General features: G+C 35.7%; 80 protein-coding genes, 2 pseudogenes and 1 riboswitch. Of the genes and pseudogenes, 48 read left to right on the top strand and 34 right to left on the bottom strand.

The genetic code is table 11. From position 1 onward, the window contains the following. Positions 1 to 256 precede the first annotated feature (256 nt). The gene (locus ES765_RS12000; RefSeq protein WP_138114564.1) at positions 257 to 2,869 is read left to right on the top strand and encodes a T9SS type A sorting domain-containing protein; all 2,613 of its coding nucleotides are present in this window, start codon (positions 257 to 259) and stop codon (positions 2,867 to 2,869) included. A gap of 459 nt (positions 2,870 to 3,328) precedes the next feature. On the opposite strand, the gene ES765_RS11995 is transcribed toward ES765_RS12000, so the two are convergent. Next, positions 3,329 to 4,090, bottom strand: a complete 762-nt coding sequence (locus tag ES765_RS11995; RefSeq protein ID WP_138114563.1) for a hypothetical protein — start codon at positions 4,088 to 4,090, stop codon at positions 3,329 to 3,331. A 199-nt stretch (positions 4,091 to 4,289) separates the two neighbouring features. Beyond that, entirely contained in the window at positions 4,290 to 4,946 is a 657-nt protein-coding gene (locus ES765_RS11990) for a TrmH family RNA methyltransferase (protein ID WP_138114562.1), read from the bottom strand. A gap of 48 nt (positions 4,947 to 4,994) precedes the next feature. On the opposite strand from ES765_RS11990, the gene ES765_RS11985 reads away from it, so the two are divergent. Continuing rightward, entirely contained in the window at positions 4,995 to 5,681 is a 687-nt protein-coding gene (locus ES765_RS11985; protein WP_138114561.1) for an SIR2 family NAD-dependent protein deacylase, read from the top strand. On the opposite strand, the gene ES765_RS11980 is transcribed toward ES765_RS11985, so the two are convergent. Continuing rightward, positions 5,650 to 6,123, bottom strand: coding sequence for a heme-binding domain-containing protein (locus ES765_RS11980; protein WP_138114560.1), 474 nt, complete (start codon positions 6,121 to 6,123; stop codon positions 5,650 to 5,652). The two genes, ES765_RS11985 and ES765_RS11980, sit on opposite strands and share 32 nt — an antisense overlap. Positions 6,124 to 6,157: 34 nt before the next feature. Here ES765_RS11980 and ES765_RS11975 point away from each other — a divergent pair, with 34 nt between their 5' ends. The 3 genes from ES765_RS11975 (at position 6,158) to ES765_RS11965 (ending at position 9,218) form a co-directional block, all read left to right on the top strand. Further along, positions 6,158 to 6,661: an adenylosuccinate lyase gene (locus ES765_RS11975; RefSeq protein ID WP_138114559.1), complete on the top strand. Its 504-nt coding sequence runs from the start codon at positions 6,158 to 6,160 to the stop codon at positions 6,659 to 6,661. A 193-nt stretch (positions 6,662 to 6,854) separates the two neighbouring features. Further along, complete coding sequence (gene purB, locus ES765_RS11970; RefSeq protein WP_138114558.1) at positions 6,855 to 8,198, top strand: adenylosuccinate lyase; 1,344 nt, start codon at positions 6,855 to 6,857, stop codon at positions 8,196 to 8,198. 126 nt (positions 8,199 to 8,324) lie between these two features. After that, positions 8,325 to 9,218 (top strand): mechanosensitive ion channel family protein, encoded by an 894-nt coding sequence (locus ES765_RS11965; RefSeq protein WP_138114557.1) that lies wholly within the window; start codon positions 8,325 to 8,327, stop codon positions 9,216 to 9,218. A 347-nt stretch (positions 9,219 to 9,565) separates the two neighbouring features. Here the strand turns inward: ES765_RS11965 and ES765_RS11960 are convergent, their stop codons facing one another. The 5 genes from ES765_RS11960 to ES765_RS11940 all read right to left on the bottom strand — a co-directional run bounded on the left by ES765_RS11960 (position 9,566) and on the right by ES765_RS11940 (position 12,304). Next, the gene (locus ES765_RS11960; protein ID WP_138114556.1) at positions 9,566 to 10,105 is read right to left on the bottom strand and encodes a DUF4252 domain-containing protein; all 540 of its coding nucleotides are present in this window, start codon (positions 10,103 to 10,105) and stop codon (positions 9,566 to 9,568) included. A gap of 64 nt (positions 10,106 to 10,169) precedes the next feature. After that, a complete protein-coding gene (locus ES765_RS11955; RefSeq protein WP_138114555.1) occupies positions 10,170 to 10,712 on the bottom strand; it encodes a DUF4252 domain-containing protein in 543 nt (180 codons plus the stop codon). 107 nt (positions 10,713 to 10,819) lie between these two features. Next, positions 10,820 to 11,368, bottom strand: coding sequence for a DUF4252 domain-containing protein (locus ES765_RS11950; RefSeq protein WP_138114554.1), 549 nt, complete (start codon positions 11,366 to 11,368; stop codon positions 10,820 to 10,822). Between the two features lie 5 nt (positions 11,369 to 11,373). Then, the gene (locus tag ES765_RS11945) at positions 11,374 to 11,808 is read right to left on the bottom strand and encodes a hypothetical protein (RefSeq protein ID WP_138114553.1); all 435 of its coding nucleotides are present in this window, start codon (positions 11,806 to 11,808) and stop codon (positions 11,374 to 11,376) included. After that, entirely contained in the window at positions 11,795 to 12,304 is a 510-nt protein-coding gene (locus ES765_RS11940; protein WP_138114552.1) for an RNA polymerase sigma factor, read from the bottom strand. Before ES765_RS11940 ends, ES765_RS11945 begins: the two co-directional genes overlap by 14 nt. Positions 12,305 to 12,530: 226 nt before the next feature. Between ES765_RS11940 and ES765_RS11935 the strand changes: the two genes are divergently transcribed. Then, complete coding sequence (locus ES765_RS11935; protein ID WP_138114551.1) at positions 12,531 to 14,054, top strand: S41 family peptidase; 1,524 nt, start codon at positions 12,531 to 12,533, stop codon at positions 14,052 to 14,054. A 27-nt stretch (positions 14,055 to 14,081) separates the two neighbouring features. Beyond that, positions 14,082 to 15,551, top strand: a complete 1,470-nt coding sequence (locus ES765_RS11930; RefSeq protein WP_138114550.1) for a S41 family peptidase — start codon at positions 14,082 to 14,084, stop codon at positions 15,549 to 15,551. 54 nt (positions 15,552 to 15,605) lie between these two features. Here ES765_RS11930 and ES765_RS11925 read toward each other — a convergent pair whose 3' ends face one another. Further along, positions 15,606 to 17,477, bottom strand: a complete 1,872-nt coding sequence (locus tag ES765_RS11925) for a TonB-dependent receptor plug domain-containing protein (RefSeq protein ID WP_138114549.1) — start codon at positions 17,475 to 17,477, stop codon at positions 15,606 to 15,608. A gap of 70 nt (positions 17,478 to 17,547) precedes the next feature. Beyond that, a riboswitch (cobalamin riboswitch) is annotated at positions 17,548 to 17,804 on the bottom strand. Between the two features lie 70 nt (positions 17,805 to 17,874). On the opposite strand from ES765_RS11925, the gene ES765_RS11920 reads away from it, so the two are divergent. The 6 genes from ES765_RS11920 to ES765_RS11895 all read left to right on the top strand — a co-directional run bounded on the left by ES765_RS11920 (position 17,875) and on the right by ES765_RS11895 (position 23,420). Continuing rightward, on the top strand, positions 17,875 to 19,023 hold the full coding sequence (locus ES765_RS11920; protein ID WP_138114548.1) for an ABC transporter substrate-binding protein: 1,149 nt from the start codon (positions 17,875 to 17,877) through the stop codon (positions 19,021 to 19,023). Further along, positions 19,024 to 20,055 (top strand): FecCD family ABC transporter permease, encoded by a 1,032-nt coding sequence (locus ES765_RS11915; RefSeq protein WP_138114547.1) that lies wholly within the window; start codon positions 19,024 to 19,026, stop codon positions 20,053 to 20,055. Positions 20,056 to 20,061: 6 nt separating this feature from the next. After that, positions 20,062 to 20,856, top strand: a complete 795-nt coding sequence (locus ES765_RS11910; protein ID WP_138114546.1) for an ABC transporter ATP-binding protein — start codon at positions 20,062 to 20,064, stop codon at positions 20,854 to 20,856. A gap of 111 nt (positions 20,857 to 20,967) precedes the next feature. Beyond that, positions 20,968 to 22,338: a DNA recombination protein RmuC gene (rmuC, locus tag ES765_RS11905; RefSeq protein WP_138114566.1), complete on the top strand. Its 1,371-nt coding sequence runs from the start codon at positions 20,968 to 20,970 to the stop codon at positions 22,336 to 22,338. Positions 22,339 to 22,468: 130 nt separating this feature from the next. Beyond that, positions 22,469 to 22,834, top strand: coding sequence for a 6-phosphogluconate dehydrogenase (locus ES765_RS11900; protein ID WP_138114545.1), 366 nt, complete (start codon positions 22,469 to 22,471; stop codon positions 22,832 to 22,834). Between the two features lie 40 nt (positions 22,835 to 22,874). Then, entirely contained in the window at positions 22,875 to 23,420 is a 546-nt protein-coding gene (locus tag ES765_RS11895) for an acyl-CoA thioesterase (RefSeq protein WP_138114544.1), read from the top strand. Here ES765_RS11895 and pgl read toward each other — a convergent pair. Next, positions 23,401 to 24,126, bottom strand: a complete 726-nt coding sequence (gene pgl, locus ES765_RS11890; RefSeq protein ID WP_138114543.1) for a 6-phosphogluconolactonase — start codon at positions 24,124 to 24,126, stop codon at positions 23,401 to 23,403. The genes ES765_RS11895 and pgl overlap by 20 nt on opposite strands. Before the next feature lie 38 nt (positions 24,127 to 24,164). Beyond that, the gene (gene zwf / locus ES765_RS11885; RefSeq protein ID WP_138114542.1) at positions 24,165 to 25,697 is read right to left on the bottom strand and encodes a glucose-6-phosphate dehydrogenase; all 1,533 of its coding nucleotides are present in this window, start codon (positions 25,695 to 25,697) and stop codon (positions 24,165 to 24,167) included. Between the two features lie 184 nt (positions 25,698 to 25,881). Between zwf and gndA the strand changes: the two genes are divergently transcribed. The 4 genes from gndA to ES765_RS11865 all read left to right on the top strand — a co-directional run bounded on the left by gndA (position 25,882) and on the right by ES765_RS11865 (position 29,180). Next, positions 25,882 to 27,282 carry an NADP-dependent phosphogluconate dehydrogenase gene (gndA, locus tag ES765_RS11880; protein WP_138114541.1) on the top strand — a complete coding sequence of 467 codons (1,401 nt, stop codon included), beginning with the start codon at positions 25,882 to 25,884 and terminating at the stop codon, positions 27,280 to 27,282. Positions 27,283 to 27,292: 10 nt separating this feature from the next. Further along, positions 27,293 to 27,832: a DUF3124 domain-containing protein gene (locus ES765_RS11875; protein ID WP_138114540.1), complete on the top strand. Its 540-nt coding sequence runs from the start codon at positions 27,293 to 27,295 to the stop codon at positions 27,830 to 27,832. Between the two features lie 81 nt (positions 27,833 to 27,913). Further along, on the top strand, positions 27,914 to 28,720 hold the full coding sequence (locus ES765_RS11870) for an SDR family oxidoreductase (protein ID WP_138114539.1): 807 nt from the start codon (positions 27,914 to 27,916) through the stop codon (positions 28,718 to 28,720). A 109-nt stretch (positions 28,721 to 28,829) separates the two neighbouring features. Then, positions 28,830 to 29,180 (top strand): GIY-YIG nuclease family protein, encoded by a 351-nt coding sequence (locus tag ES765_RS11865; protein WP_138114538.1) that lies wholly within the window; start codon positions 28,830 to 28,832, stop codon positions 29,178 to 29,180. A gap of 177 nt (positions 29,181 to 29,357) precedes the next feature. Here the strand turns inward: ES765_RS11865 and ES765_RS22905 are convergent, their stop codons facing one another. The 3 genes from ES765_RS22905 to rpmH all read right to left on the bottom strand — a co-directional run bounded on the left by ES765_RS22905 (position 29,358) and on the right by rpmH (position 32,983). After that, positions 29,358 to 29,459 (bottom strand): Pycsar system effector family protein, encoded by a 102-nt coding sequence (locus ES765_RS22905; protein ID WP_410504552.1) that lies wholly within the window; start codon positions 29,457 to 29,459, stop codon positions 29,358 to 29,360. Positions 29,460 to 29,873: 414 nt separating this feature from the next. Further along, entirely contained in the window at positions 29,874 to 32,726 is a 2,853-nt protein-coding gene (gene carB / locus ES765_RS11860; RefSeq protein WP_138114537.1) for a carbamoyl-phosphate synthase large subunit, read from the bottom strand. A gap of 89 nt (positions 32,727 to 32,815) precedes the next feature. Then, positions 32,816 to 32,983 carry a 50S ribosomal protein L34 gene (gene rpmH / locus ES765_RS11855; RefSeq protein ID WP_027067351.1) on the bottom strand — a complete coding sequence of 56 codons (168 nt, stop codon included), beginning with the start codon at positions 32,981 to 32,983 and terminating at the stop codon, positions 32,816 to 32,818. A 253-nt stretch (positions 32,984 to 33,236) separates the two neighbouring features. On the opposite strand from rpmH, the gene ES765_RS11850 reads away from it, so the two are divergent. Next, the gene (locus ES765_RS11850) at positions 33,237 to 33,752 is read left to right on the top strand and encodes a DUF2892 domain-containing protein (RefSeq protein ID WP_138114536.1); all 516 of its coding nucleotides are present in this window, start codon (positions 33,237 to 33,239) and stop codon (positions 33,750 to 33,752) included. A gap of 1 nt (position 33,753) precedes the next feature. Here the strand turns inward: ES765_RS11850 and ES765_RS11845 are convergent, their stop codons facing one another. After that, a complete protein-coding gene (locus ES765_RS11845; RefSeq protein ID WP_138114535.1) occupies positions 33,754 to 34,710 on the bottom strand; it encodes a lytic transglycosylase domain-containing protein in 957 nt (318 codons plus the stop codon). Positions 34,711 to 34,774: 64 nt separating this feature from the next. Further along, the gene (locus tag ES765_RS11840; protein ID WP_138114534.1) at positions 34,775 to 35,437 is read right to left on the bottom strand and encodes an alpha/beta hydrolase; all 663 of its coding nucleotides are present in this window, start codon (positions 35,435 to 35,437) and stop codon (positions 34,775 to 34,777) included. A gap of 176 nt (positions 35,438 to 35,613) precedes the next feature. Here ES765_RS11840 and ES765_RS11835 point away from each other — a divergent pair, with 176 nt between their 5' ends. Then, positions 35,614 to 35,910: a GNAT family N-acetyltransferase gene (locus ES765_RS11835; RefSeq protein ID WP_138114533.1), complete on the top strand. Its 297-nt coding sequence runs from the start codon at positions 35,614 to 35,616 to the stop codon at positions 35,908 to 35,910. A 33-nt stretch (positions 35,911 to 35,943) separates the two neighbouring features. Here ES765_RS11835 and mtaB read toward each other — a convergent pair whose 3' ends face one another. From mtaB to ES765_RS11820, 3 genes are all read right to left on the bottom strand, one after another. Beyond that, positions 35,944 to 37,272, bottom strand: coding sequence for a tRNA (N(6)-L-threonylcarbamoyladenosine(37)-C(2))-methylthiotransferase MtaB (mtaB, locus tag ES765_RS11830; RefSeq protein ID WP_138114532.1), 1,329 nt, complete (start codon positions 37,270 to 37,272; stop codon positions 35,944 to 35,946). Positions 37,273 to 37,365: 93 nt separating this feature from the next. Beyond that, positions 37,366 to 38,541: a GlmU family protein gene (locus ES765_RS11825; RefSeq protein WP_138114531.1), complete on the bottom strand. Its 1,176-nt coding sequence runs from the start codon at positions 38,539 to 38,541 to the stop codon at positions 37,366 to 37,368. A gap of 151 nt (positions 38,542 to 38,692) precedes the next feature. Next, positions 38,693 to 38,971, bottom strand: a complete 279-nt coding sequence (locus ES765_RS11820; RefSeq protein ID WP_138114530.1) for a type B 50S ribosomal protein L31 — start codon at positions 38,969 to 38,971, stop codon at positions 38,693 to 38,695. Between the two features lie 181 nt (positions 38,972 to 39,152). On the opposite strand from ES765_RS11820, the gene ES765_RS11815 reads away from it, so the two are divergent. The 7 genes from ES765_RS11815 to ES765_RS11785 all read left to right on the top strand — a co-directional run bounded on the left by ES765_RS11815 (position 39,153) and on the right by ES765_RS11785 (position 45,905). Beyond that, a complete protein-coding gene (locus tag ES765_RS11815; RefSeq protein WP_138114529.1) occupies positions 39,153 to 39,674 on the top strand; it encodes a DUF4199 domain-containing protein in 522 nt (173 codons plus the stop codon). A 47-nt stretch (positions 39,675 to 39,721) separates the two neighbouring features. Continuing rightward, positions 39,722 to 40,684 (top strand): glycosyltransferase family 2 protein, encoded by a 963-nt coding sequence (locus ES765_RS11810; protein ID WP_138114528.1) that lies wholly within the window; start codon positions 39,722 to 39,724, stop codon positions 40,682 to 40,684. Positions 40,685 to 40,723: 39 nt separating this feature from the next. Then, a complete protein-coding gene (locus ES765_RS11805; protein WP_138114527.1) occupies positions 40,724 to 42,433 on the top strand; it encodes a phospho-sugar mutase in 1,710 nt (569 codons plus the stop codon). Continuing rightward, entirely contained in the window at positions 42,433 to 44,259 is a 1,827-nt protein-coding gene (locus ES765_RS11800) for an ABC transporter ATP-binding protein (protein ID WP_138114526.1), read from the top strand. The genes ES765_RS11805 and ES765_RS11800 overlap by 1 nt, the downstream gene beginning before the upstream one ends. Before the next feature lie 133 nt (positions 44,260 to 44,392). After that, positions 44,393 to 44,935, top strand: a complete 543-nt coding sequence (locus tag ES765_RS11795) for an RNA polymerase sigma factor (RefSeq protein ID WP_138114525.1) — start codon at positions 44,393 to 44,395, stop codon at positions 44,933 to 44,935. Between the two features lie 33 nt (positions 44,936 to 44,968). Beyond that, positions 44,969 to 45,475: a hypothetical protein gene (locus ES765_RS11790; protein WP_138114524.1), complete on the top strand. Its 507-nt coding sequence runs from the start codon at positions 44,969 to 44,971 to the stop codon at positions 45,473 to 45,475. Further along, positions 45,468 to 45,905, top strand: coding sequence for a hypothetical protein (locus ES765_RS11785; RefSeq protein WP_249356357.1), 438 nt, complete (start codon positions 45,468 to 45,470; stop codon positions 45,903 to 45,905). The genes ES765_RS11790 and ES765_RS11785 overlap by 8 nt, the downstream gene beginning before the upstream one ends. Position 45,906: 1 nt before the next feature. On the opposite strand, the gene ES765_RS11780 is transcribed toward ES765_RS11785, so the two are convergent. After that, positions 45,907 to 46,929 carry a WD40/YVTN/BNR-like repeat-containing protein gene (locus ES765_RS11780; RefSeq protein ID WP_138114522.1) on the bottom strand — a complete coding sequence of 341 codons (1,023 nt, stop codon included), beginning with the start codon at positions 46,927 to 46,929 and terminating at the stop codon, positions 45,907 to 45,909. A 157-nt stretch (positions 46,930 to 47,086) separates the two neighbouring features. On the opposite strand from ES765_RS11780, the gene ES765_RS11775 reads away from it, so the two are divergent. Beyond that, a complete protein-coding gene (locus tag ES765_RS11775; RefSeq protein ID WP_138114521.1) occupies positions 47,087 to 48,301 on the top strand; it encodes an RsmB/NOP family class I SAM-dependent RNA methyltransferase in 1,215 nt (404 codons plus the stop codon). Positions 48,302 to 48,438: 137 nt separating this feature from the next. On the opposite strand, the gene ES765_RS11770 is transcribed toward ES765_RS11775, so the two are convergent. Beyond that, positions 48,439 to 50,031: an amidohydrolase gene (locus tag ES765_RS11770; RefSeq protein ID WP_138114520.1), complete on the bottom strand. Its 1,593-nt coding sequence runs from the start codon at positions 50,029 to 50,031 to the stop codon at positions 48,439 to 48,441. Positions 50,032 to 50,208: 177 nt separating this feature from the next. Then, a complete protein-coding gene (locus tag ES765_RS11765) occupies positions 50,209 to 50,595 on the bottom strand; it encodes a winged helix-turn-helix transcriptional regulator (protein ID WP_138114519.1) in 387 nt (128 codons plus the stop codon). A gap of 266 nt (positions 50,596 to 50,861) precedes the next feature. Here ES765_RS11765 and purL point away from each other — a divergent pair, with 266 nt between their 5' ends. From purL to ES765_RS11725, 8 genes and pseudogenes are all read left to right on the top strand, one after another. Continuing rightward, entirely contained in the window at positions 50,862 to 54,596 is a 3,735-nt protein-coding gene (gene purL / locus ES765_RS11760; protein WP_138114518.1) for a phosphoribosylformylglycinamidine synthase, read from the top strand. A gap of 208 nt (positions 54,597 to 54,804) precedes the next feature. Beyond that, positions 54,805 to 56,577: an AMP-dependent synthetase/ligase gene (locus ES765_RS11755; protein WP_138114517.1), complete on the top strand. Its 1,773-nt coding sequence runs from the start codon at positions 54,805 to 54,807 to the stop codon at positions 56,575 to 56,577. 596 nt (positions 56,578 to 57,173) lie between these two features. Beyond that, positions 57,174 to 57,626, top strand: coding sequence for a MarR family winged helix-turn-helix transcriptional regulator (locus ES765_RS11750; protein ID WP_138114516.1), 453 nt, complete (start codon positions 57,174 to 57,176; stop codon positions 57,624 to 57,626). 15 nt (positions 57,627 to 57,641) lie between these two features. Further along, positions 57,642 to 60,047 (top strand): 3-hydroxyacyl-CoA dehydrogenase/enoyl-CoA hydratase family protein, encoded by a 2,406-nt coding sequence (locus ES765_RS11745; protein ID WP_138114515.1) that lies wholly within the window; start codon positions 57,642 to 57,644, stop codon positions 60,045 to 60,047. Between the two features lie 44 nt (positions 60,048 to 60,091). Beyond that, positions 60,092 to 60,437, top strand: a pseudogene (locus tag ES765_RS11740) (four helix bundle protein). Positions 60,438 to 60,476: 39 nt separating this feature from the next. Continuing rightward, positions 60,477 to 61,667: an acetyl-CoA C-acyltransferase gene (locus ES765_RS11735; RefSeq protein WP_138114514.1), complete on the top strand. Its 1,191-nt coding sequence runs from the start codon at positions 60,477 to 60,479 to the stop codon at positions 61,665 to 61,667. Between the two features lie 71 nt (positions 61,668 to 61,738). Beyond that, positions 61,739 to 63,550, top strand: a complete 1,812-nt coding sequence (locus ES765_RS11730) for an acyl-CoA dehydrogenase family protein (RefSeq protein WP_138114513.1) — start codon at positions 61,739 to 61,741, stop codon at positions 63,548 to 63,550. 101 nt (positions 63,551 to 63,651) lie between these two features. Beyond that, on the top strand, positions 63,652 to 65,094 hold the full coding sequence (locus ES765_RS11725) for a pyridoxal phosphate-dependent decarboxylase family protein (RefSeq protein ID WP_138114512.1): 1,443 nt from the start codon (positions 63,652 to 63,654) through the stop codon (positions 65,092 to 65,094). Positions 65,095 to 65,321: 227 nt separating this feature from the next. Here ES765_RS11725 and ES765_RS11720 read toward each other — a convergent pair whose 3' ends face one another. The 3 genes from ES765_RS11720 to ES765_RS11710 form a co-directional block, all read right to left on the bottom strand. Then, positions 65,322 to 66,209: a type IX secretion system membrane protein PorP/SprF gene (locus ES765_RS11720; protein WP_138114511.1), complete on the bottom strand. Its 888-nt coding sequence runs from the start codon at positions 66,207 to 66,209 to the stop codon at positions 65,322 to 65,324. Positions 66,210 to 66,236: 27 nt separating this feature from the next. Next, positions 66,237 to 69,623, bottom strand: coding sequence for a thrombospondin type 3 repeat-containing protein (locus ES765_RS22720; RefSeq protein WP_138114510.1), 3,387 nt, complete (start codon positions 69,621 to 69,623; stop codon positions 66,237 to 66,239). A gap of 930 nt (positions 69,624 to 70,553) precedes the next feature. Continuing rightward, positions 70,554 to 72,356 carry a glycoside hydrolase family 15 protein gene (locus tag ES765_RS11710; protein ID WP_138114509.1) on the bottom strand — a complete coding sequence of 601 codons (1,803 nt, stop codon included), beginning with the start codon at positions 72,354 to 72,356 and terminating at the stop codon, positions 70,554 to 70,556. A gap of 103 nt (positions 72,357 to 72,459) precedes the next feature. On the opposite strand from ES765_RS11710, the gene ES765_RS11705 reads away from it, so the two are divergent. From ES765_RS11705 to ES765_RS11670, 9 genes are all read left to right on the top strand, one after another. Next, the gene (locus ES765_RS11705; RefSeq protein WP_138114508.1) at positions 72,460 to 74,673 is read left to right on the top strand and encodes a bifunctional alpha,alpha-trehalose-phosphate synthase (UDP-forming)/trehalose-phosphatase; all 2,214 of its coding nucleotides are present in this window, start codon (positions 72,460 to 72,462) and stop codon (positions 74,671 to 74,673) included. Between the two features lie 51 nt (positions 74,674 to 74,724). Further along, on the top strand, positions 74,725 to 75,201 hold the full coding sequence (locus ES765_RS22715) for an MFS transporter (protein WP_317131413.1): 477 nt from the start codon (positions 74,725 to 74,727) through the stop codon (positions 75,199 to 75,201). A gap of 54 nt (positions 75,202 to 75,255) precedes the next feature. Beyond that, on the top strand, positions 75,256 to 75,891 hold the full coding sequence (locus ES765_RS22710; protein WP_317131412.1) for a hypothetical protein: 636 nt from the start codon (positions 75,256 to 75,258) through the stop codon (positions 75,889 to 75,891). A gap of 261 nt (positions 75,892 to 76,152) precedes the next feature. Next, positions 76,153 to 77,484: a M28 family peptidase gene (locus ES765_RS11695; RefSeq protein ID WP_138114507.1), complete on the top strand. Its 1,332-nt coding sequence runs from the start codon at positions 76,153 to 76,155 to the stop codon at positions 77,482 to 77,484. A 72-nt stretch (positions 77,485 to 77,556) separates the two neighbouring features. Beyond that, positions 77,557 to 78,501: a hypothetical protein gene (locus ES765_RS11690; RefSeq protein ID WP_138114506.1), complete on the top strand. Its 945-nt coding sequence runs from the start codon at positions 77,557 to 77,559 to the stop codon at positions 78,499 to 78,501. A 164-nt stretch (positions 78,502 to 78,665) separates the two neighbouring features. Beyond that, positions 78,666 to 80,282: a M1 family metallopeptidase gene (locus tag ES765_RS11685; protein WP_138114505.1), complete on the top strand. Its 1,617-nt coding sequence runs from the start codon at positions 78,666 to 78,668 to the stop codon at positions 80,280 to 80,282. Between the two features lie 110 nt (positions 80,283 to 80,392). Then, positions 80,393 to 81,508: a DUF2914 domain-containing protein gene (locus ES765_RS11680; protein ID WP_138114504.1), complete on the top strand. Its 1,116-nt coding sequence runs from the start codon at positions 80,393 to 80,395 to the stop codon at positions 81,506 to 81,508. 144 nt (positions 81,509 to 81,652) lie between these two features. Next, on the top strand, positions 81,653 to 82,258 hold the full coding sequence (locus ES765_RS11675) for a YkgJ family cysteine cluster protein (RefSeq protein WP_138114503.1): 606 nt from the start codon (positions 81,653 to 81,655) through the stop codon (positions 82,256 to 82,258). Between the two features lie 96 nt (positions 82,259 to 82,354). Beyond that, positions 82,355 to 82,825 (top strand): GAF domain-containing protein, encoded by a 471-nt coding sequence (locus ES765_RS11670; RefSeq protein WP_138114502.1) that lies wholly within the window; start codon positions 82,355 to 82,357, stop codon positions 82,823 to 82,825. Positions 82,826 to 82,928: 103 nt separating this feature from the next. On the opposite strand, the gene ES765_RS11665 is transcribed toward ES765_RS11670, so the two are convergent. Continuing rightward, positions 82,929 to 86,324 carry a ThuA domain-containing protein gene (locus ES765_RS11665; RefSeq protein ID WP_138114501.1) on the bottom strand — a complete coding sequence of 1,132 codons (3,396 nt, stop codon included), beginning with the start codon at positions 86,322 to 86,324 and terminating at the stop codon, positions 82,929 to 82,931. A 333-nt stretch (positions 86,325 to 86,657) separates the two neighbouring features. On the opposite strand from ES765_RS11665, the gene ES765_RS11660 reads away from it, so the two are divergent. Genes ES765_RS11660 through ES765_RS11650 form a run of 3 tightly spaced genes read left to right on the top strand, consistent with a single transcriptional unit; the run spans position 86,658 to position 90,147 of the window. After that, on the top strand, positions 86,658 to 87,425 hold the full coding sequence (locus ES765_RS11660) for a CDP-alcohol phosphatidyltransferase family protein (RefSeq protein ID WP_138114500.1): 768 nt from the start codon (positions 86,658 to 86,660) through the stop codon (positions 87,423 to 87,425). 33 nt (positions 87,426 to 87,458) lie between these two features. Further along, complete coding sequence (locus tag ES765_RS11655; protein ID WP_249356354.1) at positions 87,459 to 88,889, top strand: amidohydrolase family protein; 1,431 nt, start codon at positions 87,459 to 87,461, stop codon at positions 88,887 to 88,889. A 13-nt stretch (positions 88,890 to 88,902) separates the two neighbouring features. After that, positions 88,903 to 90,147, top strand: a complete 1,245-nt coding sequence (locus ES765_RS11650; RefSeq protein WP_138114499.1) for a metal-dependent hydrolase family protein — start codon at positions 88,903 to 88,905, stop codon at positions 90,145 to 90,147. 52 nt (positions 90,148 to 90,199) lie between these two features. On the opposite strand, the gene ES765_RS11645 is transcribed toward ES765_RS11650, so the two are convergent. The 8 genes from ES765_RS11645 to ES765_RS11615 all read right to left on the bottom strand — a co-directional run bounded on the left by ES765_RS11645 (position 90,200) and on the right by ES765_RS11615 (position 98,157). Further along, positions 90,200 to 90,853 (bottom strand): DUF998 domain-containing protein, encoded by a 654-nt coding sequence (locus ES765_RS11645; protein ID WP_138114498.1) that lies wholly within the window; start codon positions 90,851 to 90,853, stop codon positions 90,200 to 90,202. A 133-nt stretch (positions 90,854 to 90,986) separates the two neighbouring features. Further along, positions 90,987 to 91,391, bottom strand: a complete 405-nt coding sequence (locus tag ES765_RS11640) for an OsmC family protein (RefSeq protein WP_138114497.1) — start codon at positions 91,389 to 91,391, stop codon at positions 90,987 to 90,989. A gap of 112 nt (positions 91,392 to 91,503) precedes the next feature. After that, entirely contained in the window at positions 91,504 to 92,643 is a 1,140-nt protein-coding gene (locus ES765_RS11635; RefSeq protein WP_138114496.1) for a two-component regulator propeller domain-containing protein, read from the bottom strand. A 328-nt stretch (positions 92,644 to 92,971) separates the two neighbouring features. Further along, positions 92,972 to 93,871 carry a sterol desaturase family protein gene (locus ES765_RS11630; protein WP_138114495.1) on the bottom strand — a complete coding sequence of 300 codons (900 nt, stop codon included), beginning with the start codon at positions 93,869 to 93,871 and terminating at the stop codon, positions 92,972 to 92,974. Between the two features lie 450 nt (positions 93,872 to 94,321). Next, complete coding sequence (locus tag ES765_RS11625) at positions 94,322 to 96,364, bottom strand: amidohydrolase family protein (RefSeq protein WP_138114494.1); 2,043 nt, start codon at positions 96,362 to 96,364, stop codon at positions 94,322 to 94,324. A 472-nt stretch (positions 96,365 to 96,836) separates the two neighbouring features. Then, the gene (locus tag ES765_RS22705) at positions 96,837 to 97,013 is read right to left on the bottom strand and encodes a hypothetical protein (RefSeq protein WP_317131411.1); all 177 of its coding nucleotides are present in this window, start codon (positions 97,011 to 97,013) and stop codon (positions 96,837 to 96,839) included. 109 nt (positions 97,014 to 97,122) lie between these two features. Next, the gene (locus ES765_RS22700; protein ID WP_317131410.1) at positions 97,123 to 97,287 is read right to left on the bottom strand and encodes a serine hydrolase domain-containing protein; all 165 of its coding nucleotides are present in this window, start codon (positions 97,285 to 97,287) and stop codon (positions 97,123 to 97,125) included. A gap of 159 nt (positions 97,288 to 97,446) precedes the next feature. Then, the gene (locus ES765_RS11615; protein WP_138114493.1) at positions 97,447 to 98,157 is read right to left on the bottom strand and encodes a membrane or secreted protein; all 711 of its coding nucleotides are present in this window, start codon (positions 98,155 to 98,157) and stop codon (positions 97,447 to 97,449) included. Positions 98,158 to 98,221: 64 nt separating this feature from the next. On the opposite strand from ES765_RS11615, the pseudogene ES765_RS11610 reads away from it, so the two are divergent. After that, positions 98,222 to 98,340: pseudogene (locus ES765_RS11610) on the top strand (IS1595 family transposase); the annotation flags it as partial.

The raw sequence follows: 98,340 nt of genomic DNA, 5'->3' as shown, positions 1-98,340 counted from the left end.
GTAACTTTAGAGTAGATTACCATAGATAGATTTTTAGATTAATGAATTGAATTTCAACACTTTAATTTACTGAAAATCTATCTTTTTTGTTGCATAATAATCAAATATTATTAATCGAACTCAGGTTATTAATTTAACGTACCACAGTTTTTAACCTTACTACCACAACTGTTTTCAACATTACAACATAATGTAGGTAAATTCTTATTTTTTTTGTTATTTACTGCCAGATAACAAAGGTCCCGAACCAGTGCCCATGAAAACCAACACTTACCACTTCTTAAAAAGAAGTAACACCTATTTACTAACGGTCTTATTTGTATTCGTTATATCAATTTCGCTAAAAGCACAATCACAACTAACCTACGGAAATGCATACAATGTCTCGTCCGCTATCTACGCTGGAGCTGGAGAAGAGTTCTCCTTAACATCATTAGATGAAGAACCTCAAGATTTTGTTTTTAATCCGGATGGAACTAAAATGTTTGCAATTGGATTAAACCGTAGATGGTTGTTAGAATATCTATTGAGTACCCCATATGATGTATCTACCGCAGTTGTATCAGGGAATACATTTCGAGATTCTAGGAATTCATATTGGAGGATTCAAGGATTAAGCTTTAATAAAAGTGGTACAAAACTTTTTATACTCTCCTCTAGTAAGCTTGTTTTTGAATATACATTGGCTATCCCTTTCGATATTACCACTATAAATACCACAGGGTCTACTAAAGATCTTAGTACTTATAATAGCTCTCCTGTAGATATTTTATTTAATCTAGATGGTACCAAAATGTTTATTTTGTATACTAATGGGACCATTGTAGTGTATAATCTGTGGATTGCCTTTGATATCTCCACAGCTGTATTCTCTGTGCAAAGTGATTCGTTTAGAGAACACCGTGGTACATTCGCACAGGGGTTTACTTTTAATCCAAATGGAACAAAGATTTTTGTACTAGATAGTTTTAGGCCAGGCCTCATTTTAGTTTGTAACCTGAGCACTGCTTTTGATATTACTTCGGCAACATATGCGGGGTCAGCTGAAGACCTCTATGTTGGAGATGAAGAGACTTTTGCACAAAGCATAGAATTTGACGCTATGGGCTCTAAATTATTTGTTCTTGGTTCTAACGGCGATGCTGTAGTAGAATACCATATTCCAAATGTAGTGGTTTCTTACATCGAGATAACAAGCAATACTGGTACCGTTGAAGCAACAGACCCGCTGCAGATAACACTTAATGATGACACCTTTGCTGACCTAGGAAGTGGGTTTTTAACTCCTGACCAAGTAAGTCTCACAAACCTGCCCAGCGGCCTTATACCTACTTTTACCATTGTCGATATAAATACGATACAACTCGCTTTTGATGGTAATGCGGCAAGTAACGAGCGCGCTGACAGTGTATCAGAAATTAGTTTTAGTTTCACTGATGCCGCATTTACAGGAGGGGATGCTTCGAACATACTAAATTCTGGAGACGCAACACCCTTTACTTTTTCCTTAAACATATTATTTGACCCCGATGCCGATGATGATGGGACTCCCGATTTTGAAGATGATTTTCCTTCAGATTCAGATGAGGATACCGATACGGATGGTGATGGAACCGGAGACAATGCCGATACCGATGATGATGATGATGATACTCCAGATACAGAAGATGATTTTCCTTTAGATTTAGATGAGGATACTGATACCGATGGTGATGGAATAGGAGACAATGCAGATACCGATGATGATGGTGATGAACAAAGTGATCTTGATGAAACGGATTGTGGCAGTGACCCATTAGATTCGGCAAGCCTATCTGCGGATTTAGATGACGATAATAGACCAGATTGTGCCGATACCGATGATGACAATGACGGCACACTTGATACCGAAGATGATTTTCCATTAGACCCAGATGAGGATACCGATACGGATGGTGATGGAACCGGAGACAATACAGATACCAATGACGACAATGATGGTACTCCAGATACTGAAGATGATTTTCCATTAGATGAAAATGAGGATACCGATACCGATGGCGATGGAATAGGAGATAATGCAGATATCGATGATGATAATGATGGAACAGCAGATACAGAAGATGATTTTCCATTAGATGAAAATGAGGATACCGATACCGATGGTGATGGAACCGGAGATAATGCAGATATCGATGATGACAATGACGGTACCCCAGATACTGAAGATGATTTTCCATTAGACCCAGATGAGAATACCGATACGGATGGTGATGGAACCGGAGACAATGCAGATACCGATGATGATAATGATGGAACACCAGATACAGAAGATGATTTTCCATTAGACCCAGGTGAGGATACCGATACGGATGGTGATGGAACCGGAGATAATGCAGATACCGATGATGATAATGACGGTACCCCAGATACTGAAGATGATTTTCCATTAGACCCAGATGAGGATACCGATACGGATGGTGATGGAACCGGAGATAATGCAGATACCGATGATGATAATGACGGTACCCCAGATACTGAAGATGATTTTCCATTAGACCCAGATGAGGATACCGATGACGATGGAACCGGAAACAATGCAGATACCGATGATGATTTTAATGAAAATGATTCGCCAACAGCTACAGGCATAGCTATTGCTTATCCAAATCCTACAGACCGAATGTTAACGTTATATGTTCCTGGAAATGCACATAAAGTAGGTATTACTGTTAGCACAGTTATGGGTTCAATAGTATTACGTAATAGCTATAATGTTTCTATAGAAAGAACAGTTCTTATAGACCTTGGAAATATATCAAAAGGAATTTATATTGTTTTTATAGACGGGTTAACAACACAAAACAAAATCAAAATAATCAAAAAATAGTAGAGGTAATTCCTATTCAATTAATTGATTTAATGCTAATTACCAACAAAACAAAACCCTGTTTCAATTTCATTACCTGTTAAGCATAGCGCTGTTAATTAAAACGAAACGGTTCTAAAAAAGAGTATTGAAAACATCTCTTAAGGCGATAATTTGAAGAACCTATATATTATGTTTGCTTGGGTTAAATTTCATCTACTTATAAAATCGTTTACTATATTTCCATGTCACTATAACGCATACTCTGAAACCGTAGAAAAGAGTCTCGTATCGTTTGAATTGCCCCAATTTGGGTTTAGCGCCAGCATCTTTATATAAAAGGTCGTCTATATTTTTAAAGGTGTTTTCAAACATCTACGCTATTGATTTAAGCCTAAAAATAAAAAAAGGCAGTCGTTAAACTGCCTTTAATAGGCTTTAATAAATTTCTAAAAGCACCCTTGTCAACAGTACCTTTTCTTAATTGCCTACATAAGAAAACGTCGTGTTATACGAATACGTGTTTCCCCCTACAGCAGAGATAGACGTAACAGTAGCAGAGGTAGGATAGTCACCATCATAGGTATACGCCAAGTTAATGGAGTGTTCTACTTCTCCATCTTCATTCTTATATGTAATTTGAGATAGATTGTTATTAGGGAATAACACTTTGGCCTTAACAATTTCTTCAGGTTGTAGAGCCGCAGCAAAGTTCAATCGTATCTTATCCATTACTGAAATTAAACCGGCTGCTTCAGCAGTTTTGTAAAAAGGGTTCGGTTTATTATCATAGGAGATTTCTGCTGTGTAATACACCACTTCATAATCTCTAGTCGTACGGTTGTAATCGTATTCTAGAAACTTTAATACAGACGGGTTTCCGTTGTTATCATATTCTTCAACTTGACCATCCTCAAAAGCATTATAGGGAGATTGATATAATTCTTCTATATTTCCATTACCACTTTGCCCGGTTACATTGCTTAAACTTCCTTCTTCATACGAGAAAATTGTGGTGTTTGAACCATCAAATATGGTCGTCAATTTATTGTCCGTGTTATAGGAAAATATAATTTTTGCGTTTTCATCAGAACTTTGGGCAGATAAAACGGATATTGAACTCATGAGTTTGGTGTCAACATTTCCGTTTACTTCATCAAATTCTTCTGATGTAAACTTGTCGCAGCTAAAATTGATAATTGTAAGTGATAAAATTACTAGTAGGTAGTTTATTCGTTTCATAATAACAGTGGGTTTTTAATTTGTAAAATTTATATTAAAACCTAAAATTATGCTACTATTACTTTATAACATTACGGGTTGCCGTAATCGACCAAAAGAAATCGAATAAAGAAACAGACCTTACTATTTAGAGGTGTAGGTTTAAAAAATATAGCTGTATAGCTATGAGGTAAGTAGCGGTAAATAAAACAAGGAAACATTAATTGTTCGTATGATACCTTATTAGAATAGCATCAATGCTTTTTATGGATTTTTTTGTCCAATCTAACCGTTTTTCTAACTTTTCTTCTGGTGTTAATCTCCAATCAAAATCAGATTTTTTTAATTTTGTTGTTAAATCTTGGAGCAAAATAGCAGCGGAAACCGAAATATTTAAGCTTTCTGTAAAGCCCACCATGGGTATTTTTAGAAAGGCATCTGAATGCTCAAGCACGTAATCGCTTAGTCCCTTATTTTCAGTACCAAAAAACAATGCCATTTTACCGTCTAATTCAAAATCTTGCAATAAAGAACTATCGGCATGCGGACTTGTGGCTACAATTTTATATCCCTTATTTCTTAACACCTCTATTACTTCTTTTGAATTTTTATATCTTTTGACATCTACCCATTTTTGAGCTCCCATAGCAATTTCCTCATCTAAACGTTGGCCATACGTACCTTCTATCAAATGCGCCTGCTGTATACCAAATGATTCACAACTACGTATAACTGCACTTGTATTATGCATTTGAAAAACATCTTCGACAGCAACAGTAATAAAATTGGTTCGATGACTTAAAATTTCAGTAAACCGTTTTATTCTTTCTTTCGAAATAAATTGCTCCAAATACGCTAAAAGCTGCTCATCTATCATGCCGCCAAGATAAGAAAAGTATATTTTTAGGGTGAATTGAATTTAGTTATGAAGAACATTGTCGTATTGACCGGAGCTGGAATGTCAGCGGAAAGCGGATTAAAAACATTTCGAGATGCCAATGGTCTCTGGGAAGGACACGATGTTATGGAGGTTGCTACCCCTGAAGGTTTTCAAAAGAATCCAGAATTGGTGTTGGAATTTTACAATCAACGCAGAAAACAATTAGTAAGTGTTCGTCCCAACCTAGCGCATATAGCGCTGATAGAACTCGAGAATCACTTTAATGTAACTGTCATAACTCAGAATGTAGACGACTTACATGAGCGGGCAGGTAGCTCTAAAGTGCTTCATTTACATGGCGAATTATTAAAGGCTCGAAGTACAGGTGCGATTGACGCTATTATTGAATGTAGAAATGATATTTTTGTTGGAGACGTATGTCAAAACGGATTTCAACTTAGACCGCATATCGTTTGGTTCGGTGAAGCAGTACCACTTTTAGAAGACGCTATAGCGATTACAGAGAAGGCAGACCTTTTGATTATTATAGGCACTTCGATGCAAGTTTATCCTGCTGCAAGTTTGATTGATTTTGCCAAAGTTGATATTCCTATTTACTTCATCGACCCAAAACCAGCGATAACCAGTGCAGCAAATCGTAATTTAACCATTATTTCAGAAAACGCGGTAGCAGGTGTTCCTACTTTGGTAGCTTCCCTAATTGGTAAATAATTCTGGTTTGCGTTACCCATTCAACAAGGGCACTAACTTCTTCGTTAGATAGTTTGGCATTACCATGTAGATATGTATATTCCGTCAAGGGCATTTTGGCCGCAACAACCTCTTCTTCCAATTCTTCTAGGAGGTGGTCTTTTTTATCTATGGAATACGTTTCCCATTCAGAAAAATTCAAATGTTCCTTTCCTTCTTTTACGTGGCTGGCAATCCAATATGAAATTGGTGCTACATTATTGTACCAGGGATAGGTTGTACTATTACTATGGCAATCATAACAAGAAGTTTCGAACACTGCTTTAAGCTCTGGCGAAGGATTAGTTTCTATGATAAAGGTTTTCGTATGGTTACCAGGAGAAATGTTCTTTGTAGGACTGTAAAATTGCATGGCTACGAATACTAAAACCACACCTAGGCTAATTTTTTTTAGTAATTTCATATTTGGGGGAAATATGAAATAAAGATACAGTTTTATGACCAAGGATGAGCTCTGTGAAGCATTGAATCACGTAAATGCTTCGAGAGAAAAACAGAATACACTGGCAACTAAAATTGAAGAGCAGCCACACCTAATTCCGATATTGATAGCCATTATCAAAGAAGATGCATACCCAATTTCCTGTAAAGCGTGTAGGGTATTAGAATTCATTACCAAAAAAGAAGTACAACCTATTCTACAAAATATTGATGCATTCATTCTCTCTTTACCTAGCTTAACTTTGGAATCATCGATTAGACCGGCATCCAAAATTTGTCAACTTTTGGTTCAATACCAATACTCGAAAAAATCACTTAACTCAAAAAAAATACATTCTGATACTCATTTAAACGCTATTACCGAGGCTGCTTTTGATTGGTTAATTGGAGAACATAAAGTTGCCCCGAAAGCATATGCAATGACCATACTCTTAGTACTTGGTAGAAAAAAATGCATGGATACATCTAGAATTACAACAAATTTTAAAACAGAATTATAAAAGCGGAAGCGCTGCTTATAAGGCACATGCTAGAATTACTTTAAAGTCTCTTGAGAAAATTAAAACCAAATACGATAAAACGTAGGCTACCTTTCTTCGATTAACATTGAATGGCTGCAACTTCTAGCTTTTAGTGTTTTAAACTATGGTGCGAATAGGTATATTTGCCGATTATTAATTCAACCAATTCATTATGTCTCTTAACGCATTAAATGCCATTTCTCCAATTGACGGTCGCTATAGATCAAAGACCAATTCTTTGGCACCATTTTTTTCTGAAGAAGCCTTAATAAAATATAGGGTACGAGTAGAAATAGAGTATTTTATTGCACTATGCGAGATTCCTTTGCCACAACTAACTTCATTTGACACTTCTAAATTTGAAACGCTACGTAAAATCTATATTGATTTTTCTACAGCCGATGCGCAAGAAATTAAGGAGATTGAAAGAACAACCAATCATGATGTAAAGGCGGTTGAATATTTTATTAAAAAGGCGTTTGACACATTAGGCTTATCAAAATTTAAGGAGTTTATCCACTTCGGGTTAACCTCACAAGACATAAATAATACTGCGATTCCACTTTCTATTAAGGAAGCTATGAATGAGGTATATGTACCGCACTATTTCGAATTACTTGAAAAATTAAGTGTTCTTGCAGAAGATTGGGCAGCTATACCAATGTTAGCAAGAACGCATGGTCAGCCTGCATCCCCTACCCGATTGGGCAAAGAAATAATGGTTTACGTCGTTCGGTTAAAAGAACAGTTCAATCTATTGAACGATATCCCTAGCGCTGCGAAATTTGGTGGTGCAACAGGAAATTTTAACGCTCACGTGGTTGCCTACCCTTCTATCGACTGGAGAGCATTCGGCCAGAATTTTGTACAAGAAAAATTAGGACTTCAACATTCTTTTCCGACCACGCAAATAGAACATTACGACCATATGGCAGCTCTTTTTGATGGTCTCAAACGCATCAATACGATTGTATTAGATCTAGACCGTGATTTCTGGACGTATGTCTCTATGGAATATTTCAAGCAAAAAATAAAAGAGGGTGAAGTTGGTTCATCGGCTATGCCACATAAAGTGAATCCTATAGATTTTGAAAACTCTGAGGGTAACCTAGGTATTGCCAATGCCATTTTTGAGCATTTATCTGCAAAATTACCCGTTTCGAGACTACAACGCGATCTTACCGATAGTACGGTTCTTCGAAATGTAGGTGTACCTTTTGCGCATACTATTATTGCCTTCCAATCTACGTTAAAAGGTTTGAACAAGTTATTGCTGAATAAGGCTAAGTTCGAACAAGATTTAGAGAACAATTGGGCTGTTGTAGCCGAGGCTATACAAACGATACTGAGACGAGAAGGATATCCAAATCCATACGAAGCGTTAAAGGGTCTTACACGAACTAACGAGAAAATCAACAAGAATTCAATTGCTGATTTTATTGACACTCTAGAAGTATCTGATGTTATTAAAAAAGAACTTAAACAAATATCACCTAGCAATTATACGGGGATTTAAGCCTCTTTGGTTTCATTTAAACTTTTATTTAGTTCATTTACTTGGTCTACGCATTTTAGAGTTCTTTAAATTTTAATTTTTGGTTGGTAATAGCTATATTATTCACTAATACAAAACTAAAATTTCATGCAAGCAAATTTCTCAGTTGAAGAATCCGTTGGAAATCTTTGGGATAAGTTAGAGGGGTGGTTAGATGCCATTATTTTAAAATTGCCAAATTTCATCATGGCGATTTTGGTCATGTTCCTATTTTACTTTTTAGCAAAGGGTATACGCAAAGTATTAAAACGAACCGTTCTTAGAAAAATAGCTCAAGTCTCTATTCAAGAAATTATAGCAAAAGTTGTCTTTGTTATCATTATTTTAATAGGGTTTTTTATTGCACTTGGGGTCTTAGACCTAGACAAAGTACTCACAAGCATTTTAGCAGGTGCTGGGGTTGTTGGTTTGGCCATTGGACTGGCACTTCAAGGGACGTTGAGCAATACTTTCGGCGGACTTATTCTATCCTTTATGCCGCAACTTAAGATAAATGACTTTATTTCTGCTGATGGAGTTTCTGGTTTTGTAACAGAAATTAGTTTACGAAATATAATTCTAAAAAAACCCGACAACAATATTGTGGTAATTCCTAACTCGAAATTTATTGATGGTTCTTTCACCAATTACTCCATGAATAAAAGGAATAGAATATTTGTTAACTGTGGTGTAGGGTATGAAAGTGACTTACAAATGGTCGAAGATTTAACTGTAAAAGTAATCGCTGATAATTTTGAACAGAATGATGGTGAAACGGTAGAGTTTTTTTTTACAGAATTTGGCGATAGTTCTATAAACTTTATGGTACGGTTTTGGGCCGACTGTGTGAATGTAAAACAAGAACACGCTTCTAGACATAAGGCCATCAAACTTATTAAGAAACACTTTGATGAACGTGATATTAATATTCCGTTCCCAATTCGAACTTTAGATTTTGGAAAGAATAATCTACAAATAGTAAAAGAGTCACCCTCTAAATAATTAATAAAAACCCGCTGGAAAATTACAGCGGGTTTTTATTTTAGTGTCTGTCTTGTCCTGAAATAAGGATATACAAAACAGTATACTTCTACAGTTGCAAAATAAACATCATTATTACTGTTCTGGTCTACAGAAAGTGCGTACAACAAGGTTTTTAGAACTATCTACCAATTCATAAGCATTAACGGAAGTGGCTGTATTTTATAATACTTTTAGGTTTTACATCAATATTTCGAATACTACTTCTTTGCTTCTTTTAAGGTCAAAACCTTAATCAACAACACTATAAACAAAATAAAAAGCCCGTTACATAGTTGTAACAGGCTGTATCAAATACGTTTAAAAAACTAGCCTTTTATTAAATTACCAAGTTGCTCTAGACCTTCCACGTCAAAATCTGATTTTTCCATAGCCTGCATCAGTTGTACAAAACTTGCCGGGTTCATATCATCGCCTAGAACACGTATCAGTATTAAACCCTTTTCATCATTATCTCCGTAGATGACAATTTCATCAATAGTATCGTCATCCCCTTTTAGCTGAATGGTTGCTTTTCCAAACTGCGTATTCATCTTCATTAGTTCACTAAAATCAGAACTTTTCAGAATAGACCTAATAGCAACCTTTTGTACTTCATAATCAGCAGTATTATCATTACTTTTTTGAAACGCTAAAATATTTAATTTCTTAAGTGAGGATGCTGCCTTTTTTTGAGTTTCACTCAAGTCTACCTTTTCTATATTCAAAAGACTGGAGGGTAAATCAAAAGACATAAAATTCGGATTCTCTGCACTAGAAATATAATATTGCTGAAGACTTGGCTCAGAGGAACAAGAAGAAATAGTAAAAACCATTATTAAAACGATAATCCAATATATATTTTTCATTGTCCTATTTTTAAATAAAAAAGGGTCTTCCCTAACTTAAGGAAGACGCTCTTTTAAAAATTAATTACTTCCCTCCTGCTCTGTTCAACTCTTTTGGTAAATCCATTTTATTGGTAATCGAACCAATTTTATTTAAATCGATATCACCGGTTAGGCTAACCAAAACGGTTTCAAGTTTTCTACCATGATCACCCATTTCAACATTATCCAATCCAGAAACAAACATTAACAATTCCGTCACATGGTCCTTTTTTGAGCCGTCCCTTATGTAAAACTTTACGTTTACATCTTTGTCCTTTACGCGCATTAATTCTTCTAATTTAGAGGATTTAAGGTACTTCTTAACGGTGGCCGACATATCTGCGGAAACCGATGCATCTTCGGTCATAAACACTTTTACATTTTTAAGTCCGCTTGCAACCTCCATAAATTCCCTGGCTTCTGCATCGTCGCTCATACCTCCTAATTTGGAGACTAAATCGATCATTCCCTTGTTTACAATTACAGACCCTACATTATCCATATTTTCATACTTATCAAATACAGACTGTGAAAAACCCAATATGGGTAAAATTGCCATTAAAATTACTACTGCTACTTTTTTCATGATTGTTGTTTTTAATACCGCTACTGTTTTATACAGCTTAGGTGATTGATGAATTGATGTTTTCAATAGCGATAAAAAATTAGGGGTTATCGCAAATTGAACCTTATTTAATTCCCCTTTTTTGATGCTTTCCCTAATTGATTACCTCCTGGTAGATCCATTTTATCCGTCAATTTAGAAACAGAACGTAAATTTATGTCGCCTGTCAAGGACAATAAAACTGTTTCAAGTTTCTTACCATTAATGTCTATATCCTTTATGCCGGTTACGAACATTAAAAGCTCTTTGACATGATCGCTGTCTTTCCCTTCTTTTACATAAAATTTTACATTTGAACTACCGTCACGCACCCGCATTAACTCTTCAAAAGAGGAGTTTTTTAAACGGTTTGTCACCCAGCTATCTACATCTTTAGAAATACTTGCATCGTCTGTCGTTATAACCTTGAAACTGGTAATAGAGTTCACTAGTTCAAAAAACTCTTTGGCTTCTGGGTCATCTGAACTTACGCTCATTTTACCCAACATTTGAAACATCTTAGGCTGCATAGCAACAAAAGTAACTTTATCATTATCCTCGTATTTATCGAAAATATCTTGAGCTTTTGTAAGCATGGGAGCTAACACTAACAGAACTACTATCAATATCTTTTTCATTGTAACTATTTTTTAATTAAAAATTTATTTGTCGTTTTTTCAAATTCTTCTAAATGGTACAGTTGTTCTGTCCCTTTGTTAAAATTCATTGCTAATAAGGCAAAGGCCTCTTGTGCAGACTCAATCTCTTCCTGTGTATACTCGTCTGCTAAAGTAACAGGAGTTGGAACTGGAGGGTAAAAATAAAAACCGACTATGAAAACTGCGACTGCTGCAACGGAAACCCACTTTAAATAATTTTTTCTTGGTTTTAAGGGGACCTGCTTCGTAAAGCGCTCTTCTTTTGCTTCGGTGAAATAATTAAACAAAGGTGCATGTTGCTCTAAATGTGGTGCAACATCTTCTTTTAAGAAATATGCCCTAAGTGTTTCTTCTTCGGCAACCGTAGTGGTGGCCTCAAAATATTTATCCAATAATTTTTCTATATTATACAATTCCATAATTATGCTTTTCCATTAATTTTTCCCGTACAGTTTTTCGTGCCCTTGACAATGTGACTCGTATGGCTGTAGGTTTCATATCCAATAATTCTTCTATCTCTTCATATTCATATTGCTCTACATCACGCAATTGCAAGACCATTTTTTGTTGTTCTGGTAATTCTGCCATTATACGTTCGACCCAACTTATACTATCCTTAGCTTCTAATGCATTCTGCAACGAGGTGTTCGAATCTGTATAATTACTGTGCACCAATTTTAAGTTTCCTGCTTGTTTAGATTTCAACCTGTCCAAACAGAAATTCTTTGTCATGGTCATTGCAAATGCCTCTACATTAGTATAGGTCTCCATTTTATGCTTCTTCAACCATAATTTGATGAGAATTTCTTGTGTAGCATCTTCGGCTTCCTCTGTTGAAACCAATAACCTCTTGGCCATTCGGAACAACTTATCCTTAAAAGGCAACACAATATGTAAAAATTCTGTTTGTTTCATTTTGGTAAAGCTGTTCGTAACCATGCTAAGATGTTTACAAAAGGAAGACGACGTTCAACGAATTTTGTTACAATTAATTTTTATTTAAATGTCTTGTAAGTAAATTTAACATCCTTACACTAATTATATTCGTATTTAAAGTATAGTTCATTTTTTTTAGTAAAATTATTTCATAAAAGTGGAATACTTATTGCTGTAAATGAATTTAGTGATTCAAAAAAAAGCTATGAAAAAAAATTTACTATCCCTCCTATGCCTAGGTACCATTGTAATCTCTTGTAACAAAAATGATGATGAACCAATAATTGAAGAAGAGGTTATTGAAACTCCTGTTGAAGAGGTTCCTGTTGAAGTAGATATTGAAGTTCAAAACTTTTTTTGGCAAACATTGAACAGCTATTACTTTTGGCAAGGTGAGGTGACAGATTTAGCGGATGATCGTTTTGATACGCAAATATTTTATGAAGAATACCTGGTTAATAATCCAAATCCGGTTGACCTATTAGAAAATAAATTACTTTTCTCAGAAGATCGATTTACATTTTATGATGAAGACTATAAAGAACTAGTTAATAATTCTGCAGGTGTTTCTAAAAGTAATGGTCTACAATTTGGACTTTCATTAATCGGAGATACAGATGATGTTTTTGGGTATGTTGAATATATCATCAAAGATTCTGATGCCTCTAATCAAGATATTAAAAGAGGTGAAGTATTTATTGGTGTGAATGGCACCAATTTAAATCGAGACAATTTTATAGATCTCTTATTCGGTGATAATGACACGTACACCTTAAACATGGCCGAAATAGTAGATAATACGATAAGCCCAACCGATAAAGAAGTTACATTAACAAAAGCTGAAGGTTTGCAAGAAGATCCTATTTTGGTAACCAATGTAATTACATCTGGAGATAGAAAAATTGGATATTTTATGTACAATCAATTTGTTGCCGGAACAGAAGATGCTATGAATGTCGTTTTTGCAGATTTCATGTCTCAAGGCGTAACCGACCTTGTATTAGATTTACGATATAATCTTGGTGGTAGAGGTACGACAGCAGCAGTATTAGCAAGTCTAATTCACGGTACAAGTACTAATGATTTACTTTTTAGAACTATATATAATTCTAAATTACAAGCCGTTTTTGATAGCAGCGATACAGATAACTTTTTTGTAAATACCACAGGCACTGTTAATGGTAACTCTGATGCAGCCTTAAATTCTTTAAATCTAAGTCAAGTTTATATTCTAGCTACTTCAGGTTCAGCATCTGCAAGTGAATTGGTCATGGTGGGTTTAGAACCCTATATGGATGTTGTACATATAGGTACTACAACGGTAGGTAAAAATCAAGGATCTGTATTATTTGTTGATGATTTAGAAGGAGGCAATGTATATGATGCTGAAAGGGTAGAAAATATAAATCCAAATGTACAATGGGGATTACAACCAATAATTAGTAGAGTTGAAAACAGTGCTGGCTTTTCTGATTATGCAGGTGGTTTAGTACCAGATATCGAACTTGAGGAAGATATTGCAAACTTAGGTATTCTTGGTAATGCAGACGAGCCTTTATTGGCTCGTGCGATTCAAGAAATAACTGGGGTTAGTGCGAAAACAAGTTTTGAAGTTGGAATTCCATCTCGATTAATTTCTAGTTCTAAACTTCATAATCCTATAAATACAACACTTCTATTAAACAAAAGTGTGATAAAGTCAAATAATCCTCTGGTACAAAAGAAATAAATTGTAAACATTTAAGTTTCCTTATTTATGAAGAATATTTTAGTATTAGTAGTTACCGTAATTATTTTTTCGTGCGCTAAGGATGATGATTTATCCTTGCCAAACACGATTGACCCAGATGGGTCGGCAGAAGTAGAAGTTCAAGATTTTATGTGGAAGTCGATGAATTTTTGGTACTTCTGGCAGTCTAATGTAGATGATTTAGCAGATGATAGGTTTATGAATAGTACGGAAGGAAGGGCTGAATACACTGCTTTTTTAGATTCAGAAGACAATCCTGCTGCATTTTTTGAAAATAAACTACAGTTTATAGAAGACCGTTTTAGCTTTTATAATGCTGATTATCGTGAATTGACGAACTCATTGGCCGGTATTTCAAAAAGTAACGGATTGGAATTTGGACTCGTTCGCTTTCAAGACAGTGATGATGTATTTGGTGTTGTGCGTTACATTATTCCAAATTCAAATGCCGCTACTGCCGATATTCAACGAGGTGAATTATTTACAGGGGTAAATGGTATTACCCTAACTTTAAATAATTACTTAAACTTACTTTTTGGAGCGAATGACACCTATACTTTGAACATGGCTGATTTCGTTAATGGGTCGGTGGCTCCAAGTGACAAAGAGGTAATTCTTACTAAAGAAGAAGCATTAGCCGAAAATCCGATTTTGATTTCTAAATCATTTGAAATTAGCGGTGAAAATATTGGGTATATCATGTACAATCAATTCACTAATGAATATGATGACGAATTGTATACCGAAATCGAAGCATTAAAATCTGCTGGAATTACCAATTTAGTGATGGACTTACGTTACAACCCTGGTGGATCCGTTAATACTACTCGCTTATTGGCAAGTATGATTTATGGCACCAATACCTCCGATGTGTTTTTGAGAAAAAGATATAACGATAAGCTTCAAGAGCAATTTAGTGACAGCCAATTAGAAGTTTATTTTGCAGATAAAGTTGGTACTAAAAACATTAATTCATTAAGTTTTACCAAATTATATGTTTTAACTACTTCTAGTTCTGCATCGGCAAGTGAATTGTTGATCAACAGTTTAGAACCCTACATCGATGTCATCCAAATCGGTGATGTAACACGAGGGAAAAACGAATTTTCAACTACATTGGTTGATGACCGTGACAACTCTTACCTCTATACACCTACTAGGGTCGACAAAATCAATCCAACTAATCAATGGGCGATTCAACCATTAATTGGTAGAAATGAAAATTCAGAAGGTTTTTCAGACTTTACAAACGGTTTACAGCCAGATATTCTATTAAAGGAGGATTATGACAACCTTGGTATTTTAGGAGATCAGAACGAGCCTTTGTTAGCTAGAGCTATACAAGCTATTACAGGACAAACTGGTAAACGTGATTTCACTGTTAAATATCCTATCAACATAATTAGCAGTTCTAAAATGCTAAGTCCTATAAACGGTAAAATGATTGATGATACGGTCTACGATTTGGAATTTTAGACCTAAAAAAGAAGATAAAAAAAGGACAGCTAAACAGCTGTCCTTTTTTGTTTATTACAAACTCAATTTAAATCCTAATCGTACATTCCTTCCTCTAGTAGTATAATCCACTAGCTCTGTATACTCTTCGTTTAGCAAATTATCAATCCCAACAAAAGCTCCAAATCTATTGGAGAATTCATGTTTCAATTGAAGGTTTACCAAACTAAAACTAGCCAATTCTACATTTGAAAATGTGGCAAAATCGGTATCGGTTCGGTCGGAAACAAATTGATAGGAAAGGCCTACATATGTTTTTGTACCCATAGTATACCCAATACTTGCATTTACTTTATTCTTTGGCACTCTTAACGCCAAACCTTCTTTAGAATTCGTTAGCGTATAGTTCGCATCAAAAGTTAAACCTTTAACAGGTTTAGAACTAAAACCTACCTCTACTCCGTTAAAATGAGCGGTGCTTTCCGCATTACGGTATTGACTTTCAAAAGTTACTGGATCAATAGTCACATATTCAATTCGTGCATCTTCCACTCTATTGAAATAGACCGCATTAATCGTGAACTTATCAGACATTTTATATTCAACACCACCTTCTAGTGTTCTATCCTCTTCGGGATTCAAATCTGAATTAGCTCCAAATGGTCCGTATAGTTGTGATAAATTGGGTGCAATATAAGAGGTAGCATATGAACCTAAAAATTTTAAGTATCCAGAATTAATAGCTACTCGATACGATGGATTAATATTATAAATAACGTTCGAACCATAGGTACTATGATTGTTTAAACGTAGACCAGTATTTAAATTGATACCGCTATCACCAACATACACAACATTTAAATAGGGATCTACAGTATTTGAATGTTGTTCTTCTGAAAATAACGTTTGGTTATCAATATAATTCAGACCAATAATGGTATGAAGTTTTTTAGCAAAAGTATACTTGTTAAAAATATCCAACACATAAGTTTGCGAATTATAGCCTGCCGGAAAACTCGAAACAAAAGACCTATCTATCTGATTGAACGCTGTATTGATATGAATACTCCCATTTTCATAGCCGTATTTAGAAGCCAAACCAAAACGTGATTGTTCACTGGTAAAATGAAAATCAGCATCTTCTATTGGAAATCCGTTATCGTAATCACTATTCAATTTATTATAAAATGCAGAAGCAGTTACTTCAAATCGTTCAGTAAATTGGTATCCAACCTTTACATTTCCATCAATTCGTGAATATGCATCCGCCTCAGTGCCGATTGCAGCAGATAGTCCGTCTGTAAATTGCTGTCCTCCAGAAGCCAACAAAGAAAGTTTTTCATGTTTTGCCATTAGGTTTACCGTATTTGAAAAATCAGAGATATTATAATTCTGATTATTTTGAGATTGGTTGGTGCCCATACTAGATAGTACATCCATTAAAAGCCCCTCCTTCTTAGCCTGTTTTGTAGTAATATTAATCACTGCTGTTGCTGCCGAATTACCATAAAGAGTGCTTGCTGCTCCTTTTAAAATCTCGATGCTTTCTATTTGAGAAATGTTTAGCAATCGAAGGTCGTATTCTGCACTAGGACTAGATGGGTCTGAAACCTGAATTCCATCAATGACAACCAAAACTTGACGGTTATTACCTCCTCGTACATAGGTAGATAAGTTCTGGCCGGCATAACTTCTACTCCCATTTATTTCAATACCACTTTTTGTATTGATAATTTCTGCAATGGAGCGACCTTGATTCTGCTCCAATTCTTTCTGACCAATCTTAATGACAGTCTTTCCTGAATTTTCGCGTTTCAGTTCAAAACGTGAATCACTGACGACTACTTCGTCTAATTGCAGGGTATTGAGGGAATCTTGTTGTTGTTGCGCACCTACTTTAGCGCATAATAATACAGTGACCGTAGACCACAAAAAATAATTTTTCATTCGTTTAAATTCATAAACGGGAGCGTAGTATGTCTGTACCCATACGCAAACCTTTATCCCGAAAGTTTAACAATTGTTGTTTGAATAAGGCAGGTCTCCTGACTTGTTTTATGTTATTTTGCCTTCCCATGTTTCTGAACCGGTTCAGGTAACAAAGTGGCTTTGAAGAAAATAACATCTTCGTTAAAGAAGTATCAAAAACAATTTATCTGCCGATAAACAGTATTGACATAAACATACAGTTGCGGGAACAGTTCCGGATTTACACCAGATTCCCTTTTAATTCCACCGTAAAAAGCAGTGAAAACCAAAATTCACGGCGAAAATAAACATTTTGTTTAATCTTTCTAGGTAAAGTTTAATAATACTACTTTTGAAAAATAGATATATTATTTAGATGCTAAAACAACTTCTCTTTATCAGTTACTTACTTTTTTTATGCGGTTGCAAACAGCAAAAAAAAGAAAGTAAACCGGTAGACTTTATTTCCAAAAACACAACGATAACCTATGCCAAAGGCTTTTCTATTGAAAAACAAGACTCTGGTTTGACTATTCTTAAAATAATAGCTCCATGGCCAAATGCAGAAGATTCTTTTACATATGCTCTAATTCCAAAAGATAAGCAAGCATCTATAACCTTGGATAAAAATAAGTATGACGCTATAATTTCAGTGCCGATAGAAAATGTAGTTGTAACCTCAACCACCCATATTCCCGCATTGGAAGCACTGGGTGAACTGAATAAACTTATTGGTTTTCCAGATACCAAATATATCTCATCAAAAGAAGCAAGAATACGTATTGATGCAGATCAAATAAAGGACCTGGGCGTCAATGAAAGCTTGAATATAGAAGCTGTTTTGGCGCTACAACCAGACCTTGTTATAGGTTTTGCTGTAAATGGGAGCAACAGCGCTTATGAGACCTTGAAACGTTCACTAATACCTGTTATTTATAATGGAGACTGGGTCGAAGAAACTCCTTTGGGAAAGGCTGAATGGGTTAAGTTTTTTGCTCCATTCTTTGAAAAAGAAAGTGAAGCCCATACTATTTTTAGAAAAATTGAGCATTCTTATCTAGAAGCTAAAAAATTGGCTGCCACTATAGAAACAAAACCTACCGTATTGAGTGGTGCACTTTATAAAGATGTTTGGTATTTACCGGGTGGTAAAAGCTGGGCAGCTAATTTTCTGAAAGATGCCAATGCTGATTACCTATGGAATGGTACTGTTGAAAATGGAAGTCTATCCTTAGGCTGGGAAAGTGTTTTAGACGTTGCTAAACATGCGGAGTATTGGATTGGCCCTGCTCAATTTGCATCTTATGAGGAAATGGAATCTTCAAGTAACCACTACCTACAGTTCGAAGCTTTCAAAAATAAACAGGTATACACGTTTGCCAATACGCTTGGGGAAACTGGTGGTAACTTGTACTATGAATTAGCACCCCAAAGACCTGATCTTGTACTGAGAGATTTAATTCATATTTTGCACCCAGGTCTATTACCCAATCATGAACCATTCTTCTTTAAACCATTGCGCTAATTGTCGAAACAGCCCACATACGCTATACACTTTTTGGTTTTGCTCTTTGGCCTAACCGCATGCTTTATCGTAAACATAAGTCTGGGTTCTGTGAGTATCTCCTTTGTTGATACGTTGAACATCATATTCGGTTCGGTGACGGAACAATCTTCAAACACCTACATCATTTGGAATTATAGAATACCCAAAGCCCTTACCGCTATTTTTGTCGGAAGCGGACTTTCCCTAAGCGGACTTTTAATGCAAACATTGTTTAGAAACCCACTGGCAGGCCCTTATGTACTAGGTATAAGTTCTGGAGCAAGTTTGGGAGCTGCTTTGTTGATTATGGGATCTTCTCTATTCTCTGGATTTATGACCTTTTCAGCTTTTAATGATATTGCTTTGGCAATTGCATCTAGTGTAGGGAGTTTTCTGGTACTGCTAATCGTTCTAACAGTAGCTGTAAAAGTAAAAGATACAATGGCACTTTTAATTATTGGTTTAATGTTCGGCAGCATTACCGCGGCTATCGTAAGTGTGCTTTCTTATTTTACAAAAGCAGAAAAACTAAAACAATATGTTTATTGGTCTTTTGGTAGTTTAGGTAATCTTACTTGGATGCAATTATTGATTTTATGCCTTTGTACTGTTATTGGTATACTACTAAGTATAATCTCTATTAAGTCACTTAATGCTTTTTTACTTGGTGAAAATTATGCCAAGAGTTTAGGGGTTCATTTAAAAAAATCTCGCTATATAATCATCATAGCAACAGGTCTTTTAGCAGGATGCATTACCGCATTTGCCGGACCAATAGCTTTTGTCGGTTTAGCCGTACCCCATGTGACCCGACAACTTTTTCACACTACCGATCATAAGGTTCTAATACCGGCGGTACTGTGCTGTGGTGCCATTTTAATGTTGATTTGCGATACGTTAGCCCAATTGCCCGGTTCAGTGAGTGTATTACCTATAAACGCCATAACGAGTATTTTTGGAGCACCCGTTGTCATATGGTTATTGGTGCGTAAAAAGAAAATGATTTTCTAATCTAAAATATTTAAATCCATCAAAAAAACAAACTCAAATAGCGTACTTAATATCAATAAATTATCTGTTGGATATGACAAAAAAATCATTGCTAAGGATATTTCATTTGACCTAAAAAAAGGTGAACTGACGGCTATTGTAGGAGTTAATGGTATTGGTAAATCAACCTTACTTCGTACCATAGCTGGTTTTCAGTCAAAAATATCTGGATCTATACAAGTTGAAGGGAAGGAATTAGCTACTATCGATACATTAGATTTGGCTACAAAGGTAAGTGTGGTATTAACGGAGCCAATTGCTACAAAGAATATGTCAGTCAAAGAATTAATGGCTTTAGGCAGACAGCCGTATACCAACTGGTTAGGGAAATTATCATCTGAAGATGTTTCGATTATCAATAAAAGTGTTTCCATCTTAGAACTTGAATCATTTTTAGAGAAAAAATGCTATGAATTAAGCGACGGACAATTACAGCGGGTAATGATTGCCAGAGCCTTAGTTCAAGATACCAGTATAATCCTTTTAGATGAGCCCACTACACACTTAGATTTGTATCACAAAGTCCATATTTTAAAACTTCTAAAATCTATTGCCCACAAAACTAAAAAAACAATTCTATTTACCAGTCATGAAATAGAATTGGCAATACAGTTATGTGATAAAATGCTGATTTTAGATGGTCAAAGTAATCCGTTTGAAGAACCGTGTAAACTCATTGAAAATAATAATTTTGACACCTTATTTCCTGCAGACATGATTTCATTCGATGCTACTACCGGGTCTTTTAAGATAAAGAAATAAACGTAGCTACTTCGAATTAAATGATTCGCTACAGCTATTAATTAAAACCGGGTACCCTTTTAAAATTTAAAGTTCAATCCAGTATCTTTACAACACCACTTTTCATAAATGATGAACGAAATTTTTATTTATCTCCTTGTTGGTATCCTTTGCCTTGCTATTGGCTATTTTCTCGGAAATTATATTCAACAATTAAAAACAAAATCTCAGCTGAGTGCATTAAAAGAGCGAGAGCAACAAATGCACAATAATCTATCTGTTTTACAGGAACGTTTGAAAGATACGGAGCAACATAGTATAATCCTTCAATCAGAAAAAGAGCAACTTGGCAATAAAATAGTGAGAGCTCAAGCCGATATGGAGAACCTCCACGATAAGAATCGAGAACAGAAAGAAGAAGTTGAAAAATTACAGGAAAAATTCACCAAGGAGTTTGAAAATCTAGCCAATAAAATACTAGAAGAAAAAAGCATAAAGTTTACCGAGCGAAATGAAAAGAATATTAAGGATATTCTTACGCCATTAAATGAAAAAATTCAGCTTTTTGAGAAGAAGGTAGATGAAAGTCAGAAAGAAAATATAAGCATTCATTCCGCCTTAAAAGAACAATTGTTAAACCTGCAGACCCAAAATCTTAAAATCACGCAAGAGGCCGAGAATTTGACAAAAGCCTTAAAAGGTGATAGTAAAATGCAGGGTAATTGGGGCGAATTGGTTTTGGAGCGCGTCTTGGAAAAATCTGGATTAGAGAAAGACCGCGAGTATACCGTACAACAAAGTTTCACGCGAGCCGATGGTAGTCGCGTTCTACCCGATGTTATTATCAATTTACCTGACGGTAAGAAAATGATAGTGGATTCAAAAGTTTCTTTAACCGATTATGAGCGCTATGTAAATGCAGATGAAGAACTTAGGGACAAACACTTAAAAAACCACATTAATTCATTAAGAAGGCATGTAGACCAATTATCGGCCAAAAAATATGAAGACCTTTATGAAATGGAAAGTCCAGATTTCGTGTTAATGTTCGTTCCCATAGAACCTGCGTTTGCCATCGCCATCAACCAAGATAGTTCGTTATATACTAAAGCATTTGAACAGAATATTATCATCGTTACACCTTCTACGCTTCTCGCTACGCTACGTACTATCGACAGTATGTGGAATAATGAGAAACAACAGCGAAATGCTATTGAAATAGCACGACAGGCAGGTGCACTTTATGACAAGTTCGAAGGGTTTGTAAGCGACTTAATGAAAGTGGGTAAAAAAATGGACGAGGCCAAAGTAGAATATCGAGGAGCCATGAATAAATTGGTAGAAGGTCGCGGTAATATTGTTCATAGTATTGAGAAATTGAAAAAAATGGGTGCCAAAGCAAAAAAAACTATTCCGGAGTCTATATTGAAACGAGCTTTGGAAGATGATGATTTTGAATTGGAAGATGATGATTTTGAAGAAGAGTCTACATTAAAATTATAAACTATACCTTGATAAAACGGTTTAGCATACTAGATAATTAGTAGCCTAAAAAAAAGATTCATCAATACCTTGAACATTCATTACTATTGACTTAACATTTTCATCTAACCTTAACTTAGAAATTAAATAAATGAAAAAGATTCTATCACTGATTTTTATAGGCCTTATTACTATTGGAGCATTATATTATGCCTTTATCTACTTCGTCTCTTTTAGTGAAGGCGTACGTTCTGGAGAGTTAATTAAATTAACCCACAAAGGCGTAATAGCGAAAACTTGGGAAGGAGAAATTAGTCAAGGTATCTCTGGTGCTCAAATATTCTCATTTTCAGTATTGGATACGGATAAGGATGTCATCGAAAAACTTAAGGAATATCAAGGACAGTACGTAAAGGTAACATATACTGAACGCTACTCAACCTTCTTTTGGTTAGGTGATACTAAATATTTTATCACTGAAGTAGAAGCAGAACAATCACCACATTTTAGAAATTAAGTACACCACAAGTATTCCTTAATCTGAAAAAAACAAGTACATGGAAAAATTTAAAGGCGTAAAAGATTCACGGGTTTCCATAACAGAATTAATGCTTCCCTCCCATTCCAATTTTGGCGGTAAGGTTCATGGTGGACATATTTTAAATTTGATGGATCAAATTGCTTTCGCATGTGCTTCGAAGCATTCACAGCAGTACTGCGTTACAGCTTCCGTGAACAGAGTGAATTTCTTAAATCCTATAGAGGTTGGAGAATTGGTTACCCTCAAAGCCAGTATCAATTATACCGGCCGTACGTCAATGGTTGTTGGAGTTCGTGTAGAATCTGAAAATATTACCTCTGGTAAAAAAAAACATTGTAATTCTTCTTACTTTACTATGGTTGCAAAAGGTCCTGATGGTAAAAATACTACTATACCAGGTTTAATTGTATCCGATGATCAAGGCGTAAGACGATTTGCACGTAGTAAATACAGGAAATTGGAAGCACAGGAACGTGATACTAAATTTGAATCTAAAACCTTTAATTCCCTCGACTATGTCAAGGAATTAGAAAGCGAGAATATTAAGATTGATTTAAAGTGAGTTGTTTTGCAGCAGCTGCGTCTAAAAACCAAACTAAGTCTTTTGTTTTAGGGGACACATGACTTGCAGGATATTCTAAACATCCTTCTTCCCTTTCCACAATACTCTTAATCTTTTCAGCCTTGCTTTCACCTGTAACCAAGAAGACCACCGTTTTGGCATTATTAATTACCCTGCCTGTAAGCGAAACTCTTCTTTGACCCGATTCTGGGTGAATAGCTACCTCACAATTATCAGGAGAATCCCATAGATTGAGTTCATGAGGGAAAATAGATGCGGTATGCCCATCATCGCCCATACCCAAAATAACCATATCAAACTGTGGCAACCCTAATTTTTGAGGTAATTGTTTATCTAATAAACTTCCATAACGTTTCGCTTCTGATTTCGGATTATCCTCCCCTTTTATGCGATGAATATTCCCCTCTGGTATAGTAACTTTAGAAATAAGATGCTCTACGGTCATCCTATAATTACTTTCCTCATCATCTGGTGCTACACAACGTTCGTCTCCCCAATATAAATGAATAGAACTCCAGTCAACATCATTTGAAAATTCATCCGCCAAGACATCAAATACAATTTTAGGAGTACTCCCACCCGATAATGCCACATGAAATGGTTGCTGAATAGTCGATTTTTCAATTAAATATTTTGAAAATTCTTCTGCAACTTTTACTTTATTTTGATAAACTTTTACTTCCATTTTTTATGTAATGTAATTCGAATACTTCTTTTAATAATTTAATCGATAACGCAATACCCAGGATCATCTGCTAAATTTTCACTTGGGTTACGCCATTCCCCAACGCCTTCAATAAGATCATTTGCATTTTCAGGACCCCATACTCCAGCAGCATAACCGTACATTTTAACATTCTTACCTTTTTCCCAATAATTGAGAATAGGATCCACAAAGGCCCATGCAGCTTCAACTTCATCTGCTCTGGCATATAAAGTTGCATCACCTTGCATTGCATCTAGCAATAATCGCTCATAGGCATCCATAACACGCGTTTCGCTTAAACTTGAATAATAAAAATCCATATTAGCACGTTCGACCTCAAAACCTTGCCCAGGAACCTTAACTCCGAATTTTATTAATATGCCTTCATCTGGTTGAATACGAATAATCAATTTATTGTCTTTATTACTCATCCCAGATTCTTTAAAAATCTGATGATGCGGTGTTTTGAAATGAATTACCACTTCGGTTACTTTCGTCGGCATACGTTTTGCCGTTCTTACATAGAAAGGTACATCTGCCCAGCGCCAGTTATCTACAAAAAATTTAATGGCCGCATACGTTTCAGTAGTTGAGTTTTTATCTACCCCGTCCTCTTCTCGATACCCTTTCACCTCTTCACCATCAACCTTAGACGCTACATATTGCGCTCTAATAGTATTATTAAAAAGCGTTTGGTCGTCATTCATGATTTTAAGGGACTTCAACGCCTTAAGTTTTTCGTTTCGTATTTCCTCAGCATTTGCACTCAATGGTGGCTCCATAACAATCAAAGCTACAATCTGTAACAAATGACTTTGAAACATATCTCTCAATGCCCCAGATGTATCGTAATAGCCTCCCCTTTTTTCGACACCAACACTTTCTGCGTTGGAGATTTCTACGTGATGTATGTAGTTTCTGTTCCAAAGTGGTTCGAAAATACTATTAGCAAACCGAGTAACCAATAAGTTCTGTACTGTTTCCTTACCTAAATAGTGGTCTATTCTAAATATTTGTCCTTCCTTAAAATAGGAATGCAGACCATCATTCAATTCCTTCGCCGAATCAAGACTATAACCAAATGGCTTTTCGACAATTAGCCTTCGCCAACCGTTGGTCTCATTGTTCAAACTTTGGTCAGATAAATTTTTTGCTATTGGCTCATACAAACTAGGTGGTGTAGAAAGATAAAAGATATGATTCCCATTCGTACCATATTTTTGATCCAGATCAGAAATACGTTTTTCTAAGCGCTCATAAGAGGTGTCGTAATCAGACCCTAAATCCTCATAAAATAATTTATCTGCAAATTTTTGAATATACTCCTCATCATTATCCTTGCGATCGTCCTCAAAATAGGGGCTTTCCAAGACAACCTTATTCCTAAAGTTCAAGTCGCCTAAATCACTTCTACTCACACCTAATACTACAAAATTGTCGGGAAGATGGTTCCCCTTATATAGATTAAATATTGCAGGTATTAATTTTCTTGCGGTTAAATCTCCAGATGCTCCAAAAATTATGAGCATTTGATTGTCTGTATTCTTCATAAACGCTTTCTATACTTATTATAAAATATATTGATAATAAAAGCAAATTTACGTTGCTTTGCAACTGCATTAACGATTAAAGTCAATATTTTAAATTAATTTTGATTTACACCGAATAGGTTTATGGAATTCCTATTGCAGGATAAATTCCTACAAGTATTGATAACTTTTTAAATATTTTTTTATGTACGATTTTGGTTTGGTAGGTCTTGGAGTAATGGGACGTAATTTTATACTTAATGTAGCCGACAATGGATTTTCCGCTTATGGATATGATTTGGATGTGGAGAAGGTAAATTCTCTGAAAGATGAAGGAGGAGATTTAGATAAAGTTGATGCTTCAACCAATATTAAAACCTTTGTCAAAAATTTAAAACAACCACGAAAAATAATGCTGTTGGTGCCAGCCGGTAAGATTGTAGATGCTGTTATTGAATCGTTACTTCCACATATTGATAAGGGAGATATCATTATTGATGGTGGTAACTCCTTTTTTACCGATACCGATCGTAGAGAAGCTGAATTACAAAATAGGGGTATAAACTTTTTTGGTGCTGGCGTATCAGGTGGTGCAAAAGGTGCACGTAGAGGCCCAAGTATTATGCCCGGTGGCTCAAAACCTGCTTACGAACATATCAAACCAATCTTTGAGGCGGTAGCCGCTAAGTATGAAGGAGAGCCGTGTGTTGCTTATTTAGGCCCTAAATCTGCTGGAAATTACGTGAAAATGGTTCACAACGGTATTGAATATGGATTGATGCAATTAACTTCTGAAATATATGATATCCTTAAAAAAGGAGGGGATTATACTAATGATGAACTTCATTCCACTTTTTCAACATGGAATTCTGGAAGACTACAGTCTTTTCTAGTTGAAATTACTTCTGAAATTTTTGAGCAAGAAGATGACCTTACTAAAGGTCGCTTGGTGGATCAAATATTAGATAAAGCAAAACAAAAAGGTACCGGAAAATGGACTAGCCAAAATGCAATGGACCTAGGTATACCCGTGCCATCGATAGATGTAGCTGTAAGTATGCGAGAACTATCTGCATTAAAAGATGAAAGAATCAAGGCAGATGCGCTCTACGATAGACCTGTAGTGAAACATATGGATAAGGACAAATTGGCCGAGTTATCTGAAAAGGCATTGTATTTCTCTTTTATAATCACCTATGCACAAGGTCTACACCAATTGGCCGATGCTTCTAAAGAATACGGATACAAATTGGATATTTCTGTAATCGCCAAAATATGGCGTGCAGGTTGTATCATACGTGCAGGTTTACTGGCAGATATTACAGAGGCTTTTAAAGCTGAACCTGATTTACCAAACCTTTTACTTTCACCAAACTTTGTTGGCAAGATAAAAGATACTGTAGACGCTGCTAGAAAATTAGTTGCTTTTGGAGCAACAAATGGTATACCGCTACCAGGACTATCAAATTCACTTACGTATTTTGATGGGTATACATCTAGTAAATTACCTTTAAATCTTATCCAAGCACAACGTGATTATTTTGGTTCACATACATACGAGCGAATAGATCGTGAAGGTGTTTTTCACACAGAATGGGGTGCATAAATAGTGAAATTTGAAAAAATCAATCATTTTTATACTAGGTATTTGCCTTTCGTTTACATTTCTGATATCACTTGATTCGTGTAAAGACCCAAAGAAGGAAGAAATGCCTATTGAGATACTCGATGAGCATATGCTTGATAGGAGGATAAACCCGAGCATAATAGATTCGCTAATAAGACAGGTTTATGTACCTATCTATTCTGATATCTATAATCAGACCAGAGATACCAGAACCTTACTCACAGCTACGTTGAGTATTCGAAACACAAGCATTAGAGACAGTCTTTTTGTGAGTACAATAGATTATTATAATACACAGGGAGATTTGGTAAGAAGCTATATTGATTCTCCTATTTTCCTTAAACCAATGGAGTCTATTGACTACGTAATAGAACAACAGGACACTTCTGGTGGTAGTGGGGCAAATTTCATAATAGATTGGTATTCTAAAAAACAATTGAAACCATTATTTCAAGCGGTAATGGTGGGTGGTTTGGGAGCCCAAGCGTTCTCCTTTACAACAGATGGAATTGAGGTAGACCGAGAATAATCGATTTACCTCAATTTATTTGTTTACAACGTTTCTTTGAAAGCATAAAAGAAAAGACCTAGATATTTCTAAGAAAAGTATATGGATAATTTTAAAAATAAAATAGCTCTTATTACTGGTGGAGCTTCCGGTATTGGAGAAATCATGGCTCGATTACTAATGGAACGTGACGCTACTGTTATCATTTGGGATATAAATGAAGAAAATTCAGAAAAGGTCAGATTGAAGTATTCATCTTTAGGAAAGCTCACCGTAATGAAGGTTGATGTTTCTAATAGTTCAGAAATAAAAAACGCTGCTTCACAAGTACTATCAGATTTTGGTGGTATTGATGTTTTAATTAACAATGCAGGTATCATTGTAGGTACTTATTTCCATGAACATTCAAAAGTAGATATTGCAAATACAATGAATATTAATGTGAATGCTCCCATCCTTATCACTCATGCATTTATTGATACTATGTTGTCTAAAAATTCAGGACATATCTGTAATATTTCCTCCTCTGGCGGTTTACTATCTAATCCAAAAATGTCTGTTTATGTAGCCAGTAAATGGTCATTGATTGGCTTTTCAGATAGTTTACGTCTAGAAATGGAACAACTAAACAAGAATATTAAGGTAACTACAATAATGCCTTATTATATTAATACAGGCATGTTTGAGGGTGTAAAGTCTAAAATCCCCATTCTTGACCCAGAAGCAACCGCTTTAACCATCATCAAATCCATAGCCAAGGAGAAAAAAATGGTTTCAATTCCTGGATATATTTATCGGGTAACCCGATTCGCTCAAGCCATTTTACCCGTTTCAATTTTTGATTGGTTTACTGGAAACGTATTGGGTATTTATAAAACGATGGACCATTTTAAGGGTAGAAAAAATTAACCTCCTCACTACTAATCAAGTTTTTGGACAATTCAAATATATTATTAGTATCAACCCTAAGGCATATTATCAAGTTTCAAAATTTAAAAACCAAAGCAAAACGTATTTTATGCCCAACTTCAAATACAGCATTTATGTAATTGAATTATCTAAGAAGGTCTATACTGAAAATAGAAAGTTTAGAGAAGCCAACCCACAGTTTAATGGCGTCTTAGAGTGTTTATATGTAGGTATGACAAGTAAGACACCTAAAGAACGCTTTGAACAACATAAAAAAGGAGCTGTAAGCAAAAAGGGGCATAACCTTTCTTCTTCTATTGTTAATAAATATGGTTTATACCTACGTGGTAGTCTATACAATCACATAGGGCCTATTTCAACAAAAACAGAAGCCTTAAAAATGGAAGCGCAACTAGCAATCGAGCTACGGCGAAAAAGATATGCTGTCTGGTACAATTAGCATTCAAGCACCCCCTCTATTAGCTTATCAGTTTAAAAACAATAGCTCGTTAAGCTATTAGACTATTTATTAAGGTGTTGGTTTAACTGCATCTAAAAGCTCTTCTTCCATACCCTTATATTTGAGAGCAAATCCAAACGTTATCACAGATAATATGACATCTACAAGAAAGATGGTTTAAGTCCACCTTAATAATCTATACTTATACTGAAGTATTTTACCGAGGTAATACAAATCCATACTTAAAAAATCATAAATTGACTCTTTACGTTTAATCAAATGATAAGTTCAACCTGTAAGTGCAACACATGTATTATTTAGGACTTCAATTGAGTGATTTAGTTAAAAATCATCCGCAGAAAAAATAGCGCCAGACGAATACCGAGTTGTTGGTTTACTAGTTGGCTTTTGTCTAAAAATAAAATTTAAAACAATTAGCTTCAACAAATGAACTTTAAGTTATGGAAGCTTCAGACTTGATACCTTTTCACAACTGATAGTAGCTTATACAATTAGAGCCACACGTATAAAAATGTGGACAGTAGTAGGGTGTTTATCGACTTTAATAAAGATTTTATAATCCATATTAACAACGCCGGAAGTAAAGAAATTTTGATATGAAATGAAGAAGGAAAACTATAGTATAAGCCACGTTTTCCTTCTATCTAATTCTTAACATTTAAAAATGTGCACTTATTTACTCAAGTACATTTTACGTCTAGCATAAAGATTATAAAACTCATCATCCTTTAAACTATCTATAAAAAGAATACTTTCTCCAGTACTCTTCATCTCTGGACCCAAATTTTTATTCACATTAGGGAATTTATTGAACGAAAATACCGGCTGCTTAATAGCAAAACCTTCAAGCTGAGGGTTAAAATTAAAATCCTTCACTTTCTTCTCACCCAACATAACCTTAGTGGCATAATTTACATAAGGCTCCTTATAGGCTTTTGCTATAAAAGGCACTGTACGCGATGCTCTTGGGTTCGCTTCAATGATGTAAACAACTTCATCTTTTATAGCGAACTGTATGTTAATCAGACCTACTGTGTTTAAAGCCAACGCAATTTTTTTAGTATGGTCTTTAATCTGCTGCATTACCAATTCTCCTAGGTTGAAGGGCGGCAAAGTGGCATTTGAGTCTCCAGAATGTATACCACAAGGCTCAATATGCTCCATTATACCTATGATATATACATCTTCTCCATCACAAATAGCATCAGCTTCAGCTTCTATTGCTCCATCTAGGTAATGATCTAACAACAGTTTGTTATTTGGTATTTTACGTAGAAGATCCACAACGTGTTCTTCAAGTTCTTGCTTGTTGATTACAATTTTCATCCCTTGTCCACCTAACACGTAAGACGGTCGAACTAATAACGGGAAGTCCAAATCATCAGAAAGCACCAATGCTTCATCGGCTGTTTCTGCAATACCGAATTGAGGAAACGGTATATTATTAGCTAGTAGAAGTTCTGAGAAATGTCCTCTGTCTTCTGCTAAATCTAAAGACTCAAAACTTGTACCAATAATTTTTATACCATACTTGGATAGTTTCTCTGCCAATTTAAGCGCCGTTTGACCACCTAACTGAACAATAACTCCTTCTGGTTTTTCATGACGAATAATGTCATAGATATGTTCCCAAAAAACTGGTTCAAAATAAAGCTTATCTGCTATATCAAAATCGGTCGAAACCGTTTCTGGGTTGCAATTAATCATAATGGTTTCATAACCACATTCAGCTGCTGCCAAAACACCGTGTACACAGCAATAATCAAACTCTATTCCTTGACCTATTCGGTTTGGTCCAGATCCTAGTACTACAATTTTTTTCTTATCAGAAACGATACTATCATTTTCAACATACCGCGTTCCATCGGGCTTTTCAATCTCTGCTTCAAAAGTTGAATAATAATAAGGAGTCATCGCCTTAAATTCGGCTGCACATGTATCTACTAACTTATAGACCCTATTTATGTTTAATTCCGTACGCTTATTGTATACCTCACTCTCATAGCAATCTAACATATGCGCTATTTGCCGGTCAGCAAATCCTTTCTGTTTTGCTTCTAATAACAACTCTTTGGAGAGCGTAGCAATAGTATATTTTGAAATTTCTTTCTCCAAGAAATGAAGCTCTTCATATTGTTTTAGAAACCACATATCTATTTTAGTAATCTCGTGTATCCTACTCAAGGGAATTCCTATTTGAATAGCATCGTAGATTACAAAAACGCGATCCCAGCTTGGAATAGTCAATTTACTGATTATCTGTTCATAATTCCTATACCCCTTACCATCAGCTCCTAAACCATTTCGTTTTATTTCTAAGGATTGTGTTGCTTTGTGCAATGCCTCTTGAAATGATCGGCCGATACCCATAACTTCTCCTACGGATTTCATCTGCAATCCTAAAGTTCTATCAGAACCTTCAAACTTGTCAAAATTCCATCGTGGTATTTTTACGATTACATAATCTAAAGTTGGTTCGAATAAAGCGGAAGTAGATTTAGTAATCTGATTATCCAGTTCATCTAACGTATACCCAATAGCCAATTTAGTCGCTATTTTTGCAATAGGATATCCTGTTGCCTTAGATGCCAAAGCCGATGACCTTGAAACCCTTGGGTTTATTTCGATTGCAATTATATCTTCTTTCTCATCTGGACTAACTGCGAACTGCACATTACATCCACCTTCAAAATCCCCAATACTGCGCATCATGTGTATTGCCATATCACGCATTTTCTGATATGTTCTATCAGACAATGTCATAGCCGGTGCAACCGTTATAGAATCTCCTGTATGAATACCCATTGGGTCCATATTCTCAATGGTACAGATTATAACAACGTTGTCATTCTTATCCCGTAACAATTCTAACTCATATTCTTTCCAACCCATTAAGGCCTTATCGATCATGACTTCGTGAATTGGTGAAATTTCCAATCCGTAGCTTAAAAGTTCATCAAAATCTTCCGCCTTATATACTATAGAAGCTCCCGCTCCACCTAGTGTATATGAGGCTCTAATTACTAAGGGAAAGCCAAACTCTTGAGCTATCTCCTTTCCCTTTAAGAAAGACGTGGCTGTTGCTTGCGGTGCCATACCAATACCAATTTTCAGCATCAGTTCCCTAAACTGTTCCCTATCTTCTGTGACATTAATGGCATCGATATCGACACCAATCAACTCAACACCATAATCTTCCCAAATTCCCTTTTTATCAGCTTCAATACAAAGATTTAAAGCCGTTTGACCGCCCATTGTAGGCAAAACTGCATCTATTTGAGGATGAGCTTTTAGAATTTCAACTATTGATTTTGTGGTCAATGGTTTCAAATACACATGATCCGCCATTGTTGGATCTGTCATAATAGTGGCTGGGTTACTATTAATCAAAATAGTTTCAATACCATCTTCACGTAATGATCGCAATGACTGACTACCTGCATAATCAAATTCACACGCCTGACCAATCACGATAGGTCCAGATCCTATTAATAAAATGGAGTTTAAATCTTTTCTTTTTGGCATTTTTGAACTTTGTATTTTGGGAATTGGACAAAAAAAAGGTGTTACTTTAAGAAAAGTAACACCAAAATATTTTAAAAACTATCTAATCATTATTTTTTATGTCTTGTTTCAGAGGAAACAGTCAATTTCTTTCTTCCTTTCGCTCTTCTTCTTGCAAGAACCTTTCTTCCGTTTACGGAAGCCATACGCTCACGAAAACCATGTTTGTTCTTTCTCTTTCTTTTTGACGGCTGATATGTTCTTTTTTGTCCGGGCATCTCTTAAACCTTTTCTATTATTTGATATTTTACAGAATCCTCTGTGAAACTGGGCGCAAATATACAAAGAGTTTTTTCTTTGGCAAGGGTTATGAAAAAAATATTTTTATAAATCCGTACGTCTGTAAACCTAGCTTTTGACTATTTTTGCCAAAATTAAATCTAGATACTTTAGTGCTTTATTTTTACCAAGGTTACCAACTAGTATTAAAAAATTTTGGTTCGCTATCAATTAGATAAAAATCTACGTTATATGTTCAATAAAAATTTAAAATTAGTCATCGCAGGACTAATCATCGCTTTTGCCATATATCAATTTATAGAAGGTAATATAGGTAATGGCATTTCTCTAATTCTATTATCCTCGATTTTTATCTTCTTATATTTTAGAAATGAAATCATACTTTTAGCCTTTTTACGAATGCGAAAACAAGATTTGACCGGTACAAAAAATTGGTTGGATAAAATTAAACGTCCAGAGGCTTCACTAACCGTAAAACAACAAGGTTATTACAACTACCTACATGGCATCATTTTTTCGCAAACGAATCTTACCCAGGCAGAGAAGTATTTCAAAAAAGCGTTGAAGCTTGGTCTTACTATGGATTATGACGTTGCGATGGCAAAACTAAGTCTTGCCGGTATTGCTATGCAAAAAAGGCGCAAAAGAGAAGCTACCATGTTACTTAATGAAGCGAAGAAATTAGACAAAAACAATATGTTGACTGACCAGATAAAAATGATGCAGAAACAAATGAAAAAAATCTAAACTACTTGCTCGTTCTATAATATCCTTTATTAGGTATTGCTACTGTGTATTTTTTACCAGAATTATTGTTTAAATGCGGCTCTCTTAACCATGGATTGTGGCGTTTTAATATCTTGTAATTTATTTCATATTCCTGGGCAAAATCTGCAAAATCAGCTACCGGTTTATCTATTTCAACTGTAAAAGTCGGTACATCCACATACATATCTTCCTTTTCTATATGAAAGCCATACTTTTCTGGGTTGGCTAAGATTTCCTTTATTGCCATAATTCTAAAAACATATCGACCCGTTTCACTGCCTAAAAGTAAATCCCAGTAATTATCAACCTGTTGAATGCCCATATATTTATTAATAGCTCCTGGTCCAGCATTATACGCAGCAGCAGTTAATGCCCAACTACCATATTTGTCTTTCCATCTATTTAAATACTCGCAAGCCACTTCAGTTGATTTTTCCAAATGATAACGTTCATCAACATTTGAATTCACTTCAAGGCCATATTCCCGACCTGTTGCTCTCATAATCTGCCAAAAACCTGTTGCTCCTGCAGGAGAAACTACATTGGTCAAACCGCTCTCTGCTACTGCCAAGTATTTAAAATCATCTGGAATCCCATTTTTCGCTAGTATAGGCTCAATGATTGGAAAATATTTATTGGCTCGTTTCATTAACAAAAGTGCATTTGATTGCCAATAGGTATTTACCAAAAATTCGCGATCAACACGCTCCATAATCTCAGGATCAGCTTGTGGTACCTTTTCCCCTGCAAAATTTAAATCTTGAGGTATATCGATGGATGAAATTCTATATTCTTTAGCTACATTTTTCTGAAGACTATCAGTAACAATTTTAGTATCGTTTTCTGCACCTGATCCTGTCGCTTGAACTGCAAATATTAATGTTCCTGCTAAAAATACGACGCCCATTAACATCAGTATGTTTTTTATGATTTTCATGATTCTTATTTTATAAATTATTTCTTTCAACATTGTATAAACCAAAGGTATATATAGAACTATCTTATTCCAAAATAATTGTTGGTAAGTTCTCGTTAAACCATTTTGCCCGATGAATGATCATCGTATGTGTTCCATTTTGTACAGGTATGCAATCTTCAATATTTATGATTGGAAAAACAGTGTCTTTTTCGCCATGTATATGTACTAAATTTTCTGGTGGCACTTTTTGCTGCCAATTCACCAATTTATCTATACACCAATCAATATAGCTTTTATCCCTAATAGATAAATAACGCTCATAAAGCGCCAATCTTTTAACTACAGACTCCCCAAAAGCATACTTGGCCAAAAGTTCTACATTATTAACTAAACCTGTAGGTAGTAATTTATGAATTCTAGTATATCTTGCGAAAAGCATTTTATTCGGAAGTTCGCTACTTCTCTTAACACTAGATATAATAATCACCTTTCTTACATTAATATATTTTGACATTTCTTGAACTAGCAATCCGCCCAACGAAACACCCAATAAGACAGCGTCATCAAATTCAACTTTAGAGCACATAGTCTTAGCGTAATCTGAAAAAGAAATACCACGCTCTGGTATACTCCATTCTAAGAAATGCAATTTAAATGTATCTTCTGGCAGTTTAATATATTCAAAAATAGCAGAACTAGCAGCCATACCAGGCATACAATATATATGTATTTTATTGTCATTCATAGATGTCAAACGTAGTATAAGATAGGAAATTAGTAATTTTTTAACTACTTTTGAAATAGAATGCTAAAATCACCTATCTTCATGGGTTGTAATCTTTACAGCAATTCAAAAATAGTTAATTACGATATGAGAACATCGTAATTTTTTTGTCTCGTAGCAACACTAAAATAATCTATATGAACGATGTTATTATCAAGGACAATTCTTTTTTGCGTCAATTTGAAACGACCGTAGATGGTCATCTTGCCAGAATCGAATACTCTTCTCAAGAACGTAAAGTCTTTCTGACCAAACTAGTAGTTCCTGAAGAAATTACCGACGAAGGTTTTAGAGAAAATTTCATCAAAGCTGTTCTAAATACCATTCAAGAAAGGAATCTTAGAGTGGTTCCTACAAGTCCGCACATCGCAGGATTTTTAAGAAAAAACCGATTACAGTACAAAGAAATGTTACCCATCGGTATTCGTATCTAAAAAACTAAAAGCCTTTCACATGAAAGGCTTTTTTTATACTTCTGCTTTTTTATTGACAAAATCAAATCGCACTAGACCATCGTTGTCTATTTCCTTTAACTTCACCTGGTGAAGCGTATTTACCAACTCTGGATTCCATGGAGATTTCACTTTTACATAATTCTCAGTAAAACCATGAATATAGCCTTCCTTATTTTCTCCCTCGAACAAAACAGTAAGTTCATTACCAATTTGCCGCTCATAAAAAGCCCTTCTTTTTTTTACGGATAAGCCACGTAACATTTTACTTCTCTTGCTTCTTACTTTTTTAGGCACTACACCGTTCATAGTAGCTGCCGGCGTATTATCACGTTCAGAATAGGTGAAAACATGTAAATAAGAGATATCTAAATCATTTAAAAAATGATACGTCTCTAAAAAATGCTCTTCGGTTTCGCCAGGAAACCCAACAATAACATCTACACCAATACAACAGTCAGGCATTACTGCTCTAATTTTTTGAACCCGCTCCGTATATAGGCTCGTCATATACCGACGCTTCATTAACCTCAATAAAGCATCACTTCCACTTTGTAATGGTATATGAAAATGAGGAACGAAGGTTTTACTTTGAGCAACAAATTCAATTGTTTCATTTTTTAAAAGATTAGGCTCAATAGATGAAATTCGTAAGCGATGAATTCCTTCCACACCATCCAATGCTTTCACAAGATCTAAAAATGTATGTTCATGCTTCTTATTTCCAAACTCACCTTTACCGTAATCACCTATATTTACTCCCGTTAAAACAATTTCCTTAATACCCTGTGCCGAAATATCAGCAGCATTTTTCAAAACATTATTTAATGTTTCGCTCCTAGATATACCACGAGCTAAAGGAATAGTGCAATAGGTACATTTATAATCACAACCATCTTGTACTTTTAAAAATGCCCTGGTCCTATCACCAATTGCATAACTACCTACATAAAAATCGGCATCGGCTATTTCACATGAATGTACTTCACCGTAGTCGTTTTTAGTTAAATCATTAATGTAATCTGTGATTTTAAATTTTTCAGTTGCCCCAAGCACTAAATCCACACCATCAACATCAGCTAATTCTTCTGGTTTTAATTGTGCATAACAGCCAACGGCAGCTATAAAGGCCTTTTCATTTATTTTTTGAGCCTGTTTTACGATTGTCTTGAATTTTTTATCCGCATTATCAGTTACAGAGCAGGTATTAATGACATACATATCTGCCTTTTCAGTAAAATCTACACGGTCAAATCCTTCATCTACAAAACTTCGGGCTATCGTGGAGGTTTCTGAAAAATTCAACTTACAACCTAAAGTATAAAAGGCTACCTTTTTTTTCATCGAATAAAATATTTCTTACGGATTGTAAAAGTACTTAAAGTTAGTCGGGTCTAAAAAGACCTTACTGCATGATATTTGCAGTCTACAAAATTCTTAATACATTCTCCATTTTTCGGTTATTTTAAAAACATGTTGAAGAATATTAGCCTCCACATCATCAAACTCCACTCCCTTTCGAGCCATCATAACCTTAGCGGCTTCAAAAGCCTTTTCTGGCAGATATGAAGTAAATCCTGATGCTCCTCCCCAACTAAAACTAGGAACAAAATTTCTAGGAAACCCTGGTACATAAATATTTGAGTTAACCCCAATCACAGTGCCCGTATTAAACATCGTATTAATCGCAGCCTTACTATGGTCACCCATCATGAGACCGCAAAACTGCAAACCGGTTTGTTCAAAACTTTCCGTCGCATAATTCCACAAGCGCACCTTGGCGTAATTATTTTTAAGGTTAGAGTTGTTTGAATCAGCACCTATATTACACCATTCTCCTAAAACAGCATTTCCTAAATAGCCCTCATGACCTTTACTTGAATATCCAAAAATGACCGAGTTACTTATCTCACCACAAACCTTACTGTAAGGCCCTATTGTAGTAGCACCATACAACTTACCTCCCATTTTTACAATTGCATGTTCACAAAGCGCAAGTCCGCCACGTATGAGACTACCTTCCCATATTTCAGAATTTTTACCTAAATAAATTGGTCCATCCGTGGCATTCAGAATACTGAATTCTACTTTTGCTCCTTCTTCAAGAAAAATTCGCTCTGAATGTATTAACCGATTTGTTTTTGAAATTGGCTGACTAGTTCGTCCTTTGGTAAGGAAATCAAAATCAGATTGTAAAATCTCAGCATTTTTTTCGAAAATATTCCACGTATTTTTAATCTGTACGAAAGTAGATTCAAATTCTATTCTATTAAATTCGCTTAGTTGTTCGACACTCTTTGGCTCACTACCATAATAGGCAATGACAAGCTCATTCACTATCAACACATCGCCAATCTTTAAAATACTAACCGCCTTAACCAATTCTAATGTAGGCAAAATAGATGCATCTATAAATACGTTTAAATCCTCTAAATGAATAGGGTATTTTACGTTAAGATAATCTTCTGTGTAAGAAGTCATTGAAACCCCCAAGAAGACTTCCCACCGTTCCCGCAAAGTCATTATACCAACACGAATTTCTGAAACTGGGCGTGTAAATGTAAATGGCAATAAATAATCCCTTTGTGGGCCGTCAAAAAGAATATAATTCATGCAAGATGATTTTTATCAAATTTAACAAATATCTCTATAGCTACTATATTTTATGGTTAAGTGTACTCAAAACCAAGTTGAATAAAAAAAACGCCCTCGAAGACTTTCGAGGGCGCTATATTCTATGAAAGAATAGTAAATTAAAAAACTTCTAGTCTTCTTCTTCTTCTTTTTTATCTTCCTTTATAAATTTCTTGTACTTGTTCTTAAATTTATCGATACGCCCTGCAGTATCCAAATATTTAGCTTTACCTGTATAAAAAGGATGTGATGTTCTTGAAATTTCCAATTTCACCAATGGATATTCAACACCTTCAACCTCTATAGTTTCTTTAGTATCAGCTGTTGATTTTGTCAAAAATACTTCTTCATTGGACATGTCCTTGAAGGCCACTATCCTATAATTTTCTGGGTGTATGTCTTTTCTCATTTTGAAAACTTTATTGCACCCATTCCGACGGGCACTCATTTTAAGCTTGCAAATTTAATAAAAAACTCTAAATGAACAATCAGAAACGCTGAAAAATATTCAAAATAAATTTGATCACTTTTGTAACATTATTTAATCTATCGATACTCATAAGATAATCAACCTTTAATTAATAAAAATCATGGAAGAGAATAAACCAGAAACTGGAAAATTCGCATTGAATTACGGAGTACTTACAGGTACCATTGGCGTAGTATTCGCTATTATGTTATTCACTATGAATATGCATTACGACCAAAGTATTGGGGTACAGGTAACTCAAACATTAATATTAGCCGCAGGTATTGTTATTGGAATTTTACAATTCAAAAAAGAAGGCGGCGGACTTTTAAGTATTTCACAAGCCTTGAAAGTAGGTGCCGGTGTTGCATTAATAGCAGGTATAATTGGACTAATTTGGTTTTTTGTCCTTTCTAATATTTTAGAACCAGGGTATATGGACAAAGTGCTTGAAATTGGTAAAGTAAAGGCCATGGAACAAAATCCAAATCTTACAGAAGAACAGATTGATCAAGGTATTGAAATGCAAAAGAGTTTTGCTTGGATTTCGTATCCTGTAATTCTTATCATGAACATTGTAATCGGTTTAATTGTTGGCCTTATTACGGGTTTAATCGTGAAAAAAGAAGAAGCTGCTTATTAATACCTAAGTAATTGTAGTATTTTTGGTGGCAACACCAGAAGTAGCGCATGCAGTTATCTATAGTAATTCCATTACTTAACGAAGAAGAATCTCTCAAAGAACTTCATGATTGGATTGTATCCGTAATGCAATCCAATTATTTTTCTTATGAAATACTCTTTGTAGATGATGGCAGTACAGATGAATCTTGGAACATCATATCTGATCTTGCAAAAACAAACCCCGCGGTAAAAGGAATTCATTTTCAGCGGAATTTCGGAAAGTCACAAGCCCTACATGCAGGGTTTAGAGCTGTAAAAGGTGATGTCATCATTACCATGGATGCTGATTTGCAAGATAACCCAGAAGAAATACCAGAACTTTATCAGATGATTACCGAGGGTGATTATGAACTGGTCTCTGGCTGGAAAAAGAAACGTTTTGATTCTATAATTTTCAAAAACACTCCTTCTAAATTATTTAATTGGGCAGCAAGAAGAACGTCTGGCGTTCGATTACATGATTTTAATTGTGGCTTAAAAGCATATGCAAAAGACGTTGTTAAAAATATTGAGGTCTCTGGCGAAATGCATCGATACATTCCTGTATTGGCAAAAAATGCCGGTTTTACCAAAATTGGCGAAAAAGTAGTGAAACATCAAGCTCGTAAGTACGGAAAAACAAAATTTGGTATGGAGCGCTTTATAAATGGCTTTTTAGATTTACTTACCATTTGGTTTGTTTCAAAGTTTGGAAAACGTCCAATGCATCTATTTGGTGCTTTAGGCGTTTTAATGTTCTTAATTGGTTTCGGTTTTGCTCTTTATTTAGGTATTGATAAACTGTTTATCAATCAATTTGGTAGATTAATTACAGATCGCCCACAGTTCTATCTCTCATTAATCGCTATGGTCATAGGTACACAATTGTTCTTAGCCGGTTTTATCGGTGAAATATTAATCCGTTCGAAAAAGGAAGAAAATAGGTATATTGTCTCTGAAGAAATAAATAGTTCACTTTCTGAAAACTAAAACTCTCATTAACTTAATAGTATATAAAACTTTACCACTATGGATACTATCCTAAATACTGCCAAAACGTGGCTAACCGATTTCTTTGACCCAGCAGTTAAAAAAGAAATAGAACACCTTATTGCAAACGATAGAGAGGAGCTAAACGACCGTTTTTATAAAAACATGGAATTTGGTACTGGAGGCATGAGAGGTGTTATGGGCGTTGGAACAAACCGTATCAATAAATACACCTTAGGTAAAAGCACTCAAGGCCTGAGTAATTACCTGAATGAGGTTTATAAAAGTGAAGAAATTAAAGTGGTAATCGCTTTCGATTGTCGCCACCACAGTGATACTTTAGCCAGAACAGTAGCAGAAGTATTTTCTGCAAATAATATTAAAGTATATCTATTCTCTGACCTTCGAACCACACCTGAGCTTTCTTTTGCTGTGAGGCACTTAAACTGTCATGCAGGTATTGTTTTGACAGCTTCACACAACCCACCTGAATATAATGGATATAAGGTGTATTGGACAGATGGCGGACAAATAGTTCCACCACAGGATGAATCGATTATATCAGAAATCAATTCACTTGATTTTGAAGACATTAAGTTTAAAGCCAATGAAAATCTCATTCAAGTTATTGATAAAGAAGTAGATGAAGCCTTTATTGAACAATCCGTTAAAAATGGAAATTTTAATGCCGATGGAAAAGATGATTTCAAAATTGTTTTCACTGCACTCCACGGAACATCGATAACAGCAATACCAGAAGTGCTTAAACGTGCTGGATATAAAAATGTAACCATTATTGAGGAGCAGGCTAAACCAGATGGTAATTTTCCAACTGTGAAATCCCCTAATCCAGAGGAACCGGAAGCTTTATCTATGGCCGTTAAAAAGGCTGAAGAAATTGGTGCTGATATGGTGGTTGGTACAGATCCAGATAGTGACCGTTTAGGAATTGCCGTTCGTAATTTGGATGGTAAAATGGAAATCGTCAATGGAAATCAGGCGATGGTACTTATGACCAAATTTCTTTTGGACAAAACGAAAGCAAAAGGATTTAAAGGCAATGAGTTTATAGCTACCACCATTGTTTCAACACCAATGATGGAAGAAATGGCGAAGGCTTATGGTATTGAGTTCAAAACTGCATTGACAGGATTCAAATGGATCGGTAAAATGATAAAAGATTTTCCTCAATCTAAATTTGTTGGTGGTGGTGAGGAGAGTTTTGGCTACATGGTCGGTGATTTTGTACGGGATAAAGATGCTGTAACCTCTACCCTACTCGCCTGTGAAATTGCTGCCCAAGCAAAAGCCAATGGCAGTTCTTTTTACAAAGATTTGATTGATTGTTATATTCAATTCGGTTTTTATAAGGAACATTTGGTATCCATTACCAAAAAAGGAATTAGTGGTGCAGAAGAAATCAAGCAAATGTTAAAAAATTTCAAAGAAAATCCTGTAGATTCCGTTGCTGGCTCCAAAGTAAAATGGATAGAGGATTATAATACTTCTACTGCTACTAATGTTTTAACTGGTAGTGAGAAACCTATTGATATTCCAAAATCAAATGTATTAATATATGAGACGGAAGATGGCACTAGAATAGCGGCAAGACCAAGCGGTACCGAACCAAAAGTTAAATTTTATATTAGCACCAATACAAAATTAGATAAAGCAGAAAATTATAATAAAGTTTCAGCTGAACTTGATGCTAAAATCAAAAGTATTTTAGCTGAGCTTAATTTAGTTTAATGGATTATTTTAAAAAGATTCTTCGCTTTGCGAAACCGTATCGCATTTTTGCCATACTTAATATTATTGCCAACATCTTTTATGCACTATTTGCTACACTAGCGATGGTTTCATTATTTCCGATGCTTGCAGTACTTTTTGGCCAAACAGAAAAAGTAAATATTGCACCGGAGTGGAAAGGCTTTTCACACGCAAAAGATTACTTACAAGATTTGCTAAACTTTTTTGTAACCAGTAAAGCTAATGAAGGAGAGGGACAGGCCTTAATCTTCATGGTAACATTAGTAATAACCATGTTTTTTTTAAAAAACCTTTTTGGTTATTTGGCTATGTATTTTATAACTTTTTTACGGAATGGAGTATTAAAGGATTTAAGAAATGAGCTTTACGAGAAAACGGTAAGCTTACCAATCTCTTTTTATTCCGAAAAACGAAAAGGTGATACAATTGCTCGAATTACTTCTGATGTATTAGAGATTCAACATTCCTTTTTATCAATTCTTGAACTAATTGTCAGAGAACCTTTAACGTTGTTATTTACCATTTTAGCAATGCTTGCGATAAGTGCCAAGCTAACTTTATTTGTATTCATTTTTCTTCCTGTTTCCGGTTATCTAATATCGCTAATTGGTAAATCTTTGAAAAGAAAATCTGATAAGGTTCAAAAAGAGCAAGGTCTTTTTCTATCAATTCTAGAAGAAACCTTAAGTGGGTTAAAAGTGATTAAAGCATTTAATGCTGAAACCAAATTCTCGAATACTTTTAAAGAATCTACGAAACGATTCTATCAGTTCTCAAACAGCCTTTTGAACAGACAAAATTTAGCATCTCCAACTAGTGAATTTTTTGGCATAGCTGCCATCGGAGTAATTTTATGGTATGGTGGTAAAATGGTATTGATTGACAAATCCTTACAGCCGGAGTTATTTATTACCTATATGGGTTTAGCTTATCAGATACTAACGCCTGCTAAGGCAATCAGTAAAGCATCCTACGGAGTTAAAAAAGGGAATGCAGCAGCTGAACGAGTATTAGAAATATTGGAATCTGAAAATCCGATTTCTGAAGTTGAAAGTCCGATTGACCAAAAATCATTTGATCATGCTATTTCCATTCAAAATATCTCTTTTAAGTACGAGGATGATTACGTTCTAAAGAATTTCAATTTAACCGTTAGAAAGGGAAGCACCGTTGCCTTGGTAGGCCAATCTGGTAGCGGGAAAAGCACCCTTGCCAATCTTGTAACACGGTTTTATGATGTTAACGAAGGAGAGATTTCTATAGATGGTAACAATATTAAAGACCTGAGTAAAAAATCGCTTCGTAGCCTCTTGGGCCTTGTCACCCAAGATTCTATTTTATTTAACGATACGATAAAAAACAACATCGGCTTAGGAAAAGAAAATGCCACACAAGACGAAATTATCGAAGCTGCTAAAATTGCAAATGCGCACGATTTTATAATGAATTTACCCAAAGGTTACGAAACTAATATTGGCGATAGTGGCAACAAATTAAGTGGCGGACAAAAACAGCGACTCTCTATTGCAAGGGCGGTTTTAAAAAATCCTCCGATAATGATTTTAGACGAAGCTACTTCTGCCTTAGATACAGAAAGCGAACGTTTAGTTCAAGATGCATTAGAAAAAATGATGCAAAATAGAACTTCGATTGTTATAGCCCATCGCTTATCTACCATTCAAAATGCCAATACAATTGTTGTGCTTCATAAAGGCGAAATTGTGGAACAAGGCACTCATACAGAATTAATGCAGCTACAAGGAACTTATAAAAAATTGGTTCAAATGCAATCGCTAAGCGCTTAAATCTTCCATTTTAAAAGCAATGTATTCCTTAATAAATATTTCTTAGTATTCGTAATTCTACCTTAAACTTGGGTAGACAGTTAAACCTTTGGTTAACTTTATAGTCCAATTACTAAACAAACCTCAAAGCCAATTGATTGTAGAGGAAACATTTGTACAGGACTTAAAAACCAAGAATACACAAGCGCAAGCGTTTGAAGTACTGGTTAACACATACAAAGAACGTTTATACTGGCAAATTCGAGGTATTGTGCTAAACCATGATGATGCAGATGATGTTTTGCAGAATACATTCATAAAAATCTATAAAAACATTAATGGTTTTAAAGGGGACAGCAAGCTCTTTTCTTGGATGTACAGAATAGCAACCAATGAAGCATTAAATTTCATCAAGCAAAGGTCTAATTTACAAGGTATAACCGATATAGATTATCAAGAAAAATTAGTCTCCAATTTGCAGGCGGACGTTTATTTTGAAGGTGATGAAATTCAATTAAAGCTTCAACAAGCCATAGCTACCTTGCCTGAGAAACAAAAATTGGTATTCAATATGAAATACTTTCAAGAATTGAAATATGAAGAAATTTCAGCAATATTAGAAACTTCAGTCGGTGGTTTAAAAGCATCCTATCATTTAGCCGTAAAAAAAGTGGAACAGTATTTGAAAACAGATTAAACTATTTATGTATTTGATAGTCAAATAAATATCATGAAAAAGAACAACAAACATCCGTTTAAAACTCCAGAAGGCTATTTTGATATTTTTCAGGATGAATTGATGGAAAAATTATCTGATGATAAACCTGCTATCCCAAAGGATAGTGCATTCATGGTTCCAGATAATTATTTTGAAACTTTTAATGATAGGTTGACTGGTAAGCTGAATGCGGAGACTAAAGTAGTACAACTTTATCCTGTAAATAAAATTATAGCTGTTGCAGCGTCTATAGCTGCTATCGCCTTTATTTATGTAGGTTTGAATTGGAATACTACAGACGAACTGAATTTTAGCGATTTGGCAAATACAGACATAGAAGCTTATTTTGAGAATAATGATTTCGGATTATCCTCTTATGAGATTGCAAAAGTTATTCCCGTAACTAATACTGAATTTTCGGATATTTTAAATTCTCCTATCGAGAATGATAATATTCTAGATTATTTAAATGAAAATATTAATGATTTTGAAGAACTTAACATACAAGAAAATGAATAAATATATCGTATTATTATTCATACTTACAACGACCATATCATTTGGTCAAGACAAACCAGATTGGGAGAAAATAAAATCCTTAAAAGTGGCTTTTATTACTGAAAAACTTTCGTTAAGTAGCAAGGAGGCACAAGAATTTTGGCCTGTCTATAACGATTATGAAGAAAAAAGAAGTGCTTTACGCAAACGAGAGCATCATCAAATTAGAAATAAAATCAGGGATGTCGAAACCCTTTCTGAAAAGGAAGCCGTACAATTACTAAAACAGCATATTCAACTTGAAGAGGAAGAAGAGGAATTGGATAATGAATTTCTCAAAGAGGTTAGTAACGTTATATCCGCTAAAAAAACACTATTACTATTAAGTTCAGAAGAAGAATTTAAACGTCAATTAATAAAGCAATACCGACACAACAAAGGGGGTAAATAACCTATTTGAAAATTAGCTTAGAAATTCGATTTTTACCTGCGGCATAAGCAACAGAGTCATTCTGAAATCGTAAGGTATAAAATGATTCTTTTGATAGTTCTTTCCAATTTAAACCCATATCAGCAGAATAAGAAATACCTGTAAAACCGACAGCTACTAATCCATAACCATTAGTGCCAGGAACAAACTGAATACAACTTTTATATCCTGGCTGATTACCATCAGAAAGTAGCTGCCACGTTTTTCCACCGTCTTTTGTGATAGCTTTATTTGCAACGGCATTATCGGGTTTCGTATAATCTCCGCCAATTGCAACACCTATAAGATTGTCATTAAAATCAATGGAATAAATACCCTCAGTTGGCTCCGCACTTCGTAAAGGAGTTTGATAGTCATCCCATTGTTTACCCTTATCCGATGAATGGTATATTCGACCACTAGTGGTAGCTATCCAAACTTCAGTTCCAACGGTCTTAATATTAGTATTACTAGCTGCAAATGCACCTTCACTCTCAATACCTTCGGGTAATTGGGAACAGGGTAGTTTAGACCACGTTGTTCCCCCATCTTCGGTTATAATAATACTTAGGCAACCTTCTACAGTGTCGCCAACCGCAATACCATCCGTATCGTTCCAAAAGGTCATTGCGTCATAAAATACGCCTTCCCCTTCTTCGGTATACACCAATTCCATTCGTCCATTTTTTCCTGTCTTATATAACAATGCAGGTGTTTCTACAGACAACATAAAGAAGTCAGTTGAAGTATGCGTAATGGCTCTAAACTCAGGAATGGTAGTATGGTGTTTTTCAACATTTGCCCGTACTTTCCCAGTGCCCAAATCAACCGTACCAAATGTTCCCCTATTAGCAGCGAAGGCTAAACTATTACCCATTAGTTCTATCGCACGTATACTTAATGAATCAGTGTAGATATCATTGAGCGTAACACTATTGAAGGTAACTGGTTTAATAGGTTTTGAACAAGAAACCAGTAAAATGATAATAAGAAAGGTATAGCGCATGATGAAAGGTATAAAGTTCTTCAAAAATAAATGGAATCACTTCTAAAACAATACCTTTGCAGCCATAATTTTTTGGAGGAAAGAGCCATCTTTAAACTTGATTAACTATTGAGGAATGGTACTAAAGTTCTAGCCAAGTAAATTAATATCACTTCAAATGAAATTACATAGAAATCTGGTTTTTGCCGTAATAGATGCCTTAAACCTTGTATTCAACGAGAATGAATATGCAGATAAGGTGGTACAAAAGGTACTTCGTTTTGACAAACGCTGGGGTGCACGTGATCGCGGCTTCATTGCCGAAACTACCTATGAAATGGTGCGGTACAAAAGACTTTATACTGAAATAGCAGAGATTAAAGCTCCTTTTAGCAGACCTGACCTTTTTCGTATGTGGGCCGTTTGGGCCGTATTGAAAGGAATTCAACTTCCCGATTGGAAACAAATCGAACCGACACCAGAAAGAAGAATCAAAGGTAAATTTGATGAACTTTCCCAAATAAGAAAATTTAGGGAAGCCATTCCTGATTGGATAGATGAGTTAGGAGAAAAGGCCTTAGGTGATAAATTATGGACAGCAGAAATTGCCAAGCTCAATGTACCTGCAGAGGTGATTTTACGCACCAACACCTTAAAGACTACGAAAGAGGAACTTCGAAAAGCCCTGTTAGATGAGAATATTGTGGCTGAGCCGATTAAGGGTTATCCTTCTGCATTAAAACTTGTGGAAAGAGCAAACGTTTTTGTAACAGAAGCTTTTAAAAAGGGAATGTTTGAGGTACAAGATGCTTCTTCTCAATTGGTTGCTGAATTTCTAGATGTTGAACCAGGACAGCGCGTAGTTGATACTTGTGCAGGAGCTGGTGGGAAATCATTGCATTTGGCAGCATTAATGGAAAATAAAGGTCAATTGATTTCAATGGATATTTACGGAAGTAAATTAAAGGAATTAAAAAGACGAGCCAGACGTAATGGTGCTCACAATATTGAGCCTCGTGAAATTGACTCAACTAAAGTATTTAAAAAGCTTTACGGCAGTGCTGATAGAGTATTAATTGATGCTCCATGTACTGGTTTAGGCGTTTTAAGAAGGAATCCAGATTCTAAGTGGAAAATGCAGCCTGAATTTTTAGCTAAAATTGTCAAAACCCAACAGGAGATTCTTAGAAATTATAGTAAAATACTTAAACCTGGCGGAAAACTTGTGTACGCAACCTGTTCAATATTACCTCAGGAAAATAATAACCAAGTGAAGTCATTTTTACGTTCTGAGGAAGGAAAAGATTTTAAATTGGTGAAAGAGAAAAAAGTATATGCTTCTAAAAGTGGTTATGACGGCTTCTATATGGCGCTGTTAGAAAAGGGTATCTAGAACGAGATACTTAGTCCTACTTCAATGCAAAATTAATTATAAAAAAAGCCTTTCAGTTTTCACAGACTGAAAGGCTTTTTCGATTACTCTTTTTATCAACCCAAACCTATTAGAATAATAGTTTCGGCATATCACTATTATTCTCTCAAAGTTGGATACTCTACACCTAATTGCTCCAAATAAGTATCATACTTTGTTTCATCATAATAGAATTTCTCCAATGCAGGTCTAAATTGATCCTGTTTATCCTTATTTAAATAAATAGGTGGCATATCACTTTCAGAAATCATAGGTTGATACTTTGTTTCTTTCTGTTGCTCATTATTAAAATAACTCCAAGCTCCCTTTAACAATTCTGGCTTTAATAAAAAATCTAAAATAGTCATTGCCTCAACCTTTGCTCCGGCTACGACCCCTTTATGCGCAATAGGGGTAGCCATTGCAATAGCATTACTCCAATGATGTCCTTGCAAACCAGGAATGTTTGATGGGTATCGCAAGGTAACCGTTGGAACTTTCCATGAGATATCACCAATATCATCTGACCCACCACTAATAGGGTCTATTACAGGAAGTCCGATAGTGTCCAACTTCAGTGGCAAGCCTTCTATCTTTTCAGAACTAACTTCTGTCTGTACGGCTTTTGCTAATTTTTGATCAGCATCAGACCATGTAGGCAATCCAATTTTTTTAATATTAGAATACATCGATTCTGCAATTACCTTATTATAATGACGTGGCCAAGCGGTTCCCAATACCTTAGAGGTCATAGTCGTACCTGTCATTAATGCTGCTCCTTTAGCCATATCGTTTGCCAAGGCATACATTTCCATGATTCCCTCATATTTAATATCCCTAAAGTAAAACCAGATTGCAGCCTTTGATGGTACTACATTAGGTTGATCACCAGCATCTGTGAAAATAGAATGTGAGCGTTTTAAAGGATGTAAATGTTCTCTTTTATAATTCCACCCAATGTTCATTAATTCTGCAGCATCCAAAGCACTTTTACCACGCCATGGTGACCCAGCAGAATGAGCCGCTTCTCCTTCAAAAGCATATTCAACCGATATCAAACCTGTACCTCTAGTAGAGCCATAAGACACTCCTAGGTTATCACCAACATGGGTGAAAATACACATATCGATATCATCAAAAAGTCCGTCCCTTACATACCAAGCTTTAGCCGCAACCAACTCCTCTGCTATACCTGGCCATATCACCAGTGTACCTCCAATATTCTCGCGCTCCATGATTTTCTTAACTGCCAGTGCAGATGATATATTCATCGGAATTCCAGAATTATGCCCTTCGCCATGCCCTGGAGCACCTTCAACGATAGGTTTATGATACGCCACACCTGGGTACTGCGATGCCTTCGGAATACAATCAACATCACTACCCAAAGCAATAATTGGCCCCTCACCATTACTCCAAGTGGCAAACCAGGCTGTGGGAATTCCCGATATGGAGTTTTCAATTTCAAATCCATTATCGGCCAGTATTCCTGTTAAGTATTTAGAGGATTCAATTTCTTGAAATCCTAATTCCGAAAAACTAAAAATTTTATCAACCATTACTTGCGATTGCTTTTTAGTGTCCTCAACAATAGCAGCAACTTCAGATTTTAATTTTTCAATCTGTTTATTAGACTTTTTATTTTGTGAATACATGCCGACAGTAGATAATAAACAGCATGCAATTGTGAAAAGGGTAGTTTTGTGTTTCATATTGGTTTTGAATTAGTTAGTAAAAGATACATAAAATCAATCTCACAAAGGAGTCCATCATCAATTTTTACCTAATTCAAATTGAAGAAGTCATATTTCTAACTAATTCCAATTTTTAAAATCAAAAACTGCAAAAGCTTGAGGCAGGATTAAAATTGAACTTCAACAGCGAAAGTATTATTCGAATAGCGGTAATTGTTGGGTCTTCGAACTTTTGATATGTATAGTGCCTAATTTTTGTTTTTGTCCCCATCGGTTCATGGATTGAACTATAGGCAAAAGAGACTTTCCTAAAGGAGTTAACGTATACTCTACTCTTGGCGGAATCTCAGGAAATAAAGTCCGATCTAAAACTCCGGACTTTTCAAGTTCTTTTAGCTGTTTACTGAGCATTTGACGGTTAATTCCTTCTATTTCAGTGAATAACTTATTAAAACGATTTATTCCTTTAGGTATACAAAATAATATTATCGGTTTCCATTTACCCCCTATCATGTTCATACATAAGTCTAAACCTAAACTCTTTGAATTTGTTAAAGTATGCTGCGAACTTTTCTGCTTCATGATTCGGAACTAAGAGATTTAAATTTATCTATGCTAATTTAGCATACTTAGTATAAAAAACATACTTTAAAGAAAATATATTAAAAATCTAATATTCATACTTAGTTTGTATTTCGTTACTTAAACAAAAGAGGAATACACATTCATTTATCAATCCATTGCTGAATTCATTAACAATACCTGTTAAAAAGTGTTTTCATTTCCCGTAAATTATAGCGGGTAAAACCTTAATTTTGTACTTTTAAAATCAACATCAAGCACACTAAATGATTCACTTTTTTGGGGAACCTAGCAAAAAGGTTTTTGCGGTACAGACCGCTAAGGAACTTTCATCAGAAGATACAAGTAAACTTATATGGTTATTCGGTAACCAACCTAAAATAAATGCGGCGTCTCTAGACGCCTCTTTTGTTGGCCCAAGAGCTGCCATGATTACACCATGGAGCACCAATGCTACAGAAATCAGCCAAAACATGGGCATTGTTGGAATCATTCGAATTGAAGAATTTAACGCTGTCGCGGATAATTTTATTGATTTTGATTCGATGCTTTCGCAGAAATTCAATACCCTTAGTCAAGAACTTTTCGATATTGATGTTGAGCCAAAACCAATTTTGAACATCGCAGATATCGCTGCGTTCAATCAACAAGAAGGTTTGGCGCTAAATGACGAAGAAGTAAATTATCTCGAAAATCTGAGTGAAAAACTGGGTCGAAAATTGACCGACTCCGAGGTATTCGGGTTTAGCCAAGTGAATTCAGAACATTGTAGACACAAGATATTCAATGGTACATTTATCATTGATGGACAGGAAATGCCGAGTTCGTTATTCAAACTTATCAAAAAAACAGCACAAGAACACCCTAACGCTATTGTCTCAGCCTATAAAGATAACGTAGCGTTTGTAAAAGGTCCGACCGTAATTCAATTCGCCCCTAAAACGGCCGACAAGCCAGATTATTATCAAGAAAAATCATTCGACTCCGTCATTTCAGTGAAAGCGGAAACCCATAATTTCCCAACCACGGTAGAGCCATTTAATGGTGCCGCTACTGGTGCTGGTGGAGAAATACGTGACCGTTTAGCTGGTGGAAAAGGTTCATTGCCCTTAGCTGGCACAGCTGTTTACATGACCGCTTATTCAAGGTTAACAAAAGACCGTGCATGGGAAAATGGCATGAAAGAAAGAGATTGGTTGTACCAAACACCAATGGATATCTTAATTAAAGCTTCAAATGGCGCTTCAGATTTTGGAAACAAATTCGGACAACCATTAATAGCCGGTTCTGTACTTACCTTCGAATACGATGAAGCTACAGTGCCATTCGACTCTGCTCAGGATACTGATTCATCACCAAGTTCGTCTAGCAAATTCGAAACTAGAAGACTAGGTTATGACAAGGTGATTATGCAAGCTGGTGGTATTGGCTATGGTAAAATAGAACAAGCCTTGAAGGATAAACCACAAGTTGGAAACAAAATTGTTATTCTCGGTGGTGATAATTACCGAATTGGTATGGGCGGGGCTGCGGTTTCTAGTGCAGATACTGGGGAGTTTAGCGCAGCCATAGAGCTTAATGCTGTTCAGCGTTCGAATCCAGAAATGCAAAAAAGAGCTGCGAATGCCATACGTGGTATGGTTGAAAGTGATGAAAACACTATAGTATCAATACATGATCATGGTGCTGGTGGTCATCTAAATTGCTTGTCAGAATTAGTAGAAGAAACCGGAGGTACTATTGACTTGGATAAATTACCTGTTGGGGACCCTACTCTTTCTGTAAAAGAGATAATAGGAAACGAATCACAGGAACGTATGGGGCTTGTGATAGGTAAAAACGATATCGAGCTTTTGAAGCGTATTGCTAATCGCGAACGCTCACCGATATATGAGGTTGGTGATGTGACCGGTGATGATCGTTTTACCTTCGAATCTAAAACGACTGGGGTAAAACCTATGGATTTGGCACTGTCGGATATGTTCGGCAGCTCTCCAAAAACAATCATGAACGATGTAACTATTCGTCGTAATTATAAAAATGCCGAATATTCATTGGAGTTTTTCCATGACTACCTAGATGCTGTTTTGCAATTAGAGGCAGTAGCATGTAAGGATTGGCTCACTAATAAAGTTGACCGCTGTGTGGGAGGTAAAGTTGCCAAACAACAATGTGTTGGACCTTTACAATTACCATTGAACAACTGTGGTGTAATGGCTCTAGATTATAAAGGAAAAGAAGGTATAGCAACAAGTATAGGCCACTCCCCTATTTCTGCTTTGATAGATCCAGCTGCTGGAAGTAAAAATAGTATTGCCGAAGCCCTTACCAACCTTGTTTGGGCACCTTTGAAGGACGGATTAAAATCGGTTTCACTATCTGCAAATTGGATGTGGCCTTGTAAAAATGAAGGAGAAGATGCCCGTTTATACAAAGCAGTGCAGGCAGTTTCTGAATTTGCTATTGAATTAGGTATCAATGTTCCAACAGGAAAGGATTCACTTTCCATGAAACAGAAATATAGTGATGGTGAAGTAATCTCGCCAGGTACCGTAGTTATTTCGGCAGCTGGAAATTGTAATGATATAACGAAAGTAATTGAGCCGGTTCTACAGAAAGATGCAGGGGCTATTTATTACATCAATTTATCCAAAGACAATTTTAAACTAGGCGGCTCTTCTTTTGCCCAAACCAGAAATAGTATTGGAAATGAAACACCTACGATAATAAATTCAGCGTACTTTAAAACGGTTTTCAACACTATTCAATCATTAATCAAAGAAGGTGAAATTGTTGCAGGTCATGATGTTGCTTCCGGTGGATTAATTACTACTTTAGTAGAATTATGCTTTGCTGACACACAGTTGGGTGCTAATTTAGATATCTCCGATTTGGGAGAATCTGACACTATCAAAGTCCTATTTTCTGAGAATGCAGGTATTGTTTTTCAAGCTATGGACGACAGCATTGAAGCTAAATTAGAGGCAGCAGAGATTAATTTCAAAAAAATAGGAACAGCAACTACTGACGCTACATTTACCATCAAGAATAATGGTATGGAATTGGGGCTAAATATCGAGTCTTTAAGAGATACTTGGTTTAAAACCTCTTATTTATTGGATGCACAACAAACTGCAAATGACTTAGCAAAAGATAGGTACGACAATTACAAAGTACAACCTTTAAAATACGTATTCCCTACTTCAGCTCCCATCAGCCTTCCAAACCGTTCCAATAAACAAACTAAAGCTAGGCCAAAAGCCGCTATTTTACGTGAAAAAGGTAGTAATTCTGAGCGTGAAATGGCAAACGCCATGTATTTAGCCGGTTTTGATGTAAAAGATGTTCACATGACCGATTTAATTACTGGTCGTGAGAATTTAGAGGACATTCAATTCTTGGGTGCTGTTGGTGGCTTCTCTAACTCAGATGTATTAGGAAGTGCAAAAGGATGGGCCGGAGCGATAAAATACAATGAAAAAGCAAACACGGTTATTAAAAACTTTTTTGCAAGACCAGACACATTATCGGTCGGTATTTGTAATGGCTGTCAATTGTTTATGGAATTGGACCTTATTAATCCAGAACACGAAACTCATGGCAAAATGACCTATAATGATTCTCACAAACATGAAAGTAATTTTACATCCGTAGAAATTCAAAAGAATAATTCAGTCATGCTTTCAACCTTAGAAGGAACCAAACTTGGCGTATGGATTTCTCATGGGGAAGGTAAATTCAAGCTACCACTATCTGAAGATAATTATGACATCGTAGCTAAATATGGCTATGAAGGCTATCCTGCGAACCCTAATGGAAGTGATTTTAACACAGCTATGCTTTGTGATAAAACTGGCCGTCATTTAGTGACTATGCCGCATATTGAACGGTCTATATTCCCTTGGAACTGGGCTCATTATCCAGTAAATAGAACTGATGAAGTTTCACCATGGTTAGAAGCTTTCACTAATGCTAAGAAATGGATAGGAAAAAATAGCTAATTATACTGATTACTCATTTTCTGGGTTGAAGTCAGATTAATAATTTTATATTAATCTGACTTCAACCCATACTGCTGAATATGAAGCTTATAAAAGTATTAATGATAAAAATTTATATTAATTCCTTAATAGATTAGGCTTTAAAATGAAAATACCATTTTAAAATCCCATTCCCTTTGCTTATTTTGCATTGATTAATAAATTGAACATGCAAAAGATTACCCGGCTATTCGATATTCCTTACTACCAACTGGAGCACTACAATCTTGAAAAGGCGCTCGTTACAAAAAAAGATGGTAAGTGGATTTCTACCTCCACCCAAGAATATATTGATAAGGCAAATGCAATTAGTCGCGGGTTACTTCGTTTGGGGATTAAACCAAATGATAAAATCGCAGTTATTTCATTGACTAATAGAACAGAATGGAATATACTAGATATTGGTATTTTACAAATTGGTGCTCAAAATGTTCCCATTTACCCTACCATATCGGAAGAAGAATATGAGTATGTCTTAAATCATTCCGAGGCGAAATATTGCTTTGTCTCATGCATTGAGGTGCTGAACAAGGTGAATCGTATTAAGAAAAATGTAAAGTCTTTAAAGGCAGTATATGCTTTTAATGAAATTGAGAATTGCTCAAATTGGCAGGAAGTCTTGGACCAAGGATTCGATAAGAGTAACCAAGAAGAAGTTGAAGAATTAAAAGCTAGTGTTAAACCTACAGATCTTGCTACGCTTATTTACACCTCAGGCACTACAGGCAGGCCAAAAGGAGTAATGATGTCCCATGAAAATCTTGTTTCTAACGTTGTTGCAAGTAAAGAACGTGTACCATCCAATACTCATGATAGTGCTTTAAGCTTTTTACCGGTCTGTCATATTTTCGAACGAATGATTCTCTACCTCTATCAATATTGTGGTATAGAAATTTATTTTGCTGAGGGCTTAGATAAAATAAGTGATAATCTTAAAGAAGTGAAACCTAATTTGATGACCGTAGTACCAAGGTTGTTAGAAAAAGTATATGAGGCAATTATTGCAAAAGGTTCTAATTTAACCGGAATAAAGAAACGCTTATTCTTTTGGGCAGTAGATGTCGGACTAAAGTTCGAGCCTTATCGAGCCAACGGATGGTGGTACGAATTCAAGTTATCTATTGCACGTAAATTGATTTTCAGTAAATGGCAAGAAGGTTTAGGTGGTAATCTAGGTATTATGGTTTCTGGTAGTGCAGCATTACAACCACGTTTAAGTCGAATTTTTGGAGCGGCGGGTATTCCTGTTATGGAAGGCTATGGACTAACGGAAACCTCACCAGTTATTTCAGTGAATGATGTTCGTAACCATGGTTGGAAAATTGGAAGTGTGGGTAAAGTCATAACGGATGTGGAAGTTAAAATAGCCGAGGATGGTGAAATTCTTTGTAAAGGACCAAATGTTATGATGGGCTACTATAAGGATACTGAGAAAACTGCCGAGGTTATTAAAAATGGTTACTTCCATACCGGAGATATTGGTGAAATTGATCACGAAGGGTTCCTTAAGATTACGGATCGTAAAAAAGAGATGTTTAAAACTTCTGGCGGTAAATATGTTGCACCGCAATTATTGGAAAATAGATGTAAACAATCTCGATTTATAGAACAAATAATGGTTGTCGGAGAAGGTGAAAAAATGCCTGCAGCACTTATTCAACCAAATTTTGCGCATATATACGAATGGGCAAAAAGACATAATATTACTGTTGGCGAAAATTCTGATATTGTTATCAATGAAAAAGTTTTAGCTCGCATAGATGAAGAGGTCACTATCGCTAATGAGAGTTTTGCAAAATGGGAAAAAATAAAACAATTCAGACTTACACCCGATGTTTGGAGTATTGAGGGAGGGCACCTAACTCCAACCATGAAATTGAGAAGAAAAATTGTAAAGGAAAAGTACATTGAACTTTATAATGATATTTACGGTCATTCATAATCTAGGCTTCTAAAGAAGCAAATTAATTCTAATAGCTCAATACTGTCATTCGAAATTTATACAACAGAGCAACTTAAAACGTATAAAAAATAGTATTAACCCGTTTTGCATTTTGATAGGAATATCTCAAATTGATGTCTATTCGAGTATTTTTTCTATATATAATGTAGAAAAATTCTCGTCTGACAGGTAGGTATTGAAAATCGTTTTAGACCCTAAATAGTTCTTGATACATCAGGTTTATAATGGAAAAATTCAGCACTCAAAATGTCCTTTTATTATAACTAATTTAAAATAGACAGCTGGTATTATTTGGTATTGGAGGCTAAGTAATCATGTCTTTTTTACTAGGCATAGAACTGTATAACAGCCAACATCTTTAAGGCAGTAAACTCAACTTAATGGTTCCAAACTTATGCACCATAACAATTCTTTCAGCTTTTTTTAATTTAAGTATTGATTAAAAAATAAAAAACGAGAAAAAGATATTCTAAAATCACCTACCTAAGGAAAGGTATTCTAGATTGTTAAATTTTTTGCGTATTTATTATGCATGCATAATAAATATGTTTATATTTGAGAACCAACCACACAAAATGAAAGAAGCAACTATTGATTATGCTCTCAGAGCTACTTGGCAAGCAGTAGCTAGAATGTATAATGAAGAAGCAAAAAAATTTGATTCTACAATGGCTGTAGGTTTTACATTATTGAGTATTGATCCTAAGACAGGAACGCCTTCCACAGCTTTAGGACCTAAAATGGGAATGGAAGCTACAAGTCTTTCTAGAATTTTGAAAAGTATGGAACAGAAAGGACTCATTTTGAGAAAACCAAACCCTAATGATGGTAGGGGAGTTCTTATTTATTTAACCGATTTCGGGCTAGAAAAGAGGAACGATTCAAAGAGTACTGTGCTTCAATTTAACGAAGCTGTCATAAATGAAGTTTCAGATGAAAAATTGAAAAATTTTTTTGAAGTGACCGAAACCATTAATAAGCTTATAGCAGATAAAAAATTATTTATAAAAGATATATCAAATCATTAATACAGTTTTAAGTAGATGAACAAGCACATTAAAAAAGTAGCGGTAATTGGTTCGGGAATTATGGGTAGCGGTATAGCCTGTCATTTTGCTAATATTGGCGTAGAGGTTTTATTGTTAGATATTGTTCCACGTGAACTAAATGATAAAGAAAAAGCAAAGGGATTAACATTGCAAGACAAAGTTGTTCGTAATAGAATGGTAAACGATTCTTTGGCAGCAGCCTTAAAATCTAAACCTTCTCCTATTTATCATCAAAAATTCGCAAGTCGTATCACTACCGGTAATATAGAAGATGATATTGCTAAAGTGGCCAAAGTTGACTGGATAATTGAGGTTGTTGTAGAACGTTTGGATATTAAAAAACAAGTGTTCGAAAATCTTGAAAAACACCGTACTCCAGGAACATTGATTACTTCCAATACCTCTGGTATTCCGATTAAATTTATGTCGGAAGGTAGAAGTGAAGATTTTCAAAAACACTTCTGTGGTACACACTTTTTTAATCCTGCACGTTATCTTAAACTTTTTGAAATAATTCCAGGTCCAAAAACTGATTCTAATGTATTAGAGTTTCTTAATGGGTACGGTGAAAAATATTTAGGTAAGACTTCAGTAGTCGCTAAAGACACTCCTGCATTTATTGGTAATAGAATCGGAATTTTCAGCATCCAAAGCCTTTTTCATATGGTTAAGGAAATGGGTATGACCGTAGAAGATGTTGACAAACTTACAGGCCCAGTAATTGGTAGACCAAAATCGGCCACCTTTAGAACGGTAGATGTTGTTGGTTTAGATACGTTGGTACATGTTGCTAATGGTATCTATGATAATTGCTCTGATGATGAACGTCATGAGTTGTTCAAATTACCAGATTTCATCAGTACAATGATGGAAAATAAATGGTTGGGAAGTAAAGCTGGACAAGGATTCTATAAAAAAACGAAAGATTCTAAAGGAGCAACAGAAATTTTGACCTTAGATTTAGATACGATGGAATATCGTTCTAAAAATAGCGCAAAATTTGCGACATTAGAATTGACTAAAACTATCGATAAAGTTATTGATCGTTTTTCTGTGTTAGTCGGAGGAAAAGATAAAGCAGGTGAATTTTACCGTAAGAGTTTCGGTCAATTGTTCGCTTATGTTTCACATCGTATTCCAGAAATATCAGATGAAGTTTATAAAATTGATGATGCCATGAAAGCTGGTTTTGGCTGGGAGCATGGTCCATTTCAAATTTGGGATGCAATCGGTCTAGACAAAGGTTTGGAATTCATTGAAGCTGAAGGTCATAAAGCTGCACAATGGGTACATGATATGAAAGCTAGCGGTAATACCTCTTTTTACTCTATAAAAGAAGGAAGCACTTATTTTTATGATATTCCATCAAAGTCCATGGAAAAAATACCAGGTCAGGATGCTTTTATCATTTTGGATAATATTAGAAAATCTAAAGAAGTATTTAAAAATAGCGGTGTAGTTGTTGAAGATTTAGGTGATGGTATTCTTAACCTAGAATTCCAATCTAAGATGAATACTATTGGTGGCGATGTTTTAGCGGGATTAAATAAAGCTATTGACATAGCCGAAAAAGATTTCCAAGGATTGGTAGTTGGTAATCAAGCTCCCAATTTCTCAGTAGGTGCAAACATCGGTATGATATTCATGATGGCCGTCGAACAAGAATATGACGAATTGAATATGGCTATTAAAATGTTCCAAGATACAATGATGCGCATGCGTTATTCTTCAATACCAACTGTTTCCGCTCCACATGGTATGACCTTAGGTGGTGGTTGTGAGCTTTCGTTACATGCAGATAAAGTAGTTGCTGCTGCAGAAACCTATATCGGTCTTGTAGAATTCGGCGTTGGTGTAATACCTGGGGGAGGTGGTTCTAAGGAATTTGCCGTTCGAGCTCAAGATACTTTCAAGAAAAACGATGTCGAACTAAATGTTCTACAAGAGTACTTTCTTACTATAGGTATGGCCAAGGTTTCAACTTCCGCCTACGAAGCTTATGACTTAGGTATTCTACAACATGGTAAGGACATCGTGGTTGTGAATAAGGACCGTCAAATCGCTACTGCGAAATCTCACGCCAAACTAATGGCAGAACAAGGATATACCCAACCCATAAAACGATCAGATATCAAGGTTTTAGGGAAACAAGCATTAGGTATGTTCTTAGTTGGAACAGATGCAATGGAAGCGAGCCACTATATCAGTGAACACGATAAGAAAATTGCCAATAAATTAGCTTATGTAATGGCTGGTGGTGATTTATCAGAACCAACGTTGGTTAATGAACAATATCTATTGGATTTAGAACGTGAAGCTTTTCTTTCACTTTGTACGGAAAGAAAAACCTTAGAACGAATTCAACATATGTTGAAAACCGGTAAACCTCTAAGAAACTAGTTGTTTCAAGTTATGAGGTATTAGTATTGAGTAATTAGTTTAGAATGCATAAAGTAGAAGAATTGAAAATATGGACAAAAGCTATGGAATTAGCTAAGTCTGTATATCTGCTTGCAAGCGAGTTACCTAAAAAGGAAAAATTTGGACTAATTTCTCAAATAAAAATATGTTTAGTATCAATTCCCTCAAACATAGCTGAAGGAGCTGGTAGATTCTCAAAAGGAGTTTAAACATTTTTTAAGTATTGCAAATGGTTCAGCTTATGAATTACAGACGCAATTAATATTATTAATAGAATTAAATTTAATAACAAAAGAAAAAGTACAACCAGTAATTGAAGTTTGTATTGAAATTCAAAAAATGAATTATTCATTTCAAAAGACATTATAAATTTCAATACTTAAATCTAAATACTCAATACTACAAAAGATGAAAACAGCATATATAGTTAAAGCATATAGAACAGCAGTAGGTAAAGCTCCAAAAGGGGTGTTTCGTTTTAAGCGTACTGATGAGTTGGCAGCGGAAACCATCTCCTATATGATGAAAGAACTGCCTAATTTCGATAAGAAACGAATCGATGATGTCATAGTAGGTAATGCTATGCCCGAAGGTTCTCAAGGATTGAACATGGCTCGATTAATTTCGTTAATGGGACTTGACATTGTTGATGTACCAGGGGTCACAGTAAATAGATTCTGTTCTTCAGGAATTGAGACGATTGGTATCGCCACAGCAAAAATACAGTCAGGTATGGCTGATTGTATTATTGCCGGTGGTGCAGAAAGTATGAGCTCTGTTCCTATGACAGGTTACAAGACTGAATTAAATTACGATTTAGTAAAAGCAGGTCATGAAGATTATTATTGGGGAATGGGAAATACTGCGGAAGCGGTAGCGAATGAGTACAAGGTATCTAGAGAAGATCAAGATGAGTTTGCTTATAATTCTCATATGAAAGCACTACGTGCTCAAGCGGAAGATCGTTTTCAAGACCAAATCGTTCCGATTGAAGTTGAAGAAACATATGTTGGTGCTGATGGAAAAAAAACTTCTAAAAAATATACAGTAACCAAAGATGAAGGTCCTAGAGCTGGTACTTCAATTGAAATATTGAACAAATTAAGACCTGTTTTTGCAACGGGCGGAAGTGTCACTGCTGGTAATTCATCGCAAATGAGTGATGGTGCCGCATTTGTAATGGTAATGAGCGAAGAAATGGTAAAAGAATTAAATCTTGAGCCTATTGCACGTTTAGTAAACTATGCTGCTGCAGGGGTGCCTCCAAGAATAATGGGAATTGGCCCCGTAGCAGCTGTGCCAAAAGCATTGAAACAAGCGGGTCTAAAACAGGATGCTATTAAATTGATTGAATTAAATGAGGCTTTTGCTTCGCAATCATTGGCGGTTATTAGAGAACTTGGTCTTGACAAGAATATCGTTAATGTAAACGGTGGTGCAATTGCATTGGGCCATCCTTTAGGATGTACCGGAGCCAAATTATCCGTTCAGTTATTCGATGAGATGAGAAAAAGAAACATGCAGGGTCAGTATGGTATGGTGACCATGTGTGTTGGAACAGGCCAAGGTGCTGCTGGAATATTTGAATTTTTGAACTAAAAAGATTTATGCAATAGGTATTAAAAGAAAACTTAATACTTCTTACTTTATATACGTAATACAAGTTAAACATGAGTACAGAAACAGTTAATAAAGATATTCTTAGAGGGGGACAATTCCTTGTTAAAGAAACCAATTGTGAAGATGTTTTCACTTTAGAAGATTTGAACGAAGAGCAACGCATGATGCGTGACAGTACAAAAGAATTCGTTGATAGAGAACTTTGGGCGCATTGGGAACGATTTGAAAAGAAAGATTATGCATATACAGAAGAATGTATGCGTAAAGCTGGTGAGTTAGGCTTATTGAGTGTTGCCGTACCTGAATCTTATGGAGGTATGGGTATGGGCTTTGTTTCTACCATGTTGGTATGTGACTATATTTCTGGTGCAACCGGTTCTTTTAGTACTGCATTCGGAGCGCATACAGGAATTGGAACTTTGCCGATTACCTTATATGGTTCAGAAGAACAAAAGCAAAAATATGTTCCTAGATTAGCTTCTGGTGAGTGGTTTGGAGCCTATTGCCTTACTGAACCTGGTGCTGGTTCTGATGCAAATTCAGGAAAAACCAAGGCCGTTCTTTCTGACGATGGTAAATCATATAGTATTACAGGACAAAAAATGTGGATTTCCAATGCGGGATTCTGTAGTATGTTCATCGTTTTTGCACGAATTGAAGATGATAAAAATATCACAGGATTCATAGTTGAGAACAATCCTGAAAATGGAATTACTTTAGGTGATGAAGAAAAGAAATTAGGAATTCACTCCTCCTCTACCCGTCAGGTATTTTTTAACGAAACAAAAGTTTCTATTGAAAATATGCTCTCAACAAGAGGGAATGGTTTTAAAATTGCAATGAATGCTTTAAACGTAGGGCGTATAAAATTGGCCGCTGCTTGTTTGGATGCTCAGAGAAGGGTTATCGATGAAGCTACAAAATACGCCAATGAGCGAATTCAGTTCAACACTCCTATTATGAATTTCGGAGCTATTAAGTCTAAAATTGCAGACATGGCCACCAGTGTTTATGCTGATGAATCTGCCTGTTACCGAGCTGCAAAAAATATTGAAGACCGAATTGCTATTCGAGAAGCTGAAGGAAATTCCCATCAAGATGCAGAATTGAAAGGTGTTGAAGAATATGCGATTGAATGCTCTATTCTTAAAGTTGCAGTTTCAGAAGATTGTCAAAATACTACGGACGAAGGGATTCAAATATTTGGAGGAATGGGCTTTAGTGCAGATACACCAATGGAATCTGCTTGGAGAGATTCAAGAATTGCCCGTATTTATGAAGGCACAAACGAAATCAATAGAATGTTGGCTGTTGGTATGCTTGTAAAAAAAGCTATGAAAGGCCATGTAGACCTTTTAGGTCCAGCTACCGCTGTAGGTGAAGAATTAATGGGAATACCTTCTTTTGATACTCCTGATTATTCAGAATTATTTGCTGAGGAAAAAGATATTTTAAAAAGACTCAAAAAAGTATTCTTAATGGTTGCCGGATCAGCTGTTCAGAAATACGGACCTGAATTGGAGAACCACCAACAATTAATGTTAGCCGCTTCAGATATACTTATAGAAGTATATATGGCGGAGTCTACCCTATTACGTACAGAGAAAAATGCGAAACGATTTGGCGAAGAGGCACAGGCTACACAAATTGCCATGTCTAAATTATATTTGTTCAATGCAACAGAAATCATTATAAATAAAGGGAAAGAAGCTATTATTTCTTTTGCCGAAGGTGATGAGCAGCGAATGATGCTAATGGGCCTAAAACGCTTTACTAAATATACTAATTATCCGAATATAGTGGCTTTGCGTACACAAATTGCAGACAAAGTAGCCGCTGATAACGAGTACACCTTTGACTAATTCAGATTACCTTTTTGTTGTTTGGTAAATTGAATATAAACCGCCCTAATTGGGGCGGTTTTTTATTTGGTGAGCTTAGTTATAGCAACTAATTTTAACCCATGAATAACGAACTTCTTAAACAGGTATATAACCCTTCTCATTTTAAAAATAACGGTCATCTTCTTATTGACCAATTGGCTACACATTTAGACGATAAATTACATAAAAAATCTAGAAATGCTATCCCATGGAATGAACCAGATCAAGAATTACAGTTCTGGAGAGAATTTTTTATACATGGAGATAAAAATGACCTGTTTAAAGAAATTACCAATCATACAACGCATATACATCATCCCCATTATATAGGCCATCAAGTGAGCCCTCCTGCACCAATTACTGCGCTTACAGGAATGATCAGTTCCTTATTAAATAACGGCACGGCAGTTTATGAAATGGGAATGGCTTCAAATGCCATTGAGCGTATTGTTATTGATATTATTTGTGATAAAATAGGTTACAACACTAATTCTAGTGGGTTTTTAACCTCTGGTGGAACTTTAGCCAATCTTACAGCATTATTAAGTGCTCGAAAGGCTATTTTAAAACAGGATATTTGGAATAATGGTAACCAAACTCAGTTAGGAATCATGGTTAGTGCGGAGGCTCATTATTGTGTAGACCGTGCAGCACGTATTATGGGATTAGGAGAACAAGGAATTATAAAGATTCCTGTTACTAAAGAGTTTCGTATGAATACCGATTTATTAAAGTTAAAATTCAAAGAAGCAAAAGAAAAAGGAATTGAAATATTTGCAATTGTAGGTAGTGCACCTTCTACCGCTACGGGAATTTTTGATGATTTGACAGCTATTTCCTCCTTTGCAAAAGAACATGACATATGGTTTCACGTTGATGGAGCCCATGGTGGAGCCGGTATTTTTTCTAAGAAATATAAGTACACGGTAAAAGGAATAGAAAACGCAGATTCTGTTGTTATTGACGGACATAAAATGATGATGATGCCAGCACTAACCACAGCCTTGCTGTTTAAAAATGAAGTACATGCTAAGACTACTTTCAGCCAAAAAGCAGATTATTTATTGTCAGATTCTGAACATGAAGACTGGTATAATTCTGGAAAGAGAACTTTTGAATGCACAAAAAATATGATGAGCATTCATTGGTTTACCCTACTAAAACTATATGGTGAAGAAGTATTCGATGCCAATGTCACCAGTTTATATGATATGGGAGCTGTCTTTTCAAAACTCATAGAAGGGGAACCTAATTTTGAGTTAGCATTAAAACCAATGTCTAACATTGTCTGTTTTAGATATTGTGAACCAGGCTTGAATACCGAAAACCTCAACGAATTAAATGTAAAAATTCGCCAAGCACTTTTACATGATGGCGAATTTTATATTGTACAAACTAAATTAAATGGTATTCAGTATATGCGTATCACGGTCATGAATCCTTTTACTAAGACAGTACATTTACAGCAATTATTGAACAAAATAAAAATAGAATCAAAAGATATATTATCTAATGGCCAATAATTATACAAGCATTCCAATCTTCAATATTAAAATACCTTACAAATCCTTATAGGCTTCATTCTTTATACAATTTATGGACATGTTTTAAAATTTAATAACATCTCCCAATACATTAAAAATTAATTCTTAAATGATCACCTATACTTAGATTGGATTATGTACAAAAAAAGAGAGGTATTTAAAATACCTCTCTTAATTCTATATAATTATGTGATTACTTAGCTAAGTTAAAATTTAAATCTAAGTAACAGTTCATTAGTATTACCTATATCAGCCAATTGCTTTCTAGTACTCACTTCATAAGCATATCCTATTAGGAGTCGCTTTTTAATGCTAAAATTTATCAGACCGGCAAAGGCTGAGTCTGTTCTATAAGAAGCTCCAATTTCAAAATCACTATCAAAGGAAAGCATAGTGTTGATATCCAAAGATACTGGTGCCCCGCTCACGTAACGCAATAAAGCGGATGGTTTAAGGGAAATCTTGTTCGATTTATTCAACATAAAATCATACCCCACAACGGCGTACATATGCGGCCTTGCCTTGGCTAATGTAACCAGACCATCTTCATTGTCTGCACGGTCTGTAGACAACATACGTGGAACTGCCAAAGAGAAGTGCCATTTATCAATATTAAGAAGAGCCCCGATCCCAATATTCGGATTAAAATTTGATATAGATGAAATATTTGGGTCGGCCATTTGATTATAGGTCATTAAACCTGCCGTGTTCACACTATAAAAATTACCTCCCGCTTTTAAACCCATGTAAAGATCTGCTTTTTCAGAAATTTTTAATCTATAGGAAAAATCGATTGCTGTAAATGTCTGTTTCTCAACAAAGGTCTGTCTGTTCAATATAGAGACTCCCATCCCTAAATTCTTGCCCAAAGTGGTACCAAATGAAACTAATTGAGTACTGGGTGCATCCTCTATCCCGGTCCATTGTTGCCTAAATGTACTTGTAATAACCGTTTCACCATTTACTCCCACATAAGCGGGGTTAAAAGCGTTCATATGGTATATATAATTAGTAACTACGCCTTCTTGTTGAGAAAACAGTGTACTACAGCCAAGCAGTATTACACCTAAAATTATATTTTTTATATTCTTCATGTTTGTTTTATGTAATTGGTTGTTCTACTAAAGACCGGTTATGTATAACCATCCATCTTGATCCACGCTACTATTTCCATCAAAATCTATCTGGAAATAATATGATCCGGCATCGGGTAATTTGTTGTTTAAGTTCTTGAATTGTCCATCCCAATCGTTTTGGTAATTCCTTGCAGAAAAGACTTCCTTTCCCCAAGAATTAAATACCCTTACCAAAGAATTTGGATAATTCTCTATATTATAGATTGTCCATGTATCATTAATACCGTCTCCATTAGGCGTAAAAGATTGTGAAACATTTAGTTCTACGGTATCACAAACATCACCCAGGCCATCGCCGTCCCTATCTTCCTGACCCGGGTTGAATTGGCTTGGACAATTGTCCAGAGAATCTTGAACACCATCCTCATCTGTATCTTTTTGACTAACTGAGCAACCATTACTATCTACACCTTCATCTTCGGGAGAATCAGAACACATGTCTAAAGCGTTACTAACACCATCAAAGTCACTATCCTTTTGGCTATCCGAACAACCATTAGCGTCTACCGTTTCTCCTGTTGGAGTATTTGGACACATATCAATGGCATCAGTTACACCATCGTTATCGGCATCCTTTTGGGAATCTGAACAACCGTTAACATCTACAGTTTCTCCTGTTGGAGTATCAGTACAAGTATCAATGGCATCAGAAACATCATCGTTATCGGCATCCTTTTGAGAATCTGAACAACCGTTAACATCTACCGTTTCTCCTATTGGAGTATCGGCACAGGTATCAATGGCATCAGAAACACCATCGTTGTCTGCATCTTTTTGAGAATCTGAACAACCGTTAACATCTACCGTCTCTCCTGTCGGGGTATCGGCACAGGTATCAATAGCGTCTGAGACACCATCGTTATCCGCATCTATTTGAGAATCTGAACAACCGTTAACATCTACCGTTTCTCCTGTCGGGGTATCGGCACAGGTATCAATAGCGTCTAAAACACCATCGTTATCTGCATCTTTTTGAGAATCTGAACATCCATTGGCATCTACAGTTTCTCCTGTTGGAGTATTATCACAGGTATCAATAGCATCGGAAACACCATCGTTGTCTGCATCTTTTTGAGAATCTGAGCATCCGTTGGCATCTACCGTTTCTCCTGTTGGGGTATCGACACAGGTATCAATAGCGTCTGAAACACCATCGTTATCCGCATCCTTTTGGGAGTCTGAACAACCGTTGACATCTATCGTTTCTCCTTCAGGAGTACCCAAGCAGTTATCTAAACTATCTTTTATTCGATCTCCGTCTTCATCTGGACTAGGCGTGCTTCTTTCATAACTAAAACCACCACCCCTGAACTCCTCTTCCCATGATAGAATTTTAACATCAATATAGATATCATCTGAAATTAAATGAAGTACAAATTCTCTATTTTCAAAACAAGGTGGACACCACTCTATAAACGACATGTCATCTGCCCAAGGTGAAAAATTAAGTGTTCCTAAATCTGCAGTGGTACCACGTGCCCATTCGGTATCTAAAGGCGATTGGTGGTCCATTTCACCGTAACTTGCTTCTTTAGCAATATTGAACAAGCTTTTATTAATATCTCTTGTTAATATTACATTATCCGTTAAAAAATCTTGATTCTCAGCTTCGGTCCAATCCGTATTGGATATTTTTTCTACAATGATTTTTGGCCCATCCCAGATAAATGCCAATGTGGGTACATTGTTAATTATTGGACTAGAATCACTTTCATTCCCCGCTAAATCATAGGCGGTTAAATGGTAATAATACGTAGTATTGGCTGTTAAACCCGTATGTTTATATTCAGTAAAACTACTGTTGTTAAGGTCTGTTACTAATATCATTGCATTTTCATCAGTACCTCCGTATATTCTGTAGCCTTTCGTATCATCAGTATTCGCCGTCCAATTTAAGGTAATGTTATTCAGACCTGCTACACTTGTAATTTCTACTGGTGTTAGTGGCTTGGTAACATCTGTACACCCATCTGGATCAACAATTTCACCTGCAGGTGTTTCTGGACAAGCATCCTCGTAATTGGCAACCCCGTCCTCATCATCATCCAAAAAATTTAAATTGATTGTACTATTGGCTTGGGCAATACTAGCGCTATTCGCATCTGAATCATAAATAGAGTTTTCATCTATTGGGGATATAGTGAGCTCCTCTGTTCCATGAATAATACCCTCAACATTTATACCTAAAACATAGGTATTTCCACTACCAGATATACTAGTGGGTGACGAAGAACCCAAGGTAGCATTGCCACCAGAAAGTGCAAATTGAAAGTCATCGGCTTCCAGAGTACCAGACCCTAAATCTGAATTAAAAACAGGCCTGCTCATAGTTACTGACACCGTTCCATCATTGGGTGAATGGATAATGGATGTTATAAAATTTGATACTATATTTCCAGAAACTACTATGGGATTCCCTAAATAGTTAGTTCCATTATTTTCAAAAGTATTATTGGAAATGGTTGTTTTATTGTAATTGTTAGTACTCCAACCTGGATTAATAATGGTTCCCGTATTTCCGGTAAAGGTATTCCCGTCAAAAAGCGTGTTATTGGTTCCTAAGGTACTTGCGCCCCAACCGTTATTTATCGCACTATAAAAAGAAAATAATTGATAGCCAGTATTATTGGTAAAGGTTGAGTTTAAAACCTGATACCTATTAAGTCCATTAAAAACTCCAATTTGATTGATATTATCCGTAAAAATACAATCATCAATTTTTACATAACGTTCTGTTCGAAATATTATCCCTGAATTGGAACTAAAAGTAGATCCGGTAACTGTTATTCTATTGGTGTAATCAGTTTCAATATCGGAGGTTGTATTAGGCGTAGAACCATGATCACTTCTAAACATAATGGCTGAATTGTTGTTAAATGTAGAATTGGAAATATTTAATGCAGAATTACCTTCCCAAGACACAAATGGCGTGCTATTGGTAATTCCTGTAAACACCATATCACTTGCATTTACGGTAGATCTAGATACATGGAAAATGTTTCCTTTATTGTACTCACTTGCGCTTTTGGTTGCCGTGAATCCAGAGATATCCAGCACAATGCCAGTATTGACAACAAACATTTTATACTGATTATCCCCAGAAATTTTAATAGCTGAAGGGCCAGGACCTGTAATGACCATATTACTGGCCACATTTGGAAGATTGGAGGTTAAAGTAAGCGTGCCAGATAGTCCAGAATCGAAAATAATTTCATTGATATTGATATCGGCATTGGCGGTAGTCATTGCCCAACGCAAGGTGCCAGAAGTACCATCATCCGCAAGCGAAGTTACCGTGGCAGTAGTTTGCGCCCAAGATGCCGAAAAACATAAAAGGGCAATTACAAAAGTTAAAACAGTGGTTTTTTTCATTCTTTTTGGTAATTAAAAATATGGATTGGTTAAAATTTTGCAGACTATTTATAATACTAAGATTATATCAAACAGACATTACAGCAAAATCAAATGTAGTATTATACCGACATAATATGTACTATACCTATTTTAAAGATGTGTAAATGCTCTATTCTGTTGTGTAGAGAACAATCAAGGAAGATTGTGTATTTCTATGATATATTATACAATCGAAAAAGACAGTTCTTTTTATCTGAAAAAATTTTTTTTCCATTTCTTGCAAAGACTTTAATCCTATTTTTTTTAATGTTCTTTTCTTAAACTGGGACATCTTCTAAGGGTATCTTTTTCACTACGTCATAAAATTAAAAAGAGTCATTTACGATGCTTTTTAATACTAAATTTTTACCTAACCGGAAAAGGTTACATGTGTTTTATAAGTAGTGTAGATTTCAAAATCATTATCTAAGAAAAACATAGTATTGACACCCGAAGACACTGGTGTCCCGTTCATGTAACACAAAATAATCGGATGGTTAGAAGGCAATTTTGTTTGATCGATTGAACAAAAAATCATACTCTGCAAAAAAATTCACATGCAACCTTGCGTTGGCCATCGTAACCAACCCGTTCATTGTCCATATATTTTGTAGACAACATTTGTATGGCTGCCTAAAAGAAGTGTCATTTATTGACCTTAAGGAAAGGACAATGATAATGTGGGTCAAAAAACCATCTTCTATCAAGGTTTTACTTTTTACACTCTTACCTTTTTAACTGTAGGAAGAGTAACCAAATCGAAAGTCTTGACTTAATAAAAATGATAAATGATGGGTATGAATTTTCAATTTGCACTCATCATATTAATATCATAAACTCGTTTACTATTACAAGTCACTCAAGGAGCTAACGTATTAAATAAAAGCTTTAGATCAGATTAAAACTATGTTATTCCCTTAGTGATTCCATCATTGCATCTTCACTTTCCTTTTTAGAAAAGTTAATGGCACACTCAATTAATGCCAAATGGGAATATGCCTGAGGGAAGTTTCCTAATAATCTTTTGGTCTTAAAATCAATATCTTCACTAAATAGACCTAAATGATTACTATACGTTAAAAGTCGTTCAAAATATTCTAGTGCTTTTTTACGCTCTCCAATTTTAAACAAGCTGTTTATGTACCAAAATGTACATACCGTGAAGGAAGATGATGGTAAACCGAAGTCATCTTCGTTCTTATAGCGGTACAGAAGTCCATCATTACTCAATTCTTTACCAATTGCATGTACCGTACGAACATAACGTTCGTCTTTGGCATTCACACACCCGTAAGACTCCATTAGCAATACAGAGGCATCCAAGTCTTTTGACCCATACGATTGGGTGTATGCACCTACTTCTTCATTCCAGGCATTATCATAAATATCTTGCCAAATTTCAGAACGTATGGGTTCCCATTTCTTAATTTTATGTTTTTTTCCTAGCATTTCTGCTACCTTAATAGCTCTATCTAATGCAGTCCAACACAATACTTTAGAGAAGGTAAAGTGTCTATCCTCTGTCCGGAATTCCCAAATTCCTTTATCAGCATCTTTCCAATTATTACTTACAATCCAGACAATACCTTTTGTAATTGCCCACAGGTCTTCACCATTATCAATGTCGACGCTAAATTTCACCATTTGCTCATAAATTACATCCATTAAAATACCATAGATGTCATTCTGTTTTTGATGATAAGCTGCATTACCGACACGAACAGGCTTAGAACCCTTATAACCTGCAAGATGATCTAAGGTTACTTCAGTTAACTTCTTTTCCTTATTGATACCATACATGATTTGCAGTTTCTCGGCCTTATCAGGTATCAAATCAATAATGAACTGTAGATATCGCTTTGCAACATTTTTATGTCCTAATTCTGAAACCACTTTAATAACCATTGATGCATCACGAATCCAACAGAAGCGATAATCCCAATTACGTACTTCTCCAATAGTTTCTGGTAAGGAAGTAGTCACTGCTGCCAAAACCGCACCTGTCTTGTCATAACTCAACAATTTTAAGGTTAAGGCACTTCTTGATATTTCTTCGTTAAACTTTTTATATGTTGGTGTTAAGTTGGACCAGTTTAACCAATACACTCTCGTATTTTGTAAATCTAAATACGCACGTTCAGTGGTGGGCAACAATAACTTTTCATTATAACCAATTAAAATAAAACCATCCTCTTTCAGCTCAATTTGAGTATTGTTTACAATAGTTTTCTTATCAAAGGATGAGTAAAGAAAAATAGTATCGAATTTTACTTCATGGGTAAGACTTGCTATAAAATCCTTTTTTATAAAAGATTCGGTTTTACCAAGAGCATATTCAAGCTTGGGGTCATGTACAACTGAAAACTTAGGCACACCCGACACATGTTTGAAATATCTGATTAATTCTGGTGGGGCATGATAAGTATTTCCTTCCTTTCTATAACGTGGCATAAAATCATGTATTTCAAAATGATCTTCTCCTGATTTAAAAGACGTTATTAATATTGTAGTGAAAGGTTCATATTTTTGAGATATAACATACGTATTGTCTACCCTAATTTCAAAACTACCTCCTATTTCTTCATCCAATATTTTTGCAAAAATAGATGGACTATCAAATTCTGGCAAACAACACCAATCTATGCTCCCTGTTTTTGAAATTAAAGCCGCACTTTTACAATTCCCTATAATTCCGTAATCTAAATTATCCATTTAATAAAAATCTTAATTCATATGAGGTTTCCATTGCTTTTACCCTCCTTTTTTCCGAAATTTAGATAAATAATTATCAAGAAGAAGTAAATAAATCTCTTTTATGGCTAAAACTATCATTATCTCAAATAGACTACCAGTTCAATTACAAATTAGTAATGGTGATATCACTGCAGTGCCAAGTGTAGGTGGTTTGGCTACTGGTATGAAATCTGTTCATTCAGGTGGTGATAGCCTGTGGATTGGTTGGAGTGGCCTCACCGATGAAGAAATACCTGAAGAATTAGCCCCTAAAATAGATAGTGCTTTAGCAGAACATGGCTCTTCTAAAGTCAACTTAAATGAAAAAGAGGTTGATGGTTTTTATTACGGATTTAGCAATAGAACCATATGGCCTTTATTCCACTATTTCTTGGAGTATTCTGAATTTGAATTGGAGAGCTGGGAAATCTATAAAAAGGTAAATCAAAAATTTGCCGATGCTATTTTAAAAAAAGCGGATAATGATGATACTATTTGGATACATGACTATCAGTTAATGTTAGTGCCCCAAATGGTTCGAGCAGTACGACCAGATATTTCTATTGGTTTCTTTTTGCATATTCCATTCCCATCCTATGAGATTTTTAGAACACTGCCATGGCGTCGTGAAGTTCTATTAGGACTTTTAGGTTCAAATTTAATTGGTTTTCACACGTATGACTATGAACGTCATTTTCTTAGTTCAGTGAGGCGATTATTAGGATTGGAGGTGAGTTTCAACGATATCTATTTAGAAGATAGGGTCATTAAAGTTGATTCTTTTCCAATGGGAATCGATTATAAAAAATTTAGTGATGCAGCCAAAGAGCATTCACAACGAAGTGAAGATCAAAAATCAGAATTACAAAAGCGATTGGATACGCATAAAAAGTCTGCGCCCGATGCAAAATTCTTTTTATCCATCGACCGATTGGATTACACCAAAGGTATTGCCAAACGGCTTAAGGCATTTGAATACTTTCTCAATAAATACCCTCAGTATAAGGAAAAAGTTCGCCTTATCATTCTTGCGGTACCTTCAAGATCGAACGTACCCCAGTATCAATTATTGAAAAGGGAAATTGATGAATTAGTTGGTCGTATAAATGGAGAACTTTCTACAGTTAGCTGGACACCAATTTGGTATTTCTACAGATCAATGCCCTTCGAAAATCTTATTGATTTATATACTTCATCAGATATTGCGTTGTTAACACCCATAAGAGATGGAATGAATTTAGTAGCCAAAGAGTACATAGCTACAAGAACCGACAAAACCGGTGTATTAATATTAAGTGAAATGGCAGGTTCGGCAAATGAAATGAACGAGTCACTTTTGATTAACCCTAATAACTTTGAGCAGATAGCAGATTCATTGAATGAAGCTATAAACATGCCGAAAGAAGAACAAATAGCTAGAAATACAATATTACAAAAAAGGTTGGAGCGCTATAATGTAGAGAAATGGGCCAATGACTTTATGAATTCTTTGGTTAATCAAAAGCATAAAGATCAAAGCTATATATCAAGTCGTTTATCCGTAGATGTGATGAACGTAATTATGAAAAAGTACAAGAAAGCCAAAAGAAGATTGGTATTCTTGGATTATGACGGTACCCTTGCTAGTTTTCATAATGACCCGCAAAAAGCATCGCCAGATGAAGCCTTATATAAATTGTTAGATAAAATATCCGCACAAGAAAATACGGATATGTATTTGATTAGTGGCAGGGATAAAGAAACATTTACAAAATGGTTCCTACCCAAAAAGTATAACATGATTGTAGAGCATGGGGTGTGGATTTCACAGGGAGGTGAAGAATTTAGAATGCTCGAAAATGTGAAGAAAGATTGGATGGAAAAAATATTACCTGTTTTAGAATCATTTGTGGATCGCACGCCAGGTAGCTTTATTGAAGTGAAAAATTATTCGTTAGCATGGCACTACAGAAAGACAGATCCAGATTTCGGACAAAAGAGGGCGGTAGAGTTAAATACCGTACTTACAAGTCTTATTGCTAATGATGACCTAAGTGTTTTAAATGGAAACAAGGTAATGGAAATAAAGAGTAGTAATGTTAATAAAGGTCGTGCTTCTATGCGCGTTTACACTGAACATGAATATGATTTTGTATTCGCAATAGGTGATGATTGGACAGATGAATTCATGTTCCAAGAGTTACCGGAAGAATCCGTAACAGTGAAGGTAGGTCGACAAAAAACACAGGCCCGTTATTTTGTAGATAACACTAAAAATGTACGTGATATTTTAGCCAGATTTGCTGATTTTCACTAACATGAATAGTTTAGGTTTAATTTTCATATTAATAGTACGAATGGCATTCATGTGAAGCAAAAATCACATATACTACCGATTATAATTCTTACCCAATTCGCATGTACATCAACGTGGTTTGCGGGGAACGCTATTTTAGAGTCGTTGGCAACAACTTTAGACCTAGGCGGTGGAATAATAGGTTATGTGTTATCATCTGTTCAATTCGGTTTTATTTTAGGAACATTATTGTTTGGTATTCTCATGGTAGCAGACCGGTACTCTCCTGCCCGAGTATTTATGATTTGTGCGTTTTTAGCCTCGCTTTCAAATCTGTGCCTAATTTTTCCGAATTTAAATTTATCGGGCCTCATAATTGCGCGGTTTAGCACTGGCTTCTTCCTCGCTGGAATATATCCTATAGGAATGAAAATAGCTGCAGATTATTACAAAAAAGGTCTGGGCAAAGCGCTAGGTTTTCTGGTAGGAGCGTTAGTTTTAGGAACAGCTTTTCCATTCTTAATCAATGGAACTCTACTGGGGGATTAGCCGAATAGCGTCATTAAAGTAACCTCTGCAATTACCGCTTTAGGCGGTATTCTCATGTTTATTTTAGTTCCCAATGGTCCCTATCGTGTAGCAAGTTCAACGCTGAAATTAAGCTCAGGTCCACGGCTTTTTAGAAATTCCAAGTTTAGAAAAGCAGCCTTCGGATATTTCGGTCATATGTGGGAATTATATGCGTTTTGGGCATTTACCCCAGTGGCCATCAAATGGTTCAATATACAAACGAGTGGGGAAATTTCCGTATCACTATGGACAGGAATCGTTATTGCCTTAGGCGGTGCGTCATGTGTGATAGGCGGTTTACTTTCCCAAAAAATAGGAAGTCAAAAAGTTGCTTTAATTGCGCTTTCAACATCAGGGTTTCTCTGTTTGATTTCGCCTATGCTTTTTTCCTTATCCACCGATTTGTTTTTATTTGGATGGTGTATATGGGGAATAGCCGTGACTGCTGACTCTCCCCAATTTTCAAATCTTGTTGCTACTTCGGTAGCACCAGAATTAAAAGGCACGGCGCTTACGTTGGTGAATTGCATTGGGTTCACTATAACTATTTTTAGTATTCAACTTTTAGGATTTCTTCAAAATGTACTCCCTATCGAAGTTCTATTTATAGTATTGACCGTAGGACCTATATTTGGAGTCTGGAACTTGCTAAGTAGAAAGTTTGGGTAACTATAAAGCACTACTTATTTACTTTCTGAGAATCTACACTAAGAAGTGTTTAAAAAGAAAAATCAATTGAAAAACACCCTTGATTTATTGTTCTGTAAAAGATATTTTACGATTTTTGCTTTTGTAGGATTATAGTCGATGGTATTGGCTTTTTTAAGACAAGATAAAACAAAGTTCTTGCCTTATCTTAGATGTGTTATTTAAGGGCCTTAGTATGGGCTTTCCGTTCTTAGTTATTCAAAAAATATAAATCAAATTAAAATGAAAAAATTGCTCCTTTTTGGTCTTCTGACTACAACGTTTATACTATCTGCACAATCTGATCAGCGTATTTATGATATTATAAATGCGGTTTCTGCAGAACGTATAGAACATGACATTACTAAATTGGCCAATTTTGGGACAAGACACACCTTAAGTGATACTATTTCCCAAACGAGAGGAATTGGTGCAGCTAGAAGGTGGATTAAAAGTGAATTTGAAAAAACATCAAGCGATTGTAATAGCTGTCTAAACGTTATTTATCAAAAAGATTTGATTAAAAAAGGAGCTAATGAACGCATTGTAAAAGATGTAGAAGTGGTCAATGTACTAGCTATTCAGAAAGGGACTAAATATCCTAATCGTTATATTATCATGAGTGGTGATATTGATTCAAGGGTAAGTAACCCGACCAATTTCACCGATGATTCACCAGGCGCAAATGACAATGCCAGTGGCATGGCAGGTACGCTAGAGGCTGCACGTGTACTTTCTAAGTATACGTTCGAAAATAGTATTATTTATATGGGTCTATCTGGCGAAGAACAAGGTCTATTTGGCGGAGGCGGAGTTGCACAATATGCCAAAAATCAAGGTTGGGAAATCATCGGTATTTTCAATAATGATATGATAGGAAATATCACTGGTGTAGATGGTATAGTAAGTAACGTTGATTTTAGAATTTTCTCAGAACCTGTGCCTCCAACCGAAACAGAAGAGCAACGAAAAGCCAGACGTTTTTATGGTGGTGAAGTTGATGGCGTTTCAAGACAACTTGCGCGTTACGTGCATAAAAATGTAAAACATTACATGCCAGAAATGAACCCAATGATGATTTATCGTTTAGATCGTTTTGGAAGAGGCGGACATCATAGACCTTTTAACGATGCTGGTTTTCCAGGGATACGTATTATGGAAGCCCATGAAAATTATACGCAGCAACATCAAGATATTCGGGTTGAGGACGGTATTGCGTATGGTGATGTCTTAGAACACGTTAATTTTAAATATGCTGCTAAACTTACTGCGGTTAATGCAATAAATCTAGCATCATTAGCTTGGGCCCCACCATCGCCAACTACGGTTAAAATAGGTGGGATTGTCGAACCAGCTGCCAAGTTTCAATGGAGTAAGGTTGTAGGTGCAAAAGGATATAAAATATACTGGAGGGATACCACCTCCCCTACTTGGGATTATAGCCGATATGTGGGCAACCTAACAGAATTTACCTTAGATGGTATTGTTATTGATAATTACTTCTTTGGTGTGTCAACTGTAGGTGAAAATGGATTTGAAAGTCCTGTTGTTTTTCCAAACGGAATATTTAAGTAAGTTCAAGAAGTGAACTTTATATAGGCTATTATATTTTTGAATAAACTGAAGATTTTAATAAAAAGTTACGCTATGAAAGCTTTCTTAATTCTATTTTTAAAACCTTTTTACCTTTCATTGGGCTTGTCCGCTTTTCTCTTGCTAAGTTGTGAAGATAAAGATAGCAGTGAAATCGTTGAAGGAACACCTTTCAGTGCTCAAGAATATGTGGATTTTGAAACTGGCAATATTCCATTGATAATGAGTGTGCCGCATGGTGGTGACTTGCGGCCCAATGAAATAGCAGACCGCACTTGCAATGATGCGGTAAATGTCATGGATGAATTTACCATAGAACTGGCTCAAGCCATTATGGATGAGTTTTCCAAAACAGGCCTAACACCCTATTTAATCATAAATAAAATACACCGATCCAAAATGGATGCCAATAGAAATAGGGAAGATGCGACCTGTGGCGATACGAATGCGCAAGCCGTTTGGGACCTTTTTCATGGCCAAATACAAAATAACATGAATGCGGTAAATACTAAATTCAAAAAGGGCCTGTTCATTGACCTCCATGGTCATGGAAATCCCAAACAACGGATTGAATTGGGTTATCTACTGTATGAAGATGAGCTGGCACTGCCAGATGAAACTCTGAATAGCGAAGAACTATTAGAAGTGAGTTCCATTCAAAATCTTGCAAATAATAATTTAACAGACCTAACACATGTAGACCTCTTAAAAGGTGATAGTGCCTTTGGTAGTTTATTATACCAAGCGGGTTTCCCCGCTGTCCCGTCTGCTTCAGACCCAGTTCCATTAGGTCCGGACAATTACTTTAGTGGAGGCTATAACACGGCAAACTACAGTTCTTATAAAGGAGGAACAATAGATGGAATACAGGTAGAATGCAACCGGGCAGGGCTTAGGGAAACAGCAGCGCAAAGACAAGCTTTTGCAGTTGCGTTCGTTAACGCTGCAAAAATCTATTTAGAAACGCATTATTTTGATGAAATTCTCGGACAGAACTAATTCGAACTCATTAACATAAATTGTTTATGACCAAAAAAATAAATGGTCCGATACCTTGCTTAAAGTATAATGATTTATTACACATTTTGGTGTGACCGTTAATTTGAAACTATGCCAATTAGGGTTCGCCAATATATACATCCCATTAAATAAAAAAAGACAGCATGAAAAACATAGCATTTCTCATTTTAGCCTTACTTTGCTTTAGTTCAGTCATTTACGCACAAACGTTCACGGAACAGGATACCCTTAGGGGCAGTATCACCCCAGAACGCACTTGGTGGGATTTGAATTATTATCATTTGGATATTGATGTAAATCCTGATGATAAATTTATTAGCGGTAGTAATACCATTCGCTATAAAGTGCTTGAATCCCATCAAATTTTGCAGATAGATTTACAACAACCTTTAGTCATTGAAAAAGTAACTCAAGATGGTAAGGAACTTGAAATTGAACATAACGGGAATGCCCATTTTATCCAATTACAGAAACAACAGAAAAAGGGTGCATTTAATGAAATCGTAGTCACTTATTCTGGGCATCCAAAAGAAGCAATTAATGCACCGTGGGACGGTGGTTTTTCATGGAAAAAAGATGAAAATGGAAAGCATTTCGTAGCCACCTCTTGCCAAGGTTTGGGTGCTAGTGTCTGGTGGCCGAACAAAGATCATATGTATGATGAAGTAGACAGTATGCTGATTAGTGTGAAAGTACCCAAAGGACTTACCAATGTAGCCAACGGTAGATTGAGAAAACTGGATACGGCTACGAACACTTCACATTGGTTCGTCTCTAATCCAATCAACAATTACGGCGTTAATGTAAATATTGGAGATTATGTTCACTTTGGCGAAAAATACCAAGGAGAGAAAGGGATATTGGACATGGATTATTATGTCTTAAAAGGAAATGAGGAAAAAGCAAAAGAGCATTTTAAGGATGCTCCTAAAATGATGGAAGCCTTCGAATACTGGTTTGGTCCCTACCCCTTTTACGAGGATTCATTTAAATTAGTAGAAGTACCCTATTTAGGAATGGAGCATCAAAGCTCAATAACCTATGGAAATAAATACATGAAAGGCTATTTGGGCAGGGATCTTTCTGAATCTGGTTGGGGTTTAAAATTCGATTATATAATTATCCATGAGGCCGGTCATGAGTGGTTTGCTAATAATATAACCTATAAAGATGCTGCCGATATGTGGATACATGAAGGCTTTACCTGCTACTCTGAAAGTTTGTTTTTAGATTACCATTACGGTACCGAAGCGGCAAACGCTTATGTACAAGGTATTCGTAAGAATATTAAAAATGACCGACCCATTGTCGGTATTTATGGCGTAAACTATGAGGGTGGCGGTGATATGTATTCTAAAGGTTCAAATATCTTACACACCTTACGGCAGGTAGTCGACAATGACGATAAATGGAGAGATATACTACGTGGTTTGAATAAAGAATTTTATCATAAAACTGTAACTACAGACCAGATTGAACATTATATCAGCATGCAAATGAAACGAGATTTAAGACCGTTCTTTGATCAGTATTTGCGGTCTACTAAAATTCCTGTTTTAGAGTACTCAACTAAGGGTGAAAAAATCACCTATCGTTTTACCAATACTGCAGAAGGCTTTACACTACCAGTACGAATTTATGTTGATGAGAAACCCAAGTGGATAAAACCGAGCAACAACTGGCAAACTCAACGAATTAAGGGAGATTTGGAGACTATAACAATAGATTCAAATTTTTATATTGATACCAAGTCGAATTAGCATCATGTTTAATTCGCTTTTAATTTATAGGGTTTATAGTTTATAGCATAAGGGCTATTCAAGCCATCAATTTGATTTATATTTATCGGAGTATTACTGCATAGCCCTTAATGAAAAGAACATTAATTAGATTTAAAAATAGCGCTTTCAGAACGATCATTCGAAAGCATTCTAAATATGCCCCACTGTTATTTTTTATTGGTGGATTTATCTTTGACACCTTTACGCTTGGCCGTATTGACCGCACTTATGATCTTTTGGTCTTATGTCTTCACATGTCATCATTATCCATAACATTATATCTTTATAACCTTGTTGATGACGGAAAATGGAAGAACACGTTCTTAGAACGGTATGAAGAGTATTTTCCTTTAACGATTCAGTTTTTTTTCGGTGGACTATCAAGTGCTTACGTCATCTATTTTTCCAGAAGTGTATCCCTTTCAAAGACCGCTTCATTTTTCATCATCCTAGTGCTTTTATTAATAGCGAATGAGTTTCTTAAAAAAAGGATATCAAATAAATACTTACAATTTGGCGTATACTATTTTATCAGCTTTACCTTTTTCACGTTTATGATTCCTGTATTTTTAAAGGAATTAAATACTAGTGTATTTTTAATCTCAGGAGCTGTAAGTCTTGCTAGCACATTAATATTATTGATTTTCATCTACGGCAGGAGTCCGAGTACTCGAAAAGAAATAAAATTAGGAAAGATGATTGCTATTATAATGGCCATTTACGGTATACTCAATCTATTCTATTTTATGAAACTTATACCTCCAGTTCCATTAGCATTGGATAAAGGCATAGTTGCCCATAATGTGGAGCTGAAAAATAACAATTATGAAGTAACCTATGAGTCTGAGGATTCGTATGTATTTTGGAGAAAACACAAATTAGATTTTAGCTATACACCCAACGAAAGCGTCTATATCTTTTCATCAATTTTCGCACCTACAGATTTGAAAAAGGCAATTTTTCATCGATGGAAATGGTATAATGACAGTACTGAAGCATGGGAAACCACTGAGGACATCGGATATGATATCACAGGAGGGCGTGACGGTGGTTTTAGAGGCTATACGTATAAAAACAACGTAAAACCTGGTGAATGGGAAGTACAAGTATTAACAGATGAAGAACACGTATTGGGTGTAATCAAATTTAAAATAATTGAACAGTCCGATAATACTCCTAAAAAATTGAAGACAGAACTATTTTGAACTCACTGTTTGTATTTAAACCCCCTAGTGCCATTGCCCATTATAAATATTCAACCCGAGGTTTTTAATGACTATATCATTATATGATATAGTCATGTTCACGGCATCTAATCTTAGTCTACCTTCGCATACTTAATTCAATCATTGTCAATATACCTAAAAGTTCGAGCGGTAGAACGTATTTTCTCTCAATTAGAAATAGAGGTGGGTTCCTTTCAAAAATCCACAGGACTAGGCTGTATGCCTAATTGTGGTAAATGCTGTACCAAACCAGATATAAATGCCACTGCCTTAGAATTTTTGCCCTTGGCCTATTCACTCTTTAAAAATGGTGAAGCAGAAATCTGGCTTGATAAATTAAACAATGACCACTCTACAACATTATGTCCGGTTCTAAATACCGTACTTGCGCCTGGTGAAATAGGATTCTGCTCAGACTATGCACACCGCGGACTCATTTGTAGGTTATTTGGATTTTCTGCCATGCTCCATAAAAATGACAAACCTATATTAGTGACGTGCAGACCTATTAAAGAAGGGATACCGAATGCAGTCGCCAAGGCAGAATCGCATATTGCCGCTAAAAATAATTACCCATTGATAAGTGATTACTACATGCAATTACGCTCTATAGATGAGTCTTTAGGCGAAGAGCTTTTCCCTATCCGAATTGCCATCGCAAAGGCTATTAACGCTGTTTTAGGGTATTATGCCTATCGAAAGCCGCCTAAAGGGACAAAAGTTGCTTAACAGGTCACTTCTATCAAAAAAAGATAAAACGTATCTTTATCATTAGGTAAGTAAAGTGCTAATTCACAGAATTGGTTCTTCAAAAAATGATATAAAATGAACGACTCAGAAGAAATCCCTTATGCTATTATTGATGAATTATCGAAGGATAATCCTAATTGGGAAAATATCTTAAAATCGACGTTAGCCCTTTTTGATTGTTCTACGGGAACCTTACATTTTTTGGATAACGAATCGATGCTACAATTACAAGCTCAAATTGGTATTCCTGAATTTTTAATTCCAAAACTATCTACCATTCCCATAGGAAAAGGTATGGCTGGTATTGCTGCAGAACGCAGAAAACCAGTAGAAATGTGTAACCTGCAAACAGATGAATCTGGTATAGCAAGACCTTCAGCAAAGGATACCAAAGTTGAGGGTTCTTTAGCGGCACCATTACTTTACCAAGAAAAATTATATGGCACCATTGGTATTGCAAAACCGATACCCTATGATTTCACGGAAACCGAAACGAATCTATTGATGAAAATCGGTGCGTCAATAAGTATAGAATTAAGTCGCTAATTCTATTACAATTCTTAATAAACTTATGGCATACCATTCACTAATAACATAAAAAAAGTCCGCTCACGAGCGGACTTTTTAGTTCTATAAAAAAAATATAATTCTATTTAAAAATAGCACTTGTAAGCGCTACCTGCGAAAGTTCTTTACCCTCTTCCCCTTTAAAAGTGATATAGTAAGGACCATCACTAGAAACAGTACCCGTAATTGGCAAGGTAAACATTGTTCCTTGTGAACCTGCGGGTTGTGCTGACAATATGCCTTTGCCCACTAAAGGACCACCGAGCGTATTCTCGTGAATTTCAAAATCAAAGAACATTGTTGGTGCTGCTTGCCAACCTGCGGTTAGTGAGACTGACTTAACTCCTTTTAAAGACATGTTCTCTAGCATGAACCAGCCTTCAGATTTGTTAATTAGCAAAAGATCCATACCGCCAAAACTCATAGCTTGCATTCCGTCAGCTTTAATTTTATCAGAAAATTTAACTGTGCTACTTGGTATTGCAATCGATTTAGACCCTGTTAACGGTATTGTACCTTCTGCACCTTCATCGGTATAACTAGCAGTGATGACCAACATATTACCTGGTGCAGATGATTCTGCTGTAATAGTACCTTTAGCTGGTAAAGATTTCTCTTTCATTTGATCCCCAGACAACGAAAGAATGTACAATGCAATCTGTCTAGATTCATCTGAAGTAATATTTGGGTGTGCAGGCATCGTCACCTCACCCCAAACACCAGTGCCACCTGTAACAATTTTACCTTGTAAATACGTCAAGGCATCACGACGATCTTTATATTTCTTAGCCACGTCTTTATAATTCGGCCCAATAGATGCTTCTACTTCTTTATGGCATGTCTTACAATCCATTGATTGAGCCAGTGCTTTGCCTGTAACGGCGGCAGAAACTTGTTGATGCCCCATACTCATGGCCACCTTATCCATTCCCTCTAAATAATCAACACTTACGAAAATGTTTTTTGGGTCGATTGTAGTTCCGTCTTGATCTGTAACCGATACATCATACGTGATTTTCTGACCTGGCAAATAAAATGCCGGATTGCTTTCTCCTAAAGAAATAGCAACCTCTGGTCTAGAATTCCCTGCAATGACACTAGTACTCTCACTAACTGCTGAAGCACCTTTGTCGTCAGAAACGGCAACATTCAATTTAAATGCACCCGCATCAGCATACGTATAACTTACATTTGGTTCTGTAGTTTCTTTGGTTTCACCATTACCAAAATCCCATAGGTAATTAACAGCATCACCTTCTCGATCACTAGCTTCTACCATTGCATTAACAGATAAAGGAGTTTTTCCAGAAGTTTTATCTACAATAAGGTTATCAATAACTGGTGGTCTATTACCGCCGTTGAACTCAACATATCCTAAAGCAGAATTTGCATTTTGAGAAAACCAACCACTACCGTATTCCAAAAGATATATTTTACCGTTCGGGCCAACTTCCATGTCAATTAAGCTATTCAACTTAACATGAGGTGCAAAAGGTTCCATTTTACTAAAACTACCGTCTTCAGCTAAATGAACAGCGAACATCCAACCACGCATCCAATCATAAATAATGACTTTACCGTCATAATAACTTGGTAGCTTTTCATCACTTTGGTATAAATCTGAATAATAGGTAGGTCCTGCCATGGCATTTCTACCACCTGTAGTAGTTTGTGGAAAAGCAGCCGACTCATCATAAGGATAATATGCGTAAGCAGGTGTTGCAGGCGGTAATTCAGTTAAACCTGTATTGTTCTTAGAAGTATTCATCGGTTTTTCTGGATCAAAAGATGGTCCAGTTTCGCCTGTTTCATAATTATATTCATGATATGCATAATTGTCACCAATAAACATAGGCCAACCAAAGTTACCTGCCTTACGAGCTTGGTTCATTTCATCATAACCTTTTGGTCCTCTTGTCGCTAAACTGTCTGCTCTCGCATCTGGTCCAACATCGCCCCAGTATACATACCCTCTTTTAATATCTACAGATATTCTATATGGGTTTCTATGTCCCATGGTATAAATCTCAGGTCTTGTTTTCTCAGTACCTACCGCAAACAAGTTACCTTCAGGAATTTCATACGTACCATCTTCCTTTACCTTAATTCTTAAAATCTTACCACGAAGATCATTCGTGTTACCCGATGTACGTCTAGCATCAAATTGCTCGTGACCTGGTGTATCATTCAAAGGAGCAAAACCATTACTTACATATTTTTCATCCTTTTCATTGAAAGGCGTAGAGTTATCACCTGTTGAAAGATAAAGAAGATTATCTGGCCCAAAGGCAATTGAACCACCCGTATGACAACAAATTTCACGTTGGCTATCAACATTTAGAATAACTTGCTCTGATTCTAAATCAAATTTACCATTCATAAATTTAAAACGTGATAGACGGTTTATCCATGTATCACCCGTTGGGGCGTAATACAGATAGATCCAATGATTATTCGCATAGTCCGGGTCTTTTTGCAACCCCATAAGACCTTCTTCTGCATTAACACCTGGCGTCTTCAATGTCTTCCAATACACATCTAATTTGGCCACCTCCGTTAATTCTTGCGTTTTGTTATTATACAACATTACCTCTCCTCTTCGTTGTGCTACCAAAACATCACTATTAGGTAGAACGGCCATTTCAGTAGGTTCAAAAAACTGACCCTCTGACAATACTACTTTTGCAAAACGATCTGAATCGGGTGGTATTTGAGAAGCTACATTCGAGTAATCTAAATTTAAATTATCACCAATGGTATATTGAATTCCACCTAAAAGGTGCTTCAAAAATAAGTCTTCAGAAAAGCTCTCGTCTGTATGACCTGCACCTGTATAAAAAGCACGGCCACCATCAAAATCATGGTACCAAGCTATCGGGTGAAAATCTCCATTCTCACCTCCTTCATAAGAAGATTCATCTAAGGTCATTAGAACATTTACATCTGGGTTGATGTTTTTGTAGTTGTACAACTCATCTGTTCTGTTCCAAACGCTATCAGTGAAAAATTTTGTTGCAATGAAGTTTTTATCTTTAATGATAAAATCGGCAGTTGGAGTACCACTTGGGTGGCTTAAAAACTGAGCCCCTGCCAAATTATTGTACCAACCCCAATCGTACTCGGTATCTGCTGCTGCATGAACACCGACATAACCTCCACCTGCTTGAATATAACGCTCAAAAGCAGCTTCTTGAAATTGGTCTAACACATTACCTGTTGTACTCATAAAAATAACCGTAGAATACTGTTTAAGATTTTCATCGCTGAACATCTCCGCATTTTTGGTCGTATCTACTACAAACCCGTATTCTTGACCTAATTTTTGAATTGCTGTGATTCCTGCAGGAATAGAAGCATGTTTAAAACCCATGGTTTTTGAAAACACCAAAACCTTAGGCTCCCCATCACGTTTATTGCCACCACATGAGACAATAGTAAGTGCAAAGCCCAAAAGAAGCACCATTAAAATTTTCTTCATAAGTAAATAATTGTTGATTAGTTGATTTAACAATTGATAAATGTAACAATAAAATACTGCACATTAAAGTTATAACGAGCCATTATAACCTTAATATTACAATTTAATACTCATTTTTATTCGAATTCAACTATTTTACTTTTTCAATTATACTGTAGCAATAACGTAAAAGTCACATCCTATTATACCCAGTCTAACCCGATATTTATAATTTTAGAAACCGCTACTCAATGGTGAATAATTTCCAAGGTTTTACCTATTTTTGCATATATAGTATACTTTACCCAAGCTAGCGTGTCTTCGTTATTGGAGTTTAGTGTACAACCACTTACAATGCCAAAATTACCTTTACAAAATCAGTTTTTTGACTTATCTGATTATGGAAGACCCATTGCACTCATAATAGCGCAGTCATTAAAAAACACCAATTGCACTCCAATTCATGTAACACTTAGTTTTGTTGTTAGCGGACTCATAGCTATTGGTTTTATGCTATATGGTCAATATTGGGGAGCACTATTTTTTCTGATTTTGAAATCTATTTTAGATGCCGCCGATGGGGAGCTAGCGCGAATAAAGAATACCCCCTCACATACTGGACGATATTTTGATTCTATTTCAGATTTCATACTTAATCTATTTTTCATACTAACTATTTGGCATATTACTAACAGTGATATCTTTTTAGCACTTTTAGCTTTCGTAGGTATACAACTACAAGGCACCCTCTATAATTATTACTATGTTATTTTGAGAAATAGGTTTAATGGAGATACTACCAGTAGGATTTTTGAAAATAAAGTGCCCAAAGCATTCGATTCTGAAAATCAAAAAACTGTAGACCTGTTTTATAGCATATATTCTTTTTGTTATGGGGCATACGATCGTATCATTTATGGTCTAGATAAAAATGCCTTTAAAGAAAAGCGATTGCCTAATTGGTTAATGACAGCCGTTTCATCTTTTGGTTTAGGCTTCCAGCTATTATTTATCGGACTCTTTTTAGTCTTGGGACTAAAAGCATATATAATTCCTTTTTTTATAGGTTATAGTCTTATGATTTTTGTTTTTATCTTAATACGACAAATGTTGAATAGGTAATTATTTTTAACTTTCCACCTTAACTAAACAAACATGCCAATCTCAATTAGATTTAAACAGTTAAGCTACAGCATCCTATTTTTAATGGCTTTTGTTTCATGTACATCAGAACCAAATGTTGCTTATGACTTAGCCATCAAAAATGTGAATATTATTGATTTAGAAACGGGGCTGATTGAAATATCAAATATGTACCTAAAAGATGGTCAATTTGCTAAAATAGAACCCACACTTGAAAAATCAAGCCTAAAGGCTTTTCAAATAATTGATGGTTCAGGCAAATATGCACTACCTGGTTTTTGGGACAATCATGTGCATTTTAGAGGCGGTGATTCTCTGATAAAAGCGAACAAAACATTTTTAAACTTGTTCATAGCAAATGGTATTACAACGGTACGTGATGCCGGTGGTGATTTAACAACATCTGTAATGGACTGGAAAAAAGCTATTGAAAATGAAGAATTAATAGGACCCACCATTTTCACCTCTGGTCCTAAAATAGATGGTCCTGGCGCTACTTGGGCCGGTTCATTAGAAGTTGAAAATGACCAGGAAATTAATAAAGCTCTTGATTCATTACAGGTGATACCTGTAGATTTTGTAAAACTATACGATAGCCAAATTTCTGGTGGTACCTACCTGAAAACAATTGAAGAAGCTGAAAAGAGAAACCTTATTACCTCTGGGCATATGCCCTTTACAGTTGAACTTGATGCAACAATTGATGCAGGTATAGATGCCATTGAACATTTATATTATATTATGAAGGGCTGTGCTTCGAATGAAAAGGAAATCACACAACAGTTGAATACTCAAGCGATTGGATTTTGGGATGCTATGCCGTTACTGCAATCATCTTATACCGATGCTACAGCTAAACACACCTTTGCCAAATTAAAAAAAAATAATGTCTTCGTAGTACCTACGCTATATATTGGTGGTGTCTTAAGTTATTTAGATGAAGTAGACCATTCTCAAGACCCCTATTTAGCTTTCATGTCAGAAGGTATTCAAAAAACATATCAAGGTAGAATTGACCGCGTAAAAAATGCATCAGAAAAGGCAGTTGCCGACCGTAAAGAGTTGGACCGATTTTTTGGACAACTTGCATATTCCTTGAATGAAAATGGAGTGTCACTTTTAGCCGGTTCTGATAGTGGCGCATACAACAGTTATATATATCCTGGCATTTCATTGCATAAAGAATTGGAAGCAATGGTCGTTACCGGAATTTCTCCTTTAGATGCATTACGAACTTCTGCCTACAATGGTTCTAAATTCTTAAATAAGAACACGAACTATGGAACCATTTCTGAAGGAAAAATAGCGGATATCGTTTTGCTCAATAGCAACCCCCTAAAAGATATCAAAAGCACTAAGGATATTTTTATGGTCATAAAAAAAGGAACTCCGTATACCAAAGATGATTTGGATAGCCTTTTAAATTCCGCCATTGTAAAATAATTAAATCGCCACTATGAAATCTATTCTGCTTTTTTGTTTATTCTCTGCATTCATAAGTTCTGCACAAACTCTTTTAGTACCCGACCGTGTATTTGATGGAGCGGAACTCCATGAAAATTGGGTTGTTCTGGTGGAAGACAATATAATCACCTACACGGGAAACCTCAACGGATTAAAAAAACCAAGTAACACAACGGAAATTAATTTGTCTGGCACAACTCTGATGCCTGGGATTATAGAAGGGCATTCACATATACTGTTGCACCCATACAATGAAACAGATTGGAATGACCAAGTGTTGAAAGAATCCCCAGTTGAACGTGCAATTAGAGGTACGGTTCATGCTGAAAATTCACTCATGGCAGGTATTACCACTATGAGGGATTTAGGCGCTGAAGGTGCTGGATATACAGATGTGTATATAAAGAAAACCATTGAGGATGGTATTATCAATGGGCCTAGACTTCTAGTTGCCGGACCAGCAATAGTTGCTACAGGAGCTTACGGCCCCAAAGGCTTTCACGATGGTGTCACTGTGCCCTTAGGTGCCGAGCCTGCAAGTGGCGTAGATCAATGCATAGAAACCGTTCGCAGACAAATGGGCAATGGAGTAGACCTTATTAAAATTTATGCAGATTATCGCTGGACCCCAGGTGCAGATTCTAAACCTACTTTTTTACAGGAAGAAATTGATGCCATGGTAGCCACTGCCAAAAGTGCAGGAAAGTATGTATTAGCGCATGCAGGGACCCCAGAAGGCATGAAAAGAGCAATTAAGGGTGGTGTCGAAACCATTGAACATGGAGATGGTGGAACTCTTGAGATTTTTAAGATGATGAAGGAAAAAGGAATAGGCTTCTGCCCAACTCTTGCCGCTGGCGATGCCATTACGCAATACCGCGGTTGGAATAAAGTTAATGATCCAGAACCCGAACGAATTCAACAGAAACGAAAATCTTTTAAAGCTGCTTTGGAATCTGGCGTGCAGATTGTTTTTGGCGGTGATGTAGGTGTGTTTACTCACGGGGAAAATTATTGCGAAATGGAACTTATGGTCGACTATGGTATGAAACCTGTCGAGGTTTTAAAATCTGCTACCTCAGGTAATGCCGATATGTTTCATTTAAATAAACTCGGGACTTTGCAAAAAGGCTTTTTGGCCGATATCATCGCTATAGAAGGCAATCCTTTAAAGGATATTAATGTTATGAAAAATGTATCTTTTGTCATGAAAGATGGCGTGGTTTACAAGCAGTAGTTTTGCTTCTAAAGTACTTAGCTTAGAAATTCGATTCCTCTTAGCCTATATTTTAATGTAGTTGTGTTTCTTCATTGCCTTTTGTAGCGACGTGCTTCATTATGTTTAGTGCACAAGAAACAATCCAAATTATAAATATCGATTCTATAATCCGTTGTAAAAGACCTCTCAATTCAGACTCCGGGTTAGCTAGTAATATAAAAATGAAGAATGCGCTTATGACGCCAGAAGTCATGGCTATTCTAAATAATCGGTTATAGTTGGGGAATTGTTTCAATCCGAGACCAATTCCGATAATACATATGGGAACGAAAATATAGGTCAGTGCAGCCATTGCATTATGTATGAGTTGGGCTATACTTGGGTCTATTAACTTCACATTGCAACCCGTATCACATGGAAATATTCCAACTAGTATTGTTCCTAGTCCGTAGAAAATCCCTAGACCATAGAATCCGACTTTAATAGATTTTAAGTCTGGAAAAAAATTAACTGTACGAAAACAAAAAAACATAATTAGAATTCCACTTGGTATATACCCAAAGGTTTGTAAAAACCATCCGTATTCGGTGTCTATCGCAAACGATTCACTTATATACTGACTAAGTACACTATAATCATCAATTAAGAACCCGCCAACAATGGCTGTGACAGCAAATAAACCGACTCCAAGTATTCCGATGTATGCAATTACTTTATTGTTCATTTCTATGAATTAATACATCGACGATTTAGTAAGTGAAATGTTACTTTTGAAAGGATATTTAATTTTATGAGCATGCAAAAACTAAGCTATAACCTATAATAGTTGTTAGTTCTGGCTTTATCAATCCAACTTTTCATTTTGTTATTTTTTTAATTTCACCAACGATAGAGCAAGAGGACTGCACTGTGTTAAATATCGTTCCAAACTTTTCAATATTCTTTTTAAGCAAATCTATATTTAGACTATCGTCTTCACTGTAAACACTCAATTCATAAATAATTTCGTCCATCCTAGGTGGTTTTTCAAGACGTGTTGCGTTCACTACTATTTCTGCCTTTTCGTATTCAAAATTCATTAGAATAGAAAAACGCTCTACATTTTTGAGAATACAGGCCGAAAATGAGCCTAAAAATAATTCTGCCGGATTTGCTAGCGTATCAGCGGTTTCAGGAGTGATTCCAAAAGTAATTTTAGATTGTTTGATATTTATTGAAGCATTATTTTTTGAACTGGAACTTGCTTTAATACTATACTTCATAATTCAATTGGTTTTTTAGAATACAGTTTATGGTCTTCGTTTTAGCACTGATACGTTCAAAAAGTAAAGAATACCCTCAACTATCTATTATTAGGTAAGGTAGCAAATGCTTTTACCAAGGACCTTTCTTGGAAATACTCTTAAAGGAAATACCATCATACCGAAAAAGTCCCATATGACCTCCTAGCCAAAGTCTTCCTTCTTTATCTTCAAAGATGGATTGTATGGCAGTGCTAGCAAGACCATCCTTTATATTAAAATTGATTAGCGACTTTTTATTATAACGGTAAACACCAAAATTTTCAATCGGAAACCAGATTTGACCAGATTTGTCTTCATATAAGCTCCAAACTTCAGTACCACTAGCCCTTTCTTTTGTGGCCATACGCGTGAAAGATTTTCCATCCCAAAAACAGACTCCTTTGTAATGCGTAGCAAACCAAATATTCCCATTCTTATCTTCTAGAATATCATTCACAGCATTATTGCACAGTCCATCTTTTTCTGAAATATTGATCAATGATTTTCCATCGTAAATATAAGCGCCCGCATTGGTACCAAACCACATATCCCCTTTACTGTCTTCCATAATGTTATGGACTATCTTTGCACTTGTCACACCTCTGTTATAATCTGGTTCTGCCTCTGGCAGCGTAAAGGGAGTAAACTCTTCTCCATCGAATCGACTTAACCCTTGCAAGGTACCTATCCAAATTATTCCTTTGCCATCAATCGCAATACTCCAAACATCATTATGTATAAGACCATCATTTTCGGTATAATTAATAAATGATTTTCCGTCATATTTTGTTATACCGCCATTCGTTCCAAACCAAACATCACCTTCTTTATCGGCTACAATTCCTCTTACCGCAACACCTCCGAAACCTTCATCAATTGAGAAATACTCAAGGGAGTCTCCATTGTAAAGGGCAACTCCATCACCATTGGTTCCAAACCATAGATTTCCACTTTTATCTTGAAATATCCTTCGAACGAATTCACTTATCTGTAAAGAAGGGTCAGGGGCTAAATCAATGTAGGGAATCTGATACTTTTGGTTCGTATTTTGATTTCCTTTTTCAGGAGTATCGTTGTGAATTGTCTTTGGTTCTCCAATCCCCTCTTGTGATGTGTTTTTTTTGTCTTGACTGTTACAGGAAATAATAAAAACTGAGAGTATTAAAAATAAATAGTTTAACGTACCTATTTGAAAAAACCTCTTTGCTATTATTTCTTTCGTACTATTCATATTCTAGAATATCTAATTCAATTCTTCATCGAATGCTTGAAATGTAACTTGTAAAAAAGCACCAACTTTCTAAACCTATCAGAAAGACAGGTTTTAACTTATCAAATTTAAAACCAAATTTAAAATTTTTTGCTTCTTACAGAAAAGAATACGTTTCTTTACCAGCTTCAATTCGCTATGTTTCACACACATTAGTATCTGCTAGCATTATTAAATTTTCTATTATTTATCATTTCCTCATTATCTTTTCGAATTCAGACGAAAATAAAAATTACGGTAACCAAGACTAAAACAAATCGGCTTGTAAACACCTAAATTCGATGCTATATCAAACATTGGGTTTTTTATTTTCTTCCCATTCTTTTCGTAAATCCGAAGATAAAATACTACTTCCATCATGTCTCCAACCCGGAGGCTTTATTAAATAGTTAAACTTATTTATGATGGATGTTTTTGATGTAAAGAAATCTCTAATCATAGCATACCATTCAATAAAAGCGATTTTTACAGGGTTATAGGTATCAATATTTTTTACCAAACCAAAAATTGGCTTTTCCCTCTCCTGTTCAAAAGTGCCAAAAAGTCGATCCCAAATTATAAAAATTCCCGCATGATTTCTATCCAGATATTGAGGATTCGTAGCATGGTGAACTCTATGATGACTAGGAGTGTTAAAAATAGCTTCAACCCATTTTGGCATTTTATCAATTAATTCGGTGTGAATCCAATATTGATAAATTAAACTAATAGACATCTGTACCAAAACCATAACAGGATGAAAGCCTATAAAAATTAAAGGAATCCAAAAGATAAACGTGTAAAAACCACCAGACCAGCTTTGTCTTAGAGCTGTGCTTAGATTATATTTTTTTGAAGAATGATGAACTACATGGCTTGCCCAAAGAAATCTACTCTCATGACTACATCTATGAAACCAATAATAGCAAAAATCTTCAGCAAATAACAACATAATCCAAGCCCACCAAGAAAAAGGTATATCAAATACATGATGAAAATTATATAGGATATAGAATAGACTTAATACAATACCCTTGGTAAATAAACCAATAGCTACATTCCCTAAGCCCATAATAATAGAAGATCTTGCATCTCTATATTCATATTCTTCTAATTTCACTTTAACAGTTAATATAACTTCAAGAATAACGGTTACCACAAAAAAAGGAATTGCGTAATGTATTAAATTAGGAATTTCAGGTATGTTCATAACAGTAGTTTAATACTTCGCTATTTACAATTTACGGATTTATTTGTTTGCATTTGTGGAGTTGACTTCCTCTCCCCAGTTATCGCTAATCTTTTGAAGCTGATAGATATCATTAAAACAATATGCACCTAGTATATCTTCTCTAAAAATCTATTGAAACATTCTATTTAACCATTTTACATTGGTTTCCAGTATTTCCACCACCGTTATGATAGGGTACGATAGTCCTGCATCGATAGCCATACTTCACTATTGTAATCATCGATTACATTGAATACTCGTAGCTTGCTGCCGTCGGTTAACGCATCACTCATAAATCTATACTCCAGAACTCGTTCTGGGCAGAAGGTGCTTCCAAAGGCTGTGTTACACGTTTTATTTACGCCACAGTTTTAAATCAATCGTGTTAGCATTATTACTAGTTCTAATAATCTCTTGCTTCCGTCTTTCTTACTCTTCTATTACCGGCATTGGAGTGAAGGGTTGTATACCAAAAGCAGGGTACACTTCACTTGGATAGTAGAACGTACCACCACGAGATACCATTGAAATTGTTTTGATGGCTTTGATATCCTCAACTGGATTTCCAGGAATTAAGAAGAAATCAGCCAGTTTACCGGGTGCAATGCTTCCGAGATCCTCATCCCCTAAATAGTGAGCCATATCATAGGTGGCTAGTTTTAACAACTCAGCAGGTGTATACCCCAATTGTTGGTAAAGCTCCAATTCACGATGGTAAAAGAAAGCCCCTCCCAGATCGGTCCCTGGTACGATAAGTATTCCTTTCTCCTTCATCATTTTTAAGGTCTCCACAATTTTATTGTAGCCCTCACGATAAGCTTGGTCGTCTTGCGGGGAAGCGACATCTGCCAACGCCACCTTAAATCCGCGTTGTGCGTTTGGAGGCATATGTTCTATGATATCTTTGGTACCTTCCCAGACTTCACCATTTCTAGCTTTCATCAACACTTCATGGATAGCCAAGGTTGGGTCCATAGCAGTCTTATTCTGAACAAATAAATCCATTGATTCTTGCACCTTAGGACTATTAAGGTCTAATGCTGGAAATCTTTTTAATGCCGTAAGACGAAGCAGTGTACGTGTATCTTCCCCTGGTTCCAAGACCCAACCCAACATGGTTTGATTGATATGGGTCATTTCGTCGAAACCGGCTCGTAACATGGCATTAGCATTCGAAAATGCGGGTACATGGCCGCATACAAACATCCCGTACTCGTGCGCCTTTTTAACGATGGCTGGTGCCCAATCCCCGTTCATAGAATTGTATAGTTTCACCCCATAGAAACCCATGTCATGATAGCTATCTACAGCGGCTAAGGCTTCTTCTTCACTCGAAACCAAAATTCCATTATTCGCACTGTATTCACTTTGTCCTTCAATAAAGCCCAATCGATGAATTCTCGGTCCGGCTAAAACGCCTGAATTTATTTTTTTGATTAAATCGTCTAAAACCTCATTGTCGTTCCCCATATCTCGGAAGGAAGTAACTCCGGCCAATACATTCAATAAGGCACCTTCATCCCCGGCATGGGCATGCATTTCATACATTCCAGCTACTAAGGTTCCACTTGCCCCATCGATGACCACTTCATCCTCACCCCTGGTATCAGGGGCATCGATACTTACGATACGATCGCCATCTACCAACACCGATGAAAGCCCTGTTAGTGCCAACGTATTGGGGTCGAATAATTGCACGTTGGCAATACGTACGTTTTTCCCATAGGTATGGGCATATTTTTTTTGTAGTGATTCAAATCGTTCAGCAGAATATTTTTCGGCATAGGCCCGAAGTTCTTTTTCTTGTGCTTCAAACCCTTCACGCACAATAACAAACCGTGGGCTAATCACAGCAAACAATCGCTGATCACTATCCGCAATAAAATATGAGGGATTCAAATCGGCTCCAGATATAGCGTAGGTAGTAAGATCAACGGTAGTTGAATCGACGGTAACGCTTGTGCTTTCCATCTCTGTAAGCTGCAATGTACCCGCTGGAAGCACATCTAATAAATAATCAGGTGATTTTAATAGACTACGAGCGGTAAGAATCGTCGAATAAGGACTCCCTGATTGATTTACATACCACAGAGCATTAGTCACCGTAGTACTATCACTACCGGTAGCGTCAGTCCATGAAGCAGCCGTTTTATTCAATGTATAGTGTTCCTCCACGGTATTCCCAAATGTAGTGTTCCCGTTAATATCCCATTGAACCGGGAAGCCATCATTATTTAACACAATGGTTTCTTTCATAGTAGGACCTCGACCATTGTTTTTATAATCGTAATCCACTTGGATAATATCTCCATCGATATGGGTTTTAAGATGTCCTACAACGGTATTGCCAAAAATGACGGAATAGGTTTCATCTCCTTGATAATGGACCAAAGAGGATGCTTTGGGAGATTCTTGTTTACAGGAAGCCAGCAATACTAAGACAAAGGGTAAATAGAGAAATTGTACTTTCATATTCGGTTTATTATTAATCAATGTTTTAAGATAGCAATTATAAGTTTACACAACACTTACTAATAATGACGTGGCATAATAAAATTAATTAAATGGTATAAAACCTATCATCAAGAGAATCTTTTCATAAGGTATTTAACTTTATATGAATATGCTACAACAGTAGATATATGTTGTTTAAACTTTTCTCCAAAATTTAGGAATAAGACCTTTTATAATTTGTTATAAAATAATAAGGCCTTGTTTCTTAAAAAACCCCATAATCTATTGATTTAAATATTGTGTTTTAATCAGTAAATTACGGAACTAAAAACACACATAATCATTCCTGAAAAGAGCGTAGTGGTGGAAAATTATGTACAACATTTAACATAAAAAGAGTTTTAATACCTTTTCCACCTTATTAAGCGCTTTTTTTACGCCTCAGTATTTTTACAATACGATTATAAAAGACCTCCGATAAATTCCAGTTCTATACATCAAAATTAGTCGTATTCATAAATTGAATGACAACGGTGTCGATGTCTTTGTGGTATTTTGCAATACTCTGATAGTCAACAACCAGACCTGTATGTTCATAAACGTAAATGGAAGAATAGATTTCCTGTTCCCCTTTATCAAACACGGAGCCATCGTTTAATGCTCTCAAGAAAATGCCTACATCTTCTGCTGTAGCTAATATTCCCTGTTCCTAAGCCTTTAAATATTCCTCATATCCAACGTAATAGCCACTCATAACATCGTCAATATTCACTTCACTAAGGCGACCCGAACGTGTTTTTTAGTCCAAGTGGTCTCCAAATTTCCTCCTTGATATATTGGTGATCGCTATAACCCACCACGTTTTTAATGAGTCTGCGAAGCAATAAATAATTGGTATTTGAATAGCCATAGACTGCATCTGGCTCAAAGCTCGCCGGCATATCAAGTGCGAATGCAAGTGCTTCTTCACTATTGTGCGATGGATTTTTCCGAAAATTAGATATAAGAAACTAGCAGCTACCTTTGTTTAAGCACAAAACTGTACTTATTTTTATAAAGCTTAGGTTTGATTCTTCATATGTCACTCCTTTTCAATACAATTATTTCCTCACATTCCAAATTTCGTTTATTAAATTTCCTGTACTTGATAATCCCTTGTGATTCCATTTTCCATCAGTCAGTTTGTACTTAAATTTTAAGGTAATACCAACTTTAGAATCATCTTTTGAAAAGAATTCGATGTTATCAGTATATGCACCATTTAAAGTTGTGTACGTACCTCCACCTGTTCCTATAAATTGTTTTGTTTCTGTATTATACGCTATCCACTGAAATCGAGTTCCAGATACTATTTTCATAGTTTTTCTTGGACTACTTGTGTCACGAAATTGAGTTTTGCCTTCTCTTATTCGGTCGGACATTAACCAAGCGCCTTGTAGTTTTCCGGGTTCACCATTATCTATTCTATTCAATTTCAGATTACTATCAACAATTTCAATTATAGAATCAGCAATAATCACCTTAAAACGTACTTCAGTACCAACACGTTCAGAATTATCGGTATGGAATTCTACTTTTTCTGTCATGGTATCTCCTTCTAATTTCCAAGTACCCCCATTCGAGTGAATAAATTTACCAGTAGTCGCATTATATGTTGTTAACACTTGATAGCCATCGGCAAAAATAACCACGTTTCTTAATTTGTCTCCATTTTCAGAAATCACATAGCTTTCCCAAGCACCAATAACACTTTGGGCTTTAATTCCAATTGGTATTAAAGTACAAATAAGTACTACCATTATTTTTTTCATGATTTTATATTTTAGAGGTCAGTAGATAAGTGCTTATCTTTAGTATTAGTGAATACGTTGAATTATGGACATATTTAAGGGTCAAAACATTCTAGAGTTCTCTGATCGGTTCAAAACGGACTTGGATTGTAAAGAATATCTAGCTGGTTTAAAGGGAAGAAATACATATAAATGCCTTAAGTG

Origin of the sequence: Maribacter sp. ACAM166, assembly GCF_005771495.1 — a bacterium.
Taxonomy (GTDB): Bacteria; Bacteroidota; Bacteroidia; order Flavobacteriales; family Flavobacteriaceae; genus Maribacter.
This window is presented reverse-complemented; position numbering and strand designations above follow the sequence as displayed.

Coding starts and splice junctions, on each gene's coding strand:
- ES765_RS12000 (WP_138114564.1), top strand. CDS start 257: ATGAAAACCAACACTTACCACTTCTTAAAAAGAAGTAACACCTATTTA.
- ES765_RS11995 (WP_138114563.1), bottom strand. CDS start 4,090: ATGAAACGAATAAACTACCTACTAGTAATTTTATCACTTACAATTATC.
- ES765_RS11990 (WP_138114562.1), bottom strand. CDS start 4,946: ATGATAGATGAGCAGCTTTTAGCGTATTTGGAGCAATTTATTTCGAAA.
- ES765_RS11985 (WP_138114561.1), top strand. CDS start 4,995: ATGAAGAACATTGTCGTATTGACCGGAGCTGGAATGTCAGCGGAAAGC.
- ES765_RS11980 (WP_138114560.1), bottom strand. CDS start 6,123: ATGAAATTACTAAAAAAAATTAGCCTAGGTGTGGTTTTAGTATTCGTA.
- ES765_RS11975 (WP_138114559.1), top strand. CDS start 6,158: ATGACCAAGGATGAGCTCTGTGAAGCATTGAATCACGTAAATGCTTCG.
- purB (WP_138114558.1), top strand. CDS start 6,855: ATGTCTCTTAACGCATTAAATGCCATTTCTCCAATTGACGGTCGCTAT.
- ES765_RS11965 (WP_138114557.1), top strand. CDS start 8,325: ATGCAAGCAAATTTCTCAGTTGAAGAATCCGTTGGAAATCTTTGGGAT.
- ES765_RS11960 (WP_138114556.1), bottom strand. CDS start 10,105: ATGAAAAATATATATTGGATTATCGTTTTAATAATGGTTTTTACTATT.
- ES765_RS11955 (WP_138114555.1), bottom strand. CDS start 10,712: ATGAAAAAAGTAGCAGTAGTAATTTTAATGGCAATTTTACCCATATTG.
- ES765_RS11950 (WP_138114554.1), bottom strand. CDS start 11,368: ATGAAAAAGATATTGATAGTAGTTCTGTTAGTGTTAGCTCCCATGCTT.
- ES765_RS11945 (WP_138114553.1), bottom strand. CDS start 11,808: ATGGAATTGTATAATATAGAAAAATTATTGGATAAATATTTTGAGGCC.
- ES765_RS11940 (WP_138114552.1), bottom strand. CDS start 12,304: ATGAAACAAACAGAATTTTTACATATTGTGTTGCCTTTTAAGGATAAG.
- ES765_RS11935 (WP_138114551.1), top strand. CDS start 12,531: ATGAAAAAAAATTTACTATCCCTCCTATGCCTAGGTACCATTGTAATC.
- ES765_RS11930 (WP_138114550.1), top strand. CDS start 14,082: ATGAAGAATATTTTAGTATTAGTAGTTACCGTAATTATTTTTTCGTGC.
- ES765_RS11925 (WP_138114549.1), bottom strand. CDS start 17,477: ATGAAAAATTATTTTTTGTGGTCTACGGTCACTGTATTATTATGCGCT.
- ES765_RS11920 (WP_138114548.1), top strand. CDS start 17,875: ATGCTAAAACAACTTCTCTTTATCAGTTACTTACTTTTTTTATGCGGT.
- rmuC (WP_138114566.1), top strand. CDS start 20,968: ATGAACGAAATTTTTATTTATCTCCTTGTTGGTATCCTTTGCCTTGCT.
- ES765_RS11900 (WP_138114545.1), top strand. CDS start 22,469: ATGAAAAAGATTCTATCACTGATTTTTATAGGCCTTATTACTATTGGA.
- ES765_RS11895 (WP_138114544.1), top strand. CDS start 22,875: ATGGAAAAATTTAAAGGCGTAAAAGATTCACGGGTTTCCATAACAGAA.
- pgl (WP_138114543.1), bottom strand. CDS start 24,126: ATGGAAGTAAAAGTTTATCAAAATAAAGTAAAAGTTGCAGAAGAATTT.
- zwf (WP_138114542.1), bottom strand. CDS start 25,697: ATGAAGAATACAGACAATCAAATGCTCATAATTTTTGGAGCATCTGGA.
- gndA (WP_138114541.1), top strand. CDS start 25,882: ATGTACGATTTTGGTTTGGTAGGTCTTGGAGTAATGGGACGTAATTTT.
- ES765_RS11870 (WP_138114539.1), top strand. CDS start 27,914: ATGGATAATTTTAAAAATAAAATAGCTCTTATTACTGGTGGAGCTTCC.
- ES765_RS11865 (WP_138114538.1), top strand. CDS start 28,830: ATGCCCAACTTCAAATACAGCATTTATGTAATTGAATTATCTAAGAAG.
- carB (WP_138114537.1), bottom strand. CDS start 32,726: ATGCCAAAAAGAAAAGATTTAAACTCCATTTTATTAATAGGATCTGGA.
- rpmH (WP_027067351.1), bottom strand. CDS start 32,983: ATGCCCGGACAAAAAAGAACATATCAGCCGTCAAAAAGAAAGAGAAAG.
- ES765_RS11850 (WP_138114536.1), top strand. CDS start 33,237: ATGTTCAATAAAAATTTAAAATTAGTCATCGCAGGACTAATCATCGCT.
- ES765_RS11845 (WP_138114535.1), bottom strand. CDS start 34,710: ATGAAAATCATAAAAAACATACTGATGTTAATGGGCGTCGTATTTTTA.
- ES765_RS11840 (WP_138114534.1), bottom strand. CDS start 35,437: ATGAATGACAATAAAATACATATATATTGTATGCCTGGTATGGCTGCT.
- ES765_RS11835 (WP_138114533.1), top strand. CDS start 35,614: ATGAACGATGTTATTATCAAGGACAATTCTTTTTTGCGTCAATTTGAA.
- mtaB (WP_138114532.1), bottom strand. CDS start 37,272: ATGAAAAAAAAGGTAGCCTTTTATACTTTAGGTTGTAAGTTGAATTTT.
- ES765_RS11825 (WP_138114531.1), bottom strand. CDS start 38,541: ATGAATTATATTCTTTTTGACGGCCCACAAAGGGATTATTTATTGCCA.
- ES765_RS11820 (WP_138114530.1), bottom strand. CDS start 38,971: ATGAGAAAAGACATACACCCAGAAAATTATAGGATAGTGGCCTTCAAG.
- ES765_RS11815 (WP_138114529.1), top strand. CDS start 39,153: ATGGAAGAGAATAAACCAGAAACTGGAAAATTCGCATTGAATTACGGA.
- ES765_RS11810 (WP_138114528.1), top strand. CDS start 39,722: ATGCAGTTATCTATAGTAATTCCATTACTTAACGAAGAAGAATCTCTC.
- ES765_RS11805 (WP_138114527.1), top strand. CDS start 40,724: ATGGATACTATCCTAAATACTGCCAAAACGTGGCTAACCGATTTCTTT.
- ES765_RS11800 (WP_138114526.1), top strand. CDS start 42,433: ATGGATTATTTTAAAAAGATTCTTCGCTTTGCGAAACCGTATCGCATT.
- ES765_RS11790 (WP_138114524.1), top strand. CDS start 44,969: ATGAAAAAGAACAACAAACATCCGTTTAAAACTCCAGAAGGCTATTTT.
- ES765_RS11785 (WP_249356357.1), top strand. CDS start 45,468: ATGAATAAATATATCGTATTATTATTCATACTTACAACGACCATATCA.
- ES765_RS11780 (WP_138114522.1), bottom strand. CDS start 46,929: ATGCGCTATACCTTTCTTATTATCATTTTACTGGTTTCTTGTTCAAAA.
- ES765_RS11775 (WP_138114521.1), top strand. CDS start 47,087: ATGAAATTACATAGAAATCTGGTTTTTGCCGTAATAGATGCCTTAAAC.
- ES765_RS11770 (WP_138114520.1), bottom strand. CDS start 50,031: ATGAAACACAAAACTACCCTTTTCACAATTGCATGCTGTTTATTATCT.
- ES765_RS11765 (WP_138114519.1), bottom strand. CDS start 50,595: ATGAAGCAGAAAAGTTCGCAGCATACTTTAACAAATTCAAAGAGTTTA.
- purL (WP_138114518.1), top strand. CDS start 50,862: ATGATTCACTTTTTTGGGGAACCTAGCAAAAAGGTTTTTGCGGTACAG.
- ES765_RS11755 (WP_138114517.1), top strand. CDS start 54,805: ATGCAAAAGATTACCCGGCTATTCGATATTCCTTACTACCAACTGGAG.
- ES765_RS11750 (WP_138114516.1), top strand. CDS start 57,174: ATGAAAGAAGCAACTATTGATTATGCTCTCAGAGCTACTTGGCAAGCA.
- ES765_RS11745 (WP_138114515.1), top strand. CDS start 57,642: ATGAACAAGCACATTAAAAAAGTAGCGGTAATTGGTTCGGGAATTATG.
- ES765_RS11735 (WP_138114514.1), top strand. CDS start 60,477: ATGAAAACAGCATATATAGTTAAAGCATATAGAACAGCAGTAGGTAAA.
- ES765_RS11730 (WP_138114513.1), top strand. CDS start 61,739: ATGAGTACAGAAACAGTTAATAAAGATATTCTTAGAGGGGGACAATTC.
- ES765_RS11725 (WP_138114512.1), top strand. CDS start 63,652: ATGAATAACGAACTTCTTAAACAGGTATATAACCCTTCTCATTTTAAA.
- ES765_RS11720 (WP_138114511.1), bottom strand. CDS start 66,209: ATGAAGAATATAAAAAATATAATTTTAGGTGTAATACTGCTTGGCTGT.
- ES765_RS22720 (WP_138114510.1), bottom strand. CDS start 69,623: ATGAAAAAAACCACTGTTTTAACTTTTGTAATTGCCCTTTTATGTTTT.
- ES765_RS11710 (WP_138114509.1), bottom strand. CDS start 72,356: ATGGATAATTTAGATTACGGAATTATAGGGAATTGTAAAAGTGCGGCT.
- ES765_RS11705 (WP_138114508.1), top strand. CDS start 72,460: ATGGCTAAAACTATCATTATCTCAAATAGACTACCAGTTCAATTACAA.
- ES765_RS22710 (WP_317131412.1), top strand. CDS start 75,256: ATGTTTATTTTAGTTCCCAATGGTCCCTATCGTGTAGCAAGTTCAACG.
- ES765_RS11695 (WP_138114507.1), top strand. CDS start 76,153: ATGAAAAAATTGCTCCTTTTTGGTCTTCTGACTACAACGTTTATACTA.
- ES765_RS11690 (WP_138114506.1), top strand. CDS start 77,557: ATGAAAGCTTTCTTAATTCTATTTTTAAAACCTTTTTACCTTTCATTG.
- ES765_RS11685 (WP_138114505.1), top strand. CDS start 78,666: ATGAAAAACATAGCATTTCTCATTTTAGCCTTACTTTGCTTTAGTTCA.
- ES765_RS11680 (WP_138114504.1), top strand. CDS start 80,393: ATGAAAAGAACATTAATTAGATTTAAAAATAGCGCTTTCAGAACGATC.
- ES765_RS11670 (WP_138114502.1), top strand. CDS start 82,355: ATGAACGACTCAGAAGAAATCCCTTATGCTATTATTGATGAATTATCG.
- ES765_RS11665 (WP_138114501.1), bottom strand. CDS start 86,324: ATGAAGAAAATTTTAATGGTGCTTCTTTTGGGCTTTGCACTTACTATT.
- ES765_RS11660 (WP_138114500.1), top strand. CDS start 86,658: ATGCCAAAATTACCTTTACAAAATCAGTTTTTTGACTTATCTGATTAT.
- ES765_RS11655 (WP_249356354.1), top strand. CDS start 87,459: ATGCCAATCTCAATTAGATTTAAACAGTTAAGCTACAGCATCCTATTT.
- ES765_RS11650 (WP_138114499.1), top strand. CDS start 88,903: ATGAAATCTATTCTGCTTTTTTGTTTATTCTCTGCATTCATAAGTTCT.
- ES765_RS11645 (WP_138114498.1), bottom strand. CDS start 90,853: ATGAACAATAAAGTAATTGCATACATCGGAATACTTGGAGTCGGTTTA.
- ES765_RS11640 (WP_138114497.1), bottom strand. CDS start 91,391: ATGAAGTATAGTATTAAAGCAAGTTCCAGTTCAAAAAATAATGCTTCA.
- ES765_RS11635 (WP_138114496.1), bottom strand. CDS start 92,643: ATGAATAGTACGAAAGAAATAATAGCAAAGAGGTTTTTTCAAATAGGT.
- ES765_RS11630 (WP_138114495.1), bottom strand. CDS start 93,871: ATGAACATACCTGAAATTCCTAATTTAATACATTACGCAATTCCTTTT.
- ES765_RS11625 (WP_138114494.1), bottom strand. CDS start 96,364: ATGAAAGTACAATTTCTCTATTTACCCTTTGTCTTAGTATTGCTGGCT.
- ES765_RS22700 (WP_317131410.1), bottom strand. CDS start 97,287: ATGCCGGCGAGCTTTGAGCCAGATGCAGTCTATGGCTATTCAAATACC.
- ES765_RS11615 (WP_138114493.1), bottom strand. CDS start 98,157: ATGAAAAAAATAATGGTAGTACTTATTTGTACTTTAATACCAATTGGA.